The following is a 115,343-nucleotide window of genomic DNA, read 5'->3' on the forward strand; positions in this document are numbered from 1 at the left end:
CCAGACCGGCCCGCGCGGCGATCCGGACGCAGCGGCGGACGTCCTCGGCGACGTCCCCGGTGGTCAGGGTCGGATGGTCGGCCAGGGTGCGGGCCGGCCGGGTCGGATCCGGGGTCAGCCAGGGCTGGTCCGCGATCCGGACGGTGCCGAACCAGCGGGCGCTGTCCGGATCGTCGACGCCGTAGCGCAGCCGCCCGCCGGCCGGGCCGGGCACCGCCGGCAGGAACTGGTTGACCTCGGTCAACGCCCGGCTCAACGCGACCCGCGCGTCGAGGTGCGCGCCGAAGCCGACCAGCACGTCCTCCGACGGTCCGCCGACCCGCCGGGACACCGCGGCGAACGCGGGTATCCCCAGGTCGGCGGTGAGGTCCAGGGCCCACAGCTCGCGGCCGAGGGCGGTGGCGTGGTGGTCGACGCAGGCGGTCGTCCACGGGTCGGCGAACGAGGCCAGGTCCACCCCGGGCAGCCGGGAACGGTGGTACCACCACAGGGCCACGCTGTCGCGTTCGACGAGTTCACAGAAGCCCTGGAGGATCGCCTCCGGCAGGTTCGACCCGGCGGCGCAGCCGTTGGAGTCGGTCGAGCAGACCTTCAGCGTGGTCAGCTCCGGGTGGCCGTACCAGCAGTGCGCGGCGGGTAGTTCCCGGGGAGCGTCGCGGGTGAGCGACCAGCCGGTGGTCCAGTCCAGCTCCAGGTCGTCGGGCAGCGGCCGGGGCACCCGGTGCAGGTGGCCGAGGTCCCGGTTGAGCCGGTCGGCCTCGGCGTACTGGTGCTCGGAGTAGAGCAGCAGGTCACGCAGGTGGACCGCGCGGTCCGGGCCGAGCTGCCGGTAGCTGGCCCGGTGCACCGGCCGGTCGCCGCGCCACACCCCGCACCAGCGCTCCACCGCCTCCCCGATCGCGCTGACCCGCGCCTGGGTGTCGGTGCGGCCCTTGCCACCGCTCTGCCCGCGCAGGTTGCGGCGCAGCCCGGCGAGCTGCCGGGGCTGGGCGAAGTTGTGGCCCGCCGAGTAGGTGTGGGCGATCCCGTTGTCGACGGCTTCCAGGCTGGTCAGCCGGCTGACCACCCCGAGGTACCGGCTGACGTGGTGGGTCAGCGCCCGGTACGTCTCGGCGGGGTCGCGGGTGCGGGAGCCGTCCACCCGGCCGGGCAGGGCGCCGGCCGGGGGCAGCGTGATCCGGGGGTCCGCCTTGCCGACCAGGTCCGGGTCGCCGCAGGCGGGGCACTGGGGTTGGCGGACCAGCTGGTGGCTCTCGGTCGTCAGGTCCCGGGTGTCCAGGGCGATCATGCGGCCGGTCAGCCGGGGTGAGCGGCCCCGGGTGGCCAGCACCGCGAGATCGGCGGCGAGCAGTCCGGCCACCGCCATGGCCACGCCGGGAACGACCGCGCGGGCGGCCGACGGCACCTCACCCGCCGGAACCTGCCCGGTCAGGAACGCCGCCACCTGGTCGTTGGCCTCCCAGCGCTGACGCAGGCAGGCCCAGCAGCCGGTCTCGCCGGGGACCAGGTGCGGGCCGAGGAACACCACGTTGCCGTGCGCCCGCAGCAGGGTCCAGGGCCGCCCGGCGGCCAGGTGGCGGTCGTTGAGGACGGCCAGCGCGGGGTCGAGCATCGACGACGGGACGACCAGCACGGGTTCCCGTCCGGTTGCCGGGTCCGCCTCGGGGGCGTCCGGCCGGGTGACCGTGACGGTGAGGCCCACCGCCCGCAGCGCCTCGGCGATCTCGAACGCGGTGGGGGCGCCGAGGTCGACGAGGGTGACCGTGCCGTACCGGGTCCAGTGCCGCCCGGCGGCCGGGTCGACGCCCCGGGCGTCCCAGCCGGCGGCCTCGGCGACGGGGACACCCGCCGCACCGGAGACGAGCAGGCCGTGGCCGCGCAGCCGGGCCAGGGCGGCGGCGACCGTGGCGACCGGGTGCCGGTCGGCCAGCCGGGCCAGCACGTCGGCCAGTGGCGCGGTGCCGTCGAGGAGGTCGGCCAGGTCCGCCGCGACCGGGTCGTCGACGAGCAGGCTGCGGGTCTCGCCCAGGACGACGAGGTGCCCCTCGGGCAACCGCACCGGCACGTGGTCGGAGCGGAAACGCGGATGCCACATGGGTTCCTCCCCGCGTCGGCGTGCCACCGGGGAGGTCCGGCGGGATGTCGTCGACGATCACGGCTGCTGTCATCGTCGCCGTCGGCCGGCGGTATCCGGACCGATGCCACCGGTTTCAGCCGTCGGCGCGGCCGGCACGACGGGGCCGGTCAGCACGGTGGTGGACGGACGACGGGGTCCGGCCGGGCGGTCGGGCGGAGGCGGCCGGGCGGGGGCGGGGCGCGGCCGTCCCGGTCAGCCGGTGGTGACGGTCAGGGCGGTGTCGTTGAGACCCAGCACCGAGGTGCCGGTGGCCTGCGCCGGCACGAGGAGCAGGAACGTCTCGACCCGGGTGACCCGGATGCGCTTGCCGGTGACCGGGGCGCGCCTGCCGGTGGAGATCATGTCGGGGCTCTGCGGGACCATGGTCACCGTGGCCGGTCCACTGGGCTTCGGGCTGAGGGTGTCGGTGGCGTACACGGTCAGGAAGGTCAGCGTCCCCTCGGGCGTCGTGACCGCGCAGTCCGACCACTCCGCCCGGTCGAGGGTGCGCGCCACCCGCGCCCCGGCACCGGCGAGTTGCTGCTGGTAGACCTCCCAGCCGCCGGCGAACTGACCGTCGAGCAGCGGGCTCGACGCGACCAGCGCCCGGTTGCCGGTGCTCGTCCCGGTGGTGCGGGCGAACAGTTCCGCGGCGAGTGCCCGCCGGCTCGTCTCGTCCACGGCGGTGCCCCCGGCGGTGGCCGGTCGACCGGCGATGCCCCGGGCGGTGACCAGGGCCGACTGGGTGACCTGGACGTTGTGGCTGAGCTTCCACCGGCCGTCGGTGTCCCGGACGAAGTGGCTCACGTCGGTCGGGGCCAGCTCCGCGCCGGCCAGCCGCAGGGTGGCGGTGGCCAGGAAACAGCCAGGCTCCCCCGGCGGTACGGCGAAAGCCGGGTTGACGTGCTGGAACGCCGGCTGCGGGCGCTGGTTGTACTCGGCCCGGCGGATCGCCGCGATGCTGACCTCCAGCGACGGGGACACCTCCTGGGTGCGCAGGGTCTGCACGTCACCGGAGACGGACGCGGCCGAGTCGGCCTGGTCGAAGGCGGTGAGCACCAGCGCGGCCCGGTCCGCGTCGAACGCCGCCCCGGACGCGACGACGGTGGGGGTGGCGGCGTCCACCGGCTGGTTGCCGCAACCGGCCAGGACGAGCAGGGTCACCGCGAGCGCGACGGTGGGGCCGCCGGTCGGCACCGTGCCGGCGCGCGGCTTCCCGACGGATCGTGTGCCCACCATGTCGTTCTCCGTCCGTCGCCGGCTGCGCGGGATTCGCGTCCGATGGATCGAGTATGTGAGCGGTCGGCGGTGGGTGCCGGGTGCGGTGCGGCCTCATGGTGCGGCGGACGACGGTGGTGCACCGTACGGTGTCATCCGCGTCGGCGGCGGGTCACCGATCGGTGTCATCGAAGCGGGACACCCAGGCGACCAGCCCGGACCGGGACTCCACCCCCGCCTTGCGGTAGATCCGGGTCAGGTGCGCCTCCACCGTGCGGGGGCTGATGTGCAACCGGCGGCCGATCAGCCGGTTGGTGACGCCGGTGGACGCCAGCCGGGCGATGTGCCACTCCCTATCGGTCAGCGCGGTCTCGGCGAGCGCCCGGACCGGTCGGGTCAGCCGCAGGCCGACGCGTTCGGTGCCGCAGCGCGCGGCCAGGTCCAACGCCTGTTGCCGGGCCCGCGCGGCGGGGCCGCCCTGGTCCACCGCCTCCGCCGCCCGGGCGACCGCGACCAGGGCGAGGCTGTGCCGCAGGGTCATCCCGGCCATCCGGAACCGGTCCGCCGCGGTACGCAGGTACGGCATGGCCGCCGTCACCTCGCCCCGGGCGAGCAGCACCTCCCCGTACGCCGACTCGGCGAAGGCGCGCTGCCCGGACAGGCCGATCAGGTCGGCGGCCGCCATCGCCTCCCGGGCCCGCCGCTCCGCCTCGGGCAGATCGCCACCGGCCAGTGCGGCGGCGCAGAGCAGTTCCTGCCACATCGGCCGCAGGGAGGCCTGGAGGCGGGTCAGCCGACCGTCGCCCCCGGCGTCGGTGAGCATCTCCACACAGGTGTCCGGGTCACCGGCGAGCAGCGTCGCGGTGGCCAGCGCGGTCGCCGCGGTACGCCCGGACCAGCTGTCCAGGTCGGTGGCCAGCTCCACCGCGCCCCGGGCCAGGGCCACCGCCCGCTCGTCGTCGCGGGGACCGCCCCGCCAGGCGGTGGCCTGCGCCTCGAACGCCAGGGCGAAGCTGAGCAGGGAACGGCTGCCGATCCGGCGGGCGACGATCCCGGCCTCGGTGGTCAGGCCGATCACCGTGCCGAGCTGCCCCCGGTGGTAGGCCACCTGGCTGCGGCCGAGCAGCAGCTGGCAGAGCCCGTCGTCGCGGTGGGCGTCGCGGACCAGGGTGATCCCCCGGTCCAGGTGCCGGGTGGCGTCGGTGGGCCGTTCCAGGAACAGCTCGGCCAGCCCGAGCGCCAGTAGGCAGTCGGGGTGGTCGCGCAGGTCCCGGTCGGGTAGCGCGTCGACGATCGGCGTGCTGGTGGCGAGCAGGTCACGGGCCAGGTCGACGGCGCCGTCATGGGCGGCGGCGAGACCGCGTACCGCGAGCAGGGCGGCCCGGTCGACGCCGCTGGCGTCCCCGTCCGGGGCGTCGCCCGACATCGGCGCGGGATGGCCGGACAGGATGCCGACCGCGCCGAGTTCCGTGGCGAGCTGGTACGTCCCGGCGGACCGGGTCGGCGTGCCGATCAGCTCACGGCGGCTGATCGCGGCGGCCTCCGCGTAGTTGCCGAGCAGCCGTTCGACCCGTACCCACTGGGCCACCGCCCGGGCCCGGCGACCGCCCGGGTCGGCCGGCAGCTCGGGGACGACCTCCCGCAGCAGCGCCCGGCTCTCGGCGAGGTTGCCGGCCTCCCCGGTGATCCGGGCCAGCAGCAGGGTGACGTCGTGGCGGCTGGTCGGCGAACCGGCCGGCGGCCGCAGGGCGCGCAGCGCCGTGCGTAACCAGCGCACGGCCAGGTCCGGGGCGTCGCGGCGGATCTCCTGGGCGGCCCGGCAGAGCACGTCGACGTACGGGCCGACCGGCCGGTCGTGGGGCAGGGTGAGCAGCGCCTCGACCTGTGCCACCCGGGCGGCCGGGGGCGCACCGCGGGCGACCAGCGCGGCCAGCGCCCGGTGCTGGGCCGCGACCCGCCAGGCCACGTCGGTGTCCTGGGCGACGGCGGTGCGCAGCACCGGGTGCCGGAAGGCGAACCCCGCCGCTGCCGGGGCGGCCCGCAGCAGGTCACGACGGACCAACCGCCAGGCCGCCTCGGTGACCACCGGCGCCGGTAGCTGGGCCACCTCGGCGAGCAGGTCCACCGCGCAGGTGGTGTCGAGCACGGCGGCGGCCCGCAGGCAGACCGCGTCGACCGACGGCAGACCGGCCCACTCGGCGCGCAGAGTGGCGACCGCCCGGTCGGTCAGCCGGGACGGGCCGGGCGGCGAGGCGGCAGCCCGGTCGGCGTCGACCGGTGGAGCGGCAGCCCGGTCGGCGTCGACCGGCGGGGTGCCGGCGAGGGCCGCGAGGTAGCCGGGATTGCCGCCGGCCCGGTCGTGGCGCTCCCCCAGCTCGGCCGGGTCGGACTCCGGAAACAGCTCGATGGTCTCGGCGAGACTGAGCGGCCCCAGCTCGATCCGGTCCCGGAACCGGCCTGCCGGCACGCCGGGCTCGGGTGGGCCGAACGGCATGACGGTGGCCGTCTGCCGGGGCCGGTAGACCAGGACCAGCAGCAACGGCACCGGCACCGGGTAGCGCAGCAGGTGGGTCACGAGCCCGGTCGAGGAGGGATCGGCCCAGTGCAGGTCGTCCAGGACGAGAGCCAGCCCGTCCCGGGCGGCCAGGGTGAGCAGCCGTCGGGCCAGTTGGTAGGTGCGGAACAGGCGCGCGTCGAGCGGACCGGCCTCGCGGGGCGCCAGCGCCCCGGCGGCGTCGATCCCGCCGACGGCCTCTCGTCGGGCCCCGGAGCCGACGGGGTGCAGGGCGCCGAAGGCGTGCCGGAAGACGTGGAACGGGATGTCCCGCTCGGCCTCCACACAGGTGCCGACGGCCCGGGGCATGGTGGGGGCGCAGCGGTCCAGCGCGGCGTGGACGAGGCGGGTCTTGCCGATTCCCGGGTCGCCGACCACTTCGCACGCCACCTGCCTCCCGGTGTGCGTACTCTCGGCGTGCGCGGCCTGGATACGCGCGATCTCCGGGCGCCGCCCGACGAATGGTGGGCCGGACAGCGCATTTTCCAGTCCAGCTGCCATCACGCAGATCACGTGCTTTCCCTGTGACACTCCAATGGGGATTGACGGGACTATACCGGGGTGGCGGGAAGACGAGAAACATCGATGTCGGCGGGGTGGCCGAACGATTCGTCCCGATGGCCGTACGGATGGCGGAATTGGCCGCTTCGGCAGCACGACGGTCCTGGAAACCGATTCCGCCAGCGGTTCACTCCGGATCGCCGGCTATCGCGCCGGATCTGTCGCGGTAATGGGGACCGGTAGCGGATTCTGCTTTTCGCGCGGTTTTCCCGGGTTAGGGATCCGTCGCCGGTTCCCCGGGAGCTGGGGGAATCAGGCCCGGCCGGCGGACCCCGGTGCGCGTCGACGGCCGGCACGGCCGCCGGTCAGGGCGTGGGCCGGGCGACCGGCAGCCCGGCGAGCAGCCGCACCTGCGCGGTCCGCGACTCGTCGATGCGCCGGGCCAGGTCGCGCACGACCGGGGAGACGGCCAGCGCCAGATGGGCGCGGGCCAGTTCCGCGGCCTGCCGTTGCTGCGGAGCCAGTACCGCCACCAGAGCGGCGTCGTAACCGGCTGCCGGAGTGCCCCGCAACCGGGCCACCGGGTCGGCGTCGCCGGTCGGCCCGGGGTGCTCGTGCCGGTGCCCGCCGGAGTCCGGGTCGGCGGCCCGGATCCACTCGCGGGCGCGGTCCACCTCGTCGGCCTCGGTCGCCTCCACCGCCGCGACGAGGGTCCGCAGTGCCGGCTGACGGATCCGTTCCGGGGCGACCCGCAGGATGGCCAGGGTGCGTTCCTGGTGGGCCGTCATGGTGTGCAGGAACACCAGGTCGAGCCCGCTGACCGCGGCCGGCGGCCCCGATCCGGTCGCGGCCGGGTGTGGTGGGTCGACCGGCCGGGTGGCGGCAGCGCACCCGGCGACCGACAGGCTCACCACGACCAGCGCGACGGCCAGGCACCGCACCGACACCGACGGTCGCACCGCCGCCGGACGGGGCGCGACGGGGGGCGGTCCACACGCCCCGACGGTCGCCCGTCGCGAGCCCCTACCGGCCCCGCCCGACCCACCCCGTCCCCGCTCGACGACTCTCATCGGTGCGGCCGGGTCAGACCTGGGTCCACAGGGCGGGCACGTAGGGGGGCTCCCAACCGGGGAGGGCGGTGTGCGCCTGCCGGCACCGGTAGCCCACCCCCTGGTAGGTGACCAGGTCACCGACCTGGTAGCTGCGGCCGGCGGTCCAGGTGCCGCCGGCGGTCGGCGCACCGGTCGGGGTGGCCGGCGGCGGGGTGGCGGTGCGGGTCGGCGTCGGGGTGGGGGTGGGGGTACGGGTCGGCGTCGCGGTGGGGCTCGGGGTCGGTCCGCCCCCGCCGATCTGCACGTCCACGCAGGAGTAGAAGGCGTTGGCGGTGTCGGAGATGTTCCAGACGGCGAGGATCTTCTGTCGACCGGAGAAGCCGGCCAGGCTGACGGTGTGCGCCACGGTGGCCTCGGGCTGCCGACCACCCCCGTCGACGATCCCGACCCGGGTGCCGCCGATGAAGTACTCCCAGTTGCGGGTGGCGTGCCGGGCGGTGTTCACCCAGGTGAAGGTGACCGTGCTGCCGACCGACGTGGCCGGCCAGCCCCGGGCGTCGTCGTCGAGGACGGCGAACTGGGTGATCCCGGCGCTGCAACTCCGCAGCCCCTTCACCCCTTCGACGCTCTGCGGCTCGTACCGGATCTGGCCGCAGTCCGGCACCTTCCCCTGGGCGCAGAGCGCCTGGCGGCTGGGTGGGGCGGAGACGTAGCCGTGGGCCTGGGCGGGCAGCGCGAGGCCCAGCGAGGTGACGACGGCACCCGTCGCCACCAGGGGGACGGTGATGGTTCGACGCATGGCGCACTCCTCGACGGTCGAGCCGGTCCGGACGGGCTCGGTGGACCCCGGGTGGGTCCGGGCCGTCCGACGACCCCGCACCCGGTCGGATCGGATCCACCTCGGGACGATTGCCATCACGGTAAATTAAAGTTTATTAACAGTAAAGCGTCCTTACGATTTTTCTCCGCCCGCCCGGTGGACCGCCGGAGCCGACCGCTCGCGACGGCGGCCGGGCCTAGCCGTCGGGACGCAGCAGGCAGCGCGGATCCTGCACCGTCGTCGGCCGTTGCCGGCGGGCCAACGCCTTGAGCAACGACTCCCGCAGCGGCAGGCCGAACAGCTCCGCCGAGTCGCCCGGCAGGTCGACCAGACTGGGGCAGGACACCCGCGACCTGATGACGTCGTTGGCGACGATCTCCACCCCGCCCCGGTCGGACAGCACGGTGGTCGACTCGTCGTCCGTCGAGACGACGTACCCGCGTAACTGGCGGGTCGGCGGGTCGGTGTCCGGATCGTTCGGGGCCGGTGACCCCGACGAGGCGGGGGTGGGCGGCGCGGCCGTCGGCACGGCCACCTGGATCGCGGTGGACGGCAGGATCGGCGTGCTCACCACCGCGTACAGCACGCCCAGCGTGAGAAGGACGGCCAGCAGGGCCGCGGCCCGGACGAAGGCGGCCACCTGCCCCGGACGCAACGGTCCGGTGGCGCGGGTGAGCAGCAGTACGGCCGGCCAACCGGCGATCAGGGCGAGAACCTCCTCCCCCTCGGCGAGAGCCGCCCCGACGGCCGCCCCGACGACTGTGGCGTAGAGCGGCAGGCCCACCGCCACCCAGCCGCGACCCGGCCGGCGGCCACCGACCCGGCCGGCGGCCCCGCGCCGACCGACGACCCGCAGCGCCAATGCCCAGGCCGGGACGAACACCAGCGGGGTGCTGGCCGCGGCGGCCAGGATGCTGCCCCACACCGCCCATCCCGGTGCCCGGTCCGTCCAGCGGGCCACCGCGTACCGGTCCCGCAGCCGCCGCCGGTCGGCGCCGTCGACCGCCGCCCCGAGCACCATCGCGCCGATGGTGAAGACCAGGGCGGGCAGAGCGGGGAAGACCCACACCACGGAGAGGCTCACCGCGGCGAGGAAATTGATCGGGTTGATGCTCTGCGCCAGCATCAGGGTGAACTGGCGGTCACCACCGGACTGGATCCACAGGTACAGCGCGGAGACCGCGACCGGCACACCGACCAGCAGCGACCACACCCCCGGCGCGGCGCCGCCCGGCCCCGGCTCGCCCGCCGGGGTGCCCCCGACGCCGGCCGGCCGGCGGGTGACCGTCCGCCCCGACGTGCGGCGGCGTCGCCGGTGTGCCAGCGTCCGCCCCCGGCGGGACCTCCCCGCCACCACGGGCGACACCGCCGCCGGCAGGCCGACGATCCCACCCGTGCCGTCCTGCCCGTCACTGCCGTCGCGCAGCAGCCGCCCCGGCGCGTACGGCTGCGAGCCGGCGAACCCCGCCTTGCGCAGGGTGGCGTCCATCGCCTTCTCCCAGGCCCCGGACTTCTTCTTCCGCAGGCTGGCCACCAGGAACGAGTCGACCAGAGCCTTCAGCGCGGGATCGTCGCGGGCCACCCCGATGCCGTACGCGGCCGACGCGGTGCCGGGAATATCGTTTACCCTCCACCCCGGTTCCGCGGCCCAGACCAGGCCACGCAGCAGGATCTCGTCACCGGCCACCGCGTCGGCCCGGCCGGCGCGTACGGCTGTCAGGCAGTGCCGCAGATCCCGGGCGAGCAGCAGGGGGTTTCCCAGCCGGGTGGCGTCGGCCGCGGCGCCGGACCCCGGCACCACGCACAGCCGATCCCGCCCCGGGTCGGTTGGCCGGTCACCGCGGGTGGCCATCACGGTCTCGCCGATCAGGTAGGGGCCGGCGAACTCGACGACCCGTTGCCGCTCCGCGGTGATCACCAGGCCGCCGAGGAGGACGTCGACCCGACCCGAGGTCAACGCGTCCAGCCGCTCCGTCGACTCCAGCGGCACGAACTCGGCGGACACCCCGATCGACCGGGCCAGGAAGGTGGCCAGGCTGGCGTCGAAGCCGGTGAACTGCTTCTGGGCGTCCGGGTCCTTGGTGCCCGGGTCCTTGACCGGCGTGCTCAGCAGCGGTTGGTCGGCCAACACCCCCACCCGCAGCTCGCGACCGGCGATCGAGGACCGCCGCAGGTAGTCCGCGATGGTGGGGCTCTTCGACGCTACCAGGGAGAACGCGGCGGTGGAGACGGCCACCAGCGCCAGGGCGAGGAACGGACCGGTGCCGCGCCACGGATCCCTCCGACCGGACAGACGGCGGGCGCGCAGACGCATGGCACCATCCCGGCGGGTGACGAGCGGCAGCGGACCGGCCGCGATCGGTTCTCCGAACCTGTCCACATCGGAGTCGTCAGTCAGATCATCAGGCGGTCGATCCGCCCGCATCCCCCGGTCGGCCACATCGGCTGTCGGCAACCGGACCCGGTCGCACCGGTCGTCCTCCCCGTGGCAGCGCACCGCCACCGGCCGGTCGTACGGCGTCCGGCCCGGACCCGGTGTCCGACCGGCCGGGCAGGGGCAACGGCCCGCCGGTTCCGACCGGCAACCAGCCGCGCGGTCGGGTGGCCGGGCCGGCGAATGCCGACGGTCAGGGCCGGTCGAGGGCGTCGACCACGGTGGTCACCACGTCGGCGAGCAGCCGCTCGTCCAGTGGCTCCGCCACCGCGACCACCGAGACGGCGACCAGGTTGTGCCCGACCCTTACCAGGACGAGGACGCTGGCGCCGGTGATCCGGCTCCGACCGCCGCCGACCGCCAGGGCGTAGTCGACCCGCCAGGACTGTTCGCCCAGCGCGGGGGCGGGCCGACCCCCGACGGTGAACCGCACCCCGCCGGCGGTGAACCGTCGACAGGCGGTCCGGGCGGCCTCGGCGGCGGCGAACACGGCCCCGGGCACCGGCTCGGCGTACGAGGTGACGTCGACGGCCACCGTGGTCGAGGCGATGCCGAGCCGGCCGGGCAGGGTGGCGTACCTGGCCTCGCCCCGGGCACGTTCCCCCGACCGGAGCCGGTCGAGGTATCCGCTGCGGGCCAGGGGGCGGCAGTCGGCGGGCTCGATCGGGTCGTCGCCCTCGGGGGTGACCGGTCGGGTCACCCAGGACCCCGGCAGCGCCGACCGGGCGGCCCGGCTGACGGCCCGCGCCTCGGCGGTGGTGAGCCGCCTTCCCGGGACGGACGAGGTGCCGGACGCCGGGCCGACGGCAGTCGGCCGGCCGGGCGGCGTCCCGCCCGGCGAGGTCGGCAGGGCCGGCGGGGCCGCCGCGGTCGGCTGGGACCGGGGCACGGACGGTGTGCCGGCCGCCGGCAGCGGCACCCGGGTGCCGGGCACCCCCGGCCCGAGCGCCAGCAGCGTCAGCGTCACCGTGGTCAGCGCCACCACCGGCGGCAACGACCGTGCCGGCACCGGCCACCGGCGGCGGTCGACCCGGCCGGGCCGGGACAGCAGCAGGAACGGCACGCCGAGGGCGGTCAGGTACAGCAGCCAGACCAACGGGTTGCCCACGGTCAGCCGGAACGCCGGTCCGTCGGCGGAGCGGCCGGCCAGCACCGCGTCGAGGTACTGGAGCAGCGCGGACCCGAGGGTCGTCGCCACCGCGGCGGGCAACGCCCGGCCGAGCCGGTCCGCCATGCCCCAGGTGATCGGGCCGGACCCGGCCGGGCCGCACCCGGACGCGGTGTCGGGTGAGGAGGCGGTGGCTGCGGGGCCGGGGTCGGTCGCGGACCCGGCCGCAGTACCCGCGCCGGTCCCTGATCGCGGGCGGGTCGCGGTCGCCAGCAGGACGACCCCGCCGGCCAGGGCGGTGAGCAGCCAGCGGGCCTGCGCGTCGGCCACCGCCTCGTCGAGGCTGCCGGGCGGGGCGAGCCGGAGCTGCCCGACGGCACCACCCGTGCAGACCAGCACGGCGACCGCGACCACCCGGACCCGCGTCGACCGGGCCACCCGACGGACCCTGGTGACGGCGGACCGGCGGCCGTTCGGCGGCCCGCCGGTCGGCCGACGCCCGGTCAGGCCCCGCAGGGCGAGCAGCGCCGGCAGCCCGAGGGCGGGCAGCAGCCAGCCGGTGGCGGGCAGGTCGTAGGCCAGCCAGCTCCGGACCAGGTCGGGGTCGTGCCACAGCGGAGGGAGCCCGGGTACCGGCCACAGCACCGCGACCGTCACGCCGAGGGCGCTCGCGTACCCGGCGAACCACCACCGGGCACCCGACCGGGCGAGTGCCGCCGCGACGAGCACGCAGAGCCCGACCGCGCCGGCACCGAGCACCGCCGTCACCACGGCGAAGGCCAGGCTCGCCGTGGCCCCCCGGTCGAGGAAGAGGTCAGCACCGCCGGGCAGGGGCAGCCAGGCGGTGCCGAGGGTCGCCACGAACAGGCCGACGCCCGTCCCGGCGACCGGTCGCCACCAGCCGACCGTCGCCCCGGACCGGCGGGCCGTGGCCGCCCGGCGGCGCAGCGACGGCAACAGCCCGCCGACGATCAACACCGCGCCGACCCAGACGTCGACCAGCCGGGGCAGCCAGCCCAGCGCCGGATAGTGCCCGTTCATGACGAGTTCGTGGACGGCGGCCATGGTCACCACCGCCACCGCGCCGACCGCCACCCCCTGGACCAGCTCGCCGGCCCGCCGGTCGGCCGGCTCCCGCAGCGAGCGGATCCGTTCCGCCGCGGTCGGATGCCGGGCGAACAACCGACGCCACAGCGCCGGCGACCGCCGGTCGACGCCGACGCCGACGCCGGAGCGCAGCAGGGCGGTCAGCGCCCCGGCCGGGCCGCCGGCCGCCGCGTACCGGTCCGCGGCACGTTCGCGCGCCCGCAACAGCGCCGCCGCCAGCACAGCGACCAGGCCGGCCAGCAGCCCGGCCCGCAGGAACGCACCGGCGACGACCGCGTTCGGTCCGAACGCGCCGATCTCCAGCAGGCCGCCGACGGCGACCGCCGGCAGCGGCAGCCAGACGAGGGCCCGGACGGCGGCCACCCACGTCACGTCCCGCGCCCGGACATGCGCCAGTTCGTGCCGCACCACCGGGTCGAACCGGTGCGGATCCCGGTACGCCACGGCGAGCCCGACCGGGAGGACGACGGTCGGCCGCCGGCCGACGAGACCGACGGTGAAAGCCTGCCGGACCGGTGGGCCGGCGATCAGCAGGCGCGGCCGGTCCCGGCCGGTCAGCTGCTCGGCGGCGCAGAGCGCGCCGAACCGCCGCGCCGCCGCCTCGACGGTGAAGCGGCCACGATGGCGGCGCAGTCGCCACAGGTCGGCCGCTGGCACCGCCACCAGCAGCACCGCCGCGCCGGCCAGCACGACGGCGACCGCGACGAGCAGCACCAGTGCCCGCTGGCGGGCCGGTGCGGCCAGGCAGTCGGTGAACCCGGGCGGCACCGGGTTCGCGGCGGTCGCCCCGGAGGCCCGCTCACAGGCGGCGAAGACCACCGCCCAGGGCAGGCTGCGGGACCGGTCGGCGAGGAAGTACAGGTCCCCCGCACCGACGCCGACCGCACCGAGGGCCGCCACCACGAGCAGGTACCACCAGCCCAGCCGTTCCGGTACCGCGGCGGGATCCCGGCGGAACGCACCGACCGGCCCGGCGTCGACGGACCCCGCCCCGGATGCCCCGGCCGGGTCGGTGGCGGTCATCCGGCCGGAGAGGGCGGTCGGGTGTCGGCCGGGTCGGTGGCGGTCATCCCACCACACCGCCCATAGGGGACGGTCGGGTTGCCGGCCGGCTCGGTCACCGGTCGTCCGACGTGACCGTCGCGCCGACCGCGGCGTCGGCGAGCAGGTCGGCCGCCTCCGGGGTCAGACCCAGCGCGAGCGCGTGTCGCCGGCACGCCGCCCGCAGCCGGGCCGCCTGCTCGGCGGTCAGCTCCAGCGGCTCCGTCGGCGACGGCGCCGCGGCCGGCGGGGCGGTCTCTGCCTGCCGTACGGCGGGCGGGGCGTCAACGGCCTGCCGTACGGCGGGCGGGGTGGTGTCTGCCTGCCGCGCGGCGGACGCCGGGTCGTCCGCCGGCCCGGCGGCCGCGGGGGTCGACCCCGAGCCAGCCGGCGGCGTCGGGTCAGCGCGTCGGCGGCGGCGACGCCAACCGGCGCGGATCCCGGCCCCGATCCCGGTCGCCCCGAGGACGAGCACCTCGCTGCTGGCGGCGGCGACCGCCTGGAGGAACAGTTCGCTGACCAGTGAGGTGTCGATGCCGAACCCGACCGCGCTGCCCGGTGCCCGGGAGGTGCGGGCGGGACGTGCGCCGCCGGTACGCCAGTCGACGGCGACCGTGTCGAAGACCTCCAGCTCCTCGGGTGCGTACCGGGTCACGGCCGTCCGGGCGGCGTCGACGACGAGGACGGCGAACTGCGGGGGAAGATCGGGCACCGGTCCATTTTCGCGCTGTCGGGCAAGCCGACAGCAGCCGACGGTCAGGAATCGGTCAGCCGGCGAGGCGGGACGGGCCGGGCAGCGCAACGGGCCGAAGTCAGGCGGTCGGGCGGGTCGGGTCAGGCGAGGCGGGACGCGTCGGGTGGGACGGGCGAGGCGGCGGGGCGGATCAGTCGGGTGGGGGCACCAGCACGATGCGGCCGGCGGCAGTGCCGGCCCGCTGGTCGGCCCAGGCCTCCGCCGCCTCGGCCAACGGCCGTACCTGGTGGGCGACGGTCAGCCGGCCGGCGGCGGCGTGCCCGGCCACCAGGGTGATCGCCGTCGCGCGTTCGGCGGCGGTCAGCTCGTTGTTGGTGTAGCCCAGGATCCGCAGCGATCCGCCGCGCAGGGTCGCCGAGTCGATCGGCGCGGTCGGCGCGGCCGAGCCACCGAGGTTGACCAGCCGCCCGCCCGGGGCCAGGGCGCGCAGGGCCGCCGCCGCCGGCACCCCGAACAGGGGGTCCAGCACCAGGTCCACCGGGCCGTCGGCGGCCTGCCGGAAACGCCGGGCCAGGGTCTCCGGCTCGTCGTCGGCGGTGAGCCGGACCACCGCGTCCGCGCCGGACCGGCGCGCGGAGTAGACGGCGGCGTCGGACCGGCAGGCGGCCACCACCCGCCCCGCCCCGGCGAGCCGGGCGAGCTGCACCGCCGCCTGGCCGACCGCGCCACCGGCGGCCAGCACCAGCACCACCTCGCCGGGGCGCAGGCCACCGCGCAGGGTCAACGCCGCCCACGCGGCGACCGCCGAGAGCCCGAGGGCCGCCACCAGCCGGTGGTCGGCCCCCGGTGGCAGGGGCACCGGGTCGGTCGCGGGGACCACCGCGTACCCGGCCAGGCTGCCGTCGCCGGGGGCCATCCCGGCCCGGGTCGGGAACCAGACCGGGGTGCCGTCGTCCAGCGTGCCGACGCCCTGCACGCCGGGGACGTACGGCAGGGCCGGGGCGCCCAGATAGGAGGTACCCGAGGCGCAGAGCAGGTCCAGCGGGGTCAGCGGCGCGGCGGTGACCCGTACCGACACCTCGCCCCCGGCCGGGACCGGGCGGGGGCGCTCGACCACGACGGGCGGCTCGCCGTGACCGGTGACGACGACGGCGGGCATCGACGCCGCAGCGGACACCGGCGCGCCGTCCGGGCCGGCGGTCGCCGACGCGGCAGCGGGACCGGCCGTCGGCGGCGGGTCGGCGGGGTCGGCGGTCATCAGGTGGCGATGTCGGGGTAGGGCAGCGAGAAGTGGGCCAGCCGCAGGCCGTACTGCTTCTGGTAGGCCATCGGTTCGGGGTGGTCCCGCTCGAACATGGCGATGAACAGGGTCAGCGTCAGGAACGGGTGCGCGCCGAGGGCGAAGAGCCGGACGTGGTCGTGGCTGGCCAGCGCGTCGCGTTCCTCGTCGGTGAAGCGCAGCCAGGTGCTCGCCTCACCGGTGGTGCAGTTGAGCACGGCGTTGGCGCGTTCGGCCTCCCACCAGGTCACCGTGCCCAGCGGGTCGGTGCGGTAGCGCTCGACCAGCTCCGGGTCGCGGTCGACGGTGTAGAGGAACTTGTCGACCAGGTAGCGGCTCATGCCGGCGCTCCGTTCGGGTACCAGGTGAAGTACGCCTCCATGGTGTGGAACAGGTCCAGGGTGTCCACGTGGTCGGCCTTGGCGCCCGCGCCGGCCACCCCCATCATCAGCATGAAGTCCATGAAGCCGTGGGTGGCGTTGCCAGGGGCGTGCAGGCTGTCCAGGGTCACCTCGGACAGGCAGCCGTCGAGGTCGCCGTTGGCGATCCACTCCACCGCCCGGCGGTCGAACTCCGGGTCCGGTCCCTGCGGGCCGAACTGGCGCGGCCCGCCCAGCTCCAGCGACAGGTGGCCGGTGCCGATGACGGCCACCCGCAGGTGGCTGGGCCAGCTCTCGACGATCTCCCGGATGGCCGCGCCGAGCTGGACGAACCGTTTCGGCTGCGGCAGCGGCGGGGCGAAGATGTTGGTGTAGATCGGCACGATCGGCAGGTCCGCCTCGGGCCGCAGCGTGATGATCGGGCAGGTGATGCTGTGGTCGATCCGCAGCTCGTTGCTGAAGGCCAGGTCGAACCCGGCGTCCAGGCCGGCCCGCAGCACGTGGGCCGACAGGTCCTCCTGGCCGCGCAGCAGCATCCGGGGCAGGCCGAACTCGCGTTCCTCGTTGTACCAGTTGGCGTCGTAGAACGGGGCCTTGCCGACCAGGAACTGCGGCATGTTGTCCAGCCAGAGCTGGTGGAAGTGGTCGGAGCCGACCATCACCAGCACGTCCGGGTTGGCCCGGGTGAGGGTCTCCCGGAAGGCGAGGATCTTGCGGGCCCACTCGTCGGCGAACGGGGGCCGGTCCTCACCGGTGGCCGTGGTGGCGCGGTAGTAGAACGGATGGTGGGTGGAGGCGATGACCGCGACGACCTGGGCCATGGCCGCTCCTCTCGCAGACGGTGGGTGGGGAATCAGTCGGCGTCGTCCGGCACGTACCGGGCGTTGCGGTCGACGGTCTGGTAGATGTCCATGCCGAGCGGCCGGCGGCGCTCCTCGGCGAGGTGGCCGAGCAGGCCGGCGGTCCGGGCCAGCAGGGCGAAGCCGCGCAGCAGGTCGATCGGCAGGCCGAGGTCGGCCAGGGCCGCGCCGCACACCCCCGCGCCGTTGAGCGGCAGGGTGCGGCCGAGCACCTGCGGGTGGACCCGGCCGATCGCCTCGAACAGCCGCAGGTGCGGCCCGCGCAGGCCCTCCTGCTCGGCGATCGCGATCAGCACCGGGGTGCGCGGGTCGGTCTCCTTGTGCACCGGGTGGCCGAGGCCCGGCACCAGGCGCCTGGCGGCGCGGGCGGCGCGCACCGCGTCCAGGGCGACGGCGTCCCAGCCGGCGTCGTCGGTGGGTGTGTCGGTGAGCCCGGCGAGGGTGTCGGCGAGGAACCGGCCGCAGTCCTCGGTGACCCCGAGGAAGCGGGAGCCGCCGCCGAGCAGGCCGGCGGCGATCGCGCCCTGCAACGCCTCCGGCGCGCTGAGGTAGGTCAACCGGGCCGCGATCGCGGTGGGGGTGAAGCCGTGGTCGGCCAGGGCCACCAGGACGGTCTCGAAGACACGCACCTCGCCGGGGCCGGGGCGACGCCCGGCGACCAGCCAGAACGCCAGTTCGCCGAAGCCCACCCGGCCCATCAGGTCGCCGGCCAGGTCCTGGCCGAGCAGCCGGATGGTGGTCGGGTCGGAGGTGCCGATCGAGGTCGGGAAGTCTAGCTGCCGGTCAGCCACGCGCGGATCTCCTCGCCGTGTTCGTCGAGCGCGGGCGGCGGGGTGCCGTACCGCGCGGGGGTGTCCGAAAGGGTGATCGGGTGCCGGATGCCGGGCACCGCGGCGGCGCCCTCGCCGACGGTGACCACCGGGTCCAGCCCGAGGCGTTCGGCGAGGGCGACCCCGCCGTCGATGGTGTTGATCGGGGCGCAGGGCACCCCGGCGGCCATCAGGTCGGTGAACCACTCGTCGCGGGTACGGCGGCGCAGCCGTTCGACCAGCAGCGGGCGCAGCTCCTCCCGGTTGGCGGTACGGTCCTGGTTGCGGGTGAACCGGGGGTCGTCGACCAGCTCCGGCAGGTCGAGCACCTGGCAGAGCCGGCGGAACTGCCCGTCGTTGCCGGCGATGACGATCAGCTCGCCGTCGGCGACCGGCAGCGGCTCGTAGGGGAAGAGGCTGGGGTGGGCGTTGCCCATCCGGAACGGCACCACCCCGCCCGCGACGTAGCCGCTGCTGTGGTTGACCAGGCCGGACAGCGCCGAGGAGAGCAGGTTGACCTCGACGTGCTGGCCGCGCCCCGAGTCGTGCCGGTGGTGCAGGGCGGCGAGGATGCCGATCGACGCGTGTAGCCCGGCCATCACGTCGAACACGGAGATGCCGGCCCGGTAGGGCGGGCCGTCGGGGTCGCCGGTGAGGCTCATCAGCCCGGAGATCGCCTGCACCATCAGGTCGTAGCCGGGGTAGCCCGCGCCCGCGCCGGTGCCGAACCCGCTGATCGAGGCGTACACCACCCGGGGGTTGCCGGCGGCGACGGTGTCGTAGTCCAGCGCGAAGCGGCGCAGCCCGCCGGGCTTGAAGTTCTCGATCAGGACGTCGGCCCGGGCGGCCAGCCGGTGCGCCACGGCGAGGTCGTCGGGGTCCTTCAGGTCGAGGGCGATGGACCGCTTGTTGCGGTTGATGCCCAGGTAGTAGGTGGAGACGTCGTCGCGGACCGGGGGCATCCAGGTGCGGGTGTCGTCGCCGCCCGGCCCCTCCACCTTGATCACCTCGGCGCCGAGGTCGGCCAGCAGCATGGTGGCGTACGGCCCGGCGAGGATGCGGGAGAAGTCGGCCACCACGACGCCGTGCAGCGGGCCGGTCCGCCCCGGTGTCTCCTCCGCCATGCCCCACCCCTCTCGTTGACCGCCAGACGGACGAGTGTCCGCTCGATCAGTTTCCCGATGACTCTATGAGACGTCAACACCTCGGCTAAATTCTCGGGAAACTCCCAGTTCCACGCGTTCGAAAGCAACCGGAGACACGACGGTAACGTGGTCTTGACATGGCCGGTGACCGGGAACACACTGGCGAAACCTGAACTGACCGTACAGCGGACAAGCGTCCGCTGAGCACCCCGGAACGGAAGTGGCGGCGATGAGTGCGAACGAGGGGCGGACACCGGCGGCGGGCCAACCGGTGGTGTTCCGCAACGGCCTGGTGCTGACCATGGACGACACCCACACGGTGCTCCCCCGCGCCGACGTGCTGGTGATCGGCGACCGGATCGCCGCCGTCGGCGCGGAGCTGGCTGTGCCGGAGGGCACCCGGGAGATCGACGCGGCCGGCGGCATCGTCATGCCCGGCATGATCGACACCCACCGGCACATGTGGCAGACCGCGATGCGCGGCTACGGCGCCGACTGGACGCTCACCCAGTACTTCGTCTGGTACTACCTGGAGTCCGGCAAGCTGTTCCGCCCCGAGGACGTCTACGCCGGCAACCTGCTCGCCGCGATCGAGGCGATCGACGCCGGGGTCACCACCACCGTGGACTGGTCACACGGCCTGCAGACCCCGCAGCACGCCGACGCCGCCGTCGACGCCCTGGAGGCGGTGCCGGGCCGGTTCGTGCTCGCCTACGGCAACCTGCAGCAGGGGCCGTGGGAGTGGGCCACCACCCCCGAGTTCCGCGACTTCGTCACCCGCCGCATCCACGGCCGGGGCGACCGGCTCGGCTTCCAGATGGCCTTCGACGTCACCGGCGACCCGGCCTTCCCCGAGCGGGCCGCCTTCGAGGTGGCCCGGGACCTCGGCGTGCCGGTCACCACCCACGCCGGGGTGTGGGGGGCCACCAACGACGACGGCATCCGGCTGATGCACGAGCACGGCTTCATGACCGACTCGACCGTCTACGTGCACGCCGCCACCCTCAACCGCGACTCGTACCACCGGATCGCGGCCACCGGCGGCTCGGTCTCGGTCTCCACCGAGAGCGAGCAGAGCGCCGGCCAGGGCTACCCGCCCACCTGGCAGCTGCGCCACCACGACATCCCGGTCTCGCTGTCCATGGACACCAGCGTCTGGTGGAGCGGGGACCTGTTCTCCGCGATGCGGGCCACGCTGAGCGCCGACCGGTCCCGGGAACACCTGGAGGCGCACGGTCGACAGGAGACCGTCACCCACTGCCACCTGCGCGCCGAGCAGGTGGTGGAGTGGGCCACCCGGGGCGGCGCGCGGGCGCTCGGGCTCGACCACCTCGTCGGCGCCCTCACCCCGGGCCGCAAGGCGGACGTGGTGCTGATCAAGAACGACCGGTCGCCGGTGATGTTCCCGATCCTGCACCCCTACGGCCACGTGGTGTTCCAGGCCCAGCGCGGCGACGTGCACACCGTGCTGGTCGACGGCCGCCTGGTCAAGCACGAGCACCGGCTGGTCGGCGTCGACCTGGCCGCCGCCCGCACCGCGGTCGGCCGCACCGTCGAACACCTCACCACCACCATGGGCGTCGACGCCTGGGAGAAGGGGATGAACCCGGACGTCCCCGAGACGGCGGTGCTGGACAACCCGTACACCTACACCCAGTGGGACGCCGGCTCGGCGCAGTGGAAACAATAGCCGTCCGATGCCCGGCGGGTGACCACCCGCCGGGCCGGGGCAGCCAGCGAAGGGACTCCATGGGGCGCGAGACCGGAACCGACTTCATCGAGGCGCTGGCGCGCGGCCTCGACGTGCTGCGCTGCTTCCGTCCGGGCCAGCCGACGATGACGCTCAGCGAGATCGCGGCGGTGACCGGGCTGGCCCGCCCCACCGTGCGGCGCATCCTGCTCACCCTGGAGGAGCTGGGCTACGTCCGGGCCGCCGACCGGGGTTTCGCGCTCACCCCCCGGGTGCTGGAGCTGGGCGTGGCGTACGTCAACTCGCTGGGCATCTGGGACGTCGCCCGCCCGCACATGCGGCAGCTGGTGACCGAGACCGGCGAGTCGACCTCGCTGGCCCAGCTCGACGGCAGCGACATCGTCTACGTGTCCCGGGTGGCGGTGCCCAAGATCGTCACGCTTTCGGTGACCATCGGCACCCGCTTCCCGGCCGTGGCCACCTCGATGGGCAAGGTGCTGCTGGCCGCCCTCACCCCGGCGGAACTCACCGCCGTGCTGGCCGTCCCGGGCCGCTCCGGCATCGACGCCCGCTGGCGGCCGGACCGCGACGAGCTGGACCGGGAGCTGCGCGAGGTACGGGCGCGCGGCTGGGCCCTGGCCGACCAGGACCTGGCCGCCGGCATCCGGTCGGTCGCCACCGGGGTCCGCGACGGCGACGGCCGGGTGGTGGCCGCGCTCAACGTCACGGTGCACGCCGCGGAGACCTCGCTGGAGCGGCTCACCGACGAGCACCTGCCCCGCCTGCTGCGCACCGCCGCCGAGATCAGCCGGGACTGGGCCCGGCTCGACAGCGTGCCGATGACCGTGCAGCCACCAGCGGGCCGCCCGGACTGAGCCGGGACACGGCGGAAAGCGACGGGACCGGCGGGGACGCGACGGAGAGCGGCGGGGCTCAGGCGGACGGCGGGCGGCCCGTCGCGGGCGGGTCGTCGGCGATGGCGGGGAAGACCTGCTCCACGATGGTCAGCAGGGTGTTGGTCAGCAGCAGGTGCACCTGGGAGCGGTCCAGGGTGCCCCGCTGGAGCCACTCCCGGGCGGTCGAGGTGGCCAGCCCGCCGTACGCCCGGATCATGCCGCGCAGCTCCGTGCGGTGGGCGGTCACGTCGGCCAGCCCCACCGCGACGAGCACGCTGTCCGCCGCGACCTCCTCGGCCCCGGTCAGCACCAGGGCGACGTCCGGGTCGTGGCCCATCCCCCCGGCGGTCACCGCGGCCAGCCAGGAGCTGCGGTGCCGGGACACCACGTCGAGGAACCAGGTGACGCTGGCGTCGACCCGGGTCCGCAGGTCCCCGGCGGGCAGCCCCGCCACGGCCACCTCGGGGACGGTCACCATCACCCGGACGACCTCCAGGTAGAGCTGCTTCTTGGTGCCGAAGTAGTGGTTGACCAGGCCCCGGGCCACCCCGGCCGCGCGGGCGATGTCGGTGGTCGACACGTCCGCGTAGGGGCGCTCGCCGAACAGCCGGACCGCGCAGGCGAGGATCTGGCCCCGCCGGGCGTCGGGCTCCAGCCGCCGTCGCCGGGGTGCGGTGTCAACGCTCACCCCACCGACCCTACCGGCCGCCCGGCGGGGCGGATTCCAGGTCGGGGCGGTCCCGCCAGCCGGGCGATCGGCGGCGCGGCCCGCCGCGCTCCCCCGCCGCACGACCCGGCCGCACCCGACGTACGGGGCCCGGCCGCACCCGCGACGGTCAGGACTCGTTGACACATCGCCAACACGGCGTGAGGGTGTAACCATGCCGACACCCGGACTCGACCACTACACCTCCCCCTGGCGCGAGCCCGAGCACGACGACCTCGCCGACCTGGCCCGCGACTTCTTCACCCGGGAGGTGCTGCCGCACACCGAGCGGCTGCTGGCCCAGGGCCATCCGGACCGCGACCACTACCGGCGGGCCGGCGAGCTGGGCCTGCTCGGTCTCTCCGTCCCCGAGGAGTACGGCGGCGGGGGCGGCGGTTTCAGCCACGAGGCGGTGCTGCTGCACGAGCAGGCGCACGTCGGGGAGAGCACCCTCGGCCTCGGCGTGCACAGCGGCATCGTCACCGGCTACCTGGTCGCCTACGGCAGTACCGAGCAGAAGCGGCGCTGGCTGCCCGGACTGTGCCGGGGGGAGTTGGTGGGGGCGATCGCGATGACCGAACCCGACGGCGGTTCCGACCTGCAGGCGATGCGGACCCGGGCCGTCCGCGACGGCGACGACTACCTGGTCACCGGGGCCAAGACGTTCATCAGCAACGGCGGCCTCGCCGACCTGGTCGTCCTGGCCGTCAAGACCGACCCGCGGCAGCGGGCCGCCGGCATCTCCCTGCTGGTGTGCGAGGTCGGCGACGACCCGGAGGGTTTCCGGCGGGGTCGGCTGCTGTCCAAGATCGGGCTGCACGGCAACGACACCGCCGAGCTGTTCTTCGACGGTCTGCGGGTGCCGGCGGCGAACCTGCTCGGCGGGGCCGAGGGGCTCGGCTTCGGCCAGATGATGCGGCAACTGCCCCAGGAACGCCTGGTCATCGGCGTCTCGGCGGTGGCGGCGATGCAGCGGGCGGTGGAGCTGACCACCGCGTACGTCAAGGAACGCACCGCCTTCGGCCGGCCGCTGATCGACCACCAGAACACCCGGATGGTGCTGGCCGAGTGCGCCACCCGTACCCGGGTCAGCCGGGTCTTCCTCGACGACTGCATCAGCCGGCACGACCGGGGTGAGTTGGACGTGGCCACCGCGGCGATGGCGAAGGCCTGGCTCACCGAGGGGCAGTGCGAGGTCGTCGACCGCTGCCTGCAGCTGTTCGGCGGCTACGGGTACACCACCGAGTACCCGATCGCCCGGATGTACGCCGACGCCCGGGTGCAGAAGATCTACGGCGGGACCAACGAGATCATGAAGGAGCTGATCGCCCGTGCCCTCTGACGCCGACGCGCCCGCCACCGGGCCGCTGGCCGGGGTGCGGGTGGTGGAGCTGGCCAGCCTGGCCCCGGCGCCGTTCGGCTGCATGGTGCTGGCCGACCTCGGCGCGGACGTGGTGCGGGTCGACCGGCCGGACGGTCCCGGCCCGGGGCGGCTGGCCGCCCCGTCGACCGGGCCGCTGCACCGGGGCCGCCGGATCACCGCACTGGACCTGAAGACCCCCGCCGGACTGGCCGACCTGCTGCGCCTGGTCGAGCGGGCCGACGTGCTGGTCGAGGCGTACCGGCCGGGGGTGGCCGAACGGCTCGGGCTCGGCCCGCGCGTCTGCCGGGAGCGCAATCCCCGCCTGGTGTACGCCCGGCTGACCGGCTGGGGTCAGGACGGCCCGCTGGCCGACCGTGCCGGGCACGACATCGACTACATCGCGGTGGCCGGCGCGCTGGAGCCGCTGGGCCGCGCCGGTGGCCCCCCGCACGCCCCGCTGAACCTGCTCGGCGACTTCGCCGGGGGCGGGATGCTGCTCGCCACCGGCGTGCTGGCCGCCCTGCTGGAACGGGAACGCTCCGGCCTGGGCCAGGTGGTCGACGCCGCGATGGTCGACGGGTCGGCGCTGCTCACCGCGTTCCTGCACGGGATGGTCGCCGCCGGCCGGTGGTCCGCGCCGCGCGGCGGCAACCTGCTCGACGGCGGTGCCCCGTTCTACGACACCTACCGCACCGCCGACGACCGGTTCGTGGCGGTGGGCGCGCTGGAGCCGGCGTTCTACGCCGCGCTGCTGACCGGGCTCGGCCTGGCCGACGATCCGGGGCTGCCCGCCCAGTACGACCCGGACGGCTGGCCGGAGCTGCGCCGCCGGTTCACCGCCCGGTTCGCCGCGCGCACCCGCGACGAGTGGACGGCGGTCTTCGCCGACCTCGACGCGTGTGTCGCGCCGGTGCTCGCCCCCACCGAGGCGCACCGCCACCCGCACAACGCCGCCCGGGGCACCTTCGTCGAGGTGGGGGGCGAGGTCCAGCCGGCCCCTGCGCCCCGGTTCGCCCGGACACCGGCCCCGCCGCCCCGCCCGGCCCCGGACCCGACGGAGCCGCTGGACGTCGCCGCCGTCCTCGACGGCTGGCCCGCCCGGCCCTGACCGGGCGGCCCGGTCCCCGCCGCACCGCCGCACGCCCGGCGTCGGGTTTGCCGGAATTCATCGATGTCGATACGGTGCAGCGGAGAGACCGCCCGGCGGCCCGTCCCGGCCGTACCCCGCCACCGCGGAAGGAGCCAGATGCCCCCTGCGACCCCCACCCGAGGTTCCCCCCGGCGGCCCGGCCTGCTGGCCGTCACCATCCTCGCCCTGGTCGCCGCCGCCACGACCGTCGCCCCGCCGGCGGCCACCGCGGCCACCGTCGACACCGGGGCCAGCTACGTGCTCGTCAACCGCAACAGCGGCAAGGCGATGGACCTGTACGACTGGTCCACCGCCGACGGCGCCCCGGTCAGGCAGTACACCCGCAACGACCTCGCCGTGCAGCAGTGGCGGTTCGTCGACATGGGCAGCGGCTACTACCAGATCCGCTCGGCGCACAGCGGCAAGGTCCTCGAACTGCCCAACGCCCTCGACGGCACCCCGCTGGTGCAGAACCCGGCGGTCAGCGGCAACACCCGGCAGCACTTCCGGCTGGTCGACTCCGCGGGCGGCTACGTCCGGCTGCTCAACCGGCACTCCGGCAAGGCGCTGGACGTGTGGGAACGGTCCACCGCCGACGGCGCGACGATCTCGCAGTACCAGGACCTGGACGGCGCGAACCAGCAGTGGCAGCTGGCCCGGCCGGGCGGCACCGCCGACTGCGGCGGCGGCGCGTTCCAGGCCGAGGCGGTGCTCAGCGGCGGCACCTGGACGGTCCGCAACGGCGGGACGACCGTCCACACCGGCACCGACCTGCGGGCCGCCGTGCAGGCCGCGGTGAACAGCCTGACCGCCGGCCGGACCAGCAAGCAACGGGTGGTGGTCCGCGGCTCGGGCACGATGAGCGCCAACTCCCGCATCTCGCTGCCCAGCTACACCACCCTCGACGTGTGCGGCACCATCAACGTCACCGGCACCGGCTCCGGTGACCAGGCACCCGTCTACTCCCGGGGCACCACCCAGGTCGAGGTACAGCACCTCACCCTCACCGGCACCCCGCTGTACGGGGTCTTCCTGCGTAACGTCACCGACGTCGTGCTGGGGCAGCTCGACATGCGGCTCTCCGCCGGCCTCGGCGTCCGCATCGACAACCGGGGCGACACCAGCCAGTGGACCCGCAACGTGCGTATCGACACCGTGTACGTCTCGGGCGCCAGCTCACACGCCGTCGAGACGTACGGCGTCGACGGGCTGACCGTGGGCACCGTCACCGCCCGCAACGTCGGCGAGTCCGGCCTGCTGCTCAACCAGACCATCAACGCCACCGTGTCCACGGTGGACGCCGAGAACGCCGGCACCGGCACCGGCTACGCCGCGTTCCGGATGGCCAACCGCAACGGCCGCATCGGCGACGGCTACCCGACCAACATCCGGGTCGGCACGGTCCGGGCCCGCGGCGGCGGCCGGGGCGTGTTCTGCGTCTCCGAGTCCGGCGGCGCGACGATCGACCGGGTCGACATCGCCAACACCGGCAACAACGCCGTGCTCATCGAGAACTGCTACGGCGTGAGCCTGGCCACCAACGGCGGCACGATCAGCGGCGGCGGCGAGGTACGGCTGGCCGAACGCACCGAGTTCCCCGGCAACCGGGACCTCACCCTGCGCAACTTCACCCTGGTGAACAACCGCATCGTGGAGAACCCCTGCGCCGACAACCTGACCATCAGCAACGTCACCCTGACCAACGCGACCATCCAGCGCTGCTGACCCCACCGCCGCACGCCCGGGTGCCACCGTCGGCGGTGGCACCCGGGCCGTGTCAGCGGCGTGTCAGCGCGGTGTCAGCCGGCCGGCGCACGCTGCACGGCATGACAACTGATCTGATGATCGAGGCCGAGGGTCTGGTCAAGACCTTCGGGCACACCCGGGCGTTGCAAGGGGTGGACCTCGCCGTGCCCCGGGGCACCGTGCTCGGGGTGCTCGGCCCGAACGGGGCCGGCAAGACCACCGCCGTCCGCATCCTGTCCACGCTGCTCACCCCGGACGCCGGCACCGCCCGGATCCACGGCCTCGACGTGGTACGCCAGGCCGAGCAGGTCCGGCAGTCCATCGGCCTCACCGGCCAGTACGCCTCGGTCGACGAGGACCTGACCGGGCGGCAGAACCTCGAACTGTTCGGCGTGCTGCTGGAGCTCGGCCGGGCCGGTGCCCGGCGGCGGGCCACCGAGCTGCTCGAATGGTTCGACCTGACCGCCGCCGCGCACCGACCGGCCAAGACCTACTCCGGCGGGATGCGGCGGCGGTTGGACCTGGCCGCCAGCCTGGTCGGCTCACCAGAGGTGATCTTCCTGGACGAGCCGACGACCGGCCTCGACCCGGCCAAGCGCGAGGACATGTGGGACGTGGTCCGGTCGCTGGTCGCCGACGGGGCGACCGTGCTGCTCACCACGCAGTACCTGGAGGAGGCCGACGCGCTCGCCGACGCGATCACGGTGATCGACCACGGCCGGGTCATCGCGCACGACACCCCGGAGGGGCTCAAGCGGGTCGTCGGCGGGCAGACCCTGGAGGTCCGGCCGGCCGACCCGGCACACCTGGCCCCGACGGCGGCGATCCTGTCCGGGGTGGGCTCCGGCGCCTCCGCCGACGAGATCCGGCGCGGGGTGCTCGCGGTGCCGGTCGCCGACGACACCGCGCTGACCGAGAGCGTCGCCCGGCTGGCCGCCGCCGGCATCCCGGTCACCGAACTCTCGCTGCACCTGCCCAGCCTCGACGAGGTGTTCTTCACCCTGACCGGCCGGACCGCGGCCGACGACGACACCAGCGCCCGTACGGAGGTCGCCGCATGAGCACCCTGACCGGTACCCCGCCCAGGACCAACCCGCGGCTGTCCAGGGCGGTGGCGAACCCGCGCCCGCTGCGCCTGCTGCGGCACTCGTCGGCGCTGGCCCAGCGCAGCCTGATCAAGACCTGGCGCACCCCCGAGGCGCTGATCGACGTCACCCTGCAACCGATGCTCTTCCTGGTCATCTTCGTCTACGTCTTCGGCGGCGCGGTCGCCGGCTCCACCCACGACTACCTGCAGTTCCTGCTACCCGGCATCCTGGCGCAGACCATCGCCACCGGGTGCATCGCGATCGGGGTGAACCTCAACGCCGACATCGCCAAGGGCATCTTCGACCGGTTCCGGTCCCTGCCCGTCCCCCGTTCCGCGCCGCTGCTCGGGGCGGTGCTGGGCGACGTGGTGCGGTACGTGATCGTCACCGTGTCGACGCTGGGGATCGGCTACCTGATGGGCTTCCGGATCGAGTCCGACCCGCTGCGGGCCGTCGCCGGCTGCCTGCTCGCGGTGCTGTTCGCGCTCTGCCTGAGCTGGCTGCCGGTCTACGTGTCGATGAAGGTGCGTACCCCGGGCGCGGTACAGGGACTGATGTTCGCGCTGATCATGCCGCTGAGTTTCGGATCCAACGTGTTCGTCGCCGCCGGCACCCTGCCGGGCTGGATGCAGGCCGTGGTGACGGTCAACCCGTTGACCCACCTGGTGACGGCGATGCGCGGGCTGTTCCTCGGCACCCCGGTCGGCGCCCACGTGTGGTGGACGCTGCTCTGGTGCGCCGGCTTCGTCGCGGTGTTCATGCCACTGGCGCTGCGTGCGTACCGCCGGAAGGTCTGACCCGGCCGAGCAGATCGTCCATCAGCTCGCGGACCCGGGTGACGGCCGCGCCGGGTGGGCGGGACCGCCACCCGGCCAGCATCGGCTCCCGCTGCTCCTCGTCGACGAGGGCGGCGGTGAGCCGTTCGCCGGTGCCGGACGGGAAGAACGTCACCGAGTTGCTGCCCAGCCGGGTGCCGAGCACGAACAACTCCCGCGCGGTGTCGACGTCGGCACGGTGCGCGGCCAGCTCGGCCCCGCCCAGCGCCCACGTGCCGATCACCGGCAGGTCCCGGGAGGAGAGCGCCTCCCCGCCGGCCCGGACCAGCAGCCCGACCGCGTGGGCGTCGGCGGTCCACCCGGCGTCCGGCCGCACCTGGGCCACCCGCAGGTGGAACACCGCCACCGTGACCAGGAGCACCACCCGGGGCTGCGGCGGCGGACCGGTCCATCCGGCCAGCGCCCTGGTCACCGCGTCGGCGTGCCCGAGCACCTCGGCGTACCGGCCGCGTCGCCAGGCGAGCTGGGCCAGGCCCAGGCTCGCCTGCGCGCTGTCCAGCGCCGCGCCCTGCCCCGGTGCCGCGGTCTCACCCAGCCGCCGCTCGGCGGCCGGGTCGCCGGCCAGGGCGAGCTGCACGTCCAGCAGCACCCGGATCGAGCGGGAGTCCTGGGTGGCGCCGATCAGGTCCATGTGGTGCACGCTGCGGGCCAGCCACGCGGTGGCCCGGCCACCGTCGGACGCGGTGACGGCGTGCCCGATGGTCTGTGCCGCCATCGCCATCCCCCAGTGGTCGCCGGCCGCCTCGAAGCGGTGGTACGCCTGCTCCGCGTCGGCCGCGGACGCGTCCGGCAGGCCACCACTCTCCCGGATCGCGGCGCGGGCGAACAGCCCGAACCCCTGCACGTACGGGTCCGGATGGGCGATCAGCACGGCGGTCCCCGGCAGCGCCTCACCCGCGTCGAACAGGGCGAGCGCGGGCAGCGCCGCGGCGAGCGCGGTTATCCGGGAGGAGACCTCGCCGGGCCGCTCCGCCAGCAGGCGGCGCAGGGCCCGCTGGGCGAGCGCGGCGAGCCGGCGCGGACCACTGATGCCGGCGTTCACCGACACCAGCAGGCACGTCCAGGCGAGCCGGCCGGCGTCGGGCAGCGGCCGGCCACTGGACCGCCCGGCCAGGATCGCCGAGCCGGTGCGACGGGCCGGGTCGTCCACGTGCAGCAGGCTCCCGGCCCACCCGGAGACCTCCACGTGCAGGCCCCGCACGGTCCAGAGGTGGAACAGCGCGGTGGCGACGTCCACGGCCGCCGGCTCGTCGTCGTGCCCGAGCGCCCCGCGCAGGCCGGCGATGAGGTTGTCCTGCTCGGCGGCGCACCGGGCGAAGGCGTCGAGCTGGCCGGGGCCGATGAACCGGTCGACGAAGCGGACCGCCTCCCGCCGCGCCCAGTCGACCAGGCCGGCCGTCGCCGCGTCCCGGTCACCGGCGGCGTCGAGGCGGGCCTCGCCGTACTCGCGGACGGTCTCCAGCATCCGGTAGCGGGGCGGACCCTCCCCCTCGACCAGGGTCAGCAGGGACTGCTCGACCAGCGTCGCCAGCCCGCGTCGGACGTCGGCGGTCCCGGCGACGGCGGCGGCCAGCTCGGCGGTGAACGGGCCGGGGACGACCGCGAGCCGCTGGAGGAGGTGCCGGTCGGCGGGCGCGAGCAGCTCCCGACTCCAGTCGACCATCGCCCACAGGCTCGCGTGCCGCTCGGGCAGTCCGCGCAGCGCGGCGTCGAGCAGCGCGAACCGGTCGGTCAGCCCGGCGAGCACGTCGTCGATCGGCATGTGCCGCAGCCGGGCGGCGGCCAGCTCCAGGGCCAACGGCAGGTTGTCCAGCCGGTGGCACAGCTCCAGCACCCGGACCGCGTCCCCGGTCAGGGCCGCGCCACCGGCCCGGGCCCGGGACTCGATCAGCTCCAGCGCGTCGGCGTCCGGCAGCATGGTCAGTCGGTGGACCCGCTCACCGACCAGGCCCAGCGGGGCCCGGCTGGTCGCCAGCACGGCCACCTCCGGTGGGGTCACCGCGACCAGGTCGGCGACCACCGTCGCCACGGTGTCCAGCAGGTGCTCGCAGTTGTCCAGCACCACCAGACCGTCGAGGTCCGGCGCCAGCGCCCGCAGCCGTTCGCCGGGGCTGAGCACCCGACGTTCCCGACCCAGCGGGCCGCCGGCCGTCGTGGTGTCCGCCCCGCCCAGGGCCGCGAGCACGGTGGGCAGCACCTCCTCGGGTGCCCGCAGGCCGGCGAGTTCGATCACCCGGGCCGGTCGTCCGGCCTCGGCCGTACGCCGCACCAGCTCGGCGGCGAGCCGGGTCTTCCCCGCGCCGCCGGTCGCCACGACGGTCACCAGGGCCGCCTCGGTCAGCGCCGCCTCCACCGCCTCGACGTCCCGCTCCCGACCGACCAGGGCCGTCCTCGGCCGGCGCCACGCGCCGGGCAGGGTGCTGCGCGGCACGGCCGCCGGGGTCGTACCGACGGCGGCGGGGGCGGCCAGCTCGCCGCGCAGCAACGACAGGTGGACCTCGGTGATCACCGGTGACGGATCGGTGCCGTACCGGTCGGCCAGTTCGACGCGGAGCCGTTCGATCACCTCCAGCGCCTCGGCGTCGCGCCCCTGGGCCGCGAGCACCCGGACCAGCAGGGCCGCCGACGGCTCGTCCGGCGGGGTACGCGCGACGAGCCGCCGCAGGTCGGCCTCGTCGTGCCGCCCCGCACCGGCCAGGGCGGCCTCGGCGCGCAGTGCGGTGACGTCGGCGAACAGCCGGGCGTGCTCCGTGGTGTCCAGCTCGGGGACCTCGGGGAACAGCGCGCGGGCCGCGTCGGCCGCCGCCCCCGCCGCCGGTACGTCACCGGCTCGCAGGTCGGCCCGCCCCCGCTCGACCAGGCTGCGGGCCCGTACCGCGTCGACGGTGACGTCCTCGGTGGGCAGCCGGTATCCGCCCGGTACGGCGACCACCGGCAGCCCGAGCCGGCGGACCCGGGACATCAGCGCCTGCACGGCACCGGTCGCGTCGTCGGGCGGCGTGCCGTCCCACACCGCGTCCACCAGCAGCGGGGTGGCGACCGCCCGGCCCCGGGCGTCGACCAGCGCGCGGACCACCGCGGCGAGCCGTTCACCCCGGACCGGCCGGCCGTCGACCGCGAGCGGGCCGAGGATCGTGATCTGCACGGGTCCAGCATCCCTCACCGGGAAGTCGGGCCGTCGCCCGTCCCCGGGGTCAACGCCCGGTGCGCCGCGCCCGGGCGGCACCGACCGACGCCACCAGCAGCAGACCGGCGACGATCACCCCGACCCCCAGCAGCAACGACCGGACCCCACCGGCGTCGGCCCGGTGAGGACCGGCGTCGACCGCTCCCGGCGCGGGGGCGGACGACGACCCGGTGGCCGGCGCGGACACGGCCGACACGGCGACGGACACGGACGGCACCGGCGACGCGGCTCCCCCGGGCAGGGCGTAACGCAGGACCGTCGGCCGGGTTCCGGCCGGCTGGCCGGCGGTCTCGGAGACGGTGAGCAACCACCGGCCGTCCCGGCTGTAGCTGACCGACTCGCCCTGCGGCTCGTCCGGCAGCGGGACCACCCGGGGCGGCGTGCCGCCGGTCAGCGCGGCCACCACGTCGCCGTCGGGGACGTCGAACTCGAACGCGTCGGCGTAGGTGCGCAGCACCACCCGACGGCCGTCCGGCGCGGTGGCCCCACCGGTGACCAGTCGACGGCCGAAGAACGAGTACGGGTTCGCCGTCGTGGTGGTCGGCAACCGGAGCTGCCCGGCCCGCCGCATCGGCACCGTCACACCGGCCCGGGGCGGCCCGGTCGGCACGTACACGCCGGCCTCCCCGCCCTGCTTGGTCACCACCACCGGCAGGCCGTCCCGGCCGAGCAGCAGCGCCTCCGCGTCGTGCGGGCCGTCGGGGTAGGACAACCGGTGCAGCACCGGTCGGCGGGAGCCGGGCGCGAGCCGCCACAGCGCCACCGTGGACCGGACCCGGTCGTTGTCGCCGATGTCCGCGACCCAGACCGTCCCGTCCGCGCCGACCGCCAGGTCCTCGGTGTCACGGGGACGCGAGGGGTAGGGCACCGAACGCACCACCGCGCAGCGGGTGTCGAGGAAGAAGATCCGCCGTCGGGACGCCTCGTCGGCGCCGTCGTTGACCATCACGAACCCCGAGTCGGTGGCCACCATCCCGGAGATCTCGGTCAGCCGCTCGTCGCGTACCCGGCACGCCACGTCGGCAGCCGCGGCGCGGGCCGTGCCCGGCAGCGCCGCCGGGGCCGGAACCGGCAGCGCCGCCGGGACCACTGCCGCCGGGACCGGGGCCGGCAGGGCCGCCGGGGCCGGGACGACGGCGGGCACCACGAGCGCGGCGAGCAGCCACTTCGACCAGCCGGCCCGCGCGGGCGCGCCCCCTCGCCGCGTCATCCACCCTCCCCCGCCGTGCCGGTGGCGGTTCTCCGCCGCCGGGGATCCGTCCACAGGGAGCTTGTCCGCTCGCCGGCCACCACGTCAACGCGGCGGGGCGGGGCGGGGTGGGGCGGCCGGTGCCCCGGGTGCCAGCCGGACGGGCCGGCATGCCCGACGATCGATGGTTAGCCTGGGCCGGTGCCCCCACGACTACCCCACCCCGACCCCGGCAGCCCGGACACGGCGGGGCCGCTGCGGTACATCTGGTGGCTGGTCCGCTGCCAACCGGGGCGGGTGCTGCGCGGCGGGCTGATCGGCACGGTCTGGATGGTGGGGCTCTCGGTGCGGCCCTTCCTGATCGCCCGGGCCATCGACGACGGGCTGCGCACCGGGGACACCGGGGCACTGCTGCGCTGGTGCGCCGCGATCGTCGCGGCCGGGGCCGCGGTGGCCTGGGCGGGCATCCTGCGGCACCGGACGATGACCTACGTCCGGGAGGACGCCAGCGCCCGTTCGGCGGCGGTGCTGCTGCGACAGCTCGCCCGGGTCGGCGCGGTGCTGCCCCGCCGGCTCGCCGCCGGTGACGTCGCCACCGTCGGCGGGTACGACATCGTGCGTACCTCGCAGGTGCTCACGCTGACCGGCCCGGGGGTGGGCGCGGTGCTGGCCTACGCGGTCGCCGCCGTGGTGCTCTGGTCGATCGACCCGCTGCTCGCGTCGGTGACGCTGCTGGGGGTGCCGGCGGTCGCGTTGACCATCGGGCCGCTGCTGCGCCGGTTGGAGCGGGCCGAGTCGGTCTACCGGCAGCGGCAGGGCGAGCTGACCACCCGGGCCGACGACATCGTGGCCGGGCTGCGGGTGCTCGCCGGGGTGGGTGGTCGGCACCTGTTCGCCCGCCGGTACGTCGCGCGGTCGCGGCGGCTGCGGGCCGAGGGGTACCGGGTGGGCGCGGTGCTCAGCTGGGTCGACGCGCTGACCACCGTCGTCCCCGGGGCCTTCCTCGCCGCGGTGGTGTGGCTGGCCGCCCGGATGACCGCCGAGGGCACGCTCACCGTCGGGCAGCTGGTGGCCGTCTACGGCTACGTCGCGGTGCTCGTCGTGCCGGTCTGGTTCCTGTTGGAGGGCAGCTACCAGGTGATCCAGGGACGGGTCGCCGCCCGGCGGATCGTCGATCTGCTCCGGCTCGCCCCCGACCCGGTGGGTGGCCCGGTGACCCACGCCGCCCCGACCGGTCCGGCCGAGCTGCACGACCCCGACACCGGATTGACGGTCAGGCCGGGCCGGTTGACCGGGGTCGCCGCCGACGACCCGGCCGAGGCGGTCGCCCTGGCCGACCGGCTGGGCCGGTACGTCCCCAGCGCGGTGACCTGGGGCGGGATCCCGGTGACCGGGGTCGGGCTGGACGAGGTACGGGCCCGGATCCTGGTCGTCGACCACGACGGGTACCTCTTCGCCGGCACGCTGCGGGAGATCCTGGCCGGCCCGACCGGCGGGGCGGCCGACGACGCCCGGATCGGCGCGGCGCTGGACGTGGCGTCGGCCCGTGACCTCGCCGACGGCCTCCCCGCCGGCCTGGACACCCCGGTCGGCGACCGGGGCCGCACCCTGTCCGGGGGCCAGCGGCAACGGGTCCGGCTGGCCCGCGCCCTGCTCGCCGAGCCGGAGGTGCTGATCCTGGTCGACCCGACGTCGGCGGTGGACGCGCACACCGAGGCGCGGGTGGCGCAGCGCCTGCGGCAGGCCCGCGCCGGCCGGACCACCGTGGTGCTGAGCACCTCGCCGGTGCTGCTCGGCCACGCCGATACCGTCGCCCACCTGCACGCCGGCCGGGTCACCGGTGCCGGCCCGCACACCGCGCTGCTGGCCGACGACCCGGGTTACCGACGGCTGGTGTCCCGCGCGGGCGGCACGGACGACGAGCCGGTCGGGCGGCCGGTCCGGTGACGCGCCTTCCGGTCGCGGGTGCCCCCGTGGTACGCCGGGCCGCGCGGGACATGCTCGCCGGTGACCGGCGGGCGGTCGTCGTCGTGCTGGTGCTGCACTGCGCCGCCGCGCTCGCCGGGCTGGCCGCGCCGTGGCTGGTCGGTCGGATCGTCGACGAGATCGCCGCCGGCTCGGGCACCGGCACGGTGGACCGGTTGGCGCTCGCCATCGGCGGTTGCGTACTGGCCCAGGGGCTGCTCTCCCGCTACGCCCAGTACGCCGGGCACCGGTTCGGCGAGCGGGCGGTGGCCCGGCTGCGGGAGGACTTCGTGACCCGACTGCTCGGCCTGCCCGTCTCGGTGGTGGAGCACGCCGGCACCGGTGACCTGGCCACCCGGGGTTCGGTGGACGTGTCCACGGTGGGCACCATGCTGCGCGACGTGGTGCCGGTGCTGGTCATCACGGGAACCCACCTGGTGCTGCTGTTCGGCGCGGTGTTCCTGCTGGACCCGCTGCTCGGCCTGGTGGCGCTCACCGGGCTCCCGTCGATCCTGGCGGCGGTGCGCTGGTACCTGCGCCGGGCCACCCCGGCCTACCTGGCCGAGGGGGCCGCGACGGCGGAGCTGACCGAGGCGCTGACCACGACCGCCGAAGGCGCCCGTACCACCGAGGCGCTGCGGCTGGGCGGGGAGCGGATCGCCCACGGCACCCGACGCATCGGCGCGGTGTGGGCCACCCGCCGGGCCACCCTCGCCCTGCGGTCGGTGGTCTTTCCGGTGGTGGAGGGGAGCTATCCGATCCCGATCGCGGCCGTGCTGCTCACCGGGGGCGTCCTGCTGGCCCGGGGCCGGGTCAGCCTGGGTGAGGTGGTCGCCGCCACGCTCTACCTGCAACAGGCGATCGAGCCGCTGGACCGGCTGCTGCAGTGGGTGGAGCAGGCGCAGCGGGGCGTCGCCTCGTTCGCCCGGGTGCTCGGTGTCGGGCAGGTGCCACCCGAGCCGCGCGGCCGGGCCGCCGTGCCCGTCGGGCGCGCGGTGCAGGTGCGCGGCGCGACGTTCCGCTATCCGGACGGTCCGCAGGTGCTGCACGGCATCGACCTGACGGTCGCGCCGGGGGAACGGCTCGCGGTGGTCGGCCCGTCCGGGGCGGGCAAGTCCACCCTGGCCAGGCTGCTGGCCGGGATCGACGTGCCCGCCGAGGGAGAGGTACGCCTCGGCGGCGTCCCGGTCACCGACCTCGACCCGGCCGAGCGACGTCGGCGGATCGCCCTGGTCACCCAGGAGCACCACGTCTTCATCGGTTCGCTACGGGACAACCTGGCGTTCGCCGCGCCGGGCGTCACCGACGAGCGGATGCGGGCCGCGCTGGCCACGGTGGGCGCCGACTGGTACGCCGACCTGCCGGACGGTCTGGACACCCCGCTCGGTGCCGGGGTGCGGGACCTCGGCCCGGCCGACGCCCAGCAGCTGGCGCTGGCCCGGCTCGTCCTCGCCGACCCGGACATCCTCATCCTCGACGAGGCGACCGCCGCGCTGGATCCGACGACCGCCCGGCGGACCGAGCGGGCGCTCGGCGCGGTGCTGGCCGGGCGGACGGTCGTCGCCATCGCGCACCGGCTCGACACCGCGCACGACGCCGACCGGGTGGCGGTGCTGGACGACGGCCGGATCACCGAGGTGGGCCGGCACGACGAGCTGGTCGCCGCGGACGGCGGCTACGCCGCCCTCTGGCGCTCCTGGCACGGCCACTGACCCGCTCCCGCCGGCCGGCGTAATTGCCTTGTCGTCCCGCCGGCCCGTGTCTACCGTGCGGTGATGCTCTCCCGACCGTTGACGGTGACCTTCGACGCGCACGATCCGGTCCGCCTGGCGCGGTTCTGGGCCGGACTGCTCGACCGCGAGGTCGCTGCGGAGGCCGGCGGCGGCGCCTGCCTGCCCGGCACGGCCACCCAGCCCGGCCTCCGGTTCGTGCCGGATGCCACCCGCAAGGCCGGGCCGAACCGGATGCACCTGCACCTGACCAGCACCGACCCCGACGACCAGCAGCAGCAGGTGGCGACCGCGCTGGATCTCGGCGGCACCCACCTCGACGTCGGGCAGCGGCCCGAGGAGCGGCACGTCGTGTTGGCCGATCCCGAGGGCAACGAGTTCTGCGTCATCGGGCCGGGCAACTCCTTCCTCGCCGGGTGCGGCCTGCTCGGCGAGATCGCCTGCGACGGCACCCGGGCGGTGGGCCTCTTCTGGAGCTCGGCGCTGGGCTGGCCGCTGGTGTGGGACCGGGACGAGGAGACCGCCGTCCAGTCGCCGGACGGTGGCACCAAGGTCGCCTGGGGCGGCCCGCCGGTGAACCCCAAGCGGGGGCGCAACCGGCAACGCTTCGACCTGGTGCCCGAGGGTGACCGGCAGGCGGCGGTCGATCGGCTGGTCGACCTCGGGGCCACCCGGGTCGAGGTCGACGCGGACGGCGTCGTCGTGCTGGCCGACCCGGACGGCAACGAGTTCGGTGTGCTGGCCGGCTGAGGCCGGAGCTGTCTCCGAGGTCAGCCCCGCTGACCAGGGCGGTCTCGGGCGGCGGTCCCGCCGACCGGGACTATTTCGGGGGGTGGCTCTGCTTCCCAGCTGCCCGCAGGCCGTCGTACAGGGCGCGGGCGACGGTCGCCGGGACGTAGCCGGCGCGGGCACTGTCCACGTACACCACCCGGTAGCCCTCGGCGGTGTGCAACGTGCCGCCGCCAGCGAGGAGCCGGCGCCGGTCCGCCGGGGACAGGTTCTCCCCCGGGTTGGTCACCAGCCACCGCCGCGTCGGGTCTTCCCGGAACGCCCTGCGCAGGCCGGGCAGCAGTGACAGGTAGCGGTCACCGCCCGGCGGCTCGGCGGCGGTGAATGGATAGACGGTTATCACGCTCTTTCCGGCCGCCGCCCGGACCAGCGGGGAGTCGGTGACCAGCCTGGCGTAGTCCACGCGGGACAGCACCACCTTGAGCATCACCAGCGCGAAGCCGGCCTGGCGGGTGCTCAGGTGGCTCGTGACCGTCTCGTCGTCCGGGATCAGCCGGCCGAACGGCTCCCGGGCGCCGGACAGCGGCACGGTGTCCAAGGTCGGGTCGTTGCCGGCGAGCGGATCCAGCAGGTACCCGTCGCCGCCCACGTCGGCGGGGAGCGCCGGGCGCAGTTCCGGGTGACCGTGCGTCCTGGCCCAGGCGAGCAGGGCCGCCAGCTCGGTACGCAGCGCCAACCGGTTCCGGGCGACCGTCGCCTCGTCGGCGGGCACGGTGTTCGTCGGGGTGAACCGGAAGCCTCCCGGATAGTCGGCGAGCCGGTCGACCAGGAGGCCCCGGGCGGCCGGTGAGGTGCCGACGGGCGTCGGCGAGGTGCCGGGAACCGGCGGCGGCCCGTCGGACGGTTCACGGTCGGCGCAGCCGACCAGCAGCCCGCTCAGGGTGAGCCCCGCCAGTCCCAGAACCCGGCGGCGGGTCGTGCGGCCGGTCACGATCCGCCCCCGGACCGGTGCCGCAGCAGGACGGCGTACGCGGCGTCGGCGATCAGCCGGCACCGTCGGGGGGAGACACCGACGACGGGTCCGACGGCGAGAACCGCCGCGCGGACCGCATCGGCCCGTGCCGGAAGCTCCCGGGCGACCGGCGCGTCGACCCGTGGGTGTCGTCGCAGCCGCTGCCAGCGGCGTCGCCGGCCACGCTCCGCGCCGGGTGCCGGCATCCGGCTGAGCGCCGCCGTCAACACCGGAAAGACCACGGTCACCAGCAGTCCGTCGTCCAGTCCCACGCCGATCCGCCCGCCGCGCCACCGCCCGACCCGTACCGGCTCCCCCAGATCACCGGCGAGCCAGGCCGCGGTGACCTCCGGCAGCAGCGCCGTCTCCTGCGGCGCGGCGGTCCGCACCACCTCCTCCACGAGGTCGCTGAGCCGCAGCGACCGGTCCGTCGACTCTGTCATCGTCTACCGCCGATCGGTCGGGTGGATCGCGGACGGGGTGACCGGACAGGACCACCCCTCAGGAATCAAGGGCATGGATGACCAACCGGGCGCCGACCACCGTCAGGTCGTCCAGCAGGAGCTGTTCCTTGGGCGTCAACTGGTCCCGGAACGGAATGCCGTAGCCGATCTCGGCGGACAGCACGGTGTGTCCCACCGCGACGACGACCCGCGCCCCACCCACGACGACCGGCAGCCCGCCGACCGCCGAGGATTCGGTGATCCTGACCCGGAAGCTGTCGTACGGCAGATCGGGGCGGGGCATGGCCACCACCCAGCGGTGCGCCACCCGCCCGTCGGCGAGCGGCGACGGCACCGACCACCGGGGGCAGGCGGTGACGACCTCCCGTTGCGCCGTGAGCAGCCGGGTCGCCGCCTGCGCCGTCGGGTAGGAGGTCACCCGCAGCCGCAGGGTCGCGCCCAGCGGCGGCAAGGTGCTCGCCGGCACCGCCACCACGAGCGTGCCGTCGGCGGCCGCCGCCAGGTCCCGCTCGGCCCGGGAATCGGCGGCGAACCGGTCCGCGCAGGACCGGGGACGCACCCGGACCGGATCGACCTCACCGAACGGCTGGACGCCCGGGGTGAGGCTCCACGTCGACGGCAGGCCCCGCCGCGCCTCGGTCAGGGCGGCGTCGATGGCCGACCGGTCCAGTGGCCGACCCGGATCCCGGGCGGCCGGTCGACTCCGTCCGTCGTCCGGGGCGGCGGGATCCACCCGGGCCGACCGCAGCAGGTCCCAGTCGCCGGCCCGGCCGGTCACCGGCGCCGTCCAGCCCAGCGCCACCACGCCGACCACCGCGACGGCCAGCGTCGCCGTGGTCACCGGTAGCGGCCAGAAGGCCCGCCACCGGCGGCTCCGGTGACCGGTGCCGCCGCGATCCGGTCGGCGTACCCTCCGCACCCACCAGGCGGCTCCCAGGTCGCGCGAGAGCAGCAGCGGCGGCAGCGAGCAGACCAGCGCCCCGGTGAGCAGCCACGCCGGCCGTTCGAGGAAGCCCCGCAGGTGCGGCAGTGCCGGATCGGTTCCCCCGGCGGCGTCCCGGGCGAAGTGGACGATCCCGGCGACCGCGGTGACCCCCGCGCCGACCGACCAGGCCAGGACGACACCGCGTACGCCGCGGGCCAGCAGCACCACCGCCGCGACAGACCAGCCGGCCGCCGCGCACAGCCACCACCGCAGAAACAGCAGATAGAAGGCATCCCCACCGGCGGACCGCCCAGCCAGCAGGTCGGTCGCGGCGACCCCCGCGCCGACCGCCGCGGCCCCGGTCAGCAGGACCGCCGCGGTCAGCCGCTTCGATCCGGCGACCGGTCGACGGTGGACCCTCGGGCGTCGGCCCTCTCGGGCGGGCCGGCGGACCAGCAGCAGCGCGGCCACCGGCACCGCCAGCAGCGCGCAGCGCGCGACAGGGCCGGGCGTGCTCCACAATGCCCGGTCGATCGGCCCGCTGTGCCAGGCCCAGTGCCCGAACACCAGCAGGGTGGCGGTGATCAGCACCGCCGTCAGCAGGACCGCCACGGCGAGCACCGTCGCCGCCATGGCCACGGCACGACGGGCGTCCCTCGGCATCCGCGCCAGCGCCTCGGCGGACCCGAGCGCCACCGCGCCCACCCCGACCAGTACGGGCAGCATCAGGGCGAACGCGCCGACCTCGAAGCCGGCCAGGAACACGCCGTACACCGCACGGGTCGCGCCGTAGCCGGGCAGGACGTAGCCGGCGGCCAACCCCAGCCCGGAACCGAGCATCCGACCCCACCGCCGCGTGACCGACACGGGACGGCGGGACCACAGCGGCACCACGACGAGCGTCCAGAGCAGCGCCGCGACGGCCAGGGCCAGGTCACCGGCATCGACGGACGGCACCGGACTGTCCCACCGCTGCAACGGCCTGAGCAGCGACTGGAACGCGAACATCGCCACCAGGCCGGCCACCACCGCGACGACGAAGCCGTCCTCCCAGTGCGGGTCGCGGTCCAGTGCGCGAACCCGCTGCGGACCCGTCGGGTGCCGGGCCAGCAACCTGCCCGGTATGCTGCGCCACGCCCGTCGCCCGTCGTCGTCGCCGACAGCCGCCGCCAGGGCGTCGCGCAGGTCGGCGTGGTCGACCGCGAACCGGTCGGCGGCATGCTCACGCCGCCGCAGCACCGCCGCCCGCAGCAGCAGGACCACCGCCGCGAGCAGGGCAGTGACCGGCAGGGTCAACGCGTAGTGCCGGGTCGACGGCCCCGGACGGAGCAGGACCGGTGCCAGCGCCAGCAACAGCACGGGCAGGGTGAGCCAGCCGGTCCACCAGGTCGCCGAGGCCCACGCCACGTCCCGGGCCCGGACGTGGGCCAACTCGTGCAGCAGCACCAGGTCGAGCAGGTCGCGGCTGCCGTACGCGTGCGCGACCGGCACCACCACCAGCGGCCGACCGAACGGCACCGCCGTGGTGTACGCCTGCCGCACGCCGATCGGCGCGACGACCAGCCGGGGCTGCCGGCCGCCGAGCCCCAGCGTGGCGCACCAGTGGTCGAAGCGCTCCCGGACGACGACGGCGCCCCGCGCGCCGACCGGCCGGCGGCGGACCCGACGCCACACGGCCCGCCGCGCGGACAGGCTGTCGAGCAGCACGGCCACTCCGGCGAGGACGAGCGTAGCCACCGCCCCGCCGCCCTGGGACAGCCCCCGGGTGGCCTCGAAGCCGGCGGCGCACCGGTCGTACTCGTCGCCCCGGCCGATCAGGCGGGCGGCCTGTCCGCCGTCCGGCGGCAGGTCCCGCAGTGCCGCGCACGCCTGGACCTCGCCCCAGCGGCCGAGGTCGTGGACGACGAAGGCGGCGTCGCCGGCCGCCACCCCCACCCCGGCCAGGCAGCACAGCACCAGCAGGTGCAGCCAGCGCAGCCGGGTGAGCGGTGGCCGGCGCGGCCGGTCGGGTCTCGGCGGGGACGGCACGACACCGGCGGTGGGCACGGTGGCGGCCGGTGCGGGAGGAGCCCCCGAGGGTGCGTCGGTGTGCGGGGCACCGGGTGTGGGAGCGGTCGACGGTGGACGGTGTCCAGTGCTGTCCATGGGTCACCCACCTCACGCTCGTCGGCGGCAGGGCGAGCGTAGGGCGGCGGACCCGGCGGAGCTGTCGGGTTCGCGATCGTGCCGGCCGGGACCGCCCGAAGCGGCAGGCCCCGACCCGCCGGGCGTACGGGTCGGCCGGTCCTTCGGTGCCCGGCGGTCGACCGGTCGGGTCAGTCCCGGATCGTCACCGTGGTGAGGTCGCGCAGACCGGAGATGGTCAGCACGCTGTCCAGCAACGGATTGGCCACCACCCGGAGCTGGTCGACGTGGGCGAACAACGCCGCGAGCGCCGCGCTGTCCAGGTACTCCACGGCGGTCAGGTCCACGGTCAGCCGGTGTCCGTCCACGACGGCGTCGGCGATCGCCGTCCGGAACAGGTCGGCGTTGCTCATGTCGATCTCGCCGACGACGGTCAGCACCGGGGCGCCGTCCGCCTGGAGGCCGGTGGCCAGGTCCAGAGGCGTGTTCATGCGGGGATCCTCGTGTGCAGCTCGACGGTGGTGCCGGTGTCGGTGGTCCGGATGTCGACGTGTGCCATCAACGCGCGCATCAGCTTGATGCCGCGTCCCCGTTCGTGATCGAGCTCGGGTACCTTCCACCGTCCCGAGTCGACCACCGTGACGAACAGGTCGGCGCCGGTGGCCACGGCGAGCAGCCGGATCAGGCCGGGGCGGGCGTCGCGGTGGCCGTGCTCGACCGCGTTCGCGCAGGCCTCACCGGTGGCCACCAGCACGTCCTGGGCCAGGTGCGGATCGGCGCCGGTGCGCCGCAGCCACTGCCGCAGGGTGGAGCGCACCGGCGCCATCTGCGACCGGTCGGCGGGGAACGACAGCTCCAGCGGAGCCGGATGACGGTAGAGCAGCAGGGCGATGTCGTCGTAGCCGCCCTGCGGGGTCATCCGGCTCATCACCCGGTCGGCGAGCTGCTCCACGCCCATGGCGTGGTCCTCGCGGACGGCCGAGGCGGCCTGCGCGATCCCGGTGTCGAGTGACTGGCGGCGGCGCTCCACCAGACCGTCGGTGTAGAGCAGCAGCACGGCGCGGGGCGGGACGACACAGGTGGCGTCGGGGCGTCCGCCCCCCGACGGGATGCCCAGCGGGCTGCCCCGCCCGCCGGCGAGCAGCTCGGTGCGGCCGTCGGGGTGGGTCAGGATCGCGGGCGGATGCCCGGCGCTGCTGTAGGTCAGCTTTCCGGTCTCCGGGTCGAGGATGCCGCAGAACACCGTGGTGCAGGCCGCCCCGGGCAGCATCCGGGCGAACCGGTCCAGCGCGGTGAGCACCTGCGCCGGGCTGGACGCCTCCAGCAGCAGCGCCCGGCAGGCACTGCGCAGTTGCCCCATCACCGCGGCGGCGGGCAGCCCCCGGCCGACGCAGTCGCCGACGACGATGCCGATCCGGCCGTCCGGCAGGTTCACCGCGTCGTACCAGTCGCCGCCGACCTCGAGCGGGCGGGTGGCCGGCTCGTAGCGGACGGCGAAGCCCTCGGGCAGGTCGGCCGGGCCGAGGATGGCGCGTTGCAGCGCGACCGCCACCGCGCGCTGCTGGTCGGCGGCGTGGGCGCGCTGCAACGCCTGGCCGAGCGCCCCGCACAGGAGCAGCAGCAGCATCTGGTCCTCGGTGCCGAAACCGCGCGCCGGGTCGAGTTCGAGCCAGATCACCAGCGGACCCTGCGGCGAGTCGACAGTGGTGCCGGCACCGGCCGGCCGGACGCCGGTGGCCGGGTCGATGGTCACCCGCAGCGCCGGCTGCGACCGGAGCCCGGTGATCGTGTCGCGGACCGGGCCGGGGAGCTGCGCCCAGTCGACGTCGGGGGTGGCGGTCAGGGTGGGTGCGTCGTCCGCCGCCCAGTGGGTGGCGAACACCCGGTGCGCCTGCCACAGGTGGCGCAGCTCCTCCACCCCGGCCTGGAGCACCTCGACGGTGCTGGCGGCCCGGGACAGCCGCTGGTTGAGCACGCTGAGGGCGGTCTCCCGCTGAACCGCGTACCGTTCGGCGGTGACGTCGCGGATGGTGCCGACGACCATCCGCCGGCCGTGGTCGTCGGTGACCGCGTTGAACGCGACGGCCGTCCAGAGCCGGTGCCCGTCGCGGTGTCGCAGCGGCACCACGAACGAGCCGTGCGTCACTGTCATGGCCTGGGCGAACGCGTCGGCCACCAGCCGGTTCGCCGACGGGTCGGCCGGGTCGTCGGGCCACCACGGGTAGCGGGGGCGGTAGGGCAGCCCCTCCGGGCCGTAGCCGAACAGGTCGGCGAAGGCGGTGTTCATCTCGACCAGGACACCCTCGGCGTCCAGGACGAAGAAGCCCTCCTGCAACGAGTTGATCATCGCGGTCCGCCAGGTGGCGTGGTGGTTGCGCAGCCGGGCCAGGTCGACGTTGGCGCGGACCCGGGCCAGGAGTTCCTCGGCGGAGAACGGCTTGACCAGGTAGTCGTCGGCGCCGGCCTCCAGCCCCTCGACGGCGGCCTCCTGACCCGCGCGGGCCGACAGCAGCAGCACCGGCACCCCCATGGTGCGGGGATCCGCGCGGAGCGCGGCGACCAGTTCGAGGCCGTCCAGGCCGGGCATCATCACGTCGCTGACGATCAGGTCGGGCAGGTCGGTGCGGGCGCGGGCCAGGGCGGCGTAGCCGTCTCCCACCGCGGTGACGTCGTAGCGGGAGCGCAGCAGCCGGTGCAGGTACTCCCGCATGTCCGCGTTGTCGTCGGCGATCAGCACCCGGGGGCGGTCCGGGCCGACGTCGTCGGACCGCGTCGGCTCCGGCAGCGGCCGGTGGTCGGTGTCGTCGGCGGGCAGCCAGCGCAGCGCCTCCCGGACGAACGGCTCGGCGGTGTCCGACGGCGCCGTGGATCCGGTGTCTCCGACGACGTGCTCGGCGGGCAGGTGGGCGACGCCGAACGGGATCCGCACGGTGAAGGTGGTGCCGACGTCCGGGGTGCTGTCCACGGCGATCGTGCCGCCGTGCAGGCCGACCAGTTCCCTGACCAGGGCCAGTCCGATCCCGCTGCCCTCGTGCGACCGGGACCGGGCCTGTGGCACCCGGTGGAACCGTTCGAACAGCCGGGGTATCTCGTCGGCCGACACGCCGATGCCGGTGTCGGCGACCTGCACGGTCGGCACCCCGTCGCGCTCGGCCACCGAGACCCGGATGCCGCCGTGGAAGGTGAACTTCAGGGCGTTGCTGAGCAGGTTGAGGACCACCTTCTCCCACATCGTCCGGTCGACGTGCACCGGGCCGGACAGCGGCGGGCAGTCCACGTCCAGGGTCAGGCCGGCGCGTTCGACAGCCGCCCGGAAGACACTGGCCAGCTCGGCGGTGAACCGGGCCAGGTCGACGGGCTCGTAGCTCGCCTGCATCCGGCCGGCCTCGATGCGGGAGAAGTCGAGCAGCGCGGTGACCAGCTTGCCCAACCGCAGCGCGTTGCGGTTGATCACCTCCAGCTCGTCGCGGACCTGCTCGTCCCGGTCGCCCAGCCGGGCGCGCAGCTCCTGCAACGGTCCGTTGATCAGGGTGAGCGGGGTGCGGAACTCGTGGCTGATGTTGGAGAAGAACGCCGTCTTCGCCCGGTCCAGCTCCACCAGCTCCTCGGCCCGCTGCTGCTGCACCTCGTAGGCCACCGCGCCGTTGATCAGGGCGGCGGTCTGCCGGGCCACCAGGTCGAGGAAGGTGCGGTAGCCCTCGTCGAGCGCCCGGCCGGCACTGGCGGCCAGCACGATGACGCCGATGTCCTCGGCGCCGGTCTCGCCGTGCAGCGGCAGCACCACCGCCTCGGTGGGCGCGGTCTGCCAGCCGCCCGTGGGCAGCTCGCCGATCCGGGCGACGACGTCGGTGACGTGCGCCGGCTGACCGTCGGCGAGGACGTCGGCCACCGGCCACACCGCCGCGGTGTCCCCGGCGGCGGCCCGGTCGGCCTCGCCGGCCAGCGTGCTGGCGGCCAGCCGCAGGGCACCGCCCGCGGTACGCAGGTGCACCGCCGCATACGGCACGTCCACCCCGGCCCGGCCGAGCGACGCGGCGACCAGCCCGCACGCCTCGCCCACGGTACGGGCGGTGCCGGCCTGCGCGCCGAGGTCCTGCAGGGCGGCGAGCCGGCGCTGGCCGATCACCCGCTCGGTGGTGTCGCTCACCGCGGTGAAGACACCCCGTACCACGCCGTCGTCGTCGTGCAGCGGGCTGTAGGAGTACGTCCAGTAGGTCTCCTCCCAGTAGCCGTGCCGGTTCATCGGCAGCAGGAGGTCCTCCGACCAGGTCGCCTCGCCGGTCTCGACCACGCCGCGCAGCATCGGCCCGATGATGTGCCAGATCTCGGCCCACACCTGGTCGCCCGGCTTGCCCAGCGCGGGATGCTTGCTGCCGAGCAGCGGGCCGTAGGCGTCGTTGTAGAGGAACCGCAGCTCCGGCCCCCACCACACGATCATCGGGAAGCGGGAGGTCAGGCAGATCCGGGTGGCCGTGCGCAGGCTCGCCGGCCATCCGTCGACCGGGCCGAGGGAGGTGGCGGACCAGTCGACGGCGCGCATCCGCGCCGCCATCTCGCTGGTGCCGGTGAACACGGAACGCCACGCCTCGGCCATCGCCGTCCTGCCCTCCCGCACGTCTCGCGCAGGGACGACCGCGTGTCCGCGGGTCGTCGCCGGCCACCGGCAGAGGTTCCCGCCGTTGCGGCACAGCATGCCGCATCGGCGACCGGTGCCGAAATCCGGCACCTGCCGACCCGGCCCGGACCACGCCGGGCACGGCTCCCGTCCGGTCGCCGGCGGCCGGGACGACGACGCCCGGCCGCCGGACGACCGTTTCGGGAAAGTTTCGGCTGCCGCACCCTCCGGTGGTACGCCCCGGCAGCGCGCGGCGGCGAACGGCGGTGGCGGACCGGCCGAAACGCCGAACCGGTCGGCCCGCCCCCGATTTCCGAAACTTTCGGGCTATGCTGCCCGCGGGCGTGTGACTGTGAGGAGACGGGCATGGCGGAAGACCGGGCGACGCTGTCGGAGATCGCGACGGCCGCGGGGGTGTCCGTCCCCACCGTCTCGAAGGTGCTCAACGGTCGCCCCGACGTCGCCCCGGCGACCCGACGGCGGATCCAGGACCTGCTCGACCGGCGGTCGTACACCGCCCGCCGGGCGCCCGCGATGCCCGGCGCCGCCGGCCTCATCGACCTGGTCTTCAAGGATCTCGGCAGCCCCTGGGCGATGCAGATCCTCGACGGCGTCGAGGAGCTGGCCTACCGGGCCGGGGTCGGGGTGGTCGTCTCCGCGGTACACGGCCGCAGCCGCAGTCGTCCCGACCGGCGGTGGATCGAGCAGCTCTCCAAACGCCGCTGCGACGGGGTGCTGCTCGTGCTCTCCGACCTCTCCCCCAGCCAGCAGGGGCAGCTCGACGAGCTCGGCATCCCGGTGGTCATCATCGACCCGGCCGGCCAGCCGGGCGCGGGCATCCCGTCGGTGGGCGCGACCAACTGGTCCGGTGGGGTGGCCGCCGCCGAGCACCTGCTCGACCTGGGCCACCACCGGATCGCCGTGATCGGCGGGCCGCCGACCGTGCCGTGCAGCCGCGCCCGGCTCGACGGGTACCGGGCCGCGATGAACGCCGCCAACCGCAAGATCCCCGCCGGGTACGTCCGGCACGGCGACTTCACCTCCCCCTCGGGGTACCGGGAGATGAACGCCCTGCTGGATCTCGCCCAGCCGCCCACCGCCGTGTTCGCCTGCGCCGACGAGATGGCGTTGGGCGCCTACGAGGCGTTGTACGAGCGCGGTGCCCGGGTGCCCGACGACATCAGCATCGTCGGCTTCGACGACCTCGACTCCGCCCGGTGGGCCGCACCGCCGCTGACCACCGTCCGCCAGCCGCTGGCCGAGATGGCCGGGATGGCGACCCGGATGCTGCTGTCGCTGGTCGCCGGCGAGGGACTGGACAGCCACCGGATCGAGCTGGCCACCCCGCTGATCGTGCGGCAGAGCACCCGCCGCCTGCCCTGATCCGCACCCGCGCCCCGGGCCGCGTCCCACGCCGGGCACCACCCGGCCCCGCGCCCCTGCCGGGCACACGCCGCGTCGTTCCGGGAGTCAGCGGGGCAGCGAGCGGGCCAGCCGGAAGCCGACGTCGTCGATCCGGAACGTCGGGTGGCTGCGGCGGCGTACCGAGGCCCGGCAGCTCCAGTGTTCGTCGAACCAGCCGCCCCCGCGCAGCACCCGGTAGCTGCCGTACACCTCGGCGTCGTAGACGTCCCAGCACCATTCCCAGACGTTGCCGAGCAGGTCGTGCAGGCCCCACCGGTTGGGCTGACGGTCACCCGCCGGGTGCAGCCGACCACCGGAGTTGCCCCGGTACCAGGCGATCTCGTCGAGCGGCCCGTAGCGCGGGCCGGTGGTGCCGGCCCGGCAGGCGTACTCCCACTCGGCTTCGGTGGGCAGCCGGTAGCCGTCGGCGGCCCGGTCCCAGTCGACGCCCTCACCGTCGTCGTGCAGCCGGTACGCGGGTGTCAGCCCCTCCTGCCGGGACAGCGCGACGCAGAAGCGCACCGCGTCCGACCAGGACACCCCCTCGACGGGCAGCCGGTCGCCCCGGGCGGTGCCGGGTCGCTCGCCGGTGACCCGGGCGTACCACCCCTGGGTGACCGGCACGACGCCCAGCCGGTACGCCGCCACCCCGACCGACCAGCGACGCTCGGTCCGCCGGTCGGACAGGGTCACCCTCCCGGCCGGGAGGGTGACCATCCCGGTCAGCGCGTCGTCGTCCACGACCGACGAGCGTAGTGAGTCCGGAGCCGGCCGCCGTCCGGCCCCGGTCGGGCGGACGACCGGGCCGGGGCCGCGACGAACAGGGACGCCACCAGCCGGGCCGTACAGGCGGAGCGAGCCGGGCCGGCAACGGCCGGAGCGGGCCGGGCCGGCACGGACGACCGGGCCGGGACGCCGGTCAGCCGGCCGCTGCCGCCGCGGCCCGGCCGGCGGTCCGGCCGGAGAAGAGGCAGCCGCCGAGGAAGGTGCCCTCCAGCGCGCTGTAGCCGTGCATGCCGCCGCCACCGAATCCGGCGACCTCACCGGCGGCGTACACCCCGCCCAGTGGTTCCCCGTCCGGGCGCAGCACCCGGGCGGACAGGTCGGTGTGCAGCCCGCCGAGGCTCTTGCGGGTGAGCACGTGCAGCTGCACCGCGATCAGCGGACCGGCCGCCGGGTCGAGCAGCCGGTGCGGGGTGGCGACCCGGATCAGCCGGTCGCCCCGGTAGCGACGGGCGCCCCGGATCGCGGTGAGCTGGGCGTCCTTTCCGAACGGGTGGGTGATCCCGCGGTCGCGCGCCTCGACCAGGGCGGTCAGCGCGGTGACGTCGAGCTGCGGCCCGTCGGTCTCGGCGGCCAGCTTGTTCATCCCGTTGACCAGCTCCGGCAGGGTGTCCGCGACGACGAAGTCGGCCCCGTGCCGCTTGAACGCCTCCACCGGCCCGGGTGCGCCCGGCCGGACCCGCTGCAGCACCTGCCGGACGCTGCGGTTGGTCAGGTCCGGGTTCTGCTCCGAGCCCGACAGCGCGAACTCCTTCTCGATGATCTTCTGGGTGAGCAGGAACCAGCTGTAGTCGTGGCCGGTGGCCCGCAGGTGCCGCAGGGTGGCCAGGGTGTCGAAGCCGGGGAACAGCGGGGCCGGCAGCCGGGCCCCGGTGGCGTCGAGCCAGAGCGAGGACGGGCCGGGCAGGATGCGGATGCCGTGCTGCGGCCAGATCGGATCCCAGTTCCGCAGCCCCTCGGTGTAGTGCCACATCCGGTCCGGGTTGATCACCTGCCCGCCGGCGGTCTCGGTGATGGCGAGCATCCGGCCGTCGACGTGGGCGGGGACGCCGGTGACCATCCGGGTGGGCGGGGTGCCGAGCCGGGCCGGCCAGGCCCGCCGGACGAGGTCGTGGTTGCCGCCGATGCCGCCCGAGGTGACGACCACCGCCTGCGCGCCGTGGCTGAAGTCGCCGACGACCTCCCGGGAGCTGCTGCGTCCCCGGGGCGCGTCGTCGGGGGCGAGGACCGCGCCGCGTACCCCGGTGACCACGCCCCCGGTGGTGACGAGCTCGTCGACCCGGTGCCGGAACAGCAGCGTCATCCGCCCCGCGGCGACGGCGGCGTGCACCCGCCGGGCGAACGGCTCGACCACGCCGGGACCGGTGCCCCAGGTGACGTGGAACCGGGGTACGGAGTTGCCGTGCCCGTGGGCCGCTCCCCCGCCCCGCTCGGCCCAGCTCACCACCGGGAAGACCCGGTGCCCCAGCGACCGCAGCCAGGCCCGCTTCTCCCCGGCGGCGAAGTGCACGTACGCCTGTGCCCACTGGCGCGGCCAGTGGTCCTCGGGCCGGTCGAAGGCGGCGCTGCCGGTCCAGTCCTGCCAGGCCAGCTCGACCGAGTCGCGGATGCCCATCCGCCGCTGCTCGGGCGAGTCGACGAAGAAGAGCCCGCCGAACGACCAGTATGCCTGGCCACCGAGGTTCTCCGCCGACTCCTGGTCCAGCAGCAGCACGCGCCGGCCGGCGTCGGCGGCCTCGACGGCGGCGACCAGGCCGGCGAGACCGGCGCCGACCACGATGACGTCCGTGTTCATGCGCCGACCCTACGAACGGGAATGCCAAAATGATCCGTCCCGGGGCGCAGTATTCGCCACCGGAATTGTCACCTGGATGACAAAGGAGGCCGACCGTGTCCGACACGCTGCTCGACATCGAGCCGGGCCTCGCCGGTCTTCCGCCCACCGTCGGCGACCACCTGCGGGGACTGCGGGGGGCGCTGCACCTGCGGATCCTCGGCACCGTCCGGGCGGCGATGCGGGAGCAGGGCCGCTCGCTGACCGGCGGGCAGGGGCAGGGCCTGGCCCTGGGCGTGCGGACCGCCGTCGACACGTTCGTCGACGCGGTCGCCGAACCCGACCGGGCACTGGCCCCCACCCGGGCGGTGTTCCACACCCTGGGCCGCACCGAGTACCGCGAGGGGCACCGGGTCGACGCGCTCCGCGCCGTGCTGACCCTGGGGGCGCGGGACATCTGGGCGTTCCTGGTGGAGCAGGCCGCCGCCCCGGCCGCGACGGGCGGCACCCCGACCGGCCCGGACGCCCGGTCGACCGGCCCGGACGCCGGAGGGGCGGGGACGGCTGCCGGGCCGACCGGCACGGACGCCGGGCCGGCCCCCACCGACCTGTACGTGATCGCCGGGGCACTGTTCGGCTACGCCGACGCGCTGGCCGGTGCCGCCGCCGAGGGGTTCCTCGACGAGCAGCGGGACACCGCCCAGGACTGGGCCACCCTCCGACGCCGCCTGGTCACCCTGCTCGTGCAGCCCGACCCGCCGGCCGAGGAGGTGCTGCGCGCCGCCGCCGAGACGGCCCGCTGGCCGTTGCCGGCCACCGTGGCGGTGGTCAGTGTGCACGGCACCGATGCCGAGCACCTGGCCCGCGTCGTCGGCGCGGGCACGGTCGCCACCGTCATCGGTGACGCCGTACGGCTGGTGCTGCCCGAACCGCGTACCCCCGGCCGGCTCGACCAGGCCCGGCAGGCGCTGGCCGGGCGGCGGGCCGCGGTCGGTCCGGCGGTGGCGCGGCACCGGGCCCGGCTGTCGTACCGGCTGTCCCGCCGGGCGTTGAGCCTGCACCAGCAGGGCGCGCTCGGCCCGGACCCGGTGGTGTCCTGCGACGACCACCTGCTCACCCTGCTCACCGACTGGGAGCCCGGCCTGGCCGGACACCTCGCCGACACGGTGCTGGCCCCGCTGGCCGGGCTCCGGCCGACCACCCGACGGACCCTGGCAGAGACCCTGCACGGCTGGCTGCGCCGGCAGGGGCAGGTGGTCGCGGTCGCCGAGGACCTGCACACCCACCCGCAGACGGTCCGGTACCGGATGCGCCAGCTCCGTGCCCTGTTCGGCCCGGCGCTGGACGATCCGGACGCCCGCCTCGTGCTGGCGCTGGCCCTGCGCTCCCGGCCGACCGGCGGTGCAGATCATTCCGACGCCGGTTGAACCATGTGATCATCGAATCCGAACCACTGGGTGTGCGTACCACCCGTTCCGCCGTGCTGCTGGGGTTGCTCCTCGCGCTGCTGTCCGTACCGCTGACCCCGGCGACGCCGGCCGCCGCCCACGCCGCGCTGGTCGCCACCAGCCCGGTCCGGGACGCGGTGATCGGTGCACCGCCCGCGGAGGTGGTGCTGGTCTTCAGCGAATCGGTCTCCCCGGTCGTCGGCCGGGTGCAGGTGCTCGGCCCGGACGGGCGGCGGGTCACCGCCGGGGATCCGGTCGCGCAGGGCGCCACCCTGCGGATCCCGGTGCGGGTGCCGGACCGGCCGCTCGGCACCTACCTGGTCAGTTACCGGGTGATCTCGGCCGACAGCCACCCGGTCGCCGGGAGTTTCGCCTACTCCGCCGGGGCGCCGTCGGCGACGCCACCGGAGCCGGTCGTCGTGGACGAGCGGCCCGCCGGGGCGCTGACCCCGGCCGCCCGGTTCGTCGGCTACCTGGGGCTGGTGCTGGTGGCCGGTCCCGCGCTGCTCGGCGCGGCGGGGTGGCCCCGCCGTCGCCGTCGGCGGGCGGTGACCGCCACCGGGCAGGTCGGGCTGGCCCTGGTGGCGGTCGGCACCGTCGGGACGTGGGTGACCCAGGCCGCGGACATGGTGGGGGTGCCGGTCGGCGCTCTGGCCCGGGGTGACCTGACGGCGGTGGCGGGCAGCGACGTCGGGCCGGTGCTCGGTGCCCGGCTGGCGCTGGTCGGGCTCGCCGCCGTGCTGTTGCCGGCGGTGGCCGGCGGCCGGGGCGGTCGGGGCCGGCGGGCGGCGCTGGCGGTGGTGGCCCTGGCCGGGCTGCTCACCTGGCCGCTGGCCGGGCATCCGGTGGCGTCCCCGCTGCCGCCGGTGAGCATCCTGGCCGACGTGGTGCACCTGGCCGGGATGAGCGTGTGGCTGGGTGGGCTGTTCGTCCTGGCGGTGTTCGTGCTGCCCGGCACCCACCGGCGGGTGCTGGCCCGGATCCTGCCGGCCTGGTCGCGGTGGGCGGCCATCGCGGTGGGGTGGCTGGTCGCCTCCGGGGTGGGGCAGGCCGCGATCGAACTCGGCCGGCCCGGCGCGCTGTTCGGCACCACGTACGGTCGGCTGCTCTGCGCGAAGGCGGCCCTGCTCGCCGCCGTGCTCGTCGTCGCGGCCGGGCAGCGGCGGATGGTGCGCGGCGGCCGGGCCGCCGACCGGCCCGGCCGGGTCGCGCGGGCCGCCGGGGTGGAGCTCGCCGCCACCGCGGTGGTGCTGGCGCTGACCGCCGTGCTGGTGCAGACCCCGCCCGGCCGGACCGCCGACACCCAGGCCGCCCGGGCCAGCCGGGAAGGCGTCGCCCAGACCCTCACCAGCGGCTACTACACCCTCCAGTTCGACGTCTATCCGGTCCGGGTGGGCGTGCCGAACTCGTTGCACGCCTACGTCTACACCCCGCAGGGGCAGCCGTTGCCGGTGGTCCAGTGGACGGTCAGCCTCGCCCTACCGGCCGCCGGGATCGAGCCGATGGTCGTGCCGGTGGAGAGCCCCGAGCCGCACCACGGCAGTGCGGAGATCAGCCTGCCGGCGCGCGGCGACTGGACGATCCGGTTCACGGTCCGGACCAGCGAGGTCGACCAGGCCACCGTCACCGCCACCGTGCCGGTCGGCTGACCGGAACCGACCGGCCGGGGTACGGGGTGCAGGGGCCACCGGCCGTTACCGACCACCGGGCTGATCAGCTAGCCTGCATCGGCCCGGGTGTCCGGGCGGAGGGAGGACACCATGGCTGAGCACACGTCCCGGCAGGTCGCGCAGGAGTGGGACGCCGCCGACCCGCTGGCCGGACTACGGGACCGGTTCGTGGTGGACGACCTGTGTTACCTCGACGGCAACTCGCTGGGCCGGTTACCGGCCGCCACCGGCGACCACCTGGCCGCGCTGGTGCGCGACGGCTGGGGCACCGAGCTGGTCCGGAGCTGGCCGACCTGGATCGAGTGGCCGCGCCGCATCGGCGACCGGATCGCCACCCACGCGCTGGGTGCCCGCGACGGCGAGGTGATCGTCTCCGACTCCACCTCGGTCAACCTCTACAAGCTGGCCGCCGCCGCCCTCGACGCCCGACCCGGCCGGCGGACGATCCTGGCCGACGCCGAGGAGTTCCCCACCGACCGTTACCTGCTGGAGGGGTTGGCCGCCCAGCGGGGGCACACCCTGCGGCTGCTCCCCTCCGACCTGGACGAGGGGCTGGACCAGGCCACCCTGACCGGGGCACTGACCGAGGACGTGGCGCTGGTGGTGCTGTCGGCGGTGTCGTACCGCTGCGGGGCGCTGCTGGACATGGCGGCGGTGACGGCCGCCGCCCACCGGGTCGGCGCGCTGGTGCTGTGGGACCTGTCGCACGCGGTCGGCTCGGTGCCGTTGGACCTGACCGGCGCCGGTGTCGACCTCGCGGTCGGCTGCACCTACAAGTACCTCAACGGCGGTCCCGGCGCGCCGGCCTTCCTCTACGTGCGGCGGGAGTCGCAGGAGTCGCTGCGGCAGCCGATCTGGGGCTGGTTCGGCCAGCGCGACCAGTTCGGGATGGGTGCCGGCTACGATCCCGCGCCCGGCCCGGAGCGGTTCCTGGTGGGCACCCCGCCGGTGCTCGGGATGGCCGCCCTCGACCCGGCCCTGGACGTGCTGGCCGACGCCGGGATGGACCGGGTACGGGAGAAATCCCTCCGGCTCGGCGAGCTGATCATCGAGCTGGCCGACGTCTGGCTGGTCCCGCACGGCTTCCGGCTCGCCTCCCCGCGCGACCCGGACCGGCGCGGCGGGCACGTGTCGCTGCACCACCCGGAGGCGCTGCGGATCTCCCGAGCCCTGGTCGACGCCGGGGTGGTCGGCGACTACCGGGTACCGGACCGGCTGCGGCTCGGGCCGGCGGCGCTCTACACCCGCTACGTCGACGTGTGGGACGCGATGGACCGGCTGCGGGACATCGCCGAACGGCGGGCCTGGACCGGGGTGCCGGCGGAGCGGTCCCGGGTCACCTGAGCCGATCCCGGGCGGATCCCGGATTCCCCCCGCGTCACCGCCGACTTCGTACCAGCATGTCGGGTGGAGGCGGGGGGTGCCGTGGACGTCCTGGTCCTGATCGTGGTGCTGGCCGCCACCGTGCTGGTCGGCACCACCATCGGGGGCCGGTACCGGGTGGCCCCGCCGGTGCTGCTGATCACCATGGGTGGCCTGCTGGCGCTGCTGCCGCCCCTGTCGGACGTGGTGCTCCAACCGGACGTGGTGCTGCTGCTCTTCCTGCCGGCCGTGCTCTACCGGGAGAGCCTGGTGATCAGCCTGCGGGAGATCCGGTCGAACCTGCTGGTGATCGCCTCGCTGGCGGTGGCGCTGGTGGTGGTGACGATGGTGGCGGTGGCGCTGGCCGCCAAGGCGCTGGGGATGACCCCGCAGGCCGCCTGGGTGCTGGGCGCGGTGCTCGCCCCCACCGACGCGGCGGCGGTCGCCGGCCTGGCGAAGCGGATGCCCCGCCGCATCCTGACCACGCTGCGGGCGGAGAGCCTGGTCAACGACGGTACGGCGCTGGTGCTGTTCTCGGTGACGGTCGGGTTGATCGTGGGCGGCGCCGCGCCGGGGGTGTTCGGGTTCCTGGGCCGGTTCGTCGGCTCGGCCGGGGGCGGGATCGTCGCCGGGCTGGTCGTCGGCCTGGTGGTGGTGCTGATCCGCCGCCGTCTGGACGACCCGCTGCGGGAGGGCGCGTTGAGCGTGCTCACCCCGTTCGCCGCGTTCCTGCTCGCCGAGGTGGTGCACGCCAGCGGGGTGCTCGCCGTCGTGGTCGCCGGCCTGCTGCTGTCCTACTTCAGCCCGAGGATCATCCGGGCCCGGTCCCGGGTGCTGGCGTACGCCTTCTGGGACCTGTCCACCTTCCTGATCAACGGCGCGCTGTTCGTGCTGCTCGGCATGCAGATCCCGCGGGCGGTGAACCACGTGACCAGCATCTCCACCGGGCGGTCGGTGACCATCGCCGCCTCGGTCACGCTGGTGGTGGTGGTCGTCCGGCTGGTCTGGTTGCAGTTGTTCTCCTACGGCCTGCCGGTGACGGGCCGGGGCGCCACGGTGAGCCGGCGGGTCCGGGTGGCGGCCGGCTGGGCGGGTTTCCGGGGTGCGGTGTCGCTGGCCGCCGCCCTCGCGGTGCCGGTGACCACGGCCACCACCCACGCGCCGGTGCCGGAACGGGATCTGATCATCTTCTGCACCGCCGTGGCGATCGTGTCGATCATGCTGGTGCAGGGCACCACCCTGCCGGCGGTGGCCCGCTGGGCCGGTCTGCGCGGCGACGAGACGCGCGGCGACGAGGTGCGGCACGCCCACCGCCGGGCCACCGAGGCGGCGCTGTCGGCACTGCCGAACGTCGCCGCCGACCTCGACGTCGACGCGACGGCGGTGGACCGGTTGCGCGCCGACTACCAGCGGCACCTGGACCTGGTGACCGAGACCGGCGGCGGTCAGGACGCCGACCGGGCAGAGGAGTTGGAGGCCCGGCTGCGGTTGGGGGTGTTGGAACACAAGCGCCGCGAGGTCACCCGGCTGCGCGACCGCAACGAGATCGACGACAGCGTGCTGCGCGAGGTCCAGGCGACGTTGGACATCGAGGAGATCCGCCTGCTCGGGCCCCAGACCGAGGACTGACCACCACGCCGTCGAATCCGGCAGCCGGATGCGGAGGGTATGCGCCCGGATACTTAATGCGCTCAGCGCTGGGTGTACCGTCCGAAGGGGCAGCCACCGGGCGCGGCTGGCGGCTGCTCGTTGCGTTGGCGGGAGAGGGCATGACCGTACCGACGGTGGGTGAGCGGCTCGCGGAGATCCGTCGTGAGTCGAGGTTGACCCAGGAGCAACTTGCCGAGCGGTCGGGCGTCAGCGTCGAGGTGATCCGGAAACTGGAGCAGGGCAGCCGGGGTACGGCCCGCCTCGACACGCTGCACGCGCTCGCCCGCGCACTCGAGGTGTCGACGTCCGCGCTGCTGGGTGACGCGTCACAGGCCGCCGCCCAGGGCGAACCGGGTCACCGGCAACTGTCCCTGGCGGAGATCCGGCGGGTGGTGGCCCCGGTGCGCGGGATCGACGGCGCTCCCCTAGTGCTACCGACGGACGCACCGCCCGACCTCAACACGCTGCGGCGGAATCTGCACGCCGCCGATCGGGTCTACAACGCCGGTGACTACGCGGTCGCGCTGCGGGTGGTGCCGCCGTTGTTGGTGAACGCACGTGCCGCCGTCGGTCTTGCGAGCAGCGAGCGGCAGGATGCCGCGTACGACCTGCTGGCCCGCACCCAGCACGTGGCGGGTGGGCTCCTGATCCAACTGCGGGCCGACGACCTGGCGCAGACGGCGTTGTCGGGAGCGCTCGACGCCGCGCAGCGGTCCGGGGACCGGGTGGTGGCGGCCACCGTCATCCGGACGATGTGCTGGCTGCTGATGCGCCAGGGGCGTATCGGTGAGTCGGCCGAGTTGGCGGTGGCGACCGCCGACGAGGTGGAGCCGCGGCTGTCCCGGGCAACCCCGGCCGAGCTGGCCGGCTGGGGGTGGCTGCTGCTGAGCGCCGCCGCCGCGCGGGCCAGGGACAACCGTCCGGACGAGGCGGCAGACCTGATCGGCGTCGCCGCTGCCGCCGCAGCGCGGATCGGCGACCGGGTGCCCGCTTCGGATCACCTGATGCTGGTGGGCGGCTTCGACACCGCCAAGGTGCAGATGCAGCGAGCGGAGGCGGCGGCCGTGGCAGGCGACGCGGGCCGGGTGCTGGAGCTGTCGGCCCTGGTGCCGCCCGTGCCCACCATCAGCACCTCGGCCTGGCGGCGACATCGACTCGATCTGGCCTGGGCCTATGCCCAGTTGCGGCGGTACGGGAAGGCCACGGCGGTGCTGACGCACCTGCGCGACACAGCACCCACCTGGCTGCGGCAGCAGCGGTACGCGGGGGACATCGTGGACACCATCGTCACGGGGCGCCAGCGAGCGATGACGGACGAGTTGGCGGAGCTGGCCAAGTTGATGGGCGGCGCGCGCTGACTGGTACGGCACGTCCGAGTTGAAGCGTCACGATCATCGAATCGCACAGATCGCACCTGTGCAATCACCCTGAGTCACGACAGCCTGTGTTTCGGTGACCGGCTCGTTGAAGGTGGTGACCGACGCAGGACGCGGCGTGATGTCATCTCAGGAACGTGCCGCCGCGCCCCTACCGATGGAGGCGACATGCGGGACCAGGACGACAAGCCGGCAGCGAGCCGGGGCGCGCAGATCCAGGCGGCGGAGCACGAGGAGGCGAGGCAACGGCTCCTCGCCCAGGCCGAGGCCGAACGGATACCGGCCGAGGAGACCACCCGGGCGTTACCGGACCGGCAGTGGCGTCGTGGACAGTAGCGAACTGTTGCCGGTTGGCCGGCGGGTGGCGTACTGGCGGGGGCGACGCAACCTGTCGCAGCAGGTGTTCGCCGACCGGTTGGGCAAGTCGAAGAGCTGGGTGGACAAGGTTGAGCGGGGTGTGCGTACCCTGGACAAGCTCTCCACGCTCCAGGACATCGCCGCCGTGCTGCGCATCGACCCGGCGGTGCTGCTCGGCCGGGATGCTCGGCCGGCCGAGGCGACCGGGCGGACGGTGGATGTCGCGCGGATCCGGACGGCCCTCGCCCGGTACGACATCCCGCTGGCCCGGCCGGCGGGCGGTCGACCGGTGTTGCCGGTCGGCCAGGTGGCCCGGCAGGTGGCGCACGCCTGGACAACCTTCCAGCACGCCCGGTATCCCGAGGTGGCAGCCCTGCTGCCGGGGCTGCTGGCGGATGTCGAGCGGACCCGTGCCGCCGATCCGGCAGGTCGGGCGGCCCTGGTGGATGCCTACCGGGTCACCACGTCGCTGCTGGTCAAGCTGGCCGTGCCGGATCTGGCCTGGCTGGCTGCGGACCGGGCGATGAGCGTCGCCGCCGGCGACCCGGCCCTCGTCGCCGCCGCAGCGGTGCAACTGGGCCAGGTGCTGCGCGCGTCCGACCAGGCCCGTGGGGCGAAGTCGGCGACGCTGGCCGCCGCGTACCGGATCGCCCCACCGGTGATCGAGGGCGGCTTGGCCGCGGATCTGTCGTTGTGCGGGACGCTGCTCCTCCAGGCGGCGCTGGCCGCCGCCGCCCACGGTGACGACGTGGCGGTGGCCGACCTGCTCGACGAGGCCGCGGCCCTGGCGACGGCCGTCGGCGACGGGCAGGACCACCACCGGACGGGCTTCGGACCGACCGCCGTGGCGGTGGCGCGGGCCGCCGCCGCGCTCAGCCTCGGCGACGACCACGATGCGGTGTCCCGGCACGAGGAGGTCACCCGGCGGGACGGTTGGCGGTGGCTGCCCGTCGAGCACCGGGCCGGGCACCTGCTCGACGTGGCCCGCGCCCACCTGCGCAAGGCGGACCCGGTCGGCGCCGGACGGGTCCTGGTCGACGCCGACCGGATCGCTCCCGCCGAGATCCGGCACCGACCGGTCGGCCGGGACGTGCTGGCGCGGGTCGTCCGTGAGCCCACCGCCCCGACGACCCTCGTCCGCCTCGCCGCCACCCTCGGGGTGGGTTGAGGGGGACCTCAGGGACGAGCCGGGGTGACGTCGGAAGCCGGGTCGGCTCACATTGACAGTCACGCATGGGTGGGGTTACGGTGCGCCAGGAAAGCGCTTTCTTAGGTCGTTCGCCACCTCCACCCCGTCCCCGGAGGTCCATCCGCCATGCGCAGGAACCGCCGCCCGCTCGCCGTCGCCGTCGCGGCGGCACTCAGCACCGCGCTGCTCGCCCTCACCCCGCTCGGCGGCGCGCAGGTCGCCCACGCCGCCACCCTGTTCAGCGACGACTTCACCGACGGCGACCTCGCCGGCTGGTCGCGCTCCGGCGGCACCTGGTCGGTGGCCGCCGACGACAGCCCGGCGTTGCAGCAGGCCAGGGGCGACACCGGTGACGCCCGGCTGTTCGCCGGCAGCGCGTCCTGGGCCGACCAGGCCGTCCAGGCCCGGGTGAAGCCGCTGACCCTGCCCGGCAACGGCATGGTCGCGCTGCTGGCCCGCGCCAGCGGCGCGACCAGCTACTACCGGCTCGCCCTGCTCGCCGGCGACCAGGTCCGGCTGGAGGCGGTACGCAGCGGCCGGGCCACCCCGCTGGGCACGGTGTCCCACCGGGTGATGACGGGTGGCTGGCACACCCTGCGGATCGAGGTCGCCGGGACGGTGGTGCGCGGCTGGGTGGACGGCGTCCCCGTCGGCTCCGGCACCGGCACCCTGACCGCGACCGGCCGGATCGGCGTGCAGACCGGCAACGCCACCGCCCGCTTCGACGACGTGCTGGTGACCCGGGGCGAGCCGGCCCCGACCAGTGCGCCGCCGAGCCCCACGGCCACCCCGTCCGGCACCCCCACCGCCAGCCCCACGGCGACCCCGTCCGAGACCCCGTCGCCCACCGGCCCGACGCCCACGCCCACCGGCACCGGGCCGGCCGAGCGGTCCTCGGTGGTCGCCCCGGACGGCAGCGGGGACCACACCAGCGTGCAGGCGGCGGTGGACGCGGTACCGGTGGGCAACGCGAGCCGGTACACCATCACCATCAGGCCGGGCACCTACCGGGAGACGGTCACGGTCCCGGCCGGCAAGCCGTACGTGTCGTTCGTCGGGTCGACCGGCGACCCCCGGGACGTGGTGATCGTCTACGACAACGCCTCGGGCACCCCGAAGCCGGGCGGCGGCACCTACGGCACCTCGGGCAGCGCCTCGGTGACCATCGACGGCAACGACTTCACCGCCCGGCACCTGACCTTCGCCAACGACTTCGACGAGGCGGCGCACGGCTACAGCGCCGAGCAGGCGGTGGCCGTGCTGACCCGGGCCGACCGGCTGGTCTTCGACGACGTGCGGTTCCTCGGCAACCAGGACACGCTCTACCACAACAGCGCCTCCGTCGACGCTGTCGGCCGGGCGTACTTCCGGGACTGCTACGTCGAGGGCGACGTCGACTTCATCTTCGGCCGGGGCACCGGGGTCTTCGACGGCTGCGAGATCCGGTCCCTCGACCGGGGTTCGGCCAGCAACAACGGGTACGTCACAGCGGCCTCCACGATGATCGCCAACCCGTACGGCCTGCTCTTCACCGGTTGCACACTGACCACCGACGCGGCGGCGGCGCAGAGCGTGCACCTCGGCCGGCCGTGGCACCCGAGCGGCGACGTCAACGCGATCGGGCAGGTGGTGTTCCGCGACAACGTGCTCGGCGCGCACGTGAAGGACTCCCCCTGGACCGACATGTCCGGCTTCTCCTGGCGGGACGCCCGGTTCGCCGAGTACCGCAACAGCGGGCCGGGGTCGACGGTCACCGCCGACCGGCCACAGTTGACCGACGCACAGGCCCCGACCTACACCCCGCAGCGGTACCTGGCCGGCGCGGACGGCTGGAACCCGATCCCCTGACGACGACCCCGGGCATTTACATTAAACAAAGTTAACTGATAGCCTCCCGGCCATCGACGAGGAGGTATGTCATGCGACTTCGACCCGGGACGACAGCCTGGCTGGCCGGTGCGGTGCTGCTCGCCGCCGCACTGCCCGCCGCGAACGGTTTCGCCGCGCCGACCACCGCCACGGGTGCCGCCAGCGCCCTGGCGGCCTGCTCCGCACCGGCCTGGGCCGAGGGCGTCAGCTACCCCGCCGGCACCCGGGTCAGCTACCTCGGCCACCTCTACGAGTCGCTGGTGACCCACACCCCGCCGGCCGGCGCCGGCTGGAACCCGGCAGCTGTGCCGGCCCTCTGGCGGGACCTCGGCGTCTGCACCGGCACCCCCTCCCCCACCCCGTCACCGACCACCACCGCCACCCCCACCCGGCCCCCGACCCCGACACCCACCCCGACCCGCACCCCCTCCCCGACCCCCACCCCCGGCACGACGACACCGCCGCCGGACGGCACCGGCTGCGCGCTGAAGCCCCGCCCGGCCGGCAAGGTGCTCCAGGGTTACTGGGAGAACTGGGACGGCGCGGCGAACGGCGTCCACCCGCCGCTGGGCTGGATCCCGATCACCGACCCCCGGATCACCGGGCACGGCTACAACGTCGTCACCGCCGCCTTCCCGGTGATCCGCGCCGACGGCACGGTGCTCTGGGAGGACGGCATGGACGCCACCGTCAAGGTGCCCACACCGACCGAGATGTGCCAGGCCAAGGCCGCCGGGCTGACCGTGCTGCTGTCGATCGGCGGGGCCACCGCCGGCATCGACCTCGGCTCGGCAGCCGTCGCCGACCGGTTCGTCGCCACCGTGGTGCCGATCCTCAAGCGGTACCACTTCGACGGCATCGACATCGACATCGAGACCGGGCTGACCGGCAGCGGGGACATCACCCGCCTGTCCACGTCGCAGGCGAACCTGGTCCGCATCATCGACGGGGTGCTGGCCCAGATGCCGGCCGGCTTCGGCCTGACCATGGCCCCGGAGACCGCGTACGTCACCGGCGGCAGCGTCACCTACGGCTCCATCTGGGGCGCGTACCTGCCGGTCATCAAGCGGTACGTCGACAACGGGCGGCTCTGGTGGCTCAACATGCAGTACTACAACGGCAGCATGTACGGCTGCGCCGGTGACTCGTACCCCGCCGGGACGGTGGCGGGCTTCACCGCCCAGACCGACTGCCTCAACGCCGGCCTGGTCGTCCAGGGCACCACCATCCGGGTGCCGTACGACCGGCAGGTGCCCGGCCTGCCCGCCCAGCCCGGTGCCGGTGGCGGCTACCTCGCGCCGGCCTCGGTGGCACAGGCGTGGAACACCTACCGGGGCGGCCTGAAGGGGCTGATGACCTGGTCGGTCAACTGGGACGGCTCCAAGGGCTGGACCTTCGGCGACAACGTCCGCACCCTCCAGGGCCGCTGAGTCCACGGTCGGGGGCACCGCCCCGGCCGGGGAGTCCGGGGAGGGTCCGGCCCTGCGGCGCCGTCGCGCTCCCGTCGGTGCGGGCGGGGGCGTTGCCGACCGCGAGGTTGCGGCTGAGCCGGGAGGTCGAGCGGGAGACGTCGAAGCCGGCCCTGCCGTTGCGCCAGGCGGTGTCGCGCTCGAAGACCAGCGTGCCGGGGTTGCCGTTGTCGATGAACCCGCCGGCCGAGTTGCCCCAGGCCATGCTGTTGCGGGTGGCCGACGAACCGCCACCAGTCGGCCTCGACGTGCAGCGCGCCGGTGCGGGTCACCCGGCCCGCGGTGCCGCCCAGGAGCCCGGCCCGGAGCCTGGTCCGGATCCGACGCCGGCCGGGCTGCCGGTCCCCGATCGGCGCGGCGGCCGACCCCCCGGAGGGGACCGGCCGCCGCAGCCGACACCGGCGTCACCGCCAGGTGTCGTTGGCGCTCCACGAGCCGGTGGACCCGACGGTGGCGCTGCGGTTGCCACCGGACTCCCAGGTCACCGTGCCGTCCGGGTTCTTCTTGAGGTACTTGTACTCGAACGCCGTGTTCGCCGGCAGGGCGACCGTGGCCCGCCACAGCGGGTAGGCGGCCGAGGAGAGCGCCACCGCGTTGGCCGGGTTCCAGGAGCCCAGCGCCGCGACGCTGCCCACCACGAAGACGTTCTGGCCGTACGAGGTGGTGGCGTTGACGGTGAACGACGCGCCCTGGGTGCCGGCCGGGTCACCCCGGAAGGTGTCGGTGACCGACGAGGTGCCGCCGGCCGGCGTGGTCAACGTCCGGTTGCCGCCCGACTCCCAGGTCACCACGCCGGCCGTGGTCTTCTTGAGGAACTTGAACTCCACAGTGGTGGCCGCCGGCAGGGTGACCACCGCCCGGTAGACCCCACCGCCCTGCGCCGTCAGCCTGACCGCGTCGGCCGGGCTCCAGGAGCCCAGCGCCGGGACGCTGCCGACGACGTAGGCGTCCTGGCCACCGGCGAGGGACGCGGTGACGGTGAAGGTGGTGGCGACCGTGCCGGCGGGCGCGGTCGGGGTGGGCGTCGCGGTCGGCGTCGGCGAGGCGGTCGGCGTCGCGGTCGGCGTCGGCGTGCTGCCGGCCTTCGCGTTGGCGTGCAGCGCCACCGCGCCGTTGGCGGGGATCCGCACGGTGGCCCGGCCGCCGCTGACGGTCACCGTGGTACCGGTGCAGCCGGCCGTGCCGCGCGCCCCGGAGATCACGTCGCAGTACGACCCGTCGGCGAGGCCGGTGGTGAAGGTGGCGGTGCTGGCCGACCCCGAGTCGTTGATCCCGATCCAGGCCCGGTCACCCCGGTGGAAGCCGATGACGTTGCTGTTGACCACGGTGAAGTCGGAGACGGTCCGGACCGACTTCGCGGTGTTGGCCCAGCCGACCATGCCCTTGATCCCGGTGGACCGGGTCAGGCAGTTCCAGCTGCCGCCGCAGACGGTGTCGGTGACGTAGCCGTTGCCGTCGGCGGGCGGCGACTGGTTGCGGTTGGACCAGGTGAAGCTGTCGTAGACCGACGGCTTGCCGTGCGGGTAGGCCAACGCGAAGTAGTTGGCCAGCACGTAGTCGCTGCCGTCGCGGTAGGACAGCACCACCCCGTCGCGCTCCAGGTCGTGGTTGGTGACCATGGCGAACACGTTGGCGCTCGGCGCGTCGAGGTTCCAGCTGCCGACGTTGGCCAGGTTGGCGATCGAGCCCTGGAACGCCGACTTCAGGCCCTTGGCGTACCCGAAGTCGAGCACGTCGCCGTTGCCGGTGAAGGCGCGGGCCTTGAGGGCGTCGTTGCTGGCCCCGTCGAAGATCTCCTGGGCGACGTACGGGCGCTTGTTCTCGGCGGTGGTGTTGCGCACCTTGCCGAGGATGGCGGCGAAGTCGTCCTTCTTGACGTGCTTGACCGCGTCCACCCGGAACCCGTCGACCCCGAGGCCGACCAGGTCGTTGAGGAACCCGGCGATCTTGGTGCGGACGGCGTCCTTCTCGGTGTAGAGGTCGGTCAGGGAGAGCAGCTCGCAGCTGGTCACCTGGGCCTCGTTGTTCCAGTCGTTGATCGCGCCGGAGGTCGGGCAGTTGTCCCCCGGGCGGTGGAAGTCGCCGGTGCCGTAGGGCACGGCCGGGAAGCTGTAGCCGGGGCCGGAGAAGTCGGTGCCGGCGTACCCGACGACCGACTCGGGGTTGTTGGCGCCGGCCATGTGGTTGACCACCGCGTCGACGTACACCCGCACCCCGGCGTTGTGGCAGGCGGTCACCATGTCGGCGAACTGCTGCCGGGTGCCGAACCGGCTCTCCAGTCGGTAGGACACCGGCTGGTAGACCTCGTACCAGGGGTGTACGCCGTCGGCGCTGCTCGGCAGGCTGACCGACTCCTGCGGTGGGGCGACCTGGACCGCGCCGTAGCCGGCCGGGCCGAGGTGGTCGGTGCACGCGGCGGCGACGGAGCGCCAGTTCCATTCCCAGAGGTTGGCGGTGACCTCGCTGTCGTTGAGGGCGACGGCGGCGGTCGCGGGGGCGGTGGCCGGCAGCGCGCTCAGCGCGGCGAGGGAGGAGGCGGTGACAGCGAGGGCGAGGAGGCCCCGTCGCAGACGGGTTCCCCGGGGGACGCGGGGTACGGACATCGGGAGTGGACCTACTTCCGGGGGTCGAAGGGTCGCGGTGCGGGGTGGACGGCTGTCCGGTGGAAAGACGATGCGGCATCGATGAAAGATTTTGCAAGACCTTGCGGCAAACTTTTCGACATCCGCCGGCAATGATCCGCAAGGCCTTTCCGGGTCCACGACCGGTCGCCGACCCCGGCGACCACCCCGGATGACATGCGTTTTCCCAGCTCATCTGCGTTCCGCCACGACTGCGCCGCGCCCTCGTCGAGGAGCGCGAGGGCACTTGTGCGGTCGGCAGCACGGGCGGGCCGGTCGACTGACCCGCCCGCCCGTGCTGCCGACCGTCCCGGTCCCCGCGTCGGGTGCCGACGCGGGGACCGGTGTCACCTCGGTGGGCGTTCGTCCACCGTCGGCCGGACACTCACATCGGGTTCCAGCCGTCGCTGCCGGCCAGGTACCGCTGCGGCGTGTAGGTGGCCGCCTGGGAATCGCTGAGCTGTGGACGGTTTCCGTTGGTGCCGGCGCCGGGACCGGTGTTGCGGTACTCGCGGAACCGGGCGTTCTGCCACACGTTGCCGGACATGTCGGTCCAGGGCTGGGCGGTCTTCATGGTCGCGCTGAGCGTCGACTCCCGGTAGAGGACCTGGGCGTCCGGACCCCACGGGCGACCGAGCTGGGTGGTGTTGTTGGTCGCCCCGGTGATCGTCGACCGGTAGATCAGCATCCCGTACGTCTTGCTGGCCGGCGTCCGGGCGGCGGTGATCGGTCCACCGGTCGACCGCTTCTCGTAGATCGAGGAGCTGTCGATGACGATCGTGCCACCACCGAAGATGAAGTCGACGGTGCCCTCCACGTAGGAGCTGACCACGTACGCCCGGGTCTTGTCGTTGACCAGGAAGGTGTCCTGGTCGCCGAGGAGCCGGACGTTGCGTAGCACCGCCCGGTCGGCGTTCAGGTGCAGCGCCACCGCCTGCTGGTCGACCCCCGAGGTGTTCTCCACGAAGTCGTTGGAGATGGTGAGGTTCTCGGCGACGAAGTTGGCCCCGTCGACGAACATGCTCGCGCTGTTGAAGGTGCCGTAGGTTGTGCCGTCCGGCTTGCGGGTGCCGGCGGAGTTGTTGTACACCAGCACCACGTTCGACGGCCCCGAGCCGAGCCCGCGCAGGGTGACGTTGGGCTTGTTCGAGGCCACCCGGACGACCTCACGGTAGGTGCCGGGCTTGATGGTGATGGTGACCCGGGCCGAACTGTTCGCCGGTACGGCGTCGATGGCGGCCTGCACGGTGCGGTACCTGCCGCTGCCGTCCGCCGCCACCGTCGGCGTCCCGCTGGGCGGCGGCGTCGTCGGCGGCGCGGTGGTCACCGGCGGCGTGGTCGGCGGCGCGGTGGTGGGCGGGGGCGTGGTCACCGGCGGCGTGGTGGGGGGTGCGGTGGTGGGGGGTGCGGTGGTGGGGGTGGTCGTGCCGGTGCAGGCGGTTCCGTTGAGCGTGAAGCCGGCGGGGTCGGGGTTGCTGCCGGTCCAGGTGCCGTTGAACCCGACGTCGACACTGCCGTTGGTGGCGATGGCGGCGTTGTAGTCGAGGTTGGTGGCGACGACGTCACCGCTGGCCGGGCTGGCGGTGAAGCCCCAGGCGCTGGTGATGGTCTGCCCGGCGGGGAAGCTCCAGCCGAGCCGCCAGCCGCTGACGGGGTCGCCCAGGTTCCTGATCGTGATGGCGGCGGTGAAGCCACCGGCCCACTGGGCGCCCACCTGGTAGGTGACCTGACAGCCGGCGGCGGCCTGCGCTGACACGGCGGTGACGACACCGGCGACGAGAGTGGTGGTGACGGCGGTGGCGACGATCGATGCCACCCGCCGGGTGCGATTTCTCACGAGCGAACTCCCCAGGGGTATCCGAACACGGACAGCCGTGGGAGCGCTTTCCTGAGCCTCCCACACCCGGCTTCCGCTGTAAAGCGTCACCGGCCGGACACCCCCGGTCCTCCCCGGGCCACCGGGCACAACCGGCGCTGATCGTCTTGTCGGGCCGGCCTGTTACGGTCGCGCCGCTGTCACACCAGTCGAGCCGGAGGTAGGCGTGATCCGTTCGCACATGTCGTCGTTCGCCGGAATGCCGGTGGTCCCCTTCACACCGGGGATGACCCTGCCCGACGACCCGTCGGCCGTCGCCTGGCGGCTCGAGGTCGAGGACTTCGAGGCCGAGCCGGAGGAGATGGCCGCCCTGGTCACGGCGCTGCGGGCGGAGGTGCCCGGCGAGGCGGTCCGCGCCCTGGTGATCGGCGAATGGGGTTCGGCGTACGAGCGGGCGCTCCCGGTCGACCTGCTGGCCGACGCGGCCAAGGACTGGACCGCCCTGCGCGCGGTGTTCCTGGCCGACCTGGTCAGCGAGCAGTGCGAGATCTCCTGGCTCACCCACGGCGACCTCACCCCGCTGCTGACCGCCTACCCGGAGCTGGAGACGCTGTGGGTACGCGGGGCCAACGAGCTGACCCTGCGACCGGTGCGGCACACCGGGCTGCGGGAGCTGGGCTTCCAGACCGGCGGCCTGCCGGCCGAGGTCACCCGCGCGGTGGGCGACAGCGACCTGCCCGCCCTGCGCCGGCTCGACCTGTGGCTCGGCCGGCAGGACTACGGCGGCGACACCGGCACCGACGACCTCGCCGCCGTCCTGGCCGGCGACCGGCTGCCGGCGCTGCGTCACCTGGCGGTCTGCAACGCCGAGTTCGCCGACCACGTCGCGAAGGCGGTGGCCACCGCCCCGGTGGTGTCCCGGCTGGAGGTGCTCGACCTGTCGATGGGGGTGCTCACCGACCCGGGTGCCGAGGCGCTGCTGGCCGGGCAGCCGCTGACCCACCTGCGCCGGCTCGACCTGCACCACCACTTCCTCTCTCCCGAGGTCGCGCAGCGGCTGACCGACGCGCTGCCCGGTGTCCAGGTCGACGTCTCCGAGCCGCAGGAACCGGACGAGTACGACGGCACGGTCTACCGCTTCACCGCGGTCGGGGAGTGAGCGGCGATGACGTTCGGTTCCCACGCGCAGACGTTCGCCGGTCGGCCGGTGGTCGAGTTCCCCGCCGACGGGCCGCCGCCCGTCGTGGACGGCCCGGTCTGCTGGCGGATCGCCGACTGGCACTTCGACGGGAACACCCGGCAGGACATCCTGTCGGAGCAGTTCCGGGACCGGTTCGACCGGTTCGTCGAGCAGGTCGGTGACCAGGTCGAGGCGCTCGTCGTCGGGGCCTGGGGATACGCGGCGTTCCACCACGCCCCGATCGCCCAGCTCTGCGCGGCGGCTCCCCGGCTGCCCCGGCTGCGGGCGCTGTTCCTCGGCGACATGGTCACCGAGGAGTGCGAGGTCTCCTGGATGCGGGTCGGCGACGTCAGCCAGTTGCTGACCGCCTTCCCGGAGCTGGAGGTGCTGCGGGTACGCGGCGGCGAGGAGTTCAGCTTCTCCCCGGTGCGCCACGAGCGGCTGCGGACGCTGTCCGTGCAGAGCGGCGGGCTGCCCCGGGAGTTCGTCCGCGCGGTGCTCGACTCGGAGCTGCCCGCGCTGCACCACCTCGACCTGTGGCTGGGCACCGACGACTACGGCGGCAACACCACCGTGGCCGACCTGGAGGCGCTGCTGGCCGGGAAGCTCTTCCCGGCGCTGCGCCGGCTCGGGCTGCGCAACGCCGAGATCGCCGACGAGCTGGCCGCCGCGCTCGCCGCCGCCGCCGTGGTGCCCCGGTTGGAGCGGCTCGACCTGTCGCTGGGCACCCTGTCCGACGACGGGCTGGCCGCGCTGCTCGCCGGGCAGCCGCTGACCCACCTGGCCGCCCTCGACCTGCACCACCACTACCTGTCGGAGGAGGCCGCCGACCGGGTGGTCGCCGCGTTGCCGGGGGTCGAGGTCGACATCTCCGAGCCGCAGGAGGCCGACGAGGACGACGGGGAGAGTTACCGCTACACGGCGGTGTCGGAGTGACATGCGACTGACCGTGGTGGGCAACCCCGACAACCGGCGGGTCGCGCTGTTCCGGCGGGCCGTCCGCGCGGCGGGGTTGCCCGATCCGGCGGTGCTGCCCTGGGCGCGGGTGCTCACCGGGGCGGCCCCGCCGGACGCCGACACCCTGGTCCGGGTCGACTCCCCCGGTGAGGACGCGGAGGTGGACCGGCTGCTGCGCGGCGCGGCCACCCCCGCGCGGCACGGGGAGCTGATCGGCCTGGCCGACACGTACGCCGGGCTGGTGGCCGGGATGGGCCGGGTGGCCGCCGGGGGCGCGACGCTGCTCAACCACCCGGACGACGTGGCGGCGCTGTGCGACAAGCGGCGCTGCCACGCGCTGCTCTCGGCGGCCGGGGTGCCGGTGCCGGCGGCGCTGCCGTCGGTCGACGGCTATCCGCAGCTCCGGGCGGCGATGGCGGCGGCCGGCTGGCACCGGGTGTTCGTCAAGCCGGCGCACGGCTCGTCGGCGGCCGGGGTGATCGCGCTCGCCGTCGGCCCCGGCCGGGTACGGGCGGTCACCCCGATCGAGGTCACCCCGGAGGGGCTGTTCAACTCGTTGCGGCTGCGCGGCTACGACGACGAGGCGACCGTCGCGGCGCTGGTCGACCGGCTCGCCCCGGAGGGGCTGCACGTGGAGCGGTGGCTGCCCAAGGCGGGGCTGGCCGACCGGGTGGTCGACCTGCGGGTGGTGGTGGTCGCCGGCCGCCCCACCCACGCCGTGGTCCGGGCCGCCCGGGGGCCGATGACCAACCTGCACCTGGGCAACGCGCGGGGCGACCTGGAGGCGCTGCGGGCGGCGGCCGGCCCGGAGTCCTGGGCGGCGGCGATGCGGACCTGTGCCCGGGCGGCGGCGTGCTTCCCCCGGTCGCTGCACGTCGGCGTCGACCTGATGTTCCTGCTGGGCTGGCAGCGGCACGCGGTGGCCGAGGTCAACGCGTTCGGCGACCTGCTGCCCGGGGTGCTGGCCGACGGCCGGGACACCTACGCCGAGCAGGTGCACGCGCTGACCGGCGGCCGGTGGGACCGGTGGCGGGAGGAGACCGGATGCGCGCCCTGATCGGCAGTCACGACATCTGCCTGGTCACCCTGGACACGCTGCGGTTCGACGTGGCCGACGAGCTGGCCGGGGCCGGGCGGACCCCCGGACTGGCCCGGGTACTGCCGGGCGGGCGGTGGGAGCGACGGCACTCCCCCGCCAGCTTCACCTACGCCGCGCACCACGCCTTCTTCGCCGGTTTTCTGCCCACCCCGGTCGGGCCGGGCCGGCACGAGCGGCTGTACGCGGCGACGTTCCCGGGCAGCGAGACCGCCGGGGACGACACCTGGGTCTTCGACGCCCCCGACCTGCCCACCGCGCTGGCCGGGGCGGGCTACCACACGCTCTGCCTGGGCGGGGTCGGCTTCTTCAACCGGCGCAGCCCGCTCGGGTCGGTGCTGCCCGGTCTCTTCGCCGAGGCGCACTGGGAACCGGCGTTCGGGGTCACCGCCCCGACCTGCCTGGACGCGCAGCTCGACCGGCTGGCCGCGGTGCTGCCCGACGTCCCGGCCGACCGGCCGGTGTTCACCTTCCTCAACGTCGCCGCCCTGCACCAGCCCAACCGGCACTACCTGCCGGGCGCCGACGAGGACAGCCGGGCCAGCCACGCCGCCGCCCTGGAGTACGTCGACTCCCGGGTCGACCGGCTGTTCTCCCTGCTCACCGGGCGAGGGCGGCCGGTGTTCACGATCGTCTGCTCCGACCACGGCACCGCGTACGGCGAGGACGGCCACACCGGTCACCGGATCGGCCACGACGTGGTGTGGACCGTCCCGTACGCCCACTTCACTCTGCGACCGGGGGAATGGTGACCAGCACCGACACGGGCCTCGACGGCTCGCCGTACCAGCAGTACCTCTACGCGTACCCACACAAGACCTCCTACCGGGCGCTGCGGCCCCGGCCGCTGCTGGCCGACGTGTGGCGGGCCGAGGCCCGCGACGCCCTCTTCCTCTACGTGCACCTGCCGTTCTGCGAGATGCGCTGCGGCTTCTGCAACCTGTTCACCCGGGCCAACCCGCCGCAGGAGCAGGTGACTGCCTACCTGCGGCAACTGCGCCGGCAGGCGGAACGGGTCGCCGACGCGCTCGGCGACGACGCCGGGTACGCCCGGGTGGCGTTCGGTGGCGGCACCCCCACCTACCTGACCGCCGACGAGCTGACCGAGCTGTTCGCCATCGTCACGGGCGTCTCGGGGGCACGGCTGCCGGGCGTCCCGCTGTCGGTGGAGACCTCGCCGGCCACCGCGACGCCGGACCGGCTCGCGGTGCTGGCGGCGCACGGGGTGCACCGGGTGAGCATCGGCGTGCAGAGCTTCCTCGACGTCGAGGCGCGGGCCGCCGGCCGCCCGCAACGGCGCGACGAGGTGGAGGCGGCGCTCGGCGCGATCCGGGCCGCGGCGGTCCCGGTGCTCAACGTGGACCTGATCTACGGCATCGACGGGCAGACGGCGGCGACCTGGCGGCAGAGCCTGGACGCGGCGCTCGCCTGGCGGCCGGAGGAGCTGTACCTCTACCCGCTCTACGTGCGGCCGCTGACCGGGCTGGGCCGGCGGGCGCACGGCCGGGCCGACTGGGACGCCCACCGGCTGGCCCTCTACGAGCAGGCGGTGGAGGTCCTCGGCGCGGCCGGCTACCGGCAGGAGTCGATGCGGCAGTTCCGCCGTGCCGACGTGCCCGCCCCGGACGGGCCGGACTACTGCTGCCAGGACGACGGCATGGTCGGGCTCGGCTGCGGGGCGCGCTCCTACACCACCGCGCTGCACTACTCGTTCGACTACGCGGTCTCGGTGTCGCAGGTGCGGATGGTGCTGGACGACTACCTGGCCCGCCCGGCGGACGACTTCCGGTACGCCGAGTTCGGGTTCGCCCTCGACGGCACCGAGCAGCGCCGCCGGTGGCTGCTCAAGTCGCTGCTGCGGGCCGAGGGAGTCGACGCGGCGGCCTACGCCGCCCGGTTCGGCCGTCCGCCCGGCGAGGACTTCCCCGAGCTGGGCCGGCTGGCCGACCGGGGCTGGGCCGACGCCGACGGGCTACGGCTCACCCCGGCCGGGTTGGCCCGCTCCGACGCGATCGGCCCGTGGTTGACCTCCGCCCGGGTCCGGCAGGCGATGACCGGGTACGTCCCCCGGTGACTCCCACCGCCCGGCCCCCGACGCCGTTGCCGCACCCCACCGTCCGGCCGCCGGCCCCGCTCTCGGCGGCGCACCCCGCCGCGCCGCCGCCGCGACCCGACGAGCCGGCTGCGGAGCTGGCGGTGCGGCACGACAAGCCGGCCGCGGAGCTGGCGGTGCTCTACCGGGGGCCGCTGGCGAGCTGCAACTACGACTGCCCGTACTGCCCGTTCGCCAAGCGGGTCGACCCGCCGGAGCTGCTGCGCGCCGACCGGGCGGCGCTGGAGCGGTTCACCGGCTGGGTGGCGGCCACCACCGACCGGCGGCTGTCGGTGCTGTTCACCCCGTGGGGCGAGGGGCTGACCCGCAGCTGGTACCGCGACGCCATGGTGGCGCTGTCGCACCTGCCGCACGTCGACCGGGTGGTCATCCAGACCAACCTGGCCGCCCGGGTGGACTGGCTGGCCGACGCCGACCGGGCGACGGCGGCGCTGTGGACGACGTACCACCCGGGGCAGGTCACCCGGGAGCGGTTCCTCGCCCGCTGCGCCCGGCTGTCCGAGCTGGGCGTGCGCTACTCGGTCGGGGTGGTCGGCCTGCCCGAGCACCTGGCCGAGGCGCGGGCGCTGCGCGCCGCGCTGCCCGGGGAGGTCTACCTGTGGGTGAACGCCGCCGACGGGCACCACTACACCGCCGGGCAGGAGGCGGCCTGGACGGCGCTGGACCCGTTGTTCGGCTGGAGCGTCCGCCCGCACCGGTCACTCGACCGGCCCTGCCACGCCGGGGAGACGGCGATCTCCGTCGCGGGTGACGGCACGGTGCGCCGCTGCCACTTCCGGCCCGCGCCGATCGGCAACCTCTACGACGGGTCGTGGCGGGCCGCCCTGCGACCCCGGGCGTGCGACGCCGCGCTCTGCGACTGCCACATCGGGTACGTCCACCTCAAGCCGCTCGGGTTGCGCGACGTGTTCGCCGGTGGGCTGCTGGAACGGATTCCGGCGGCCTGGCCGGTGGGCAGCCGGTCGGCCCGCTGAGCGGCCGGCGCGCTCGGCGGATGCGCCCGACGGCGGGCACACTCAGCGGGTGCGCTCGGCGCGGCGCAGCAGGCCGGCGGCGAGCAGTCCCCCGGCCAGCACCGCCACCGCCCCGGCCGTCTGCCCGGTGACCAGCGCCGACGAGAAGGCGTCGGTGACCCGGCCGCGTTCGGCGTCGCCTGCGGCGGCGGCCAGCGCGGCCGGGTAGGAGCCGGCCCCGGCCACCGCGACCGGGACCAGGGCGGCGAACCGGGCGTTGAGCACCGCGCCGAGGACGGCGATGCCGAGGCTGCCCCCCACCTCGGCCATGGTGCCGTCGATCCCGGCACCGACACCGGCCTTGGCCGGGGGGATGGCGCTCATCACCGCCTCGACGATGGCCGGGTTGGCCAGGGCGCAGCCGAAGCCCATCACCAGCAGCCCGGTCAGCAGCACGGCGTACCCGTCGGAGCGGACGTGGGTGATCAGGGTGAGGCCGGCGGAGAGCAGCACCATGCCCAGCGCGATGGCCCCGGGTACCCCGAGCCGGCGGATCAGCCGGGTGGCGACCCCGCCGAGGTTGAGCAGCACGATGGAGAGCGCGAACGGCACCATCCGCAGCCCCGCCTCCCAGGCCGGGTAGCCCCTGACGAACTGGAGATCCTGGGTGAGCAGGAACAGCGCGCCGGTGGAGCCGAAGGTGATCAGGACGACCCCGGTGACCGCGCCGACGAACCGCCGGTCGGTGAAGAAGTGCATGTCCAGCATGGGGGCGGCGATCCGCCGTTCCCACCCGACGAAGGCGGCCAGCAGCAGCACGCCGACGCCGGCCGCGCCGAGGATGGCCGGTGAGGTCCAGCCGCGTTCGGGGCCGTCGATGATGGCCCAGACCACCCCGGTCAGACCGGCGGTGGACAACAGCACCCCGCCGAGGTCGGGCCGCCCGCCGACCGGATCCCGGGACTCCGGCACCAGGGCGAGGGCCGCCGCCAGGCAGACCAGCACGATCGGCACGTTGACCAGGAAGATCGCGCCCCACGGCAGGTGGGCCAGGATGATCCCGCCGATCGGTGGGCCGGCGGCGTAGCCGAGGGCGCTGGTGGCCGCCCAGAGGCCGATCGCCCGGGTTCGTTCGGCCCCGTCGAAGACCTGCATGGCGACGGCGAGGGTGGCGGTGACCAGCAGCGCCCCGCCGACCCCCATGCCGGCGCGGGCGGCGATCAGCTGGTCGCCGGAGCGGGCCAGCCCGGCGGCCAGCGAGCCGACGCCGAACAGGACCAGGCCGGCGACGAGCATCCGGCGGCGGCCGTACCGGTCGGCGAAGCTGCCGGCGGTGAGCAGCAGCCCGCACTGCACCAGCGCGTACGCGTTGATCATCCACTGGATGTCGGTGGTGCTCGCGTCCAGCTCGGTGGTGAGCACCGGCACCGCCACGGTGAGCACGGTGTTGTCCAGCACCACTGTCAACTGGGCGAGGCAGAGCACCGCCAGGATCAGCCAGCGCGACCGCAGCGGGGTCGCCGGGCCGGGTGGCGCGGCGGACAGCGCGGTGGTCATCGGGGCGGGGCGTGGCGGGCGAGCGGGTTGGTCAGGGTGCCGGCGAACTGGAGCGCCGCCGACGGGTCGGCCAGGTCGACCATCTGCTGGTTGTTGCGCAGTTGCAGCCGGTTGAGGCAGGACAGGGTGAACTCCGCGGCGAACAGGTCGTGCCGGCGCAGCCGGTCGGCCAGGTGCGGCACCCGGGCGGCGTAGTCGGTCGCGCAGTCGGCGACGGTACGCCAGAAGTCGTCCTCGTCGAGCACCCCCTCGGCGGCCAGCACGGCGTTGAGGTGGCGGAAGAAGCAGTCGAAGACGTCGGTGAAGATGGTCAGCAACTGCTCGTCGTCGGGGATCGCGGCACGGACCCGCCGCACGGGCGGCGGCAGGTCGGCGTCGGGGTCCATCACCACGATCTCCTCGGCGATGTCCTTGAAGATCACCCGCTCGACCGCGCCGTCGTGCAGCACCAGGATGACGTTCTCACCGTGCGGCATGAAGGCCAGCCGGTGGGCGTAGAAGCTGTGCAGCAGCGGCACCAGGTAGGCGTCGAGGTAGCGGCGCAGCCACTGACGCGCGGGCAGGCCGGACTCGGCGACCAGGGCGGCGGCGAGCGAGCGTCCGTCCCGGTCGGTGTGCAGCAGGGCGGCCATGGTGGACAGCCGCCGGCCGGGGGCCAGGCCGGGCACCGGGCTCTCCCGCCACAGCGCCGCCAGCATCTTGCGGTACGGCGAGTAGCGGTCGGTGGCCGCCTCGTACTGCGGGTGGCGGTAGCCGACAGCGGCCCGCTCCCGGATGACCGTCAGTCCGGTGCCGGCGAGCACCGGGTCGGCGGCGACCAGCTCGACGAGCCAGTCGTTGATCGCCGGGGTGGCCTCCATGTAGGCGGCCGACAGGCCCCGCAGGAAGCCCATGTTCAGCACGGACAACGCGGTCTTGACGTAGTGCCGGTGCGGTTCGGTGACGTTGAAGAAGGTCCGGATGGACTGCTGCGGCAGGTACTCGTCGGGGCTCTCGCCGAGGCACACCAGGCGCTGCCGGGCCACCTCACCGGCGAAGGTGACGGCGAGCCGGTTCCACCACTGCCACGGGTGCACCGGGATGAGCAGGTAGTCGTCCGGGTCGAGACCGGCGTCGGTCAGCGTGCCGGTGAACCGGGCCAGGGTGTCCGGGCCGAGTTCGGTGCGCAGCAGGGTCGGGTAGTCGAGGTCGGCGGCGCTGCTGAAGGTGGCGTGGTCGCGGTGCGCGGCGACCCAGACCAGCCGGACCGGTCGGCCGGTCTCCGGGGCGTACGCATGGTATTCGTGGACGCCGAAGCCGATCCGGCCGTTGTTGGCCACGAAGCACGGGTGCCCCTCGGTCATGCCGGTCTCGATGGCCTGGAAGTCGGCGCGGGCGAGTTCGGCCGCGCTCACCGCCGGCCGGTCCAGCTTGAACGCGGTGCCGGCCAGGGTGGAGGTGATCTCCTCCAGATAGACGGGAAGCACCTGGTCGGTGAGGCCGAGCGCGTCGCGCAGTTCGAGGCAGAGGTCGACGGCGTCGGGCGGCAGGTCCTCGTCGCCGCGTCGCCGGGTGATGCTGTCCGGGTCGATCCGCCAGTGGTCGAGGGCGAAGCGGCGGGCGGTGAACCGGTACTCCACGGTGCCGTCGTCGGTGCGGACCGCCCACCGTCCGTCGTCGGTGGGGGCGGGGTGGATCAGGCGTTCGTGGGCGAACTCGGCCAGTGCCTTGCCGACCAGCAGCCGGTTGGCGTGGGTCCAGGTGGCCGGGTTCAGGTGGGCCACGGATGCGGCGGGGTTCACGCGGGCAGGTCTCCTCGGGTGGCGGCCAGGAACTGGTCCCGGGTGCAGACGCTGAGCAGGGCGTCCTTCTCGGGTTTGCGGATCGGCCCGACGACGGTGAAGCCGACGGCGGCGTTGAGGGCGTGCACGGCGGTGTTGCGTACGTCGGGTTCGACCACCACCCGGCGGGTGGCCGGGTCGGCGAAGAGCCAGTCCAGCACGGTGGTGATGACGGCCCGGGTGAAGCCGTGCACCGGCTGGTCGGTGGGCGCGCAGAGGAAGTGCATGCCGACGTCGCCGGGCCGGGCGGGGTAGAGGCCGACGAGTTCGACCCTGGCCGGGTCGTAGCGTTCGGCGAGGAACGCCGGCCGGTCGCGCCAGAGCCCGAGGTACGCGGCGTGGTGCGGGTGGTCGGCGATCCCCCGGTACTCCCGGGCGACCCGCTCGACGTCGGCGTCCTGCATCAGCCAGAACGCCGCCTTCGGGTGGGTCACCCAGCCGTGCAGCAGCCGGGCGTCCCCCTCCGGGTCGAGCGTGCGCAGCGTGAACTCGCCGAGCCCCGGGTCGTGCCGCCGGTGCACGACGTCGGTCACCGGTGGGCTCCGGCCGGCACGCCGAACTCCTGGAAGGCGATCCGGTCCTCGATCGGGTAGTGCTCGCGGCCGGTCAGCTCCCGGATGATCCAGGAGTTCCGGTACGGCCCCATGCCCAGGTCGGGTGAGGTGATGCTGTGGGTGTGGGTGCCGGCGTTCTGCAGGAAGACCCCCCGGCCGGTGTGGTCGATGCTGTAGTTGCGGGCCACGTCGAACCGGCCGTGGGAGTCCCAGCGCAGCCGGTCGTGGATCGGGGCCAGGAACTCCGGCACCCGGTAGTGGTAGCCGGTGGCCAGCACCAGACCCTCCGTGTCCAGGGTGAGGTCGCGCTCCTGTTCGACGTTGCGCAGCCCGAGGGTGTACGTGCCGGTGCTCTCGTCGTACCGGGCGCTGGTCAGCTCGGTGTTGGTCAGCAGCCGGGTCGGCACCGGCCCGTGCACCCGGTGGGCGTACAGCAGGTCGAAGATGTCGTTGATCAGGTCGGCGTTGATCCCCTTGAACAGGCTCTTCTGGCTGCTCTCCAGCCGGTAGCGGGTCGCCTCGGGCAGCGCGTGGAAGTAGTCCACGTAGTCCGGTGAGGTCATCTCCAGGGTGAGCTTGGTGTATTCGAGGGGGAAGAAGCGCGGCGACCGGGTGACCCAGTTGAGCTGGTAGCCGTAGCCGCCGAGGTCGGCGAGCAGGTCGTGGTAGATCTCGGCGGCGCTCTGTCCACTGCCGACGACGGTGATGCTGCGCTTGGCGCGCAGCGCCGTCCGGTTTTCCCGGTAGCGGGAGTTGTGGATGACGTCGCCGCCGAGGCCCCGGCAGGCGTCCGGGACGTGCGGCGGGGTGCCGGTGCCGAGCACCAGGTGCCGGGCCCGGTGGGTGACCCGTTCGCCGTCGACCACGGCGTGCACCACGTACCGGTCGTCGGCGGGGTTGTACTCGACGGAGGTGACCCGGTGGCCGAAGCGCACCGAGGGCAGCTTCGCCGCCGCCCACCGGCAGTAGTCGTTGTACTCGTGGCGCAGCGGGAAGAAGCTCTCCCGGATGTAGAACGGGTAGAGCCGGCCGACCTCCTTCAGGTAGTTGAGGAAGGAGTACGGCGAGGTCGGGTCGGCCAGGGTGACCAGGTCGGCGATGAACGGCGTCTGCAACCGGGTGGCGTCCAGCAGCATGCCGGGATGCCAGTCGAAGTCGTCCCGGGCTTCGAGGAACAGGCCGTCGAGGTCGTCGAGCGGCGCGGTCAGGCAGGCCAGCCCGAGGTTGTACGGGCCCAGCCCGATGGCGATGAAGTCGTGCGTCGACACAGGGGTTGTCTCCAGGGCGGGGGTGGTCAGCCGACGGGGCTGGACAGCTCGGCGGTGGCGCGGGTGCGGGCGTACCAGCCGGCGTGCTCGGCGATCAGGTCGAGCACGTGGGCGATGTCGTCCAGGGTGGTCTCGGGGTTGAGCAGGGTGAGCTTGAGGTGGTGGGCACCGTCGACCTTGGTGCCGGCGACCAGGGCGGCGCCGGTGGCGGCCAGCGCCTCGCGGGCGTGCAGGTTGGCGTCGTCGACGACGTCCCGGCCCGCGCCCGGCGGCAGGTAGCGGAACACCACGGTGCTCAGCTGTGAGCGGGTCACCACCTCGAACCGGGGGTCGTCGGCGAGCAGCCGCCAGGCGGCGGCGGCGAGGTCGACCACCTCGTCGAAGAGGCTGCCGACCGCGTCCGGGCCCATGATGCGCAGGGTGAGCCAGAGCTTGAGGGCGTCGAACCGGCGGGTGGTCTGCAGGCTCTTGTCGACCTGGTTGGGGATCCGCCGTTCGACCATCCGGGCCGGGTTGAGGTAGTCGGCGTGCCAGGTGGCGTGCCGCAGCACCCGGCGGTCGGCGACGATCAGGGCGCTGGAGCTGACCGGCTGGAAGAACGCCTTGTGGTAGTCGACGGTCACCGAGTCGGCCCGTTCGATGCCGGCGAGCAGGTGCCGGCGGGTCGGCGAGACCAGCAGCCCGCAGCCGTACGCGGCGTCGACGTGCAGCCAGACCCCGGCCGCGCGGCAGATCTCGGCGATCCGCTCCAGCGGGTCGATGGTGCCGAAGTCGGTGGTGCCGGCGGTGGCGACCACGGCGAGCACGGTCTGACCGTCCCGACGGCACCGGTCGAGGGTCTCGGCGAGTTCGTCGGTACGCATCCGCCGGCCGGCGTCGGTGGCGATGGTGAGCACCGCGTCGGCGCCGAGGCCGAGCAGCTTGGCGGCCTTCTGGACGCTGAAGTGGCCGGCGGTGGAGGTGATGATCCGCAGCCGGGACAGCACCTCGGGCCGGCTGCGGCGGTCGGTGCCGCCGCCGACGATCCGGGCGTACGCCTCCTCCCGGGCGAGCAGCAGCGCCTGCAGGTTGGACTGGGTGCCGCCACTGGTGAAGACGCCGTCGGCGGCCGGGCCGAAGCCGATCCGCCCGGCCGTCCAGTCGACCAGCCGGCGTTCGATCAGGGTGCCGCCGGCGCTCTGGTCCCAGGTGTCCAGGGAGGAGTTGACCGCGCTGAGCACCGCCTCGCCGAGCAGGGCGGGGATGACCACCGGGCAGTTGAGGTGCGCCAGGTAGCGGGGGTGGTGGAAGTAGACCGCATCGCGCAGGTAGACGTCGTGCAGTTCGTCGAGGGCGGCGCCGGTGTCGCCCAGCGGTCGGTCCAGGTCGATGCCGGCGACCCGGGGGGCCAGCTCGTCGGGGGTGATGCCGGTGCCGGGCTGGTCGACGCCGGCCACCCGGGCGGCGACCCGGTCGATCCCCTCGACGACGGCCCGGCGGTAGTCCTCGACGGTACCGGCGGTGAACAGGTGGGCGCGGGGCGGGGTGGGCCGCGTCCCGGTCACGGGGGCCTCGACAGTGGATCCGGGCAGGCACATGGGCAGTCCTCGACAGTCGGTGACGGGCGCGTGGGCGGGGGGACCGTGACGTCCCCGGTCGTCCCGGCGGTCCAGTTGATCACGAGTTAGGTTACCCTAACCTAATTTCTTGTCAACGCCGACACTCCCGCGCCCCCGTCGCCGATCGAGCCGGGGGCACCGGATCCCGGCCGCTCAGCCGGGCGCGGCGACGGGTTCGGCGACCCGTTCGGACGGTCGCGCCGGGGTGACCCGGAACCGGCGCTGGTGCCCCAGCCCCACCAGCACACCGACGGCGACCAGCACCACCGAACCGACCGCGACGGCGGGATAGCCGAACCGGTCGGCCGCGGCCAGCCCGACAGACGCCGCCAGGAACGAGCAGACCAGCCCGAACGACGACAGCACGGTGAAGTCGGTCCCCCCGGTGCCGGGCCGCGAGTAGTCCATGTTGACCACGTAGAGCACCACGTTGGCCACCGTGTACGCGGCCATGAAGCAGCACAGGGCGAGCACCGTCGTGGTCAGCGGCGCCCGCCCGTTCATCAGCGGCAGCAGCAGCCCGGTGGAGACCGCGAGGGCCGCTCCCCCGACAACGAGCAACCGCCCCCGGCCGAACCGGTCGACACCGATCCCGGCGAGCAGGCCGGCGACGATCGCCGGGGCGCTGATCACCACGCCGGTCACCACGCCGATGCGGGCCAGCGACCAGCCCGCGTCGACCAGAGCCGGGGTGACCAGGGCGTAGGCCGCGCCGGCTCCGGTGTAGACCAGCGGCACCACGCCGAAGGTCCACCAGCGGCAGCCGGGCTGGCCGAACACCGACAGCAACGCCCGGTACGCCTGCCCGGCACCGGCCACCCGGTCGTCCCGGGCCGGCTCGCGCAGCCGCCACACCACCCACAGCCCGACGGCGGTCAGCGCGGCCAGCAGACCGATCGCCGGCACCCAGCCGTACCGGTCGTAGACCAGCACGCACGCGCCACCGCCGAGCAGGTTGCCCAGGTAGCTCGCGGCGACCTGGATGCCGTTGCCGGCCCCCCTGGTCCCCGCCGACAGCACCCGGACGGCGACCGCGTCGACGGCGATGTCCTGGGTGGCGGAGAGGAAGACGTAGGCGGCGCAGATCGCCACCACCGGGCCGAGCTGCCGGGTCGGGTCGGCGAACGGCAGCAGCGCCAGCAGGGACAGCACCAGTCCGGCCTGCAGGGGCAGCAGCCAGGAGCGGTAGTGACCGTGCCGCCGGGAGCCGTACCGGTCGAGCAGCGGGGCCCAGAGGAACTTGAGCGGCCAGACCAGGCCGACGAACTGGAGCAGGGCCAGGGTGTCCAGCGAGGTCCCGCCGTCACGCAGGATGGCGGTCAGCCCGACGGTGATGAAGCCGATGCCGAGGTACTGGGTGACGTAGAGCGTGGTGAGCGTGCCGAGGTGCCCCTTCACCGGGCGCTCCAGTACGCCAACGCGGTGAGCTGCTGCTTGCCGACGCCGAGGGTACGCCGCACGTGCCGGGTCAGCGCGCGGGTGCTGCCCGCCTCGCAGGCCAGCCAGTAGTGGGCGTCCGGCGCGGCCGGCAGCTCCGCGCGCACGGTGTCGACGAGCTGCCGCCCGTCGTCGCCGCGCGGCACCCAGGTGACCCGGTGCTGGTCGCGGGCGCGCGGGACGAGCGCGCGTTCCCCGTCGTGGGCGTACTCCAGCCAGACCGTGGCGGGGATCGCGGGGACGGCGTCGAGCAGGCTGTTCACCGCCGGCAGCGAGGCGGCGTCGCCGACCAGGTAGAGGTGCCGGGGCGTCGGGTCGGGCAGGGCGAAGGCGCTGCCCTGGAGGGTCGCCATGATGGTGTCACCGACCTGTGCGCTGCTCGCCCAGCGGGCCGCACAGCCGTCGTGCAGGGCGAACTCCAGGGTGAACCGGCCGGCCGCCGGATCCGGGTCGACCAGGGTGTACGCCCGCTGGTGCGGGCGGCCGGCGTCGTCGAACCAGAGCCGGATCCACATGGTGGGGTGCACCTTGCCCGCTGCCAGCAGGCCGCCGTCGTCCAGGACCAGACGCTGGTAGTGCCCGCCGACCGACTCGGTGCCCCGCACGGTCAGCCGGAAGTCCCGGCCGCCCATGGCCTTGAGCACCAGGGCCTCCCAGTTCCGTTTCACACGCCCTCCAGGTAAGGTCCGCCTAAGTTAGGCGAGGGTAACTTACCTGGGGAGTCCTGTGGAGAGTGGGACCGGAAGGCCGCCGGGGGCACGGCCGGCGGCCGGCGTGCACCGCGACCGGTGGGGGGTGCCGCACCTGTGGGCGGACACCGTCGACGAGCTGGCCCGATGGCAGGGCAGGGTGACCGCCACCGACCGGGCCTGGCAGCTCGAGGTCGAACGGTGGCGGGCCGAGGGCCAGCTCGCCGCCCACATCGGTCCCACCGAACTCGGCTGGGACCGGTTCGCCCGCCGGGCCCGGCTCGACGACACCGCCCGGCGCTGTTTCGACCAGCTCACCCCGGCCACCCGACGGTGGGTCACCGCATACGCCGACGGCGTGAACGACGCCCTGCCGGACGGCGCGGCGGCGGCACCGGAGTTCGCCGCCACCGGCAGCGCGCCCGGCCGGTGGCGACCCTGGTCGCCGCTGGGCGTCTTCCTGGTCCAGCACATCCTGTTCGGCACCTTCCCGCAGAAGCTGTGGCACGCCCACGTCGCCGCCACCCTCGGCCCCGCCGCCCGGGAGCTGTTCGCCGTCGAGGGGCCGGGGGGCTCCGGCAGCAACGCCTGGGCGCTGCCCGCCGACCCGGCGACCGGCCGCGCGCCGGTCATCGCCGGTGACCCGCACCGGCTGCTCGAACTGCCCGGCATCTACCAGCAGGTCCGGCTGGCCTGCCCGGAGTTCGACGTGGCCGGGCTGGCCTTCCCCGGGGTGCCCGGGGTGCCGCACTTCGGGCACGCCGGTGACGTCGCCTGGGCGGTCACCAACGCGATGGCCGACTACCAGGACCTCTACCGCGAACAGCTGCGCCACGACGGCGACCGGGTGCTGGTCCGCGACGCCGACGGCTGGATGCCCGCCCACCGGCACGTCGAGCGGATCACGGTACGCGGCGGCGCGACCGAGACGGTCGAGGTGATCGAGACGCCGCGCGGCCCGGTGGTCGACCACGACCGGCACACCGGCGAGGCGCTCAGCCTGCGCACCCCGGCCCGGGTGACCGGGAGCCTCGGTTTCGAGGCACTGCTACCGCTGCTGCGGGCCCGCACCGCCGACGACGTCGCCGACGCGCTGCGTGGCTGGGTCGAGCCGGTCAACAGCGTGCTGGTCGCCGACCGGCACGGCACGGTGCACCAGCTCGTCGCCGGTCTGGTGCCCCACCGTGACGACCGGTGCCGGCGGGAACCGGTGCCCGGCTGGGATCCCCGCTACCGGTGGCGCGGCGACTACGCCGCCGGTAAACCCGTCGCCGTCGCCGGGCCGGCGGTCTGCGCCAACGACCGGCGCGACGACGTGGCCGACCTCGGTGTCGACTTCGCCCCGCCGCACCGGGCCCACCGGATCCGCGCGCTGCTCGCCGAGGGCGTCGCCGCGCCGGCCGTACACACCGACACCCGGCGCGGATCGACGGTGCTGCGCGGTCTGCTCGACCGGCTGGACCCGGGGCCGCTGAGCGGCCCGGCCCGGCGGCTGCGGGACCGGTTGACCGGTTGGGACGGCCGGATGGCCGCCGACAGCGTCGAGGCCGGGGCGTTCGCCGCCTGGCGGGCCGCGCTGGTCCGCCACCTGTCCGCGCACCCCGTCCTGGCGCCGCTGCACGCCCCGGGTGGTTACGACCCGCTGTTCGCGCCGTGGACCGACCCGCTGGCCCGGATCGGGCACGCCGTGGAGGGGGTGGTCGCCGGGCTGCACCGCCTCGGCGGCGAGGTCGAACCGCTCGTCGTCGCCGCGCTGGAGGAGGTCGCGGCCGGCGACCCGCCCGGGGCCTGGGGCCGGCGGCACCTGCTGCACCCGCTGCACCTCGGGGTGTCCACGGCGGTCGCGGACCGGGTCACCGCGATGCGCGACGCCACCGCGCTCGGCGGCGACACCGACTGCGTGCTGGCCACCTCCAGCGTGCCCGGGGTGTCCGACGCGTGCTGGCGGGGGCCGGTCGCCCGGTACGTATGGGACCTCACCGACCGGGCGGCGAGCCGGTGGATCGTCCCCTTCGGCGTCTCCGGCCGACCCGACGACCCGCACTTCGCCGACCAGCTTCCGCTGTGGGCCGCCGGAGAGCTGATCCCCGTCGACACCGACTGGCCCGACCTGACCCGAGCACCCCGAGACGAGGACCCCGTGACCTACCAGGAGACGATCCCCGGCTTCGGTGAGCTGACCCTCACCGTGGTCGACCCGGACGCGCACGCCGCGCTGCTGCACGGCTGGGTGACCGCGCCCGGCGCGGCGTTCTGGGGCATGGGTGACCACACGGTGGCCGAGGTCCACGAGGTCTACTCCTTCGTCGACTCACTGAGCACCCACCACGCGTACCTGATCGGGCTGGACGGCACGCCGGTCGGCCTGTTCCAGAGCTACCGGCCCGAGGCCGACCCGGTCGGCGAGCGCTACCGGGTACGCCCCGGCGACGTCGGCATGCACCTGCTGCTCGCCCCGGGCCGCCGGCCGCCCCGGGGGCTCACCACCGCGGTCGGCCCGGCGCTGGCCCGGTTCCTGTTCCGCGACCCCGACCACCGGCGGATCGTGGTCGAGCCCGACGTGCGCAACCGGTTCGCGCTGCGCCGGCTGGAACGGGAGGGGTTCACCTTCGCCGATGAGATCGACATGCCCGACAAGCGTGCCCAGCTGGCGTTCCTCACCCGTGAGCGGTTCGAGGCCGACCACCCGGTCCCGGCCTGACCTGCCCGTCCCGGCCTGACCTGCCCGGAGCGGACAACTGCCGGCCGGCTAGTTTGCAGCGATGACTCTTCTCGACGACGTGGCCAGGCGGGACGACTGGCGGTGCTGGGTGTGCGACGAGCCGGTCGACGCCGACAGGTCGGTGAACGACCCGCGCGGCCCCAGCGTCGACAGCCGTACCGCCGACCGGAAGGCCAAGGTGGTCGAGCGGCTCGCGCACCGGGCCTGCAACACCCGCAAGGGTGCGGTCAAGGTGGTCATCGCCTGGCCGGACCGCCTGCACGTGGTGGAGCCGGCACCGCTGATCGCCGTCGCCGAGCGGCTCGAACGCAAGGGCGGCCGGGAACTGGTGGCCCGTTGCCCGAGCCGGAAGGACGCCCAGGAGGCCGCCGACTGGCTGGTCGACCGGTTCTCCCGGCTGGTGCCCGGGCTGCCGGTGACCGCCAGCGTCGACGCCGGCGGCGGGCAGTACCTCGTCGCCCTGTCCACCGGCCGCCGCTGACCGGCCCGGCGGCCGGCCGGCGACGAGGAGGTGGGCACGGTGGGCGGGATCGCGGTCCTTCGGAACGGCAGCGGACACTGCCGGTCTCAGGCGTGTCGCGGCGCGTCCCGTTGGCGCTCGTAGTCGGCGACCGTGGGGACCACGGGGAGCACGAGCAGCAGGGCCAGGTACGCGATGGCGAGTAGTCCACCGCTGAACAGGGTCAGCAGCAGCACGACGGTGCGTACCCAGTCGACGCGGAACCCGCCGTACGCCGCGATTCCCAGGCAGACGCCGCCGAACCAGCCTCCTTCGTGGATCCGGCACCAGAACCGGCCACGCGGCCTCCCCGCGGCGGAAGGCGACACGGGACCTGCCGGGCTGACCGGCCCGACCTCGGCCAGGATCGCTGCCATCCGGGCACCGGTCACCGGGGCGTCGCCTGAGCCCACGAGCGCGCTCAACCGGTCGCCGATCGCGGACTCGAGATCGCGGACGATGTCGTCAGCGTCCGGGTCGGAGCGCAGCGTGCGGTGCGCCTCGTCGAGGTACCGCCGCAGGGTGTCGCGTGCCTCACGGGTGGCGGGGTAGGCCGCGACGTGCCCGGTGAGGCGGATGATCGTCGGATCTTCCATGGGTCAGCGTCCGATCGCATTGATCATGTGGGTCAGCTCGTTCCAGTACTCACGGAACGCGGCGAGTTGGTTTCTGCCCGCATCGGTGAGGGAGAAGTACTTCCGGGGCGGCCCTGACGGCGACTCACGCCACTCGTGGTGGACGAGCCCGTCGCGCCGGAGCCTGCTCAGCAGCGGATAGAGCGTGCCCTCCTGGGCGGGGAAGTTCGCCTCCTGCAGCACGGCGAGGATCTCCGCCGCGTACCGCTGCCGGGACTCGACGGCAGCCAGGACGAGTGGCTCGAGCAGGCCGCGCCGCAACGCGACGAGCTTGGGGTCGACCTGCATGCCACTACCTTGCCACAGCAAGGTACCTGTCGCAACATGAGGCGCGTCCTGCTCCGGACCGCGCGGTGCGGATGAGCCCTGCCCGGGATCGACAGCGACCACCGCACCGGCGTGCTACCCGTGGAGGATCTGCTCGCGGAGGATGTCCGCGTGCCCGCAGTGCTGGGCGAGCTCACGCAGCACGTGCAGGTACACCCAGCGCAGCGGAAGCGGACCCCGCCGGTTCCCACGCAGGATGTCGTCGAGGCCCAACGACGCCGTCGCCCGGCGGGCTGCCGCGCAGGCCTCCCGGTGCGCCTGCCGGACGGTGGCGATCGTGTCGTGGTCGTCGAGGAGGAACGAGTCTTCCGACCGCTCGGGGAGGCCGAGCTCGGCGCGCGAGCGGCAGGTGACGGCCTCGTCGAACCAGACCCGCTCCACGAAGGTCGCGTGCTTGACCAGGCCCAGCAGCGTCGTCCGGGACGGCACCAACGACCGGCGGGCCTGTTCCTCGGTCAGCCCGTCGAGGCAGCCGTCGAGCGCACTGCGGTGCTCGTCGAGGAACGTCTCGAACTGGTCCGGGAGCGGCTGGGCGACGACCCGGTCGGCGAAGCTGGGCGGAAAGGTGGGCATGGGAGGAGCATTCCAGACCCGTCGGACCGGGCGGACCCCACCAGGTCAGCCGCCCCGCTCAGCCGCGGTAGACGATCGTCGCGTCGTCGGTGGCGACGCCCTCGCGGGCCTCGGCCTGCCTGACCCGACGGATGACCTCCTCGGGGCCGGCGGAATCCAGCAGGTCCAGCAGGCCCGCCCAGTCGGTGCGCCCGAAGGTGTCCACCAGCCGGCTCGCACCGTTGCTGAGCAGCGCCGCCCCGGTCACCCCGGCGGCCGGGCGGCTGCCGGTGACCGCCTCGGCCACCACCCGGGGGTCGTCCTTGGCCACCCAGAAGCCACCCGGGCTGTTCCGCTGCGCCCGCAGCTCACCCAGCAGCCGCCGGTACCGGTCACTGCCCGGGGGTACGCCCTGCAACCGCTGCTCGACGGAGCGGGCGATCACCACCTCACGCGGATCGTGGGCCACGAACGGCTCACCGTCCACCCGGCCGAGGACCACCACCGCGTCGCCGAGGACCAGGTGCTCGACGCGCCCGCCGACGAACCGGAGCATCGCCACTGCGGCGAACGGGCTGATCGGGTGGGCGACGTCGCAGGTGTCGCGGTGCTCGTCGGTGATCCGCTCGATGCCCTCGGCCAACACCTCGCGCAGACTGTGCCCCAGGGACAACGCGCCCAGCAGGGCACCACCGAGCCGGGTGGCATACCAGGCCACGCCGTGGTGGCAGACCCGGGCGGCGTCGGCGATGCCACCGGCGCCGTCGACGAGCACCAGACCGTCCGCGACGGCACCGGCGAAGTCCTCGTTGGCCCGCCCGGGATGCCCGGCATCGGTCGCCATGACCATCCGCACCACCCGACCATCGTACGGTCGGCACGGCGACCTCCCACCCACCGTTCCCGGCCCGTGGCACCCACCCGACAGCAGCACCGGGTGACGGCCCGCCCGCTGGTTCCGCCCCACCCGCCGCACCACCGCACCGCAAGGCCGCAGACCCATCCGGTACGCCCACCAGCCCGCCCCACCCACACGAACCACTTCCACCGCCGCCTCCTCCGCGGTCGGCGACACCGCGAAGAACACGTCGTCCATGCCGCCCGACCCGAGCGGCGCGACGATCTCGTAGCCACCGATCCTGTCCCACGCCATCCGGCCCCCTTACGGCGAGTTCCACCCGCCTCGACTACTACCGGGCCGACCTCGCGAGCAACGGACACGTCCGTACACGGTGGACGATCATGCCGTAGGGCGACCGCACCGGCCGCCGCAAGGCCGTCAGATATCCGACCGCACCCGACGCCCCCTCGCACGGCAACCGCCCCCTCCTGGCGGGTCACCACGCGCCCGGCGGCACCACCGACGGGACGCCCCCGCCGCGCTCGGCGAGCATCCCGGGGAGACCCGGGGCGCGCTCTCCCGAGCCGGGGCAGCCACGCCCAGGGTCGGCCAGACCCCGATAACGCATGACATAGCTGCAGCTCAGCGCCGTGATCAAATAGTCGCTTGTCCATGATTGGACACCGCTACCCCTGGCTTGATCTGAGCCGGAGTGCCTACCGTTTAACTCATAAAGGGGCATTGATCAGATTCAACCGTCACGCAATATCTGATCACTAAATTCCCTCTTTTACCACCACATTGCCGCATCCAGGCGGCTCCACCGAAGGAGGCACCATGTCCACCGAGTCCACCAAGCAGGCCGCCCAGCCCGTGGCGAGCGCCAGCGACATCGCCGAGGCCACCGCGCTCCTCGTCCCGGCCACCTCTGCCGGCATGCCGCCGACAGCGCAGCTCTTCTGGGCGGTGGTCGAGTCGACGGGCGTGCTGAACCGCGGTTTCGGGGTGGTCTCGTCCATCCGTCTTGCCGTCGGGCAGTACCAGGTGGTGTTCAGCCACGACGTGACCCGCTCCGCGTACGTCGGAAGCATCGGCCTGACCGGTTCCGTCGGGGCCTCACCCAGCGGTGAGATCGCGGTGGTCGGCCGGGCCGGGGTGCCGAACGGCGTGTTCGTCCAGACGTTCACCTCGGCGGGCGCGCCCGCCGACCGGGCGTTCCACCTGACGATCTCGTCGTGACACCCGCGCATCCAGGTCCCCGCCATCGCTCGATGGCGGGGACCGCTCACGTCTACCGCATCGCGTCCCGGTCCGACCGGGCGGGGGTGTTGCGGATCTGCTCTGCCGGCGCGGAGGCCGGTCATCATCCGACGCCGAGATCTCCGCGCCGCCGGTGATCGGTCAGGCGAACGTCACGGCATCCGCACCGAGCGCCCGGTGCGGGCGACTACCCGGCGGTTCGGGTGACCGGAGCGGGTGGGCGGCGGGTGCCGGTGACCACGGTGCGGGGCAGCCGGCCCGCGCGGGAGTGCCCGGCCAGGGTGCCGCCGTCCACCACCACGTCGAAGTCCAGGTGCAGGCGCATCGGCCGGGTCACCGACTGTCGCCAGGTCACCCGGCTGCCGATGCAGGTCACCGCGACCAGCGCCACGGTCTCCGCCGCCGTCGACGCGGTGCCGGTGAGCGCCCCGCCGGTGTCGTGGAAGACGTAGGTGGCGCGGAGCGTGCCGATGGGGGTCTTCAGGCTGACGTCCCAGCTGCCGATGACGGGATGCACCATCGTTTTTCTCCTCAGACCGTGACGGGGAGGTGGCCGGCGGCACGCCAGACGGTGCCGCGTCGCTCGTACTCGAAGAGGGTCTCCACGGCGTGCGCGACCCGGGGGCCGAACTCCCGTTCCAGGAGGTGCAGGCCGAGGTCCAGGCCGGAGGTGACGCCGCCTGCGGTGACGAGGTCGCCGTCGTCGACGACCCGCGCCGGCACCGCGTGCACGCCGGTGGCGTCGAGCACGTCCATGCCGAGGCGGTGGGTCACCGCGTGGCGGCCCTCGATCAGGCCGGCCATGGCCAGGGCGAGCGAACCGCCGCAGACGGCCGCCACCGTCACGTCGGGGTTGTCGAGGGCGGCGCGCAGCAGCGGTACGGCCGCCGAGTCGGCGACCCGGGCCAGGAGCACCGGGATGGTCACCGCGCCCTCGTCGGGGTCGCCGGTGCTGGGCCCGCTGGCCCCGGGCACCACGACGTAGCCCGGCCGGGTCGGGTCCAGCGTCCCGGTCGCCCGCAGCGTCAGACCACGGGTGCCGCTGACCACCTCCCGCGGGCCCTCCGCCGAGACGAGCTCCACCGCCAGGGCACCCCCGACGGTGTCGCTCCCGGCGGCGAGGACCTCGAAGGGCGCGATGACGTCGAGCGGGTCGAACCCGTCGAACAACACGATCTGTACCAGCATGCCTCCGATCCTCGACCTCGCCGCCTGAGCCGACCAGTGGCAGGATTGCCATCGTCCGACTGTTTCTTGCCGCCCGTCGTCGACCCCGGGGAGGTGCCGTCGTGCACACCGTGCTGGTCCTGGCGCTCCCGGGCACCATCGCGTTCGACCTGGCCACCCCGGTCGAGGTGCTGGGCCGGGTGCGGTTGCCGGGCGGCCGGGCCGGCTACCGGGTGCTGGTCTGCGGCAGCGGGCCGGTCGTCGACGCCGGCCCGCTGCGGCTCGCCGTCGACCACGGCCTCGACGCGCTCGCCGACGCCGACACCCTGATCGTGCCGGGACGGTACGACCCGGCCGCGCCGGTGCCCGCTGCGGTGCTGGACGCGCTGCGGGCCGCCGCTGCCGCCGGCGTCCGGATCGCCTCGATCTGCGTGGGCGCGTTCACCCTCGCCGCCGCCGGGTTGCTCGACGGGCGTCGGGCCACCACGCACTGGGCCGCCGCCGAGCTGTTGCAGGCGACGTATCCGGCCGTCCGGGTGGACCCGGAGGTGCTGTACGTCGACACCGGTCAGTTCGTCACCTCCGCCGGGGCGACCGCGGGCGTGGACATGTGCCTGCACCTGGTCCGCCGCGACCACGGGGCCGCGGTCGCCGCCGACGCGTCCCGGCAGGCGGTGGCCCCGCTGCACCGCGACGGTGGGCAGGCGCAGTTCATCGTGCGCCCCGGCGCGGACCCTGCCGGGGCGGGTCTCGGCCCGGTCCTGCGCTGGCTGGAGTCGCACGCCGACGAGCCGCTGACCCTGGCCGACGTGGCCGCCCGGGCCGGGCTCAGCGTGCGGACACTCAACCGCCGTTTCCACGAGGAGACCGGCCTCACCCCGATGCAGTGGGTCGCGGCGGTGCGTATCCGTCGCGCGCAGGAGCTGCTGGAACGCACCGACCACGGGGTCGACCGGATCGCCCACCTCGTCGGTTTCGCCTCACCGGCGCACTTCCGGGTCCAGTTCAAGCGGCTCAGTGGAGTGTCGCCGCAGGTGTACCGCCGGACCTTCGTCGCCGGGGCGGTGCCCGGCTGAGCGGGCGTTCCGGCGTGGACGGCACGTGGCGCGCCGTCGCCGCCGGGTTCGTCGGCGCCTGGTCCCGTCCCGTGCCCCGGTGGTCGTCGGCGTGGTGTCGTCCACGGATCTGCCGGGCGGACGGATGCCCGGCCGCACCCGTCAGTGCAGCGCGGTGCCGGCGGCGACCCGGACCGCCGCCGTCAGTGCCGCCAGCGCCGCCGACTCCAGTCGCCAGCACTGCCAGTACAGCGGAACGTCGAGGTGGTGTCCGGCGGCCAGGTCGACGAGCCGACCGGCGGTGATGTCGGGCCGGGCCTCGGCCTCCGGGAGCAGGCCCCAGCCGAGGCCGAGCCGGATCGCCCGGGCGAAGCCGGCCGTCCCCGGCACGACGTGCGTCGGCGGGTCGACGTCGCGGCGGGTGAGCGTACGGGCGAAGCGGTGTTGCAGGGTGTCCTTGCGGTCGAAGCGGACCATCGGCGCGACGGGGAAGGTCGCCGCGGGCGGCCGGTCGGCGAACCATAGCGCGTGCAGGGCGGGTGTGGCGACGGCGCGGTACCGCATCGCGCCGAGGCGGAGGACCCGGCAGCCCTGCACGGCGACGCGTTCGGTGGTGACCGCCGCCATCACGGTGCCGTCGCGCAGCAGTCGGGCGGTGTGCGCCTCGTGGTCGGTGTGCAGGTCGACCAGCAGGTCGGGCACGATCGCCGTGATCATGGTGGCCATCGCCGCCTCGGTGGCCGTCGGCTGAACCACCGGCTCCGGCCCCACCCGCGCGGCTCCCCCCGGCGGGGCGACCGGCCCGTAGGATCGACCTCCTTCGAACGATGCTCCACTGAGGAGGGAAGTCCGTCATGACGGGTCCACTCGCCCGGGTCCTCACCTCGGCCCGCCTGGCGCTCGCGGCCGTCGGCGTCGCGGTGATCGCCGCCGGAGGTGTCGCCACCGTCGCGGCCGGCCCGGCCCAGGCCGCCGGGCCGCGACCGAACTTCCAGCTGCCGGTGCCCTGCGGCGAGACCTGGCGGCTGGCCACCTACTACGGTCACGACGACTACGACATCGACCTGACCTTCACCGGCGGGGCCAGCAACGGCCGGCCGGTCCTCGCCTCGTACGGGGGCACCGTCGCCTTCGCCGGTTGGGGCAGCGGCGGTGGCTGGCATGTGATCGTCGAACACGGCGGCGGTTGGCGGACGCTCTACCTGCACATGATCGAGACGCCGATGGTCGCCACCGGGCAGTGGGTGGCGACCGGCCAGCAGCTCGGCCGGGTCGGCAGCACCGGCAACTCCACCGGCCCGCACCTGCACTACGAGCAGGTCCGCGACGGCGTCAAGACCGAGTCGTACTTCGACGGCGTGCCCTCCGGCATCACCTCCGACGGCAGCCCGTCCACCGGCCCGCTGTACGTCTCCGGCCCCACCTCGCCGGCCCGGAACATGACCAGCCGCAACTGTGGCCAGGCCGCCAACCGCCAGGTGTACGAGTCCGGCAGTCACAGCGGCTGGCAGATGCTGCCGGTCAACAGCATCACCGGCTCGGCCACCGCGTCCATGGTCATGGGCGGCAACAAGCTGCTCTACACGGTCAACAACGGCCTGGTGTACGAGGCGTCCAGCGACACCGGCTGGCGCAACCTGTGGACCGGCATCTCCGGCGTCAGCAACAACGCCCTCGCCGTGATCAACGTGGACGGTGTGAAGTACATCTACACCGTCGTCGGCGGCTGGGTACACGAGGCGAGCAGCGCCAACGGCTGGAGGAACCTGAACACCGGCATCTCCGGCGTCAGCAACAACGCCCTCGCCGCCGTCAACCACAACGGCGTTAAGATCATCTACACCGTGGTCGGCGGCCTGGTGCACGAGGCGGCCAGCAACAACGGCTGGCGCAACCTGTGGACCGGCATCTCCGGCGTCAGCGACAACGCCCTCGCCGTGATCAGCATGGACGGTGTGAAGTACATCTACACCGTCGTCGGCGGCTGGGTACACGAGGCGAACAGCATCAACGGCTGGCGCAACCTCAACTCCGGCGTCTCCGGGGTCAGCCCCGACGCCCTCGCGGCGATCAGCTTCAACGGCGTGAAGATCATCTACACCGTGGCCGGCGGGATGGTGCACGAGGCCGCCAGCAACAACGGCTGGCGCAACCTCAACTCCGGCGTCCGGGGCACCGCCGTCTCGGCGACGAGCATCAGCGGCGTCAAGGTCCTCTACACCGTCTGACGGCCATCCCGACCCGTCCGGGCGGCCACGCGCCGGTCCGGGTGCCGCCTCGTCGACGGCACCCGGACCGGCCACCGGCGGTGCCGGTGGCCGGTCCACCGCGGCCGGGATGTCTGCCCGGCAGGGCAGACCGGCACGGACGGTAGGGCAGTCCGGCACGGACGGCGGGAGGCCGCCACCCGGTCGGCACCGCATACCCGCAGGCCGGACACAAGGACGTCGCGGGCCACACCCCCATTCAGCATCCCCAATCGTCACTGTGTGCGATGACGATCACGGCCGACTCTCCTCAACGGATGCTAAGTCGGGGCACGACACCGGACGCATGGTTGACGGCCCGCATCCCGGCGGCAATCATGTTGTTCACTGGATTCCCGGCCCGCGCAAATGTCGGATCTGGTGGTTGTTTCGGCGTTTTCGATGCGGTTGCCCGCCGGGTGGAAAACCCACGCGCATTTCCTATCGGCTATGTCGGAAAACCGCCGCAGAAAGTCAGGAGCACACCGGTGAACGGGAACGACGAAGCTCCCGCGTCAACCCGACCCGAAGCCGGGTCGCACGGCGTTGAGCTGCACCAACAGCTCGCCATCCGGGGCGGGGCACCGGTCCGGCGCAGCCCCTGGCCGACCTACGACAAGGGCGCCGTGCACGTCTGTCGGGAGGACGAGGAAGCGGCGATCCGGGCAATCCGCAGTCACCTCTACTTCCGCTACGACCACCGTAACGAGTCGGAAACGGAGTGCGGGCAGTTCGAGGCTGAATTGTGCCGCTACTTCGGCACCCGGCACGCACTCGCGGTATCCAGTGGCACCGCCGCGCTCGCGCTGGCCATCATGGGTGCCGCCGTTCCCCCCGGCGCATTGGTGGCCTGCCCCGGATTCACCTTCGTGGCCACCCCCAGCGCCATTGTGCTGGCCGGGTGCCGACCATTCCTGGTCGAGGTCGACGACGACCTGCGGATGGATCTGGACGACCTGCGCCGCCGCTGGCGACCGGAGATCAAGGCGATCCTGGTGGTGCACATGCGCGGCTTCGCCGCCGACGTCGCGGCGCTGGCCGCGTTCGCCGCCGAGATGGGCGTCCCGCTGATCGAGGACGCGGTGCCCGCCCTCGGCGCCGAGCTGGACGGTCGCAAGCTCGGCACGTTCGGCGTGGCGGGGGCGTTCAGCACCCAGTCCGACAAGGCGCTCAACTGCGGCGAGGGCGGCTTCCTGGTCACCGACGACAGCACCCTGTTCGGCCGGGCGGTGGCGCTCTCCGGGGCGTACGAGGGGCGGCTGCGACGGCACTTCCCGGGCACCGAGCCACCCGTCGACGGGTTGACACTGCCCCTGCTCAGCCTGCGGATGGACGAGATCCGGGCCGCCCTGCTGCGTGCCGAGCTGACCCGGCTGCCGCAGCGGCTGGCCCTGTTCCACCGCAACTACGCGCAGGTCAGCGGCGCGCTGGCCGACCTGCCGGGGATCGCCGTCCGCAACCCGGTCGCGCCCGGGGCGTACCTCGGCGAGGCGTTCGTGTTCCGGGTGCCCGGCGGCGACGCGGGGTGGTTCACCCGCGCGCTACGGGCCGAGGGCATCGACGCCCGCAACATCGGCGCGGACGACGACCTCAACGTCCGCGCCTTCTGGAACTGGCGGTTCATGTACGACGACACCGACCCGGCGCGGATCCGCGCCACCCTGCCGCGCACCGCCCGGCTGCTCGCCGAGACGGTCGACGTGCCGCTGTCGTCCAGTCTGACCCCCGACGACTGCGACCAGCTGATCCGCGCCGTCCGCAAGGTGGCCGCCGCACTGCCCCCCGCTCCGGCCGGGTCGGGGTCGTCCACCCCGGAGCCCGTCGGGGTGGAGCCGGTGCGCGCATGACCGCCACCCCCACCCGGGACACCGCCGTCCCCCGGCTGGCGATGGTGGGCATCTTCGGTGGTCTCTTCGCCGGCTACCTGGGGCTCACCGCCGTCATCCCGGTGCTGCCGGCGTTCCTGCGCGACCGGCACGACGCCGGGGACTTCGCCGTCGGCCTGGTGGTCACCGTCACCGCGGTGACCGCGCTGCTGGTCCGGCCGGTGGCCGGCGCGCTGGCCGACCGGCACGGCCACCGCACCGTGATGCTGGCCGGGGCGCTGGTCGTCGCCGCCGGGGGCCTGCTCTACCTGCTGCCGTTGAACGTGCCCGCGCTGGTCGCGGTGCGGCTGCTGCTCGGCGCGGGCGAGGCCGCCCTGTTCACCGCCGGTGCGGTGTGGACGGTGGCGCTCGCCCCGCACCACCGGCGCGGCCAGCTCATCGGCCTCTACGGGGTGAGCATGTGGGGCGGCATCTCCGCCGGCACGTTCCTCGGCGCCACCCTGCAACAGGTGTCGTTCACGGCGGTCTGGGCACTCAGCGCCGCCGCGCCGCTGGTCGCCGCCGGGCTGATCGCCATGGTGCCGACGCCGTCCCGGACCGCCCCGACCGGCGGCGGCGGTGGGTTGCTGCTGCGGCCGGCGCTGCTGCCCGGGATCGCGCTGACCTTCGGCGCGGCCGGTTACGCCGGGCTCGCCGCGTTCGTGGTGCTGCACCTGGACACCCGCGACATCGGTCACGGGGTGGTGGTGCTGAGCTGCTTCAGCGCCGTCTACGCCGGCACCCGGCTGGTCATCGGCCACCTGCCCGACCGGCTCGGCCCGCGTCGGGTGGCCGCCTGGTGCGGGGTCGGCGAGGCGGTCGGGCTGGCCGTCATCGCGGTCGCCCCCAACCTGCCGGTCGCCGTCGTCGGCAGCGTGATCATGGGGGTCGGCTTCTCGCTGCTGCACCCGTCGCTGGCGTTGATGGTGATGAACCGGACCGACCCGGCGCGGCAGGGCGCGGCGATCGGCGCGTACACGTCGTTCTGGGATCTGGGGCTCGCGGTGTGGGGGCCGGTCACCGGCCTGGTCGCCGCCGGCTTCGGCTATCCGGCGGTCTTCACCGTCGGCGCGGCCTGCGCGCTGCTCGCCGCCGCCCTCGCGGTACGGATCGGCCGCCCGGCCGCCGCGCCGACGGAGGTGCCGGCCGGATGAGCGCACCGTTGACCGTCCTCTGCGTCACCGGCTGGTGCCGCAACGGCAGCACCATCATCGGCAACGTCCTCAACGAGGTGCCCGGTTTCTTCCACGTCGGTGAGCTGCACTTCCTGTGGAAGAACGCCACCGGCCGGGGGGTCAACGACCGGTGCGGCTGCGGCGAGGCGCTGACCGGCTGCCCGATCTGGTCGTCGGTGCTGCCGATCGGCTGCCCCGAGGGCATGTCGCCCGACGCGCACGCCGAGACGGTGATCCGCCGGCAGTGGAGCCGGGTGCGGACCCGGCACACCTGGCGGGTGCTGCGGCGCGGCCTGTACGACGACGAGATCCGGGCACACGCCGACCTGATGGGGCGGGTCTACCGGGGCATCGCCGAACGCACCGGCGCGCGGGTGATCGTGGACACCACGAAGATCCCCGGTGAGGCCGCGCTGCTGTCCCACCTGCCCGGCGTCCGGCCGTACTACGTGCACCTGGTCCGCGACCCCCGGGCGGTGGCGCACTCGTGGCGGGAGCCGAAGCAGTACGTCTACGCGATGTCCGCCGCCCGGAGCACCGCCTACTGGCACGGCTTCAACCTGGCGTCCGCCGCGATCACCCGCCGGCACCCGGACCGGTCGGTGTTCCTGCGCTACGAGGAGTTCGCCGCCGACCCGACCGGCACCGTCGACGCGCTGCTGCGGCTCTGCGGCGCCGACCCGGCCGGCAACCCGGTGCACGAACGCACTGTGCAACTGCACCCCAACCACACGGTCACCGGCAACCCGGACCGGTTCCGCACCGGGCCGACCGTGATCCGGGACTCCGACGACGGCTGGCGGCGCACCCTGTCACCCCGCCGCCGGCTGGCCGCCACCGCGCTGGCCTGGCCACTGTTCGGCCGCTACGGCTACCGGTACACGACCGGTCCCGCCGCGGCACGGGTCGGCACTGCACCGGACAACGGGAGGTAACAGGCGTGGATCTCGGGCTCAAGGGGCGGGTGGCCCTGGTCGCGGGGGGTTCCAGCGGCATCGGGCTGGCCTGTGCGAAGGAGTTCGCCGCCGAGGGCGCCCAGGTGGCGATCTGTGGTCGTGACCCGGAGCGGCTGGCCGCCGCCGAACGGGAGCTGGCGCAGGTGGCGACCGGTCGGGTCAGCGCCACCAGCGTCGACCTGACCGACCCGGACGCGGCCCGCCGCTGGGTCGACGCGGTCGCCGCCGAGCTGGGCGGGGTGCACGTGCTGGTGGCCGGCGGCGGCAGTCCCCCGGTCGGCACCGCCACCGGCTTCGACGTCGCCGACTACCGGGCCGCCGTGGACCGGGTGCTGCTGCCGGCGGTGGCGCTGGCCACGGCCGCGCTGCCGCACCTGCGGGCCGCCGGGTGGGGTCGGCTGCTCTTCGTCGCCTCCGAGACAGCCTGCGTGCCGATCGGGCCGCTGGTGCTGTCCGGGGTGACCCGGGCGGCGCTGGTCCGCTTCGCCCAGGGCCTCGCCGTGGACGTCGGCCGGGACGGCATCACCGTCAACGTGCTGGCCCCGGGCGGGGTACGGACCCCGCCGATGGAACGCGCCGCGGCCCGGCTCGCCACCGACGGCGACGTGGAGGCCCGGCTGCGGGCGATGGGGCACCACAGCGCGCTGGGCCGGCTGGCCCGGCCGGACGAGGTGGCCGCCGTGGCCACCTTCCTGGCCAGCGAGCGGGCCTCGTTCGTCACCGCCGGGGTGCACCTGATCGACGGCGGGGCCGCGGCGACCGGTCCGGACCTGCCCCACCTGACCGGGGTCCGCAAGGACACCTACGCCTGACCCCCGCCCGGCCGCGCCGGCCCGACGCCCGCCCCCGCACGAAGGAGTGCCCGCATGTCCACGACCAGCCAGTTCACCGAACGGGACGTCTCCGAGTTCTTCGACCAGACCACCCAGACGTACCTCAGCTTCTGGGACAGCGAGGGGGTGCTGCACACCGGCTACTTCGCCGGCCCGGACGACACCGACTACCCGGCGGCGGCCGACCGGACCTCCGATCTGCTCGCCACCGAGGCCGGCATCGACGCCTCGGCCACCGTGCTGGACGTCGGCTGCGGCTGCGGCAACTTCCTGCTGCGGCTGGCCGAGCGCACCGGGTGCCGGGGTGAGGGGGTGGACCTGAGCATCGAGCGGGTCCGCTTCGCGCTGGGCAAGCTCACCGAGCGCGGCGACGGGTTGCCGGTCGCCTTCCGGCACGGCTCGGCCACCGCGCTGCCGTACGACGACGGCGGCTTCAGCCACGTGGTCAGCCAGGACGCGCTGTTCCTGGTGCCGGACAAGGCGCGCAGCCACGCGGAGATGTACCGGGTGCTCGCCCCCGGCGGGACGCTGGCCGTCACCGACTTCCTGCAACCCGTCGCCGAGATCGGCGAGGCGGCCCGCCGGCACGTCTACGACCGGGTCCGGTGGAGCAGCGGATACTCCCTGGACGGCTACCGGGAGGCGTTGACGGCGGCCGGGTTCGAGGTGACCGTCGCGCGCAGCCTGGACGACCACATCCGGCAGACGTACCGGGTGCTGGGCGAGACCGCCCGGCAGCGGGCCGCCGCCACCGACGACGAGGCCGCCCGGCAGTGGATCCTCGGCTTCGCCGCCTCCTGTGACGAGATCCAGGCCGCGATCGACCGGGGCGAGTTCGGTTGGGGGATGTTCGTCGCCCGCAAACCGGCCTGACCGTGCCCGCCGACGCGCACCCGCGCCGGCCCGCCCCGCGCACCAGCACAGCCCAGGAGGGGAAGTAAGTCATGCAGCGCACCGACACCGTCAAACGGACGATCGCCGAGGTCGTCGCCGAACGCCGGACCCAGATGTCGCCCGGCGGCATGTTCGTCGAGGCGTTCGGCCGGGACGGGTTCGACACCGCCGTCGACTACGACGTCACCATCACCGACTCGCTGACCAGTTCCCGGCGCAAGCCCCGCTACCCGTCGCGGAACATGCTCAAGGTGGTGGACCTGTCCCGGGAGCCGCAGGAGTTCTACTGGCACGAGAGCCCACCGCGCCCCGGCGACCCCACCGTGGACGGCGCGGACCTGCGCCGGGAGGCCGCCAACCACTTCCACCGCTCCCCCATCCCGGAGCTGCTGACCACCCGGGCCTGGGTGCAGGTGCCCGACGAGCTGTGGCACGACCCGGTGGGTTTCGCCCAGTTCATCGACTACCGTCTGGTGGTGCGGCTGGCCACCGCCGAGAACCACACCATCCTGCGCGGCGAGGGCGGGCTGCTGAACATGCCGCAGCTCGGCCGGCTCACCGACCCGGCGCCGTTCGCCTCGACCATCCTGGCCGCCTGCAACGAGGTGGAGCAGATGGGCAGCACCGCCGACGGGCTGATCATCAACCCGGCGGACTACTACCGGCTGCTCGGCGAGGGCCACCTGCTGCGCGACGTGGAGGACAACGGCGTCTTCATCGTCCGGACCCGGCTGGTCGATCCGGGCACCGCGATCGTCGGCGACTTCGGCCACGGCGCGGTGCTGTTCGACGCCGGCCGGTCGACGATCAGGTTCGCCGAGCCACCGCCGGGGACCTTCGCCGAGCCGGGTCGGGCGCTGTGCGCCGAGATCTGGGAGCGGGTCGTGGTCAACCTGCCCACCTGCTTCTTCGTCGTCACCCTGTAGCCGGGGGGACGACGTGGCGACGACGCCCGCGCCGGGCGACGTACCCGGGCGCGACGATCCCGACGTGCTGGTCGTCGGCGCGGGCGTGGCCGGGCTGTTCTGCGCCTGGTTCCTGCGGCGGGCCGGGCTGACGGTGACCGTGGTGGACCGGGGCGGGGTCGGTGACCCGGCCGCCTGCTCGTCGGGGAACACCGGCTTCGTCGGCACCCAGGGCGCCGCGCCGCTGGCCGAGCCCGGCGTGCCGGCCAAGGGGCTGCGCTGGCTGCTCGACCCGGAGAGCCCGTTCCACGTCCGGCCCCGGCTCGACCGGGAGCTGCTGACCTGGCTCTGGCACTTCCGCCGGCACTGCACCGAGCGGCAGGCCCGCGCCGGCTTCGAGGTGCTGCTCGACCTCAAGCAACGCAGCCTGGCCATCCTGCGGGAGGTCTGCGCCCACGACGAGCTGGCCGACACCCTCACCGCCCGCGGCATGGTGCTGGCCTGCAAGACCCCCGAGGGGTACGCGCAGGCGCGGGCGACGCTGCCGGCGGCGGTGGCCCGCGGGGTGCCGCTGCGGGTGCTGGACCGGGCGGAGCTGGCCCGGCTGACGCCGGGGGTGGAGTTCGCCGTCGCCGGGGCGCTGCTCAACGAGGAGGGGGCGGCCCTGCGCATCCCGGCGTTCCTGGTGGCCTTCGCCCGGCTGTTGCGCGCCGCGGGGGTGGAGATCCTCACCGACACCGAGGTAAAGGGTTTCCACATCGTCGACCGGCAGGTCCGCGCGGTCCGCACCAGCCGGGGTGACCTGCGTCCCGGTGAGGTGGTGCTCGCCGCCGGGGTGTGGTCGGCGGCCTGCGCCCGCCAGCTCGGCGTCGGCCTGCCGCTGCAACCCGCCAAGGGGTACGCGGTGACCGTCGACGCCGGCCCGACCACCCCCACACTGCCGGTGCTGCTCAACGAGGGGAAGGTGGCGATCATGCCGTTGGGTGACCGGGTCCGGCTCGCCGGCACCCTGGAGCTGACCGGGCTGGACACCACCGTGTCCCCGCGCCGGGTGGCGGGGATCCTGCGGACCGTGCGGTCGTACCTGCCGGCGATGGACACCGACGGTCAGGTGCAGGTGTGGACCGGGCTGCGGCCGTGCACCCCGGACAGCCTGCCGTTGATCGGCCGGCTCGGGTCGTACCGCAACGTCAGCGTCGCCACCGGGCACGGGCACATCGGGATGGGGCTGGCCCCGGCCGGGGGCCGGCTGCTCGCCCAGCTCGTCACCGGCACGCCCCCGGACGTGCCGACGGCGACCTTCGCGGTGGACCGGCACCGCCGGGGGCACCGGTGAGCGCCCCGGCGGTCGGGGTGCTCTGCCTCCAGACCAGCTTCGACAAGATCCCGGGGCACATCCGCAACCCGGCCACCTTCGACTTCCCGGTGGTCTACCGGGTCGTCGAGGGGGCCACCCCGCAGCGGCTGGTCCGCGAGGCCGACCCGACCCTGCTGGAACCGTTCGTCTCTGCCGCCCGGGATCTCCAGGCCGCCGGGGTGGCCGCGATCACCGGGGCATGCGGCTTTCTGGTGCTGTTCCAGGCCGAGCTGGCCGCCGCCGTGGACGTGCCGCTGCACTCGTCGAGCCTACTCCAGCTGCCGCTGGTGCACCGGATGCTCGGTCCGGGCCGGACGGTCGGCGTGCTGACCGCCGACGCGGCGGCGCTGACCCCCCGGCACCTGGCCGCGATCGGGGCGCAGGACGTGCCGATCCGGGTGGCCGGGATGGCGGACGCCCCGGAGTTCCGCGAGGTGATGCTGGAGGGCCGACGCGACGCCCTGGACGTGGACCGGCTGGCCGCCGAGGTGCTGGAGCGGGCGGCGTCGCTGGCCGGGCCGGACCTGGGCGCGCTGGTCATCGAGTGCACCGACCTGGTGCCGTTCGCGCACCTGGTGCAGGCCCGGCTCGGGGTGCCGGTCTACGACATCGTCACCCTCACCACCATGGTGCACTCCGGGCTGGCCCGCCGCCCGTACACCGCCGCCACCGGCGACCGGTAACCGCACCGCCCGTCCCGCCAGTCGGCGGGGTCCTGACCGGACCCTGCCGGCCGGCGTTTCGTCGTGCACGGGCAGCCCCGTCCCGCCGGCCGCACCCCGACCGCCCGGCATCCGGCATCCGGCACCCGGCACCCGGCACCCGGCACCCGGTTGTCCCGGCGGGCCTACCTCGTCTTCGTAGGGGTGGACGTGGGCGTTGCGCCCCGGCCGGTCCGCCCTGTGCTCCCGGAGACCACCACCGTTACCAGGAGGCGGAGATCCGCCGCGCCCACCGCCCGGCCAACCGCCGCGCCATTCAGGACAGACGTCTTGATCACCGGGGCCGGGGCACACCGCCGACCCAACCGGCCCCACCACCTCGCCCCACTCAGCGAGGCGGGTCGGTGACCAAGAGGTTTACGTCAGCAATCCGGCACGGGACTGACGCAAACCTCTTGATCACCACCGTCCGACACACCACTCACCCCACCTGGGCGCGATGCGGGTTGGTGATCAAGAGGTTCGGGTCACCAACCCGCCGCGAGGCTGACGCAAACCTCTTGATCACCGAGGGGGACGCGCGTCGGGGTTGCCCTGGGGAGGGAGTGGACAGGGGGAAAGGGTCAGGGGCCCGGTGGGGTTGGGCCGGGCAGCGTCCGTGCGCGGACCCGCAGGTGATGCCGTATTCACGATTTCAAACTCCGCTATTGTCACGAGTTTCCGGCCGGAATCTCACCCTGGGTCGATGACGCATCACACTGTGCCCCGCTGTCCCCCGATTGCAGGATTGACCCGAACCGAACAGGGGACGACACGAACCGATCAGGGGACGGGAGGCAGCCGAGATGGACGAACGGTACGACTCGTACTGCGCGGTCGATCCGCTCTTCTACGACTCGTTGTCCAGCGCGAGCGCCACCGCCACCGGCATCGGCTACGCCGCGGACCGCCCGCAGCCCGCAGGCTGGGAATCCGAGGTCAAGGACGACTGGCTGATCCACGCCCCGGTCGGCGGCACCCTGCCGGCCCAGGGTTGGAAGATCCACGTGTCGGCCCGGCTGGACAACGCCGAGCGGGTGCTGACCCGGGTGATGGACTACTGCCAGCCGCGCGGCATCCCGTTCAAGCACCTGCGCGGCCCCCGGATGCTGCTGATGCGCAACAGCAAGTACGCCCGTCGGGGCGGCAGCGGCAAGTTCGTCACCGTCTACCCGCGGGACGACGCCGAGCTGGAGCTGGCCGCCAAGGAGCTGGCGGCGCTGCTGCACGGTGAGCAGGGGCCGTACATCCTGAGCGACCTGCGCTACGGCGACGGGCCGGTCTACCTGCGCTACGGCGGTTTCGCCGCCCGCTACTGCCTGTCGGCCGAGGGCCAGGTGGTACCGGCCATCGCCGACGCCACCGGCACCCTGGTGCCGGACCGCCGCGACCCGGTGTTCCACCTGCCCGACTGGGTCACCCTGCCGGACTTCCTCGCCCCGCACCTGGCCGCCCGCAACGCCGCCAGCACCACCGAACTGCCCTACCGGATCGAGAAGGTCATCCACTTCTCCAACGGCGGCGGCCTCTACCAGGCCCAGGACACCCGCACCGGGGACCGGGTGGTGCTGAAGGAGGCCCGCCCCTACGCCGGTCTCGACGCCACCGGGGCGGACGCGGTGACCCGGCTGCGCCGGGAGGCCACCGTGCTGCGCCAGCTCGCCGACGTGCCGCACCTGGTCCGGGTGCACGACGAGTTCAGCTTCGGCGGCCACGAGTTCCTCGCCCTGGCCTACGTCGAGGGCGCCCCGCTCAACAAGGTCGTCGTGCAGCGCTACCCGCTGGTGCACCCCGACGCCGACCGGGCCGAATACACCCGCTGGGCGCTGGACGTGCACCGGCAGGTCACCGAGGCCGTCGAGGCCATCCACGCGCACGGCATCGTCTACGGCGACCTGCACATGTTCAACATCATGGTCGGCGACGACGGCGCGGTCACCCTGATCGACTTCGAGGTCGCCGCGCCGGCCGCCGAGGCGGGCCGACCGGCCCTGCGCAACCAGGCGTTCGCCGCGCCCCGCGACCGGGTCGGTTTCGCCGTCGACCGGTACGCCCTGGCCTGCCTGCGCCTGGCCCTGTTCCTGCCGCTGACCGCGATGCTGCGGCTGGCCCCGGAGAAGGCGGCGCACCTGGCCGACCTGGTGGCCGAGAACTTCCCGGTCGACCGGGCGGTGCTCGACCAGACCGTCGCGGTGATCGTCGGCGACCCGCCGACCGCCACCACGCCGACCGCCACCACGCCGCCAGCCACCACGGCGCCGGCCACCACGGCGCCGGCCACCGGCCCGGCACCGCGCTCCGTCGCGGCGACGCCGCTGACCCCCGACGTGGTACGGATCGACCCGGCCGACGACTGGCCCGGTCTGCGCGACCGGCTGGTCCGGGCGATCACCGCCAGCGCCACCCTGCACCGCGACGACCGGCTCTTCCCCGGCGACATCCGGCAGTTCAGCGGCACCGACGGCGGGCTGAACCTCGCCCACGGCGCGGCCGGGGTGCTCTGGGCGTTGCACGCCGCCGGCGCCCCCGTCGACCCCCGGCACGTCGACTGGCTGGTCGACCGGGTCCGGGAACCCGCCTCCGGCAGCCGGCTCGGCTTCTACGACGGGCTGCACGGGGTGGCGTACGTGCTGCACCTGCTCGGACGCCGCGACGAGGCCCGCCGGCTGCTCGACCGCTGTCTCGACGAACCGTGGACGGACCTCGGCAACGACCTGATGGGCGGCCTGGCCGGCGTCGGGCTCAACCTGGACCACTTCGCCGCGGTGACCGGCGAGTCCCGCTACGCCACCGCCGCCCGGCGGGCCGTCGAGCTGGTCGTCGAACGACTCGGCGACGTCGACTCGGTGGGTGAGATCAGCGGCGGCCGGCACCCGTACGCGGGACTGATGCGCGGCGGTGCCGGGGTGGCCCTGCTGCTGCTGCGCCGGCACGAGCGGGAACCCGACGAGCGGTTGCTCGACCACGCCGCCACCGCGCTGCGCCAGGACCTGCGTCGGTGTGTCCGCCGCGAGGAGGGACACCTGGAGGTCAACGAGGGCTGGCGGACCATGCCGTACCTCGCCGAGGGCAGCGTCGGGGTGGGGCTGGTGCTCGACCAGTACCTGCGCCACCGGCCCGACGAGACCCTCCGCGAGCAGGCCGACGCGATCCGCCGCTGCGCCGACTTCCCGTTCTACGCCCAGTCCGGTCTGTTCGCCGGCCGCGCCGGCATCGTGGCCTACCTGGCCGGTCGGGGCGAGGACGAGGCGGCCCGGACCCAGGCGCGACTGCTCGGCTGGCACGCCCTGCCGTACGCCGGTGGCACCGCCTTCCCCGGCGACCAGCTGCTGCGGCTCTCCATGGACCTGGCCACCGGCACCGCCGGCGTGCTGGCCGGCGTGGCCGCCACCCGGCCCACCGATCCGGTCCGGCTGCCGCTGCTGACCCGCCGGCCCGACGGCACCACCCCGGCCGACTGACGGCCCACCCGCTCCCCGGGGGTCACCCCGGGGTCCACCCGACCCGACGAGCCACGGAAGGAGGAAAGACATGGCCCTGCTCGACCTTCAGGGGATGGAGCTGCCGGCCGCCGGACGTACCGGCGGTGGGAGCCAGGCGAGTCTGCTGCTCTGCGGCGACAGCTCGCTGAGCGTCACGACCTGCAACTGAGGTGACGGTCGTCGACCACGACGGCCGACCGACCTCACCGTCAGGCACCTCCGTAAACAGGAATCCACATCGACAGAAAGAGGTAAGACCATGGCTCTGCTCGACCTCCAGGCGATGGAACTCCCGGCCACCGAGCGCACCGGCGGCGGCAGCCAGGCCAGCCTGCTGCTCTGCGGCGACAGCTCGCTGAGCGTCACCACCTGCAACTGAGTCGCGGTCGTCGACCGACGACCCGACCGAGTTGACCACCAGGAACGTCCTTCTCGAGAGAAAGAGGTAAGACCATGGCTCTGCTCGACCTCCAGGCGATGGAACTCCCGGCCACCGAGCGCACCGGCGGCGGCAGCCAGGCCAGCCTGCTGCTCTGCGGCGACAGCTCGCTGAGCGTCACCACCTGCAACTGATCGACCGGTATCGCATGGCCCCGGACCGGCACCCGCCGGTCCGGGGCCGCGCGGCGTAGGAGGGAGGTGCGATGACGCCGGCTGACCGGCTCCTGCTGCACGCCGTTCGCGCCGCCGGCTGGTGGACCCCGACGCTGACCGTGGCCACCGTGGCCGCGACGGCGGCCGAACTGGCCCTGCCGGCGGTCCTGGGGCGGGCCGTGGACGCCGCCGTCGGCACCGCACCGCAGGCCTCCCCCGGCCGCTGGCTGGCCGCCGTGGCCGCACTGATCGCCCTCCTGGTCGTCGCCGGCGTGCTGCGCGACTACGGCACCGGCGCGGCCACCGCCCGGTCGGTGGCCCACCTCCGGCACACCCTGGTACGGCACCTGTTCGCCCTCGACCCACGCACCGCCGCCCGCCGCCCGGTGGGCGACCTGGCCGGCCGGGTGGTGGGGCAGGTCGCCGACGCCGGACAGGCCGCACCGACGGTCGTGACGGCCGCCACCGTGGCGCTGCCACCGGTGGGCAGCCTGGTGGCGCTCACCCTGATCGATCCGTGGCTCGGCGGCACCTTCGTGCTGGGGCTGCTGCTGCTCGCCCTGCTGCTGCGCGGCTTCGTCGCCGACGCCTCCGCCGCCGTCGCCGGCTACCAGCAGGCCCAGGGGGACCTCGCCGGCCGGCTGGTGGAGACGCTGGCCGGGGCGCGCACCATCGCCGCCGCCGGCACCGCCGAGCGGGAGGTCGACCGGGTGTTGACCCCCCTCGCCGCCCTGCACCGGCACGGCACGCGGACCTGGACGGTGCTCGCCGGGGCGGCGACCCGCGGCGCGGTGCTCAATCCGCTGCTCCAGGTCGCGATCGTCGCCGTCGGCGGGCTGTCGCTGACCGCCGGCCGGTTGACGCCCGGGGAGCTGCTGGCCGCCATCCAGTACGCCGCCCTCGGTGCCGGCCTCGGCACCGTGGTCGCCGCCCTGAACACCGCCGTCCGGGTCCGCGCCGGCTGCCGCCGGGCCGCCGAGGTGCTCGCCGAACCCGCCCGGCCGTACGGCACCCGTCGCCTGCCGCCCGGACCGGGCACCCTGGAACTGCGCGGGGTGACCGTGCGTGACGCCGACGGCCGGCCCCTGCTCGACCGGGTGGACCTGGCGGTGCCCGGCGGCACCCTGCTGGTCGTCGTGGGCGCGTCGGGGGCCGGCAAGTCGCTGCTCGCCGCCGTGGCCGGCCGGCTGCGCGACCCGGACGACGGCACCGTACTCCTGGACGGGGTGCCGCTGCCGGAGCTGAGCCCGGCCGCCCTGCACACCGCCGTGGGTTACGGATTCGAACGACCGGTGCTGGTCGGCGACACGGTCGGCGCCGCCGTCGGGGTGGGCGCGGACCCGGCGCCGCTGGCCAGGGCCGCGGCCATCCACGACTTCGTCGAACGGCTGCCCGACCGGTACGGCACCCCGCTGGCCGAGGTAGCCATGTCCGGCGGTGAACGACAGCGGCTCGGGTTGGCCCGCGCGCTGCGCGCCGGACGGCTGCTGATCCTCGACGACGCCACGTCCAGCCTGGACACCGCCACCGAATACCAGGTGACCCGGGCGTTGACCGGTCCCGGTGACCGGCGTACCCGGGTGGTGGTCAGCCACCGCCTCGGCATGGCCGCCCGCGCCGACCTGGTGGCGTGGGTCGCCGACGGGCGGATCCGGGCGGTCGGCCCGCACCCGGTGCTCTGGACCGACCCCGACTACCGGGAGGTGTTCCGGTCGTGACCACGGTGACCGGCATGACCCGTGCCGCGCTGCGGGACCGGCGGGCGCAGCTGTGGCGGCTGGCCGGCTGGTCGGCTGCCGAGGTGCTGCCGGCGGCCCTGTCCGGGCTGCTGACCGCACACGCCGTCGACAGCGGTTTCCTGGCCGGCCGACCGGGGGTCGGGCTGGCCTGGCTGGCGCTGCTCGGGCTCGCGGTGCTGGTCGGCGCGGCCGGCACCCACCGGTCGTACGCGCTGCTCGGCGAGGTGGTGGAGCCGTTCCGCGACGACCTGCTGCGCCGGGTGGTACGCGGCGCGGTGGCCGGCGCGGCCGGCGGTCGGGCCGACGACGCGGCGGTGGCCCGGCTGACCCACCAGGTAGAGCTGGTCCGGGACACCTACGCCGGGCTGCTGATGGTGGTGCGCGGTTTCCTGTTCGCCTTCGGCGCCGCCGTGCTCGGCCTGCTCTCGCTGGCCGCGCCGGTGGCCCTGGTGGTGGCGGTGCCGGTGCTGGCGGGGCTCGGCCTGTTCGCCGTGGCGCTGCCGGTGATGGTGGCCCGGCAACGGGAGTACGTGCTCTCCGACGAGCGGCTCGGCCGGGCCGTGGTGACCGCGGTGACCGGTCACCGCGACGTCACCGCCAGCGGCGCGCGGGACCGGGTGACCGACTGGGTCGGGGCGTCCGTCGACGCGCAGGCCCGGGTGGAGCGACGGCTGGCCACCATGGCCGCCACCCGCGGCCTGACCCTCGCGCTGGGGGGCTGGCTGCCGGTGCCGGCGCTGCTGCTGGCCACGCCGTGGCTGGTCCGCCAGGAGCTGGGGCCGGGCGCGGTGCTCGGCGCCCTGGTCTACGTGACGCGGGGGGTGCAGCCGGCCCTGCACAGCCTGGTCCAGGGGGTCGCCGCCGGTGGTCTGCGGTTCGCCGTCACCCTCGACCGGCTCCTGAAGGCCGCCGCGTCGTCCGACGGCACCACCGACCGGCCGGGACCGCCGCCCGCCCCCTCCGCATCCCCCGGTGCGGCCGTCGCCTGCGGGTCGGCCAGCTGCGGGTCGGCCGGTGGGGACGCCGCCGCCTGCCCGGGCGCCGGCACGACCGTCGGCCGCGGGTCGGCCGGGTCGCTGCCACCGCCCCCGGCATCGCGGGCCGGGTCGGCGTTGTCGCTGCGTGCGGTGACCTTCCGGTACGGTCCGCACGCCGATCCGGTGCTCGACCACCTCGACCTCGAGGTGCCCGCCGGAGACCACCTGGTGATCGTGGGGGCCAGCGGGATCGGCAAGTCGACACTGGCGGGCCTGGTCGCCGGGGTGCTGCACCCGCAGTCCGGCACCGTCCACGTCGGCGGTTCGCCGGTGGCCGGGGCCACCCCGCGCCAGCTCGCCGACCGGCGGGTGCTCATCCCGCAGGAGGCGTACGTCTTCACCGGCACGCTCCGGGAGAACATCGACTATCTGGTCCCCGGCCTGCCGGACGACGCGATGGACCGGGCGGCGGCCCGGCTGGGCCTCACCGGCCTGCTCGCCCGCCTCGGCGGCTACGACGCGTTGCTGCGCCCGGCCGACCTGTCCGCGGGGGAACGCCAGCAGTTGGCGCTCCTACGGGCCTGGCTCTCCCCCGCCGCGCTGGTCATCCTCGACGAGGCGACCTGTCATCTCGATCCGGCGACCGAGGCCCGGCTGGAGGGTGCCTTCGCCGCCCGGCCCGGCACCCTCGTGGTGATCGCCCACCGGGTCAGCTCGGCGCTGCGCGCCCGGCGGGTACTGCTGCTCGATGGGCGGGCCGCGCTGCTGGACACCCATCAGGGACTGCTTGCCCGGTCCCCGGCCTACGGTGCTCTGGTCGGCTACGGCGACCAGGGGACCACGCCGCCGGAGGCGGTCACAACCAACCCGACTCGCGGGCGATCCGCACCGCTTCCCAGCGGGTCCGCGCCCCGGTCTTCGCCATGATCCGGGACAGGTGGTTGCGTACCGTTCCGGCCGACAGCACCAACCGCTCGGCGATCTCCTGGACCGGATGCCCCTCGGCCACCACGTCGAGCACCTCCCGTTCCCGGTTGGTCAACGGGCTGTCGGCGACCTCCAGGGCCGCGACCACCAGGTCGGGGTCGAGGACGACCCGCCCCTCCGCGAGCTGACGGACCCCGTCGACGATCCGACCGGGCGGCACCTCCCGGCTCAGGAAGCCGATCCGGTGGCCGTGCTCGGCGAGCAGCGGCCCCAGCCGACCGGCACGTCGCTGCTCCACCAGGACCAGCAGCGCCCCCACCGGTGGGCCGGCGGGCCGGGACGGCGACCCGGAGCCGGCATGTGCGGTGACAACCGGATCGGCACCCGGCTCCTCCCGGGCGGTCGGATCGGTGTCCAGCTCCCGGGCGGTCGGATCGGCGCCCGGTTTCTCCCGGGCGGTCGGGACGACGGCCCGCCTCTTCCCGGCGGCCGGGGCGGTGCCGGACTCCACCCGGGCGTCCAGCGGGGATTCGGCGGTGGGCTCGGCGGTAGCCAGGCGGACCAGTTCCGCCACGGTCAGCATGTCGAACTCGACCACGGCGACGTCGGGACGTTCGGCCCGGACAGCCGCCCTCAGCCGACGCGGACTGTCCACCTCGCCCACGATCTCGATGTCGTGTTCGGCGGAGAGCACCTGCGCGAGCGCCCCGCGGAGCAATCCGCCCTGGAGAGCGAGCAGCGTGCGAACCATAAGCGACTCCCGACATAAACCCCGTGTTGACGAAATGTGTGCACTCGATGACGCACGGTTGGGAATCTTATTGACTTCGTAACGTGTCCGACACCCCTTCCCACCGGCATTCAGATCCAGCCGGCGTCCTGCGCCCGCTGGACAGCCTCCCACCGGTTACGGGCACCGGTCTTGCGCAGCACCGCGGACAGGTGGTTTCGCACCGTGCCGGGGGCGAGGTGCAGCTGGCCGGCGATCTCCTTTGTCGACAGGCCACGGGCCGCAGCGGCGGTCACCTCGCGCTCCCGCTCGTTCAACGGATTGACCGCGGCGTCGAGCGCGGCCAACGCGGTCACCGGATCGATCGCCCGTCGCCCCTCGGCGACCAGCCGTAGCTGGTCCAGCAATTCCTGGGGCGGCACATCCTTGGCGATGACTCCACGCACCCGCGCCCCTAGTGCCCGGCGCAATACCCGGGCGGTCCGTCGGGAGGTCAGCACCACCACCGCGCACTCCGGTAGCCGCGCGTGCAGCTGCCCGGTCAGGGTCGCGGGGTCGTCGATCGCGTCCAGGTCGACCAGGACCACGTGCGGACGCCGGGTGATCACGCCCTCGGCGAGGTGGCGGTCAGGATCGCTCTCCCCGGCCAGTTCGAAGCCGGGGGTCGCGGCCAGCACCGCCGCCAACGCGGTACGCAACAGACCGGGCGGCCCCACCACCACCACCCGAATAGTCGGTGGACATGAGTTCGATTCCGGTTTTGCTGATCGGCCAGCATCCGAATCCGATGACAGCTGTTTCCGGCTCGTCAGTTCTTCCACTCATGACATTTTCCCAACGGAGAGCCAAATAAGCCACAACTGTCAGAATGACGACGGACTGGAGTCGCAAAAATGGATGAAGCCCGTCAGGAGTGGAGCATGCAGTAAGTCCCCGTTTTCCGGGACGCGCGATCTCGGCCCGGCCACCCCGTCGGGATCGACAAGGCAAGAGCAAGGGTCGACTCCCAGGAAAGGAGCACAACGCACAATACCCATCCCCTGTCCGGGGATGGGTATTTCCTGATTGCGTCACCGACGACGCTACGCAGTCGAGGGCCGACCCGGATGGGGCGGCCCTCGACTGAAAGATTGTCCGGCGGTGTCCTACTCTCCCACACCCTCCCGAGTGCAGTACCATCGGCGCTGGAGGGCTTAGCTTCCGGGTTCGGAATGTAACCGGGCGTTTCCCCTCCGCCATGACCGCCGTAACCTTATGAACATATCAAACAACACACACACCCACACCCAGCGTGTGAGGGGTTGTCTGGTATTTGTTCAGAGTTGCACAGTGGACGCGTAGCAGCCTTGTTGTCAAGTCCTCGGCCTATTAGTACCGGTCAACTGAACCCGTTACCGAGCTTACATTTCCGGCCTATCAACCCAGTCGTCTAGCTGGGGGCCTTACCCCCACAAAGTGGGATGGGATACCTCATCTTGAAGCAGGCTTCCCGCTTAGATGCTTTCAGCGGTTATCCCTTCCGAACGTAGCTAACCAGCCGTGCCCCTGGCGGGACAACTGGCACACCAGAGGTTCGTCCGTCCCGGTCCTCTCGTACTAGGGACAGCCCTTCTCAAGTATCCTACGCGCACGGCGGATAGGGACCGAACTGTCTCACGACGTTCTAAACCCAGCTCGCGTACCGCTTTAATGGGCGAACAGCCCAACCCTTGGGACCTGCTACAGCCCCAGGATGCGACGAGCCGACATCGAGGTGCCAAACCATCCCGTCGATATGGACTCTTGGGGAAGATCAGCCTGTTATCCCCGGGGTACCTTTTATCCGTTGAGCGACACCGCTTCCACACGCAAGTGCCGGATCACTAGTCCCGACTTTCGTCCCTGCTCGACCTGTCAGTCTCACAGTCAAGCTCCCTTGTGTACTTGCACTCAACACCTGATTGCCAACCAGGCTGAGGGAACCTTTGGGCGCCTCCGTTACCCTTTAGGAGGCAACCGCCCCAGTTAAACTACCCACCAGACACTGTCCCTGAACCGGATAACGGTCCGAAGTTAGATACCCAAATCAACCAGAGTGGTATTTCAAGATTGCCTCCACCCATACTGGCGTACAGGTTTCACCGGCTCCCACCTATCCTACACAAGCCCATTCAGATACCAATGTCAAGCTATAGTAAAGGTCCCGGGGTCTTTCCGTCCTGCCGCGCGTAACGAGCATCTTTACTCGTACTGCAATTTCGCCGGGCCTGTGGTTGAGACAGTGGGGAAGTCGTTACGCCATTCGTGCAGGTCGGAACTTACCCGACAAGGAATTTCGCTACCTTAGGATGGTTATAGTTACCACCGCCGTTTACTGGCGCTTAAGTTCTCCGCCTCGCCCCCAAAAGGAGCTAACAGGTCCCCTTAACGTTCCAGCACCGGGCAGGCGTCAGTCCATATACATCGAATTACTTCTTCGCATGGACCTGTGTTTTTAGTAAACAGTCGCTTCCCCCTGCTCTCTGCGGCCATACAACGCTCCACCCGCACGGGGCTTCACGTCTCCGGCCCCCCTTCTCCCTAAGTTACGGGGGCAATTTGCCGAGTTCCTTAACCACAGTTCGCCCGATCGCCTCGGTATTCTCTACCTGACCACCTGTGTCGGTTTGGGGTACGGGCCGCTAAGAACTCGCTAGAGGCTTTTCTCGGCAGCATAGGATCACTGACTTCACCTGAATCGGCTCGGCATCACGTCTCAGCCCTGTGTACCGCGGATTTACCTACGGCACGGCCTACACGCTTACCCCGGCACAACCACCGGCCGGGCTCAGCTACCTTCCTGCGTCACCCCATCGCTTGACTACTACCCACCAGGTTCCCAGCCTCCCCATTCTCGGTCCGAAAACCGCCAACAGTTCAGGTGGTTAGCACAGCAAGGTTCATCACGGGCGCTCCTTCGCGGGTACGGGAATATCAACCCGTTGTCCATCGACTACGCCTCTCGGCCTCGCCTTAGGTCCCGACTCACCCAGGGCGGATTAGCCTGGCCCTGGAACCCTTGGTCATCCGGCGGAAGGGTTTCTCACCCTTCTTTCGCTACTCATGCCTGCATTCTCACTCGTGCCGCGTCCACAACTAGGTCACCCCGCTGCTTCACCCCCGGCACGACGCTCCCCTACCCACCCACACACCTGCACCAGACACCAAAATGCCTGACGAAGTATCATGTGAGTGCCACAGCTTCGGCGGTGTGCTTGAGCCCCGCTACATTGTCGGCGCGGAACCACTTGACCAGTGAGCTATTACGCACTCTTTAAAGGATGGCTGCTTCTAAGCCAACCTCCTGGTTGTCTATGCGACCCCACATCCTTTTCCACTTAGCACACGCTTAGGGGCCTTAGCTGGTGATCTGGGCTGTTTCCCTCTCGACTACGAAGCTTATCCCCCGCAGTCTCACTGCCGCGCTCTCACTTACCGGCATTCGGAGTTTGGCTGATTTCGGTAAGCTTGTAGGCCCCCTAGACCATCCAGTGCTCTACCTCCGGCAAGAAACACACGACGCTGCACCTAAATGCATTTCGGGGAGAACCAGCTATCACGGAGTTTGATTGGCCTTTCACCCCTAACCACAGATCATCCCCCAACTTTTCAACGTTGGTGGGTTCGGCCCTCCACGCGGTCTTACCCGCGCTTCAGCCTGCCCATGGCTAGATCACTCCGCTTCGGGTCTAGAACATGCGACTACAACGCCCTCTTCAGACTCGCTTTCGCTACGGCTACCCCACACGGGTTAACCTCGCCACATGCCACTAACTCGCAGGCTCATTCTTCAAAAGGCACGCCGTCACCCCGCAAGGCTCCGACGGATTGTAGGCGAACGGTTTCAGGTACTATTTCACTCCCCTCCCGGGGTACTTTTCACCATTCCCTCACGGTACTCGTCCGCTATCGGTCACCAGGAAGTATTTAGGCTTACCAGGTGGTCCTGGCAGATTCACGGCAGATTTCAGGAGTCCGCCGCTACTCGGGAACACCCACAGAAGGTCAGCAACTTTCACCTACCGGACTCTCACCGCCTACGGTCAGCCATTCCAGACTGTTCGGCTAGCCACCAACTTGATAACTCCTCGAACAAGTGTCAGCCTGTTCAGCAGGGTCCCACAACCCCGACCACGCAACCCCTGACAGGTATCACACGCAACCGGTTTAGCCTACATCCGCTTTCGCTCGCCACTACTCACGGAATCACTATTTGTTTTCTCTTCCTACGGGTACTGAGATGTTTCACTTCCCCGCGTTCCCCCCATACACCCTATGTGTTCAGATGCAGGTGACACCACATGACTGGTGCCAGGTTTCCCCATTCGGACACCCTGGGATCACAGCTCGGTTGACAGCTCCCC

Annotated in this window: 86 protein-coding genes, 2 rRNA genes and 2 pseudogenes (2 of these 90 only partly in view); 47 read left to right on the plus strand and 43 right to left on the minus strand. The window is 74.0% G+C overall.

The window, feature by feature from the left end; genetic code table 11:
• From GA0070623_RS03935 to GA0070623_RS03995, 13 genes are all read right to left on the minus strand, one after another.
• Positions 1-2,095: the 5' portion of a TOMM precursor leader peptide-binding protein gene (locus tag GA0070623_RS03935; RefSeq protein ID WP_067306296.1), read on the minus strand. 188 nt of this gene lie to the left of the window's left edge; the window shows 2,095 of its 2,283 coding nt (coding positions 1-2,095); the start codon lies at positions 2,093-2,095; its stop codon lies beyond the left edge, outside the window.
• Between the two features lie 234 nt (positions 2,096-2,329).
• Positions 2,330-3,355, minus strand: a complete 1,026-nt coding sequence (locus GA0070623_RS03940; RefSeq protein WP_067306298.1) for a hypothetical protein — start codon at positions 3,353-3,355, stop codon at positions 2,330-2,332.
• Positions 3,356-3,506: 151 nt separating this feature from the next.
• A complete protein-coding gene (locus GA0070623_RS03945) occupies positions 3,507-6,389 on the minus strand; it encodes a helix-turn-helix transcriptional regulator (RefSeq protein ID WP_157517509.1) in 2,883 nt (960 codons plus the stop codon).
• Between the two features lie 365 nt (positions 6,390-6,754).
• Entirely contained in the window at positions 6,755-7,336 is a 582-nt protein-coding gene (locus tag GA0070623_RS03950; RefSeq protein WP_067306304.1) for a DUF305 domain-containing protein, read from the minus strand.
• Between the two features lie 136 nt (positions 7,337-7,472).
• Positions 7,473-8,240, minus strand: a complete 768-nt coding sequence (locus GA0070623_RS03955) for a lytic polysaccharide monooxygenase (RefSeq protein ID WP_067306318.1) — start codon at positions 8,238-8,240, stop codon at positions 7,473-7,475.
• 217 nt (positions 8,241-8,457) lie between these two features.
• Positions 8,458-10,575 carry a transporter substrate-binding domain-containing protein gene (locus GA0070623_RS03960; protein ID WP_157746949.1) on the minus strand — a complete coding sequence of 706 codons (2,118 nt, stop codon included), beginning with the start codon at positions 10,573-10,575 and terminating at the stop codon, positions 8,458-8,460.
• A 313-nt stretch (positions 10,576-10,888) separates the two neighbouring features.
• Entirely contained in the window at positions 10,889-13,933 is a 3,045-nt protein-coding gene (locus GA0070623_RS03965; protein WP_067306310.1) for a M48 family metalloprotease, read from the minus strand.
• 94 nt (positions 13,934-14,027) lie between these two features.
• The gene (locus GA0070623_RS30290) at positions 14,028-14,663 is read right to left on the minus strand and encodes a hypothetical protein (protein WP_089003901.1); all 636 of its coding nucleotides are present in this window, start codon (positions 14,661-14,663) and stop codon (positions 14,028-14,030) included.
• Between the two features lie 172 nt (positions 14,664-14,835).
• On the minus strand, positions 14,836-15,903 hold the full coding sequence (locus tag GA0070623_RS03975; RefSeq protein WP_231932648.1) for a quinone oxidoreductase family protein: 1,068 nt from the start codon (positions 15,901-15,903) through the stop codon (positions 14,836-14,838).
• Positions 15,903-16,265: a hypothetical protein gene (locus tag GA0070623_RS03980; RefSeq protein WP_067308363.1), complete on the minus strand. Its 363-nt coding sequence runs from the start codon at positions 16,263-16,265 to the stop codon at positions 15,903-15,905. Before GA0070623_RS03980 ends, GA0070623_RS03975 begins: the two co-directional genes overlap by 1 nt.
• Positions 16,262-17,125 carry a DODA-type extradiol aromatic ring-opening family dioxygenase gene (locus tag GA0070623_RS03985; protein WP_067308360.1) on the minus strand — a complete coding sequence of 288 codons (864 nt, stop codon included), beginning with the start codon at positions 17,123-17,125 and terminating at the stop codon, positions 16,262-16,264. Before GA0070623_RS03985 ends, GA0070623_RS03980 begins: the two co-directional genes overlap by 4 nt.
• Positions 17,126-17,157: 32 nt before the next feature.
• A complete protein-coding gene (locus GA0070623_RS03990; protein WP_067308357.1) occupies positions 17,158-17,955 on the minus strand; it encodes a citryl-CoA lyase in 798 nt (265 codons plus the stop codon).
• Complete coding sequence (locus tag GA0070623_RS03995; protein WP_067308354.1) at positions 17,937-19,097, minus strand: CaiB/BaiF CoA transferase family protein; 1,161 nt, start codon at positions 19,095-19,097, stop codon at positions 17,937-17,939. Before GA0070623_RS03995 ends, GA0070623_RS03990 begins: the two co-directional genes overlap by 19 nt.
• Before the next feature lie 250 nt (positions 19,098-19,347).
• Here GA0070623_RS03995 and GA0070623_RS04000 point away from each other — a divergent pair, with 250 nt between their 5' ends.
• Positions 19,348-20,808 carry an amidohydrolase family protein gene (locus GA0070623_RS04000; protein WP_067308369.1) on the plus strand — a complete coding sequence of 487 codons (1,461 nt, stop codon included), beginning with the start codon at positions 19,348-19,350 and terminating at the stop codon, positions 20,806-20,808.
• 59 nt (positions 20,809-20,867) lie between these two features.
• Entirely contained in the window at positions 20,868-21,683 is an 816-nt protein-coding gene (locus tag GA0070623_RS04005) for an IclR family transcriptional regulator domain-containing protein (RefSeq protein ID WP_067308351.1), read from the plus strand.
• A 58-nt stretch (positions 21,684-21,741) separates the two neighbouring features.
• Here the strand turns inward: GA0070623_RS04005 and GA0070623_RS04010 are convergent, their stop codons facing one another.
• On the minus strand, positions 21,742-22,392 hold the full coding sequence (locus tag GA0070623_RS04010) for a TetR/AcrR family transcriptional regulator (RefSeq protein ID WP_067308348.1): 651 nt from the start codon (positions 22,390-22,392) through the stop codon (positions 21,742-21,744).
• A 193-nt stretch (positions 22,393-22,585) separates the two neighbouring features.
• Between GA0070623_RS04010 and GA0070623_RS04015 the strand changes: the two genes are divergently transcribed.
• From GA0070623_RS04015 to GA0070623_RS04035, 5 genes are all read left to right on the plus strand, one after another.
• Positions 22,586-23,752, plus strand: coding sequence for an acyl-CoA dehydrogenase family protein (locus GA0070623_RS04015; RefSeq protein ID WP_067308344.1), 1,167 nt, complete (start codon positions 22,586-22,588; stop codon positions 23,750-23,752).
• On the plus strand, positions 23,742-24,881 hold the full coding sequence (locus GA0070623_RS04020; RefSeq protein ID WP_067308340.1) for a CaiB/BaiF CoA transferase family protein: 1,140 nt from the start codon (positions 23,742-23,744) through the stop codon (positions 24,879-24,881). The genes GA0070623_RS04015 and GA0070623_RS04020 overlap by 11 nt, the downstream gene beginning before the upstream one ends.
• Positions 24,882-25,019: 138 nt before the next feature.
• A complete protein-coding gene (locus GA0070623_RS04025) occupies positions 25,020-26,627 on the plus strand; it encodes an RICIN domain-containing protein (RefSeq protein ID WP_067308337.1) in 1,608 nt (535 codons plus the stop codon).
• A 101-nt stretch (positions 26,628-26,728) separates the two neighbouring features.
• Positions 26,729-27,709 (plus strand): ATP-binding cassette domain-containing protein, encoded by a 981-nt coding sequence (locus GA0070623_RS04030; RefSeq protein ID WP_067308334.1) that lies wholly within the window; start codon positions 26,729-26,731, stop codon positions 27,707-27,709.
• Positions 27,706-28,533: an ABC transporter permease gene (locus GA0070623_RS04035; protein WP_067308333.1), complete on the plus strand. Its 828-nt coding sequence runs from the start codon at positions 27,706-27,708 to the stop codon at positions 28,531-28,533. The genes GA0070623_RS04030 and GA0070623_RS04035 overlap by 4 nt, the downstream gene beginning before the upstream one ends.
• On the opposite strand, the gene GA0070623_RS04040 is transcribed toward GA0070623_RS04035, so the two are convergent.
• Positions 28,493-31,717 (minus strand): ATP-binding protein, encoded by a 3,225-nt coding sequence (locus GA0070623_RS04040; RefSeq protein WP_067308330.1) that lies wholly within the window; start codon positions 31,715-31,717, stop codon positions 28,493-28,495. The two genes, GA0070623_RS04035 and GA0070623_RS04040, sit on opposite strands and share 41 nt — an antisense overlap.
• Before the next feature lie 49 nt (positions 31,718-31,766).
• Positions 31,767-32,969 carry a hypothetical protein gene (locus GA0070623_RS04045; RefSeq protein WP_231932649.1) on the minus strand — a complete coding sequence of 401 codons (1,203 nt, stop codon included), beginning with the start codon at positions 32,967-32,969 and terminating at the stop codon, positions 31,767-31,769.
• A 276-nt stretch (positions 32,970-33,245) separates the two neighbouring features.
• Between GA0070623_RS04045 and GA0070623_RS04050 the strand changes: the two genes are divergently transcribed.
• The 3 genes from GA0070623_RS04050 to GA0070623_RS04060 all read left to right on the plus strand — a co-directional run bounded on the left by GA0070623_RS04050 (position 33,246) and on the right by GA0070623_RS04060 (position 37,393).
• On the plus strand, positions 33,246-34,895 hold the full coding sequence (locus GA0070623_RS04050; protein WP_197700088.1) for an ABC transporter ATP-binding protein: 1,650 nt from the start codon (positions 33,246-33,248) through the stop codon (positions 34,893-34,895).
• A gap of 50 nt (positions 34,896-34,945) precedes the next feature.
• Positions 34,946-36,625 carry an ABC transporter ATP-binding protein gene (locus GA0070623_RS04055; protein ID WP_172898490.1) on the plus strand — a complete coding sequence of 560 codons (1,680 nt, stop codon included), beginning with the start codon at positions 34,946-34,948 and terminating at the stop codon, positions 36,623-36,625.
• 63 nt (positions 36,626-36,688) lie between these two features.
• Positions 36,689-37,393 (plus strand): VOC family protein, encoded by a 705-nt coding sequence (locus tag GA0070623_RS04060; RefSeq protein ID WP_089003902.1) that lies wholly within the window; start codon positions 36,689-36,691, stop codon positions 37,391-37,393.
• Between the two features lie 70 nt (positions 37,394-37,463).
• On the opposite strand, the gene GA0070623_RS04065 is transcribed toward GA0070623_RS04060, so the two are convergent.
• The 5 genes from GA0070623_RS04065 to GA0070623_RS04085 all read right to left on the minus strand — a co-directional run bounded on the left by GA0070623_RS04065 (position 37,464) and on the right by GA0070623_RS04085 (position 46,491).
• Complete coding sequence (locus tag GA0070623_RS04065) at positions 37,464-38,363, minus strand: hypothetical protein (protein WP_067308316.1); 900 nt, start codon at positions 38,361-38,363, stop codon at positions 37,464-37,466.
• Positions 38,360-38,827 carry a hypothetical protein gene (locus tag GA0070623_RS04070; RefSeq protein WP_067308313.1) on the minus strand — a complete coding sequence of 156 codons (468 nt, stop codon included), beginning with the start codon at positions 38,825-38,827 and terminating at the stop codon, positions 38,360-38,362. Before GA0070623_RS04070 ends, GA0070623_RS04065 begins: the two co-directional genes overlap by 4 nt.
• A gap of 58 nt (positions 38,828-38,885) precedes the next feature.
• Positions 38,886-41,918 (minus strand): M48 family metalloprotease, encoded by a 3,033-nt coding sequence (locus GA0070623_RS04075; RefSeq protein WP_089003903.1) that lies wholly within the window; start codon positions 41,916-41,918, stop codon positions 38,886-38,888.
• 170 nt (positions 41,919-42,088) lie between these two features.
• The gene (locus tag GA0070623_RS04080) at positions 42,089-42,388 is read right to left on the minus strand and encodes an STAS domain-containing protein (RefSeq protein ID WP_067308307.1); all 300 of its coding nucleotides are present in this window, start codon (positions 42,386-42,388) and stop codon (positions 42,089-42,091) included.
• Complete coding sequence (locus GA0070623_RS04085) at positions 42,385-46,491, minus strand: SpoIIE family protein phosphatase (protein ID WP_067308304.1); 4,107 nt, start codon at positions 46,489-46,491, stop codon at positions 42,385-42,387. Before GA0070623_RS04085 ends, GA0070623_RS04080 begins: the two co-directional genes overlap by 4 nt.
• A 387-nt stretch (positions 46,492-46,878) precedes the next feature.
• Between GA0070623_RS04085 and GA0070623_RS04090 the strand changes: the two genes are divergently transcribed.
• Complete coding sequence (locus GA0070623_RS04090; protein WP_067308301.1) at positions 46,879-47,895, plus strand: LacI family DNA-binding transcriptional regulator; 1,017 nt, start codon at positions 46,879-46,881, stop codon at positions 47,893-47,895.
• Positions 47,896-47,982: 87 nt separating this feature from the next.
• Here GA0070623_RS04090 and GA0070623_RS04095 read toward each other — a convergent pair whose 3' ends face one another.
• Together GA0070623_RS04095 and GA0070623_RS04100 are read right to left on the minus strand one after the other, a co-directional pair.
• Positions 47,983-48,633: a formylglycine-generating enzyme family protein gene (locus GA0070623_RS04095; RefSeq protein ID WP_089004254.1), complete on the minus strand. Its 651-nt coding sequence runs from the start codon at positions 48,631-48,633 to the stop codon at positions 47,983-47,985.
• 202 nt (positions 48,634-48,835) lie between these two features.
• On the minus strand, positions 48,836-50,494 hold the full coding sequence (locus GA0070623_RS04100) for an FAD-binding dehydrogenase (RefSeq protein WP_067313859.1): 1,659 nt from the start codon (positions 50,492-50,494) through the stop codon (positions 48,836-48,838).
• A gap of 95 nt (positions 50,495-50,589) precedes the next feature.
• Here GA0070623_RS04100 and GA0070623_RS04105 point away from each other — a divergent pair, with 95 nt between their 5' ends.
• The 9 genes from GA0070623_RS04105 (at position 50,590) to GA0070623_RS04140 (ending at position 62,824) form a co-directional block, all read left to right on the plus strand.
• Positions 50,590-51,900: a PucR family transcriptional regulator gene (locus tag GA0070623_RS04105; RefSeq protein WP_067313857.1), complete on the plus strand. Its 1,311-nt coding sequence runs from the start codon at positions 50,590-50,592 to the stop codon at positions 51,898-51,900.
• 32 nt (positions 51,901-51,932) lie between these two features.
• Positions 51,933-53,570 carry a copper resistance CopC/CopD family protein gene (locus GA0070623_RS04110; protein WP_231932650.1) on the plus strand — a complete coding sequence of 546 codons (1,638 nt, stop codon included), beginning with the start codon at positions 51,933-51,935 and terminating at the stop codon, positions 53,568-53,570.
• Between the two features lie 111 nt (positions 53,571-53,681).
• Positions 53,682-54,935 (plus strand): kynureninase, encoded by a 1,254-nt coding sequence (gene kynU / locus GA0070623_RS04115; protein WP_067313852.1) that lies wholly within the window; start codon positions 53,682-53,684, stop codon positions 54,933-54,935.
• 81 nt (positions 54,936-55,016) lie between these two features.
• Entirely contained in the window at positions 55,017-56,582 is a 1,566-nt protein-coding gene (locus tag GA0070623_RS04120) for a Na+/H+ antiporter (protein WP_067313864.1), read from the plus strand.
• A 140-nt stretch (positions 56,583-56,722) separates the two neighbouring features.
• Positions 56,723-57,961, plus strand: coding sequence for a helix-turn-helix domain-containing protein (locus GA0070623_RS04125; RefSeq protein ID WP_067313849.1), 1,239 nt, complete (start codon positions 56,723-56,725; stop codon positions 57,959-57,961).
• A gap of 186 nt (positions 57,962-58,147) precedes the next feature.
• Entirely contained in the window at positions 58,148-58,315 is a 168-nt protein-coding gene (locus tag GA0070623_RS30770; RefSeq protein WP_231932651.1) for a hypothetical protein, read from the plus strand.
• Positions 58,305-59,504 (plus strand): helix-turn-helix domain-containing protein, encoded by a 1,200-nt coding sequence (locus GA0070623_RS04130; RefSeq protein ID WP_231932652.1) that lies wholly within the window; start codon positions 58,305-58,307, stop codon positions 59,502-59,504. The genes GA0070623_RS30770 and GA0070623_RS04130 overlap by 11 nt, the downstream gene beginning before the upstream one ends.
• 147 nt (positions 59,505-59,651) lie before the next feature.
• A complete protein-coding gene (locus tag GA0070623_RS30775; RefSeq protein ID WP_231932653.1) occupies positions 59,652-61,373 on the plus strand; it encodes a pectinesterase family protein in 1,722 nt (573 codons plus the stop codon).
• Between the two features lie 71 nt (positions 61,374-61,444).
• Entirely contained in the window at positions 61,445-62,824 is a 1,380-nt protein-coding gene (locus GA0070623_RS04140; RefSeq protein WP_089003904.1) for a carbohydrate-binding protein, read from the plus strand.
• A 443-nt stretch (positions 62,825-63,267) separates the two neighbouring features.
• Here GA0070623_RS04140 and GA0070623_RS04145 read toward each other — a convergent pair whose 3' ends face one another.
• Both GA0070623_RS04145 and GA0070623_RS04150 read right to left on the minus strand, forming a co-directional pair.
• Positions 63,268-65,466 (minus strand): carbohydrate-binding module family 20 domain-containing protein, encoded by a 2,199-nt coding sequence (locus GA0070623_RS04145; protein ID WP_067315644.1) that lies wholly within the window; start codon positions 65,464-65,466, stop codon positions 63,268-63,270.
• A gap of 403 nt (positions 65,467-65,869) precedes the next feature.
• The gene (locus tag GA0070623_RS04150; protein ID WP_231932654.1) at positions 65,870-67,321 is read right to left on the minus strand and encodes a pectinesterase family protein; all 1,452 of its coding nucleotides are present in this window, start codon (positions 67,319-67,321) and stop codon (positions 65,870-65,872) included.
• Between the two features lie 205 nt (positions 67,322-67,526).
• Here GA0070623_RS04150 and GA0070623_RS04155 point away from each other — a divergent pair, with 205 nt between their 5' ends.
• From GA0070623_RS04155 to GA0070623_RS04180, 6 genes are read left to right on the plus strand one after another with little or no spacing between them, the layout of a single operon-like run.
• Positions 67,527-68,459, plus strand: coding sequence for an STM4015 family protein (locus tag GA0070623_RS04155; protein ID WP_197700044.1), 933 nt, complete (start codon positions 67,527-67,529; stop codon positions 68,457-68,459).
• A gap of 6 nt (positions 68,460-68,465) precedes the next feature.
• Complete coding sequence (locus tag GA0070623_RS04160; RefSeq protein ID WP_067309785.1) at positions 68,466-69,416, plus strand: STM4015 family protein; 951 nt, start codon at positions 68,466-68,468, stop codon at positions 69,414-69,416.
• 1 nt (position 69,417) lies between these two features.
• The gene (locus GA0070623_RS04165) at positions 69,418-70,494 is read left to right on the plus strand and encodes an STM4014 family protein (protein WP_067309788.1); all 1,077 of its coding nucleotides are present in this window, start codon (positions 69,418-69,420) and stop codon (positions 70,492-70,494) included.
• The gene (locus GA0070623_RS04170; RefSeq protein ID WP_067309791.1) at positions 70,482-71,285 is read left to right on the plus strand and encodes an STM4013/SEN3800 family hydrolase; all 804 of its coding nucleotides are present in this window, start codon (positions 70,482-70,484) and stop codon (positions 71,283-71,285) included. Before GA0070623_RS04165 ends, GA0070623_RS04170 begins: the two co-directional genes overlap by 13 nt.
• Positions 71,279-72,607, plus strand: coding sequence for an STM4012 family radical SAM protein (locus tag GA0070623_RS04175; protein WP_067309794.1), 1,329 nt, complete (start codon positions 71,279-71,281; stop codon positions 72,605-72,607). Before GA0070623_RS04170 ends, GA0070623_RS04175 begins: the two co-directional genes overlap by 7 nt.
• Positions 72,604-73,620, plus strand: coding sequence for an STM4011 family radical SAM protein (locus GA0070623_RS04180; RefSeq protein ID WP_231932655.1), 1,017 nt, complete (start codon positions 72,604-72,606; stop codon positions 73,618-73,620). Before GA0070623_RS04175 ends, GA0070623_RS04180 begins: the two co-directional genes overlap by 4 nt.
• A gap of 42 nt (positions 73,621-73,662) precedes the next feature.
• On the opposite strand, the gene GA0070623_RS04185 is transcribed toward GA0070623_RS04180, so the two are convergent.
• From GA0070623_RS04185 to GA0070623_RS04215, 7 genes are all read right to left on the minus strand, one after another.
• On the minus strand, positions 73,663-75,156 hold the full coding sequence (locus GA0070623_RS04185; protein ID WP_067309797.1) for an MFS transporter: 1,494 nt from the start codon (positions 75,154-75,156) through the stop codon (positions 73,663-73,665).
• The gene (locus GA0070623_RS04190; protein WP_067309800.1) at positions 75,153-76,937 is read right to left on the minus strand and encodes an IucA/IucC family protein; all 1,785 of its coding nucleotides are present in this window, start codon (positions 76,935-76,937) and stop codon (positions 75,153-75,155) included. The genes GA0070623_RS04185 and GA0070623_RS04190 overlap by 4 nt, the downstream gene beginning before the upstream one ends.
• Entirely contained in the window at positions 76,934-77,509 is a 576-nt protein-coding gene (locus GA0070623_RS04195) for a GNAT family N-acetyltransferase (RefSeq protein WP_067309803.1), read from the minus strand. Before GA0070623_RS04195 ends, GA0070623_RS04190 begins: the two co-directional genes overlap by 4 nt.
• Positions 77,506-78,798, minus strand: a complete 1,293-nt coding sequence (locus GA0070623_RS04200; RefSeq protein ID WP_067309806.1) for a lysine N(6)-hydroxylase/L-ornithine N(5)-oxygenase family protein — start codon at positions 78,796-78,798, stop codon at positions 77,506-77,508. The genes GA0070623_RS04195 and GA0070623_RS04200 overlap by 4 nt, the downstream gene beginning before the upstream one ends.
• 26 nt (positions 78,799-78,824) lie before the next feature.
• Complete coding sequence (locus GA0070623_RS04205; RefSeq protein WP_067309809.1) at positions 78,825-80,375, minus strand: pyridoxal phosphate-dependent decarboxylase family protein; 1,551 nt, start codon at positions 80,373-80,375, stop codon at positions 78,825-78,827.
• Positions 80,376-80,549: 174 nt separating this feature from the next.
• Positions 80,550-81,794, minus strand: coding sequence for an MFS transporter (locus GA0070623_RS04210; protein WP_067309812.1), 1,245 nt, complete (start codon positions 81,792-81,794; stop codon positions 80,550-80,552).
• Positions 81,791-82,501: a siderophore-interacting protein gene (locus tag GA0070623_RS04215; RefSeq protein ID WP_067309815.1), complete on the minus strand. Its 711-nt coding sequence runs from the start codon at positions 82,499-82,501 to the stop codon at positions 81,791-81,793. Before GA0070623_RS04215 ends, GA0070623_RS04210 begins: the two co-directional genes overlap by 4 nt.
• 106 nt (positions 82,502-82,607) lie before the next feature.
• Between GA0070623_RS04215 and GA0070623_RS04220 the strand changes: the two are divergent.
• The 3 genes and pseudogenes from GA0070623_RS04220 to GA0070623_RS04225 all read left to right on the plus strand — a co-directional run.
• A pseudogene (locus GA0070623_RS04220) lies at positions 82,608-84,653 on the plus strand (penicillin acylase family protein); the annotation flags it as partial.
• 9 nt (positions 84,654-84,662) lie between these two features.
• A complete protein-coding gene (locus tag GA0070623_RS30780; protein WP_231932797.1) occupies positions 84,663-85,223 on the plus strand; it encodes a GNAT family N-acetyltransferase in 561 nt (186 codons plus the stop codon).
• 61 nt (positions 85,224-85,284) lie between these two features.
• The gene (locus tag GA0070623_RS04225; RefSeq protein WP_067309821.1) at positions 85,285-85,725 is read left to right on the plus strand and encodes a hypothetical protein; all 441 of its coding nucleotides are present in this window, start codon (positions 85,285-85,287) and stop codon (positions 85,723-85,725) included.
• 86 nt (positions 85,726-85,811) lie between these two features.
• Here the strand turns inward: GA0070623_RS04225 and GA0070623_RS04230 are convergent, their stop codons facing one another.
• From GA0070623_RS04230 to GA0070623_RS04245, 4 genes are all read right to left on the minus strand, one after another.
• Positions 85,812-86,339, minus strand: coding sequence for a PspC domain-containing protein (locus tag GA0070623_RS04230; protein WP_067309824.1), 528 nt, complete (start codon positions 86,337-86,339; stop codon positions 85,812-85,814).
• Positions 86,340-86,342: 3 nt separating this feature from the next.
• The gene (locus GA0070623_RS04235; RefSeq protein ID WP_067309827.1) at positions 86,343-86,666 is read right to left on the minus strand and encodes a PadR family transcriptional regulator; all 324 of its coding nucleotides are present in this window, start codon (positions 86,664-86,666) and stop codon (positions 86,343-86,345) included.
• 114 nt (positions 86,667-86,780) lie between these two features.
• Complete coding sequence (locus GA0070623_RS04240) at positions 86,781-87,278, minus strand: DinB family protein (RefSeq protein WP_067309831.1); 498 nt, start codon at positions 87,276-87,278, stop codon at positions 86,781-86,783.
• Between the two features lie 58 nt (positions 87,279-87,336).
• Positions 87,337-88,107: a hypothetical protein gene (locus tag GA0070623_RS04245; RefSeq protein WP_231932798.1), complete on the minus strand. Its 771-nt coding sequence runs from the start codon at positions 88,105-88,107 to the stop codon at positions 87,337-87,339.
• An 828-nt stretch (positions 88,108-88,935) separates the two neighbouring features.
• On the opposite strand from GA0070623_RS04245, the gene GA0070623_RS04250 reads away from it, so the two are divergent.
• Positions 88,936-89,337: a hypothetical protein gene (locus tag GA0070623_RS04250; RefSeq protein ID WP_067309834.1), complete on the plus strand. Its 402-nt coding sequence runs from the start codon at positions 88,936-88,938 to the stop codon at positions 89,335-89,337.
• 208 nt (positions 89,338-89,545) lie between these two features.
• Here the strand turns inward: GA0070623_RS04250 and GA0070623_RS04255 are convergent, their stop codons facing one another.
• Both GA0070623_RS04255 and GA0070623_RS04260 read right to left on the minus strand, forming a co-directional pair.
• Entirely contained in the window at positions 89,546-89,878 is a 333-nt protein-coding gene (locus tag GA0070623_RS04255; RefSeq protein WP_067309837.1) for a hypothetical protein, read from the minus strand.
• Between the two features lie 11 nt (positions 89,879-89,889).
• Positions 89,890-90,546, minus strand: coding sequence for a DJ-1/PfpI family protein (locus GA0070623_RS04260; protein WP_067309840.1), 657 nt, complete (start codon positions 90,544-90,546; stop codon positions 89,890-89,892).
• A 101-nt stretch (positions 90,547-90,647) separates the two neighbouring features.
• Here GA0070623_RS04260 and GA0070623_RS04265 point away from each other — a divergent pair, with 101 nt between their 5' ends.
• Complete coding sequence (locus GA0070623_RS04265; protein ID WP_067309843.1) at positions 90,648-91,601, plus strand: GlxA family transcriptional regulator; 954 nt, start codon at positions 90,648-90,650, stop codon at positions 91,599-91,601.
• 141 nt (positions 91,602-91,742) lie between these two features.
• Here the strand turns inward: GA0070623_RS04265 and GA0070623_RS04270 are convergent, their stop codons facing one another.
• Complete coding sequence (locus GA0070623_RS04270; protein ID WP_231932656.1) at positions 91,743-92,336, minus strand: ArgP/LysG family DNA-binding transcriptional regulator; 594 nt, start codon at positions 92,334-92,336, stop codon at positions 91,743-91,745.
• A gap of 98 nt (positions 92,337-92,434) precedes the next feature.
• Between GA0070623_RS04270 and GA0070623_RS04275 the strand changes: the two genes are divergently transcribed.
• The 16 genes and pseudogenes from GA0070623_RS04275 to GA0070623_RS04350 all read left to right on the plus strand — a co-directional run bounded on the left by GA0070623_RS04275 (position 92,435) and on the right by GA0070623_RS04350 (position 110,231).
• Positions 92,435-93,808 (plus strand): M23 family metallopeptidase, encoded by a 1,374-nt coding sequence (locus tag GA0070623_RS04275; protein WP_089003905.1) that lies wholly within the window; start codon positions 92,435-92,437, stop codon positions 93,806-93,808.
• A 506-nt stretch (positions 93,809-94,314) separates the two neighbouring features.
• Positions 94,315-95,673 carry a DegT/DnrJ/EryC1/StrS family aminotransferase gene (locus GA0070623_RS04280; protein ID WP_067312715.1) on the plus strand — a complete coding sequence of 453 codons (1,359 nt, stop codon included), beginning with the start codon at positions 94,315-94,317 and terminating at the stop codon, positions 95,671-95,673.
• Entirely contained in the window at positions 95,670-96,845 is a 1,176-nt protein-coding gene (locus GA0070623_RS04285) for an MFS transporter (protein ID WP_067312713.1), read from the plus strand. The genes GA0070623_RS04280 and GA0070623_RS04285 overlap by 4 nt, the downstream gene beginning before the upstream one ends.
• Positions 96,842-97,801: a sulfotransferase gene (locus GA0070623_RS04290; RefSeq protein WP_067312711.1), complete on the plus strand. Its 960-nt coding sequence runs from the start codon at positions 96,842-96,844 to the stop codon at positions 97,799-97,801. The genes GA0070623_RS04285 and GA0070623_RS04290 overlap by 4 nt, the downstream gene beginning before the upstream one ends.
• Before the next feature lie 5 nt (positions 97,802-97,806).
• Positions 97,807-98,634, plus strand: a complete 828-nt coding sequence (locus GA0070623_RS04295) for an SDR family NAD(P)-dependent oxidoreductase (RefSeq protein ID WP_067312709.1) — start codon at positions 97,807-97,809, stop codon at positions 98,632-98,634.
• Between the two features lie 54 nt (positions 98,635-98,688).
• Entirely contained in the window at positions 98,689-99,528 is an 840-nt protein-coding gene (locus GA0070623_RS04300) for a class I SAM-dependent methyltransferase (RefSeq protein ID WP_067312707.1), read from the plus strand.
• Between the two features lie 71 nt (positions 99,529-99,599).
• Positions 99,600-100,475: a family 3 encapsulin nanocompartment shell protein gene (locus GA0070623_RS04305; RefSeq protein ID WP_067312704.1), complete on the plus strand. Its 876-nt coding sequence runs from the start codon at positions 99,600-99,602 to the stop codon at positions 100,473-100,475.
• A gap of 13 nt (positions 100,476-100,488) precedes the next feature.
• Positions 100,489-101,790 carry an NAD(P)/FAD-dependent oxidoreductase gene (locus GA0070623_RS04310; protein WP_067312702.1) on the plus strand — a complete coding sequence of 434 codons (1,302 nt, stop codon included), beginning with the start codon at positions 100,489-100,491 and terminating at the stop codon, positions 101,788-101,790.
• Complete coding sequence (locus GA0070623_RS04315; protein WP_067312700.1) at positions 101,787-102,494, plus strand: aspartate/glutamate racemase family protein; 708 nt, start codon at positions 101,787-101,789, stop codon at positions 102,492-102,494. Before GA0070623_RS04310 ends, GA0070623_RS04315 begins: the two co-directional genes overlap by 4 nt.
• 162 nt (positions 102,495-102,656) lie before the next feature.
• Positions 102,657-102,802: pseudogene (locus tag GA0070623_RS30785) on the plus strand (acyl-CoA thioesterase); the annotation flags it as partial.
• A 516-nt stretch (positions 102,803-103,318) separates the two neighbouring features.
• Positions 103,319-105,973 carry a class III lanthionine synthetase LanKC gene (lanKC, locus tag GA0070623_RS04325; RefSeq protein ID WP_067312698.1) on the plus strand — a complete coding sequence of 885 codons (2,655 nt, stop codon included), beginning with the start codon at positions 103,319-103,321 and terminating at the stop codon, positions 105,971-105,973.
• 70 nt (positions 105,974-106,043) lie between these two features.
• Entirely contained in the window at positions 106,044-106,163 is a 120-nt protein-coding gene (locus GA0070623_RS04330; RefSeq protein WP_067312695.1) for a SapB/AmfS family lanthipeptide, read from the plus strand.
• A gap of 90 nt (positions 106,164-106,253) precedes the next feature.
• Positions 106,254-106,373: a SapB/AmfS family lanthipeptide gene (locus GA0070623_RS04335; RefSeq protein ID WP_067312693.1), complete on the plus strand. Its 120-nt coding sequence runs from the start codon at positions 106,254-106,256 to the stop codon at positions 106,371-106,373.
• Between the two features lie 74 nt (positions 106,374-106,447).
• Positions 106,448-106,567: a SapB/AmfS family lanthipeptide gene (locus tag GA0070623_RS04340; RefSeq protein WP_067312693.1), complete on the plus strand. Its 120-nt coding sequence runs from the start codon at positions 106,448-106,450 to the stop codon at positions 106,565-106,567.
• A 71-nt stretch (positions 106,568-106,638) separates the two neighbouring features.
• Positions 106,639-108,306: an ABC transporter ATP-binding protein gene (locus GA0070623_RS04345; protein WP_067312691.1), complete on the plus strand. Its 1,668-nt coding sequence runs from the start codon at positions 106,639-106,641 to the stop codon at positions 108,304-108,306.
• Positions 108,303-110,231: an ATP-binding cassette domain-containing protein gene (locus tag GA0070623_RS04350; RefSeq protein WP_231932657.1), complete on the plus strand. Its 1,929-nt coding sequence runs from the start codon at positions 108,303-108,305 to the stop codon at positions 110,229-110,231. Before GA0070623_RS04345 ends, GA0070623_RS04350 begins: the two co-directional genes overlap by 4 nt.
• On the opposite strand, the gene GA0070623_RS04355 is transcribed toward GA0070623_RS04350, so the two are convergent.
• The 4 genes from GA0070623_RS04355 to GA0070623_RS04370 form a co-directional block, all read right to left on the minus strand.
• Positions 110,161-110,982, minus strand: coding sequence for a response regulator transcription factor (locus GA0070623_RS04355; protein ID WP_067312689.1), 822 nt, complete (start codon positions 110,980-110,982; stop codon positions 110,161-110,163). The genes GA0070623_RS04350 and GA0070623_RS04355 overlap by 71 nt on opposite strands.
• A 110-nt stretch (positions 110,983-111,092) precedes the next feature.
• Positions 111,093-111,683, minus strand: coding sequence for a response regulator transcription factor (locus GA0070623_RS04360; protein WP_172898363.1), 591 nt, complete (start codon positions 111,681-111,683; stop codon positions 111,093-111,095).
• A 410-nt stretch (positions 111,684-112,093) separates the two neighbouring features.
• Positions 112,094-112,210 (minus strand): 5S ribosomal RNA (gene rrf / locus GA0070623_RS04365).
• A 99-nt stretch (positions 112,211-112,309) separates the two neighbouring features.
• Positions 112,310-115,343 (minus strand): 23S ribosomal RNA (locus GA0070623_RS04370) (it continues 79 nt past the right edge of the window).

It is taken from the genome of Micromonospora rifamycinica (assembly GCF_900090265.1).
Lineage (GTDB): Bacteria > Actinomycetota > Actinomycetes > Mycobacteriales > Micromonosporaceae > Micromonospora > Micromonospora rifamycinica.

What these genes read in the sequence shown, in the direction of transcription:
- GA0070623_RS03940 (WP_067306298.1), bottom strand. Translation starts at nt 3,355, where the DNA reads ATGGTGGGCACACGATCCGTCGGGAAGCCGCGCGCCGGCACGGTGCCG.
- GA0070623_RS03945 (WP_157517509.1), bottom strand. Translation starts at nt 6,389, where the DNA reads ATGGCAGCTGGACTGGAAAATGCGCTGTCCGGCCCACCATTCGTCGGG.
- GA0070623_RS03955 (WP_067306318.1), bottom strand. Translation starts at nt 8,240, where the DNA reads ATGCGTCGAACCATCACCGTCCCCCTGGTGGCGACGGGTGCCGTCGTC.
- GA0070623_RS03960 (WP_157746949.1), bottom strand. Translation starts at nt 10,575, where the DNA reads ATGCGTCTGCGCGCCCGCCGTCTGTCCGGTCGGAGGGATCCGTGGCGC.
- GA0070623_RS03965 (WP_067306310.1), bottom strand. Translation starts at nt 13,933, where the DNA reads ATGACCGCCACCGACCCGGCCGGGGCATCCGGGGCGGGGTCCGTCGAC.
- GA0070623_RS03975 (WP_231932648.1), bottom strand. Translation starts at nt 15,903, where the DNA reads ATGACCGCCGACCCCGCCGACCCGCCGCCGACGGCCGGTCCCGCTGCC.
- GA0070623_RS03980 (WP_067308363.1), bottom strand. Translation starts at nt 16,265, where the DNA reads ATGAGCCGCTACCTGGTCGACAAGTTCCTCTACACCGTCGACCGCGAC.
- GA0070623_RS03985 (WP_067308360.1), bottom strand. Translation starts at nt 17,125, where the DNA reads ATGGCCCAGGTCGTCGCGGTCATCGCCTCCACCCACCATCCGTTCTAC.
- GA0070623_RS03995 (WP_067308354.1), bottom strand. Translation starts at nt 19,097, where the DNA reads ATGGCGGAGGAGACACCGGGGCGGACCGGCCCGCTGCACGGCGTCGTG.
- GA0070623_RS04000 (WP_067308369.1), top strand. Translation starts at nt 19,348, where the DNA reads ATGAGTGCGAACGAGGGGCGGACACCGGCGGCGGGCCAACCGGTGGTG.
- GA0070623_RS04005 (WP_067308351.1), top strand. Translation starts at nt 20,868, where the DNA reads ATGGGGCGCGAGACCGGAACCGACTTCATCGAGGCGCTGGCGCGCGGC.
- GA0070623_RS04015 (WP_067308344.1), top strand. Translation starts at nt 22,586, where the DNA reads ATGCCGACACCCGGACTCGACCACTACACCTCCCCCTGGCGCGAGCCC.
- GA0070623_RS04025 (WP_067308337.1), top strand. Translation starts at nt 25,020, where the DNA reads ATGCCCCCTGCGACCCCCACCCGAGGTTCCCCCCGGCGGCCCGGCCTG.
- GA0070623_RS04030 (WP_067308334.1), top strand. Translation starts at nt 26,729, where the DNA reads ATGACAACTGATCTGATGATCGAGGCCGAGGGTCTGGTCAAGACCTTC.
- GA0070623_RS04035 (WP_067308333.1), top strand. Translation starts at nt 27,706, where the DNA reads ATGAGCACCCTGACCGGTACCCCGCCCAGGACCAACCCGCGGCTGTCC.
- GA0070623_RS04045 (WP_231932649.1), bottom strand. Translation starts at nt 32,969, where the DNA reads ATGACGCGGCGAGGGGGCGCGCCCGCGCGGGCCGGCTGGTCGAAGTGG.
- GA0070623_RS04055 (WP_172898490.1), top strand. Translation starts at nt 34,946, where the DNA reads ATGCTCGCCGGTGACCGGCGGGCGGTCGTCGTCGTGCTGGTGCTGCAC.
- GA0070623_RS04060 (WP_089003902.1), top strand. Translation starts at nt 36,689, where the DNA reads ATGCTCTCCCGACCGTTGACGGTGACCTTCGACGCGCACGATCCGGTC.
- GA0070623_RS04070 (WP_067308313.1), bottom strand. Translation starts at nt 38,827, where the DNA reads ATGACAGAGTCGACGGACCGGTCGCTGCGGCTCAGCGACCTCGTGGAG.
- GA0070623_RS04075 (WP_089003903.1), bottom strand. Translation starts at nt 41,918, where the DNA reads ATGGACAGCACTGGACACCGTCCACCGTCGACCGCTCCCACACCCGGT.
- GA0070623_RS04080 (WP_067308307.1), bottom strand. Translation starts at nt 42,388, where the DNA reads ATGAACACGCCTCTGGACCTGGCCACCGGCCTCCAGGCGGACGGCGCC.
- GA0070623_RS04085 (WP_067308304.1), bottom strand. Translation starts at nt 46,491, where the DNA reads ATGGCCGAGGCGTGGCGTTCCGTGTTCACCGGCACCAGCGAGATGGCG.
- GA0070623_RS04090 (WP_067308301.1), top strand. Translation starts at nt 46,879, where the DNA reads ATGGCGGAAGACCGGGCGACGCTGTCGGAGATCGCGACGGCCGCGGGG.
- GA0070623_RS04095 (WP_089004254.1), bottom strand. Translation starts at nt 48,633, where the DNA reads ATGGTCACCCTCCCGGCCGGGAGGGTGACCCTGTCCGACCGGCGGACC.
- GA0070623_RS04100 (WP_067313859.1), bottom strand. Translation starts at nt 50,494, where the DNA reads ATGAACACGGACGTCATCGTGGTCGGCGCCGGTCTCGCCGGCCTGGTC.
- kynU (WP_067313852.1), top strand. Translation starts at nt 53,682, where the DNA reads ATGGCTGAGCACACGTCCCGGCAGGTCGCGCAGGAGTGGGACGCCGCC.
- GA0070623_RS04125 (WP_067313849.1), top strand. Translation starts at nt 56,723, where the DNA reads ATGACCGTACCGACGGTGGGTGAGCGGCTCGCGGAGATCCGTCGTGAG.
- GA0070623_RS30770 (WP_231932651.1), top strand. Translation starts at nt 58,148, where the DNA reads ATGCGGGACCAGGACGACAAGCCGGCAGCGAGCCGGGGCGCGCAGATC.
- GA0070623_RS30775 (WP_231932653.1), top strand. Translation starts at nt 59,652, where the DNA reads ATGCGCAGGAACCGCCGCCCGCTCGCCGTCGCCGTCGCGGCGGCACTC.
- GA0070623_RS04140 (WP_089003904.1), top strand. Translation starts at nt 61,445, where the DNA reads ATGCGACTTCGACCCGGGACGACAGCCTGGCTGGCCGGTGCGGTGCTG.
- GA0070623_RS04145 (WP_067315644.1), bottom strand. Translation starts at nt 65,466, where the DNA reads ATGTCCGTACCCCGCGTCCCCCGGGGAACCCGTCTGCGACGGGGCCTC.
- GA0070623_RS04160 (WP_067309785.1), top strand. Translation starts at nt 68,466, where the DNA reads ATGACGTTCGGTTCCCACGCGCAGACGTTCGCCGGTCGGCCGGTGGTC.
- GA0070623_RS04165 (WP_067309788.1), top strand. Translation starts at nt 69,418, where the DNA reads ATGCGACTGACCGTGGTGGGCAACCCCGACAACCGGCGGGTCGCGCTG.
- GA0070623_RS04170 (WP_067309791.1), top strand. Translation starts at nt 70,482, where the DNA reads ATGCGCGCCCTGATCGGCAGTCACGACATCTGCCTGGTCACCCTGGAC.
- GA0070623_RS04175 (WP_067309794.1), top strand. Translation starts at nt 71,279, where the DNA reads ATGGTGACCAGCACCGACACGGGCCTCGACGGCTCGCCGTACCAGCAG.
- GA0070623_RS04185 (WP_067309797.1), bottom strand. Translation starts at nt 75,156, where the DNA reads ATGACCACCGCGCTGTCCGCCGCGCCACCCGGCCCGGCGACCCCGCTG.
- GA0070623_RS04205 (WP_067309809.1), bottom strand. Translation starts at nt 80,375, where the DNA reads ATGTGCCTGCCCGGATCCACTGTCGAGGCCCCCGTGACCGGGACGCGG.
- GA0070623_RS04225 (WP_067309821.1), top strand. Translation starts at nt 85,285, where the DNA reads ATGACTCTTCTCGACGACGTGGCCAGGCGGGACGACTGGCGGTGCTGG.
- GA0070623_RS04230 (WP_067309824.1), bottom strand. Translation starts at nt 86,339, where the DNA reads ATGGAAGATCCGACGATCATCCGCCTCACCGGGCACGTCGCGGCCTAC.
- GA0070623_RS04235 (WP_067309827.1), bottom strand. Translation starts at nt 86,666, where the DNA reads ATGCAGGTCGACCCCAAGCTCGTCGCGTTGCGGCGCGGCCTGCTCGAG.
- GA0070623_RS04240 (WP_067309831.1), bottom strand. Translation starts at nt 87,278, where the DNA reads ATGCCCACCTTTCCGCCCAGCTTCGCCGACCGGGTCGTCGCCCAGCCG.
- GA0070623_RS04245 (WP_231932798.1), bottom strand. Translation starts at nt 88,107, where the DNA reads ATGGTCATGGCGACCGATGCCGGGCATCCCGGGCGGGCCAACGAGGAC.
- GA0070623_RS04250 (WP_067309834.1), top strand. Translation starts at nt 88,936, where the DNA reads ATGTCCACCGAGTCCACCAAGCAGGCCGCCCAGCCCGTGGCGAGCGCC.
- GA0070623_RS04255 (WP_067309837.1), bottom strand. Translation starts at nt 89,878, where the DNA reads ATGGTGCATCCCGTCATCGGCAGCTGGGACGTCAGCCTGAAGACCCCC.
- GA0070623_RS04260 (WP_067309840.1), bottom strand. Translation starts at nt 90,546, where the DNA reads ATGCTGGTACAGATCGTGTTGTTCGACGGGTTCGACCCGCTCGACGTC.
- GA0070623_RS04275 (WP_089003905.1), top strand. Translation starts at nt 92,435, where the DNA reads ATGACGGGTCCACTCGCCCGGGTCCTCACCTCGGCCCGCCTGGCGCTC.
- GA0070623_RS04285 (WP_067312713.1), top strand. Translation starts at nt 95,670, where the DNA reads ATGACCGCCACCCCCACCCGGGACACCGCCGTCCCCCGGCTGGCGATG.
- GA0070623_RS04290 (WP_067312711.1), top strand. Translation starts at nt 96,842, where the DNA reads ATGAGCGCACCGTTGACCGTCCTCTGCGTCACCGGCTGGTGCCGCAAC.
- GA0070623_RS04300 (WP_067312707.1), top strand. Translation starts at nt 98,689, where the DNA reads ATGTCCACGACCAGCCAGTTCACCGAACGGGACGTCTCCGAGTTCTTC.
- GA0070623_RS04305 (WP_067312704.1), top strand. Translation starts at nt 99,600, where the DNA reads ATGCAGCGCACCGACACCGTCAAACGGACGATCGCCGAGGTCGTCGCC.
- lanKC (WP_067312698.1), top strand. Translation starts at nt 103,319, where the DNA reads ATGGACGAACGGTACGACTCGTACTGCGCGGTCGATCCGCTCTTCTAC.
- GA0070623_RS04330 (WP_067312695.1), top strand. Translation starts at nt 106,044, where the DNA reads ATGGCCCTGCTCGACCTTCAGGGGATGGAGCTGCCGGCCGCCGGACGT.
- GA0070623_RS04335 (WP_067312693.1), top strand. Translation starts at nt 106,254, where the DNA reads ATGGCTCTGCTCGACCTCCAGGCGATGGAACTCCCGGCCACCGAGCGC.
- GA0070623_RS04340 (WP_067312693.1), top strand. Translation starts at nt 106,448, where the DNA reads ATGGCTCTGCTCGACCTCCAGGCGATGGAACTCCCGGCCACCGAGCGC.
- GA0070623_RS04345 (WP_067312691.1), top strand. Translation starts at nt 106,639, where the DNA reads ATGACGCCGGCTGACCGGCTCCTGCTGCACGCCGTTCGCGCCGCCGGC.
- GA0070623_RS04355 (WP_067312689.1), bottom strand. Translation starts at nt 110,982, where the DNA reads ATGGTTCGCACGCTGCTCGCTCTCCAGGGCGGATTGCTCCGCGGGGCG.